This is a genomic window from Bythopirellula sp. (genome assembly GCF_041737835.1).
GTDB lineage: Bacteria > Planctomycetota > Planctomycetia > Pirellulales > Lacipirellulaceae > Bythopirellula.
Map to the genome: position 1 here is coordinate 1 of NZ_JBGSQY010000030.1, position 115,343 is coordinate 115,343.

Annotated in this window: 92 protein-coding genes and 1 riboswitch (1 of these 93 running past the window's edge); of the genes, 35 read left to right on the forward strand and 57 right to left on the reverse strand. The window is 55.6% G+C overall.

Annotation, left to right across the window (positions count from 1 at the left end; all coding sequences use genetic code 11):
- A partial coding sequence (gene tsaE, locus AC6T8Q_RS08565) for a tRNA (adenosine(37)-N6)-threonylcarbamoyltransferase complex ATPase subunit type 1 TsaE (RefSeq protein ID WP_500678679.1) occupies positions 1–354 on the forward strand: 354 nt, incomplete at its 5' end.
- A gap of 128 nt (positions 355–482) precedes the next feature.
- Here tsaE and hslU read toward each other — a convergent pair.
- From hslU to AC6T8Q_RS08580, 3 genes are all read right to left on the reverse strand, one after another.
- Entirely contained in the window at positions 483–1,829 is a 1,347-nt protein-coding gene (gene hslU, locus AC6T8Q_RS08570; protein WP_496918927.1) for an ATP-dependent protease ATPase subunit HslU, read from the reverse strand.
- On the reverse strand, positions 1,826–2,359 hold the full coding sequence (gene hslV / locus AC6T8Q_RS08575; protein WP_496918928.1) for an ATP-dependent protease subunit HslV: 534 nt from the start codon (positions 2,357–2,359) through the stop codon (positions 1,826–1,828). Before hslV ends, hslU begins: the two co-directional genes overlap by 4 nt.
- Positions 2,360–2,550: 191 nt before the next feature.
- The gene (locus AC6T8Q_RS08580) at positions 2,551–2,733 is read right to left on the reverse strand and encodes a hypothetical protein (protein WP_496918929.1); all 183 of its coding nucleotides are present in this window, start codon (positions 2,731–2,733) and stop codon (positions 2,551–2,553) included.
- 177 nt (positions 2,734–2,910) lie between these two features.
- Here AC6T8Q_RS08580 and AC6T8Q_RS08585 point away from each other — a divergent pair, with 177 nt between their 5' ends.
- The gene (locus tag AC6T8Q_RS08585) at positions 2,911–3,489 is read left to right on the forward strand and encodes an isochorismatase family protein (RefSeq protein ID WP_500678680.1); all 579 of its coding nucleotides are present in this window, start codon (positions 2,911–2,913) and stop codon (positions 3,487–3,489) included.
- A 96-nt stretch (positions 3,490–3,585) separates the two neighbouring features.
- Here the strand turns inward: AC6T8Q_RS08585 and AC6T8Q_RS08590 are convergent, their stop codons facing one another.
- Positions 3,586–4,413, reverse strand: coding sequence for a dimethylarginine dimethylaminohydrolase family protein (locus AC6T8Q_RS08590; protein WP_500678681.1), 828 nt, complete (start codon positions 4,411–4,413; stop codon positions 3,586–3,588).
- Between the two features lie 47 nt (positions 4,414–4,460).
- Positions 4,461–5,723: an ornithine cyclodeaminase, nickel-pincer nucleotide-dependent gene (locus AC6T8Q_RS08595; RefSeq protein WP_500678682.1), complete on the reverse strand. Its 1,263-nt coding sequence runs from the start codon at positions 5,721–5,723 to the stop codon at positions 4,461–4,463.
- A 225-nt stretch (positions 5,724–5,948) separates the two neighbouring features.
- Here AC6T8Q_RS08595 and AC6T8Q_RS08600 point away from each other — a divergent pair, with 225 nt between their 5' ends.
- The 4 genes from AC6T8Q_RS08600 to AC6T8Q_RS08615 all read left to right on the forward strand — a co-directional run bounded on the left by AC6T8Q_RS08600 (position 5,949) and on the right by AC6T8Q_RS08615 (position 10,536).
- Positions 5,949–7,280: a hypothetical protein gene (locus AC6T8Q_RS08600; protein ID WP_500678683.1), complete on the forward strand. Its 1,332-nt coding sequence runs from the start codon at positions 5,949–5,951 to the stop codon at positions 7,278–7,280.
- A gap of 101 nt (positions 7,281–7,381) precedes the next feature.
- A complete protein-coding gene (ade, locus tag AC6T8Q_RS08605) occupies positions 7,382–9,016 on the forward strand; it encodes an adenine deaminase (protein ID WP_500678684.1) in 1,635 nt (544 codons plus the stop codon).
- 9 nt (positions 9,017–9,025) lie between these two features.
- Positions 9,026–9,469, forward strand: coding sequence for a nucleoside deaminase (locus tag AC6T8Q_RS08610; protein ID WP_500678685.1), 444 nt, complete (start codon positions 9,026–9,028; stop codon positions 9,467–9,469).
- Between the two features lie 20 nt (positions 9,470–9,489).
- On the forward strand, positions 9,490–10,536 hold the full coding sequence (locus AC6T8Q_RS08615; protein ID WP_500678686.1) for a type II secretion system F family protein: 1,047 nt from the start codon (positions 9,490–9,492) through the stop codon (positions 10,534–10,536).
- Here the strand turns inward: AC6T8Q_RS08615 and AC6T8Q_RS08620 are convergent.
- Both AC6T8Q_RS08620 and AC6T8Q_RS08625 read right to left on the reverse strand, forming a co-directional pair.
- The gene (locus tag AC6T8Q_RS08620; protein WP_500678687.1) at positions 10,533–11,651 is read right to left on the reverse strand and encodes a WD40/YVTN/BNR-like repeat-containing protein; all 1,119 of its coding nucleotides are present in this window, start codon (positions 11,649–11,651) and stop codon (positions 10,533–10,535) included. The genes AC6T8Q_RS08615 and AC6T8Q_RS08620 overlap by 4 nt on opposite strands.
- A gap of 42 nt (positions 11,652–11,693) precedes the next feature.
- Positions 11,694–11,963, reverse strand: a complete 270-nt coding sequence (locus AC6T8Q_RS08625; protein ID WP_500678688.1) for a MoaD/ThiS family protein — start codon at positions 11,961–11,963, stop codon at positions 11,694–11,696.
- Positions 11,964–12,024: 61 nt separating this feature from the next.
- Here AC6T8Q_RS08625 and AC6T8Q_RS08630 point away from each other — a divergent pair, with 61 nt between their 5' ends.
- From AC6T8Q_RS08630 to AC6T8Q_RS08645, 4 genes are all read left to right on the forward strand, one after another.
- Positions 12,025–12,846 (forward strand): hypothetical protein, encoded by an 822-nt coding sequence (locus AC6T8Q_RS08630; protein ID WP_500678689.1) that lies wholly within the window; start codon positions 12,025–12,027, stop codon positions 12,844–12,846.
- A gap of 246 nt (positions 12,847–13,092) precedes the next feature.
- Positions 13,093–13,890: an SRPBCC family protein gene (locus tag AC6T8Q_RS08635; RefSeq protein ID WP_500678690.1), complete on the forward strand. Its 798-nt coding sequence runs from the start codon at positions 13,093–13,095 to the stop codon at positions 13,888–13,890.
- Between the two features lie 14 nt (positions 13,891–13,904).
- Positions 13,905–15,083, forward strand: a complete 1,179-nt coding sequence (locus tag AC6T8Q_RS08640) for a zinc-dependent alcohol dehydrogenase (RefSeq protein WP_500678691.1) — start codon at positions 13,905–13,907, stop codon at positions 15,081–15,083.
- The gene (locus AC6T8Q_RS08645) at positions 15,080–16,093 is read left to right on the forward strand and encodes an SDR family NAD(P)-dependent oxidoreductase (protein ID WP_500678692.1); all 1,014 of its coding nucleotides are present in this window, start codon (positions 15,080–15,082) and stop codon (positions 16,091–16,093) included. Before AC6T8Q_RS08640 ends, AC6T8Q_RS08645 begins: the two co-directional genes overlap by 4 nt.
- A gap of 205 nt (positions 16,094–16,298) precedes the next feature.
- On the opposite strand, the gene AC6T8Q_RS08650 is transcribed toward AC6T8Q_RS08645, so the two are convergent.
- From AC6T8Q_RS08650 to AC6T8Q_RS08665, 4 genes are all read right to left on the reverse strand, one after another.
- Complete coding sequence (locus AC6T8Q_RS08650; RefSeq protein WP_500678693.1) at positions 16,299–17,108, reverse strand: DUF1570 domain-containing protein; 810 nt, start codon at positions 17,106–17,108, stop codon at positions 16,299–16,301.
- 212 nt (positions 17,109–17,320) lie between these two features.
- Positions 17,321–17,518 (reverse strand): C1orf53 family protein, encoded by a 198-nt coding sequence (locus tag AC6T8Q_RS08655; protein WP_500678694.1) that lies wholly within the window; start codon positions 17,516–17,518, stop codon positions 17,321–17,323.
- 129 nt (positions 17,519–17,647) lie between these two features.
- A riboswitch (cobalamin riboswitch) is annotated at positions 17,648–17,885 on the reverse strand.
- A 203-nt stretch (positions 17,886–18,088) separates the two neighbouring features.
- Positions 18,089–18,760 (reverse strand): hypothetical protein, encoded by a 672-nt coding sequence (locus AC6T8Q_RS08660; RefSeq protein WP_500678695.1) that lies wholly within the window; start codon positions 18,758–18,760, stop codon positions 18,089–18,091.
- A 273-nt stretch (positions 18,761–19,033) separates the two neighbouring features.
- Positions 19,034–19,381, reverse strand: a complete 348-nt coding sequence (locus AC6T8Q_RS08665) for a winged helix-turn-helix transcriptional regulator (protein ID WP_500678696.1) — start codon at positions 19,379–19,381, stop codon at positions 19,034–19,036.
- 110 nt (positions 19,382–19,491) lie between these two features.
- Between AC6T8Q_RS08665 and AC6T8Q_RS08670 the strand changes: the two genes are divergently transcribed.
- A complete protein-coding gene (locus AC6T8Q_RS08670; RefSeq protein ID WP_500678697.1) occupies positions 19,492–20,820 on the forward strand; it encodes an SCP2 sterol-binding domain-containing protein in 1,329 nt (442 codons plus the stop codon).
- Between the two features lie 30 nt (positions 20,821–20,850).
- On the opposite strand, the gene AC6T8Q_RS08675 is transcribed toward AC6T8Q_RS08670, so the two are convergent.
- The 19 genes from AC6T8Q_RS08675 to AC6T8Q_RS08765 form a co-directional block, all read right to left on the reverse strand.
- A complete protein-coding gene (locus tag AC6T8Q_RS08675) occupies positions 20,851–23,025 on the reverse strand; it encodes a mu-protocadherin- cell-suface protein (protein WP_500678698.1) in 2,175 nt (724 codons plus the stop codon).
- Positions 23,026–23,067: 42 nt separating this feature from the next.
- Positions 23,068–24,063 carry a YybH family protein gene (locus tag AC6T8Q_RS08680; RefSeq protein ID WP_500678699.1) on the reverse strand — a complete coding sequence of 332 codons (996 nt, stop codon included), beginning with the start codon at positions 24,061–24,063 and terminating at the stop codon, positions 23,068–23,070.
- Positions 24,064–24,285: 222 nt separating this feature from the next.
- The gene (gene acpS, locus AC6T8Q_RS08685; RefSeq protein ID WP_500678700.1) at positions 24,286–24,690 is read right to left on the reverse strand and encodes a holo-ACP synthase; all 405 of its coding nucleotides are present in this window, start codon (positions 24,688–24,690) and stop codon (positions 24,286–24,288) included.
- Positions 24,691–24,783: 93 nt separating this feature from the next.
- Positions 24,784–25,752 (reverse strand): tryptophan--tRNA ligase, encoded by a 969-nt coding sequence (trpS, locus tag AC6T8Q_RS08690; RefSeq protein WP_500678701.1) that lies wholly within the window; start codon positions 25,750–25,752, stop codon positions 24,784–24,786.
- A gap of 98 nt (positions 25,753–25,850) precedes the next feature.
- A complete protein-coding gene (locus tag AC6T8Q_RS08695) occupies positions 25,851–26,810 on the reverse strand; it encodes a dihydroorotate dehydrogenase (RefSeq protein WP_500678702.1) in 960 nt (319 codons plus the stop codon).
- 158 nt (positions 26,811–26,968) lie between these two features.
- On the reverse strand, positions 26,969–27,187 hold the full coding sequence (locus tag AC6T8Q_RS08700; RefSeq protein WP_500678703.1) for a hypothetical protein: 219 nt from the start codon (positions 27,185–27,187) through the stop codon (positions 26,969–26,971).
- A gap of 379 nt (positions 27,188–27,566) precedes the next feature.
- Positions 27,567–28,046, reverse strand: coding sequence for an HU family DNA-binding protein (locus AC6T8Q_RS08705; RefSeq protein WP_500678704.1), 480 nt, complete (start codon positions 28,044–28,046; stop codon positions 27,567–27,569).
- 459 nt (positions 28,047–28,505) lie between these two features.
- Positions 28,506–28,949 carry a YkgJ family cysteine cluster protein gene (locus tag AC6T8Q_RS08710; protein ID WP_496918954.1) on the reverse strand — a complete coding sequence of 148 codons (444 nt, stop codon included), beginning with the start codon at positions 28,947–28,949 and terminating at the stop codon, positions 28,506–28,508.
- Positions 28,950–28,977: 28 nt separating this feature from the next.
- Positions 28,978–30,144: an aminotransferase class V-fold PLP-dependent enzyme gene (locus AC6T8Q_RS08715; protein WP_500678705.1), complete on the reverse strand. Its 1,167-nt coding sequence runs from the start codon at positions 30,142–30,144 to the stop codon at positions 28,978–28,980.
- Positions 30,145–30,150: 6 nt separating this feature from the next.
- A complete protein-coding gene (moaA, locus tag AC6T8Q_RS08720) occupies positions 30,151–31,203 on the reverse strand; it encodes a GTP 3',8-cyclase MoaA (protein ID WP_500678706.1) in 1,053 nt (350 codons plus the stop codon).
- Entirely contained in the window at positions 31,182–31,595 is a 414-nt protein-coding gene (locus AC6T8Q_RS08725; RefSeq protein ID WP_500678707.1) for a molybdenum cofactor biosynthesis protein MoaE, read from the reverse strand. Before AC6T8Q_RS08725 ends, moaA begins: the two co-directional genes overlap by 22 nt.
- Before the next feature lie 46 nt (positions 31,596–31,641).
- Positions 31,642–31,884: a MoaD/ThiS family protein gene (locus AC6T8Q_RS08730; RefSeq protein ID WP_500678708.1), complete on the reverse strand. Its 243-nt coding sequence runs from the start codon at positions 31,882–31,884 to the stop codon at positions 31,642–31,644.
- A complete protein-coding gene (locus AC6T8Q_RS08735; RefSeq protein WP_500678709.1) occupies positions 31,881–34,868 on the reverse strand; it encodes an anaerobic glycerol-3-phosphate dehydrogenase subunit C in 2,988 nt (995 codons plus the stop codon). The genes AC6T8Q_RS08730 and AC6T8Q_RS08735 overlap by 4 nt, the downstream gene beginning before the upstream one ends.
- Before the next feature lie 47 nt (positions 34,869–34,915).
- A complete protein-coding gene (locus AC6T8Q_RS08740; protein WP_500678710.1) occupies positions 34,916–35,404 on the reverse strand; it encodes a hypothetical protein in 489 nt (162 codons plus the stop codon).
- Positions 35,405–35,463: 59 nt separating this feature from the next.
- Positions 35,464–36,333, reverse strand: a complete 870-nt coding sequence (locus AC6T8Q_RS08745) for a hypothetical protein (RefSeq protein ID WP_500678711.1) — start codon at positions 36,331–36,333, stop codon at positions 35,464–35,466.
- A gap of 47 nt (positions 36,334–36,380) precedes the next feature.
- Entirely contained in the window at positions 36,381–36,986 is a 606-nt protein-coding gene (folE, locus tag AC6T8Q_RS08750) for a GTP cyclohydrolase I FolE (protein WP_496918962.1), read from the reverse strand.
- Positions 36,987–37,094: 108 nt separating this feature from the next.
- Positions 37,095–40,319 (reverse strand): autotransporter family protein, encoded by a 3,225-nt coding sequence (locus tag AC6T8Q_RS08755; protein ID WP_500678712.1) that lies wholly within the window; start codon positions 40,317–40,319, stop codon positions 37,095–37,097.
- A gap of 316 nt (positions 40,320–40,635) precedes the next feature.
- The gene (locus AC6T8Q_RS08760; RefSeq protein WP_500678713.1) at positions 40,636–41,352 is read right to left on the reverse strand and encodes an LON peptidase substrate-binding domain-containing protein; all 717 of its coding nucleotides are present in this window, start codon (positions 41,350–41,352) and stop codon (positions 40,636–40,638) included.
- A 26-nt stretch (positions 41,353–41,378) separates the two neighbouring features.
- Positions 41,379–41,780, reverse strand: a complete 402-nt coding sequence (locus AC6T8Q_RS08765; RefSeq protein ID WP_500678714.1) for a DUF309 domain-containing protein — start codon at positions 41,778–41,780, stop codon at positions 41,379–41,381.
- 181 nt (positions 41,781–41,961) lie between these two features.
- On the opposite strand from AC6T8Q_RS08765, the gene nth reads away from it, so the two are divergent.
- Together nth and dcd are read left to right on the forward strand one after the other, a co-directional pair.
- Positions 41,962–42,714 (forward strand): endonuclease III, encoded by a 753-nt coding sequence (gene nth, locus AC6T8Q_RS08770; protein ID WP_500678715.1) that lies wholly within the window; start codon positions 41,962–41,964, stop codon positions 42,712–42,714.
- 36 nt (positions 42,715–42,750) lie between these two features.
- Positions 42,751–43,326, forward strand: coding sequence for a dCTP deaminase (dcd, locus tag AC6T8Q_RS08775; RefSeq protein ID WP_496918967.1), 576 nt, complete (start codon positions 42,751–42,753; stop codon positions 43,324–43,326).
- Between the two features lie 56 nt (positions 43,327–43,382).
- Here dcd and AC6T8Q_RS08780 read toward each other — a convergent pair whose 3' ends face one another.
- Positions 43,383–44,630, reverse strand: coding sequence for a Gfo/Idh/MocA family protein (locus AC6T8Q_RS08780; RefSeq protein WP_500678716.1), 1,248 nt, complete (start codon positions 44,628–44,630; stop codon positions 43,383–43,385).
- Positions 44,631–44,767: 137 nt separating this feature from the next.
- A complete protein-coding gene (locus tag AC6T8Q_RS08785; RefSeq protein WP_500678717.1) occupies positions 44,768–47,101 on the reverse strand; it encodes an ATP-dependent helicase in 2,334 nt (777 codons plus the stop codon).
- Between the two features lie 250 nt (positions 47,102–47,351).
- Here AC6T8Q_RS08785 and AC6T8Q_RS08790 point away from each other — a divergent pair, with 250 nt between their 5' ends.
- Both AC6T8Q_RS08790 and AC6T8Q_RS08795 read left to right on the forward strand, forming a co-directional pair.
- Complete coding sequence (locus AC6T8Q_RS08790) at positions 47,352–47,630, forward strand: DNA-directed RNA polymerase subunit alpha C-terminal domain-containing protein (RefSeq protein ID WP_500678718.1); 279 nt, start codon at positions 47,352–47,354, stop codon at positions 47,628–47,630.
- A 447-nt stretch (positions 47,631–48,077) separates the two neighbouring features.
- Complete coding sequence (locus AC6T8Q_RS08795; RefSeq protein WP_500678719.1) at positions 48,078–49,106, forward strand: hypothetical protein; 1,029 nt, start codon at positions 48,078–48,080, stop codon at positions 49,104–49,106.
- A 109-nt stretch (positions 49,107–49,215) separates the two neighbouring features.
- Here the strand turns inward: AC6T8Q_RS08795 and AC6T8Q_RS08800 are convergent, their stop codons facing one another.
- Positions 49,216–50,697 (reverse strand): DUF8689 domain-containing protein, encoded by a 1,482-nt coding sequence (locus AC6T8Q_RS08800; protein ID WP_500678720.1) that lies wholly within the window; start codon positions 50,695–50,697, stop codon positions 49,216–49,218.
- A 187-nt stretch (positions 50,698–50,884) separates the two neighbouring features.
- Between AC6T8Q_RS08800 and AC6T8Q_RS08805 the strand changes: the two genes are divergently transcribed.
- The 5 genes from AC6T8Q_RS08805 (at position 50,885) to rlmKL (ending at position 60,018) form a co-directional block, all read left to right on the forward strand.
- Positions 50,885–51,739, forward strand: a complete 855-nt coding sequence (locus tag AC6T8Q_RS08805; protein ID WP_500678721.1) for a formyltetrahydrofolate deformylase — start codon at positions 50,885–50,887, stop codon at positions 51,737–51,739.
- Positions 51,740–51,927: 188 nt separating this feature from the next.
- Positions 51,928–52,734: a peptidylprolyl isomerase gene (locus AC6T8Q_RS08810; RefSeq protein ID WP_500678722.1), complete on the forward strand. Its 807-nt coding sequence runs from the start codon at positions 51,928–51,930 to the stop codon at positions 52,732–52,734.
- 344 nt (positions 52,735–53,078) lie between these two features.
- Entirely contained in the window at positions 53,079–57,296 is a 4,218-nt protein-coding gene (locus tag AC6T8Q_RS08815) for a beta strand repeat-containing protein (protein ID WP_500678723.1), read from the forward strand.
- Positions 57,296–57,811: a TraR/DksA C4-type zinc finger protein gene (locus tag AC6T8Q_RS08820; protein ID WP_500678724.1), complete on the forward strand. Its 516-nt coding sequence runs from the start codon at positions 57,296–57,298 to the stop codon at positions 57,809–57,811. Before AC6T8Q_RS08815 ends, AC6T8Q_RS08820 begins: the two co-directional genes overlap by 1 nt.
- 32 nt (positions 57,812–57,843) lie before the next feature.
- Complete coding sequence (gene rlmKL, locus AC6T8Q_RS08825) at positions 57,844–60,018, forward strand: bifunctional 23S rRNA (guanine(2069)-N(7))-methyltransferase RlmK/23S rRNA (guanine(2445)-N(2))-methyltransferase RlmL (RefSeq protein ID WP_500678725.1); 2,175 nt, start codon at positions 57,844–57,846, stop codon at positions 60,016–60,018.
- 38 nt (positions 60,019–60,056) lie between these two features.
- On the opposite strand, the gene nadE is transcribed toward rlmKL, so the two are convergent.
- The 3 genes from nadE to AC6T8Q_RS08840 form a co-directional block, all read right to left on the reverse strand.
- Positions 60,057–62,042 (reverse strand): NAD(+) synthase, encoded by a 1,986-nt coding sequence (gene nadE, locus AC6T8Q_RS08830; RefSeq protein WP_500678726.1) that lies wholly within the window; start codon positions 62,040–62,042, stop codon positions 60,057–60,059.
- A gap of 31 nt (positions 62,043–62,073) precedes the next feature.
- Positions 62,074–63,303, reverse strand: coding sequence for a CinA family nicotinamide mononucleotide deamidase-related protein (locus tag AC6T8Q_RS08835; RefSeq protein ID WP_500678727.1), 1,230 nt, complete (start codon positions 63,301–63,303; stop codon positions 62,074–62,076).
- Positions 63,304–63,425: 122 nt separating this feature from the next.
- A complete protein-coding gene (locus AC6T8Q_RS08840) occupies positions 63,426–64,037 on the reverse strand; it encodes a YMGG-like glycine zipper-containing protein (protein ID WP_500678728.1) in 612 nt (203 codons plus the stop codon).
- Positions 64,038–64,467: 430 nt separating this feature from the next.
- On the opposite strand from AC6T8Q_RS08840, the gene AC6T8Q_RS08845 reads away from it, so the two are divergent.
- The 3 genes from AC6T8Q_RS08845 (at position 64,468) to AC6T8Q_RS08855 (ending at position 68,048) form a co-directional block, all read left to right on the forward strand.
- Positions 64,468–65,724, forward strand: a complete 1,257-nt coding sequence (locus tag AC6T8Q_RS08845; RefSeq protein WP_500678729.1) for a trans-sulfuration enzyme family protein — start codon at positions 64,468–64,470, stop codon at positions 65,722–65,724.
- A gap of 121 nt (positions 65,725–65,845) precedes the next feature.
- Complete coding sequence (locus AC6T8Q_RS08850; RefSeq protein ID WP_500678730.1) at positions 65,846–66,997, forward strand: trans-sulfuration enzyme family protein; 1,152 nt, start codon at positions 65,846–65,848, stop codon at positions 66,995–66,997.
- A gap of 139 nt (positions 66,998–67,136) precedes the next feature.
- Positions 67,137–68,048 carry a sugar phosphate isomerase/epimerase family protein gene (locus tag AC6T8Q_RS08855; RefSeq protein WP_500678731.1) on the forward strand — a complete coding sequence of 304 codons (912 nt, stop codon included), beginning with the start codon at positions 67,137–67,139 and terminating at the stop codon, positions 68,046–68,048.
- A 47-nt stretch (positions 68,049–68,095) separates the two neighbouring features.
- Here AC6T8Q_RS08855 and aat read toward each other — a convergent pair whose 3' ends face one another.
- On the reverse strand, positions 68,096–68,755 hold the full coding sequence (gene aat / locus AC6T8Q_RS08860; RefSeq protein WP_500678732.1) for a leucyl/phenylalanyl-tRNA--protein transferase: 660 nt from the start codon (positions 68,753–68,755) through the stop codon (positions 68,096–68,098).
- A gap of 328 nt (positions 68,756–69,083) precedes the next feature.
- On the opposite strand from aat, the gene AC6T8Q_RS08865 reads away from it, so the two are divergent.
- The 5 genes from AC6T8Q_RS08865 to greA all read left to right on the forward strand — a co-directional run bounded on the left by AC6T8Q_RS08865 (position 69,084) and on the right by greA (position 75,738).
- Complete coding sequence (locus tag AC6T8Q_RS08865) at positions 69,084–70,301, forward strand: S1C family serine protease (RefSeq protein WP_500678733.1); 1,218 nt, start codon at positions 69,084–69,086, stop codon at positions 70,299–70,301.
- 98 nt (positions 70,302–70,399) lie between these two features.
- A complete protein-coding gene (gene dnaG, locus AC6T8Q_RS08870; protein WP_500678734.1) occupies positions 70,400–72,289 on the forward strand; it encodes a DNA primase in 1,890 nt (629 codons plus the stop codon).
- A 64-nt stretch (positions 72,290–72,353) separates the two neighbouring features.
- On the forward strand, positions 72,354–74,066 hold the full coding sequence (locus tag AC6T8Q_RS08875) for a sigma-70 family RNA polymerase sigma factor (RefSeq protein ID WP_500678735.1): 1,713 nt from the start codon (positions 72,354–72,356) through the stop codon (positions 74,064–74,066).
- A gap of 178 nt (positions 74,067–74,244) precedes the next feature.
- Entirely contained in the window at positions 74,245–74,946 is a 702-nt protein-coding gene (locus AC6T8Q_RS08880) for a zinc ribbon domain-containing protein (RefSeq protein WP_500678736.1), read from the forward strand.
- 312 nt (positions 74,947–75,258) lie between these two features.
- Positions 75,259–75,738 (forward strand): transcription elongation factor GreA, encoded by a 480-nt coding sequence (gene greA, locus AC6T8Q_RS08885; protein WP_496918991.1) that lies wholly within the window; start codon positions 75,259–75,261, stop codon positions 75,736–75,738.
- 484 nt (positions 75,739–76,222) lie between these two features.
- Here greA and AC6T8Q_RS08890 read toward each other — a convergent pair whose 3' ends face one another.
- From AC6T8Q_RS08890 to xylB, 3 genes are all read right to left on the reverse strand, one after another.
- Positions 76,223–77,395, reverse strand: coding sequence for a glycoside hydrolase family 99-like domain-containing protein (locus AC6T8Q_RS08890; protein WP_500678737.1), 1,173 nt, complete (start codon positions 77,393–77,395; stop codon positions 76,223–76,225).
- On the reverse strand, positions 77,392–78,699 hold the full coding sequence (locus tag AC6T8Q_RS08895) for a PQQ-binding-like beta-propeller repeat protein (protein ID WP_500678738.1): 1,308 nt from the start codon (positions 78,697–78,699) through the stop codon (positions 77,392–77,394). The genes AC6T8Q_RS08890 and AC6T8Q_RS08895 overlap by 4 nt, the downstream gene beginning before the upstream one ends.
- A gap of 105 nt (positions 78,700–78,804) precedes the next feature.
- Positions 78,805–80,310 carry a xylulokinase gene (xylB, locus tag AC6T8Q_RS08900; protein WP_500678739.1) on the reverse strand — a complete coding sequence of 502 codons (1,506 nt, stop codon included), beginning with the start codon at positions 80,308–80,310 and terminating at the stop codon, positions 78,805–78,807.
- Positions 80,311–80,454: 144 nt separating this feature from the next.
- Here xylB and AC6T8Q_RS08905 point away from each other — a divergent pair, with 144 nt between their 5' ends.
- The 4 genes from AC6T8Q_RS08905 (at position 80,455) to AC6T8Q_RS08920 (ending at position 84,857) form a co-directional block, all read left to right on the forward strand.
- Positions 80,455–81,720 carry a type 2 periplasmic-binding domain-containing protein gene (locus AC6T8Q_RS08905; protein WP_500678740.1) on the forward strand — a complete coding sequence of 422 codons (1,266 nt, stop codon included), beginning with the start codon at positions 80,455–80,457 and terminating at the stop codon, positions 81,718–81,720.
- A gap of 134 nt (positions 81,721–81,854) precedes the next feature.
- The gene (locus tag AC6T8Q_RS08910; RefSeq protein ID WP_500678741.1) at positions 81,855–83,099 is read left to right on the forward strand and encodes a beta-ketoacyl-[acyl-carrier-protein] synthase family protein; all 1,245 of its coding nucleotides are present in this window, start codon (positions 81,855–81,857) and stop codon (positions 83,097–83,099) included.
- A gap of 59 nt (positions 83,100–83,158) precedes the next feature.
- Positions 83,159–83,419 (forward strand): acyl carrier protein, encoded by a 261-nt coding sequence (locus AC6T8Q_RS08915; protein ID WP_496919036.1) that lies wholly within the window; start codon positions 83,159–83,161, stop codon positions 83,417–83,419.
- Positions 83,420–83,468: 49 nt separating this feature from the next.
- A complete protein-coding gene (locus AC6T8Q_RS08920; protein WP_500678742.1) occupies positions 83,469–84,857 on the forward strand; it encodes a phytoene desaturase family protein in 1,389 nt (462 codons plus the stop codon).
- Between the two features lie 33 nt (positions 84,858–84,890).
- Here AC6T8Q_RS08920 and AC6T8Q_RS08925 read toward each other — a convergent pair whose 3' ends face one another.
- The 3 genes from AC6T8Q_RS08925 to AC6T8Q_RS08935 form a co-directional block, all read right to left on the reverse strand.
- Complete coding sequence (locus tag AC6T8Q_RS08925) at positions 84,891–86,015, reverse strand: prenyltransferase/squalene oxidase repeat-containing protein (RefSeq protein ID WP_500678743.1); 1,125 nt, start codon at positions 86,013–86,015, stop codon at positions 84,891–84,893.
- A 232-nt stretch (positions 86,016–86,247) separates the two neighbouring features.
- A complete protein-coding gene (locus AC6T8Q_RS08930; protein WP_500678744.1) occupies positions 86,248–87,711 on the reverse strand; it encodes an ABC transporter permease in 1,464 nt (487 codons plus the stop codon).
- 21 nt (positions 87,712–87,732) lie between these two features.
- Complete coding sequence (locus tag AC6T8Q_RS08935; RefSeq protein WP_500678745.1) at positions 87,733–88,017, reverse strand: acylphosphatase; 285 nt, start codon at positions 88,015–88,017, stop codon at positions 87,733–87,735.
- Positions 88,018–88,177: 160 nt separating this feature from the next.
- On the opposite strand from AC6T8Q_RS08935, the gene AC6T8Q_RS08940 reads away from it, so the two are divergent.
- Positions 88,178–89,299: a hypothetical protein gene (locus AC6T8Q_RS08940; RefSeq protein WP_500678746.1), complete on the forward strand. Its 1,122-nt coding sequence runs from the start codon at positions 88,178–88,180 to the stop codon at positions 89,297–89,299.
- Positions 89,300–89,581: 282 nt separating this feature from the next.
- Here AC6T8Q_RS08940 and AC6T8Q_RS08945 read toward each other — a convergent pair whose 3' ends face one another.
- The 4 genes from AC6T8Q_RS08945 to AC6T8Q_RS08960 form a co-directional block, all read right to left on the reverse strand.
- Complete coding sequence (locus tag AC6T8Q_RS08945; protein ID WP_500678747.1) at positions 89,582–90,265, reverse strand: HAD family hydrolase; 684 nt, start codon at positions 90,263–90,265, stop codon at positions 89,582–89,584.
- 98 nt (positions 90,266–90,363) lie between these two features.
- Positions 90,364–91,995, reverse strand: a complete 1,632-nt coding sequence (locus tag AC6T8Q_RS08950; protein ID WP_500678748.1) for a DUF6798 domain-containing protein — start codon at positions 91,993–91,995, stop codon at positions 90,364–90,366.
- 878 nt (positions 91,996–92,873) lie between these two features.
- Positions 92,874–94,100, reverse strand: coding sequence for a hypothetical protein (locus AC6T8Q_RS08955; protein ID WP_500678749.1), 1,227 nt, complete (start codon positions 94,098–94,100; stop codon positions 92,874–92,876).
- Positions 94,101–94,395: 295 nt separating this feature from the next.
- Positions 94,396–95,352, reverse strand: a complete 957-nt coding sequence (locus AC6T8Q_RS08960) for a quinone oxidoreductase family protein (protein WP_500678750.1) — start codon at positions 95,350–95,352, stop codon at positions 94,396–94,398.
- A gap of 318 nt (positions 95,353–95,670) precedes the next feature.
- Between AC6T8Q_RS08960 and AC6T8Q_RS08965 the strand changes: the two genes are divergently transcribed.
- Entirely contained in the window at positions 95,671–96,873 is a 1,203-nt protein-coding gene (locus tag AC6T8Q_RS08965; protein WP_500678751.1) for a hypothetical protein, read from the forward strand.
- A 1,260-nt stretch (positions 96,874–98,133) separates the two neighbouring features.
- Here the strand turns inward: AC6T8Q_RS08965 and AC6T8Q_RS08970 are convergent.
- The gene (locus AC6T8Q_RS08970; protein WP_500678752.1) at positions 98,134–99,546 is read right to left on the reverse strand and encodes an undecaprenyl-phosphate glucose phosphotransferase; all 1,413 of its coding nucleotides are present in this window, start codon (positions 99,544–99,546) and stop codon (positions 98,134–98,136) included.
- 386 nt (positions 99,547–99,932) lie between these two features.
- On the opposite strand from AC6T8Q_RS08970, the gene AC6T8Q_RS08975 reads away from it, so the two are divergent.
- Positions 99,933–106,049 (forward strand): alpha-2-macroglobulin family protein, encoded by a 6,117-nt coding sequence (locus AC6T8Q_RS08975; RefSeq protein WP_500678753.1) that lies wholly within the window; start codon positions 99,933–99,935, stop codon positions 106,047–106,049.
- Between the two features lie 154 nt (positions 106,050–106,203).
- On the opposite strand, the gene AC6T8Q_RS08980 is transcribed toward AC6T8Q_RS08975, so the two are convergent.
- The 9 genes from AC6T8Q_RS08980 to AC6T8Q_RS09020 form a co-directional block, all read right to left on the reverse strand.
- Positions 106,204–107,040, reverse strand: a complete 837-nt coding sequence (locus AC6T8Q_RS08980; RefSeq protein WP_500678754.1) for a WecB/TagA/CpsF family glycosyltransferase — start codon at positions 107,038–107,040, stop codon at positions 106,204–106,206.
- Positions 107,000–108,259 (reverse strand): glycosyltransferase, encoded by a 1,260-nt coding sequence (locus AC6T8Q_RS08985; protein ID WP_500678755.1) that lies wholly within the window; start codon positions 108,257–108,259, stop codon positions 107,000–107,002. The genes AC6T8Q_RS08980 and AC6T8Q_RS08985 overlap by 41 nt, the downstream gene beginning before the upstream one ends.
- Complete coding sequence (locus AC6T8Q_RS08990; protein ID WP_500678756.1) at positions 108,256–109,218, reverse strand: polysaccharide deacetylase family protein; 963 nt, start codon at positions 109,216–109,218, stop codon at positions 108,256–108,258. The genes AC6T8Q_RS08985 and AC6T8Q_RS08990 overlap by 4 nt, the downstream gene beginning before the upstream one ends.
- On the reverse strand, positions 109,215–110,414 hold the full coding sequence (locus AC6T8Q_RS08995; RefSeq protein WP_500678757.1) for a glycosyltransferase family 4 protein: 1,200 nt from the start codon (positions 110,412–110,414) through the stop codon (positions 109,215–109,217). The genes AC6T8Q_RS08990 and AC6T8Q_RS08995 overlap by 4 nt, the downstream gene beginning before the upstream one ends.
- 35 nt (positions 110,415–110,449) lie before the next feature.
- Positions 110,450–111,733: an O-antigen ligase family protein gene (locus tag AC6T8Q_RS09000; RefSeq protein ID WP_500678758.1), complete on the reverse strand. Its 1,284-nt coding sequence runs from the start codon at positions 111,731–111,733 to the stop codon at positions 110,450–110,452.
- Positions 111,730–113,097, reverse strand: coding sequence for a lipopolysaccharide biosynthesis protein (locus AC6T8Q_RS09005; RefSeq protein WP_500678759.1), 1,368 nt, complete (start codon positions 113,095–113,097; stop codon positions 111,730–111,732). The genes AC6T8Q_RS09000 and AC6T8Q_RS09005 overlap by 4 nt, the downstream gene beginning before the upstream one ends.
- 23 nt (positions 113,098–113,120) lie before the next feature.
- Positions 113,121–114,215 (reverse strand): sugar transferase, encoded by a 1,095-nt coding sequence (locus AC6T8Q_RS09010; RefSeq protein ID WP_500678760.1) that lies wholly within the window; start codon positions 114,213–114,215, stop codon positions 113,121–113,123.
- A 62-nt stretch (positions 114,216–114,277) separates the two neighbouring features.
- The gene (locus tag AC6T8Q_RS09015) at positions 114,278–114,958 is read right to left on the reverse strand and encodes a CpsD/CapB family tyrosine-protein kinase (RefSeq protein ID WP_500678761.1); all 681 of its coding nucleotides are present in this window, start codon (positions 114,956–114,958) and stop codon (positions 114,278–114,280) included.
- A gap of 11 nt (positions 114,959–114,969) precedes the next feature.
- A protein-coding gene (locus AC6T8Q_RS09020) for a GumC family protein (RefSeq protein ID WP_500678762.1) crosses the window boundary here: on the reverse strand, positions 114,970–115,343 show its end. Its footprint extends 1,186 nt past the window's final position; only the last 374 of its 1,560 coding nucleotides appear in the window; its start codon lies beyond the right edge, outside the window; it ends in the stop codon at positions 114,970–114,972.

Below are 115,343 nucleotides of genomic sequence, written 5' to 3' on the forward strand. Positions count from 1 at the left end.
GTCGCCGCAGCGCTCGGCAATCCTCGGGACGGAATCCCTAGTCCCACGTTCGTGTTAGTGAATGAATACCGCGCCGGCCGCCTGCCTGTTTATCACTTTGATACTTATCGCCTCCGCGATGAAGATGAGTTTCTGGAACTTGGCCCCGAGGAATATTTCTCAGGTGCGGGGGTGACGTTTGTCGAATGGGCCGACCGCTTCGCCGAGATTCTGCCCAACGATTATCTGAAAATCGAAATTGCCCCCGTCGGCGAAACCGAACGGGAATTCACCATCACGGCGGTGGGAACGAAGTACGATCCGCTTGTGGAAGAATTAAGAAACCACGAAAAACAGAACCAATCGTCATCCTGAGAGAGCCTAGGCGACCGAAGGATCTGGCCTGCAGCACCATCACGCGATGAGAGCGTGTGAAGACTGAAGCTAGATTCTTCGGGTCGCGGAACTCCCCTCAGAATGACAAGTACACATATCTTTCGTGGTTAAAGAATATACTTACTCTGATCCTCATCCTGCACGATATCCGCCAGGCGCTCTTTCACATACGCCGCGTTGATTTCCACGCGGCCCATCTTCATGTCCGGCGCGGCAAAGCTCAGTTCTTCCAGCAGCCGCTCCAAGATAGTATGCAATCGCCGCGCGCCGATGTTCTGCGTCTTTTGATTGACCTGAAACGCAAATTCGGCCAGAGCCTCGATCGCGTCGGTCTTGAAATCAACGTCGACCCCTTCGGTCTGCATCAGGGCCACATATTGCTTGGTCAGCGCGTTGCGTGGTTCGGAAAGAATCCGCACGAAATCGTCCTTCACCAACGCTTCCAACTCCACGCGAATCGGAAAGCGTCCTTGTAGCTCCGGCATCAGGTCGCTCGGTTTGGTCGTGTGAAACGCCCCCGCCGCGATGAACAGCACGTGATCTGTTTTCACATAGCCATACCGCGTTTGCACGGTCGTTCCTTCAACAATCGGCAGCAAATCACGCTGCACACCCTGCCGCGATACGTCCGCCCCGCGACCTCCATCGCTCGCGACCACTTTATCGAGTTCGTCGATAAAGATCATGCCCGTGTTCTCGGCAAGCTCCACCGCCTGGGCATTCACCTTTTCTTGATTGATGAGCGCCTCGCACTCCTGATCGAACAGCACCTTGCGAGCTTCGGCGACCGTCATCTCGCGGCGGGAGACATTCTTCGGCAGGATTTTTTCGAGCATCCCCTGCATATCGAAATCCATCGTGTCGCCGCCGGGACCAGCCAACCCCGGAATCATCATCGCGTGGGCCTTTTGCTCGATCGTGATCTCGACGTTGCGATTCTCAAGCTCGCCGCCAACAAGCATCGCTCGCATCTTTTCACGTGTCCGCTCGAAGCGTTCCGGCGAATCCACACTGTCCGCCCCTACGTCGAACGACGACGGCATCGGCGCAAGCATATCCAGTAGCCGCTCCGTCACACGCCGCTCGGCTTCTTCCTTAACGTTGGTCATTTCGCGTTCGCGAACCAAGCCGATTGCGTTCTCGACCAACTCGCGAACCATGCTCTCCACGTCGCGGCCATAGTAACCGACTTCCGTGTATTTGGTCGCTTCGATTTTGATAAACGGCGCACCGGTCAAATTCGCCAGCCGCCGCGCGATCTCGGTCTTGCCGACGCCGGTGGGGCCAATCATCAGAATATTTTTCGGAGCGACTTCTTTGCGCATCTCGTCGTCGAGTTGCTGCCGCCGCCAACGGTTACGCACCGCGATCGCCACCGCACGCTTCGCGTCGGCCTGGCCGACGATATGGCGGTCGAGATGTTCCACAATTTCGCGCGGGGTCAGATTCTTCACTTGATCTCTTCAATTGTGATGTGTCGGTTGGAATAAACGCAAATCTCGCCGGAAATTTCGAGCCCGGCCCGTACGATCTCGGCGGCTGACAAATTGCTGTGCTTAATGAGTGCCCGCGCGGCCGACAGCGCATAGTTCCCGCCCGAGCCGATGCCGATAATGCCGTCGCTCGGTTGAATGACGTCGCCCGTGCCGGAAACGAGCAGCGAATGCTCGGCGTTCACCACCGCCACGAGCGCTTCGAGCCTTCTCAACGCGCGATCCATTCGCCACTCCTTGGCCAACTCCGTACATGCCCGCGGCAGATTCGAGGGATGATCCTTCAACTTCCCTTCGAGCCGTTCCATCAAGGCAAAGGCGTCGGCCGCTGCACCAGCAAAACCAACCAGCACTTTGTCGTCCATCAAACGACGAATCTTGACGGCATCGCTCTTCACGACGGTTTGACCCATCGTCACTTGGCCGTCGCCCCCGATGGCAACTTGCCCGTTATGCCGGACGGTAAGAATGGTGGTCGAACGAATTTTCATAAAGGCTCAATCAGGCTTGCTACTCAAATTGAATGTAAGCAAATCATTTTCGCTCACATCCCCAAACCTGCCAAGGGGCTTGAATATTGCCCGAAGAAGTTGTGGACCACGAATCACACGAATAAATCAAATTCGCTATATTCGTTAGGATTCGTGGTTACTTCCACTTTGTGTACTTCGTGGCTTTGTGGTCAATCTTCTTTCGGCAGCTTCTTTGGCTTGCACAGCCACTTCTTCGCATTCGCAGCGCGGCCACATTTTGTGCAGCCATACGTCGGCTCAACCACGATCTTCGCCAACAGGCCAAAATGATTTTCGAGCTGCGACTTCGTCCAGTGGCAAATCTCTTTCGTGGGTTCGGGTTTGTCGCTCATTAAAAAATTCACCACGATGGCACAAAGGTGGCACGAAGAACAAATAAAGAAAAATGGCAACCGAACTAAACTTTGTGATCTTCGTGCCTTTGTGGTTATTGTACTCCGCGAATATCATGAGTGTCAGCTTGGCGTATCTTTCAAATCTTAAATCTCAAATCGTAAATCTTACATCCCATGCCTCTCCCCAAATCCCCTGAGCTCATGCGACCCGCCGACACGGCCCTGCTGGTGATCGACGTCCAAGAACGGTTGCTTGCCGTGCAAGCCGTTGCCGCGCGGATTACCTGGAATATTCGCCGACTGCTCGATGGCGCGAAGATTCTCGGCGTCCGCATCGCCTGCACCGAACAGTATGCCGAGAAGCTCGGCCCCACCGCGCCAATTCTCGCCCAGCGGTTGACGAGCGCAGCCGTAAGCAAGATGACGTTCAGTTGCGGCTCGTGCAGTGCGATCTTCGACGATTGGCAAGCGGCCGGCATCGAGCGCGTCGTCGTCTGCGGCATCGAAACCCACGTCTGTGTCCAGCAAACGGTCCTCGATCTGTTAGCCGCGGGCTATCAGACGTTCGTGGTCGCCGATGCCGTGGGATCGAGATTCCCCATCGACCACGAAATCGCACTCAAACGTATGGAAGCCTCGGGTGCACTACTCACTACGACCGAAGCCGCCCTCTTCGAATGGTGCCACCAAGCCGGCACACTGGAGTTTAAGGAGATTAGCAAGTTGGTAAAAGAATGCGAGCCGTCAGCGTAAGCGCCCGGAATTAACCACGATATACACGAATAAATTTAGCCCCGGATGATTGCGAGGTCCTGCCGAGCACACACCCGGGGGCAGCAGTGTCATTAACTATGACGCCCTCCACCCCGCCGCTTCTTCTCCGTCGAGTCGTAACGTGAGGCACTTCGCACTGCCGCCGGCTTTCACGAATTCAGAAAGCGGCGTCTCGATCGGCGTGTAACCAAGCAAACGCAAAAGTTCGTGCAGATTCGGACAGCCGGTGTTCGTGACCACCGTTTTGCCGACGACCACCGCATTGCAGGCAAAGCTGCGCGCCTCGGCTTCCTCGATGGCGTGCAGATGCGGAACGTGTTCGGTGAGGACCTTCTGGCCGTAGTCGTCGAACGCGCCGGGGAAGTAGATCGCTTCACCGGGAGCCAGCGGACAGAAACAGGTGTCGAGATGGTAATAGTAAGGATCAACCAGTTCCAATGGCAGAACGCGCACGCCCAGCGTTTCGCCGATTTGCTGGTGACCCCGGGCATCGCTCCGCATGCGATAGCCGGCGAATAAGGTGTCGCCACAAAACAATGCATCGCCCGCCCCCTCGAAAAACATCCCACCCGGAGGGTAGTTAACGCGCCATCCGTTAGTTTCGAGCCACGCACGAAAGTGAGGTTCCTCGCCCTGGCGCTGCGGATGTTTGAAGTGGGCCAGTACGGCGGAATCACGAAACACGAGCGCCGCATTGGCCGTGAACACGAGATCGGGCAGTCCTTCCACAGCGGGGACTTCGGAGATCATCGCCCCGGTGCCGGCGAGGATCGCCCGAAGATCAGCCCATTGCTCGTTCGCCAGCGCGTGATCGGCCTGCCGTGCGGTGCTCATCCACGGATTGATTTCATAGTGGATGCCGTAGTGCGTCGGCGGGCACATGAGGATGTGAGGTGTAGACATGGGAAATCTCTTAAGCCCAGGGATTGCAATCCCTGGGCGTGTAAGTGTTACGATTGTTCCTCAAGCCGTTTGACTTCGCTCACGAGCGCACGCAGGAACGGTTCGACATCGGTCACGAGGCCGACCGTTTGAAAACTTCCGCGGTCGTTGAGTTTGATGACCGTCGAGGGATTAATGTCGACGCACACAACTTTCACGCTCGCGGGGAGGATGTTCCCGACGGCGATGGAGTGCAGCGTCGTGGCGATCATCAAGCAGAATGTTACATCGCGAATGGCGGCCCGCATGAGTCGTTGGTTGTCCAACGCGTCGGTGATCACATCCGGCAACGGGCCATCATCGCGGATGCTGCCCGACAGGATGAAATCGACATTGTTTTTGATGCACTCATACATAATGCCCGATTTGACAACGCCTTGGTCAACAGCGGCTTTGATCGAGCCAATTCGGCGGATGCGGTTGATCGCCCGCAGGTGGTGTTCGTGGCCGGCATCGGCGAGGCTCCCTTCGCTAATGTTCACGCCGAGGCTCGTGCCGAAGATCGCTTGCTCGATGTCGTGGGTTGCTAAGGCATTCCCCGCGAAAAGCTTGTGGATGTATCCGCCGCGGATCAATTCGCCGACCAGCGCACCGCTGCCGGTGTGGACAATGGCCGGTCCACCCACGAGCAAGGACTTGCCCGGGCCATTGCGATTCTCGAACAGCAGTTGTGCGATCTGCCGGATGACGACCCCTTTGGGTTTCTCGGTCGAGACCGCGCTGTTCATAAAGGCGAAGGCGTGATCCTGCTGGGCGCGTTCCAACGGAAAAACCCGCACCCCCGCGTGGCCCAAAACAATCGGCATGCCGACTTCCACGTCGGACATCGCCACGCACCGCGCGGCGTTGGTTTTGGGATCGACCGTGATCCCGCAATCCATCTCCTGAAGCGCGACAGGATTCCATTTGCCGTCGAGGCGGACTTCGGTTTCCTGGTTGGTCGTGCTGTAGAAACCTTCGGGGAACGCGCCGGCGATATCGGCCTCGACCAACCGGCAGTCGGTTCCCGCCGTGGGGACCGCGCCATGATCGGCAATTTGGGCAAGGATCGTTTGCAGGGCGTCCTCGGTCTCGGCACGAACTTCGACCAGCGCGTAGCTGGGGTCGGAGCGTTCCTGGCCGATGCTGATGTGCTTAATCCGAAAGTGCCCACCGAGGGTCGTGATTTGGTCCAAAACCTTGGGCAGGATGAGGCTGTCGATGATGTGGCCGCGGACGTCAACGTCTTCGACCGGCCCATGCTGTTCGGCGGCGGTGGTTTCCAGCGTCATGAATTCACCTGGAGTGGCAAGAGGAGTCTTTGCAGGGAATTGTAGTCGTAAGTCCCACGGGAGTTGAGCCGAATCAATCGAAAACCGACGAAACCGGGCCACAACGGCGTGTCTTTCCGAATTTGCGAAAACACCATATATTAAGGGGCTAACTGAATGACTTGGCCGCTTGCCCGAAACCGCGCGGTGATTTCGGCAAACGGTAATCAATATAAGTAAGCAATGATGAACGAAGAAAACGAAAACGGTTCGCCCTGGGACTCACTGATCGGCGACCTGGGCGTGGAAATCCAACCCGAAGCACTTGAGCGCAAACAGCCAGCTCCCAAGGAATTGCCCAAGGTGGTCCAGGAGCGCAGCGAGGTTGCCCCTCCACCAGTCGCCCCGAGCGATTGGAGTGGCTTGGCGTCGTCCTTAGGTTTGGAAGTACCTCCCGAACCCGAACCAGTTCCCAAGAAGGCGGAACCCATCGCCAAGAAGCAGTCCGAACCACAACGGTCGGAAAAACCACGCGAGCCCAAAGCACGTGAAGAACGGGCACGAGAAGACAAACCACGTGAGGAACGACCTCGCGAGGAAAGATCTCGCAGCGATAAACCCCGCGAAGGTCGACCGCGGCCTGAGCGTTCGCGCTCCGACGATCGCGCCCGAGAGAAAAAGTCGGAACGCTCGGAAGAGCGCCCGCGTGGTCGTGGTGATCGCCGTCGTGAAAAGCCGGTGGAAGCTCAAGAGGAAATCGTGTTTGAGGAAGTCTTCGAAGAACACGATGAGTTGATTGAAGATACCGCCGCTCCTACCTCGGAACCCCAAACGGCAGAAGAGAAAGAGAAGCAGCGGATCTCGGGCGAGGCGGCACGCAGCGCGTTCGATGCCCTGTTCTCGGCCGACGCTGTGAATTGGGGAAGCGCGTTTGTTTCGCCGCGGACGAATGTTGAATCATCCTTCTTGTTCACCGAAGGTGAAGAAGCCGTTTTCGCCGAGGACATCCCCGACAAATCTCAAGATGACGAGGACGAAGAAGAAGCCTCGGATGAGACTAAGAAACGTCCCCGCCGACGCCGACGTGGTGGACGTGGTCGGGGCCGCGGCAGACGCGGTGAACAAGATGAGAAATCCGAAGATGATGTCGAACTCGAAGAAGGAACTTCTATCGACGACGAGGAAGCTGGTGACTCTGAAAGTGCGGACACCGATGGCGAGTCCACCGAGGAAGGGGATGAACGGCCCGAGAAGCGTCGACGTCGCCGACGACCGCGAGGACGGGGCCGTCGAGATGAAGAGGGTGAAACCTCAAATGAGGAAGAGGACACGCAGGTCCGCCGCCGAGTTGCTGCCCACGTCGACGACGAGGGTGACGATGACGACGATGATGATGAAATGGATGGCGATGGCGATGACGAAGCCCGCAGTGGTCATCGCAATTTGCCAACCTGGAACGACGCCATTGGCGTGATCGTCGATGGCAATCTGGCCCAGCGGAGCAAGGCACCCGCCAAACCGCAGAATTCTTCGTCCCGAGGCCGCAGTCGCGGAGGCCGCCGGCATAAAAAGTCGTAGTCCCGTTTACGAATGAATATTGAACCGAGCCGGTTCGTTTCGACCAGACAATCCTATGTCCGGCGATGCGAACCGGCTCGTTGAATGAAATGAGATCGCGTATGAATTCCGGAAGCGTCGTTGGAAATGTGGTCGATATTCGCGGCAAGCGAGTTTTCGCCGCGGAAGTCAAGTTTCTCGATGGCAAGATCACAGCCATTGAACCCGTCGACGCCAAGCCGGAGAAATACCTGCTGCCGGGTTTCATCGACGCCCATGTGCATGTGGAAAGTTCAATGCTTGTGCCGAGCGAGTTCGCCCGCGCCGCAGTGACGCATGGCACGGTAGCCACGGTGAGCGATCCGCACGAGATTGGCAACGTGCTGGGCGTGGCCGGTGTGGAATACATGCTGGCGAATGCCGCGGCTTCGCCATTCAAGTTTAATTTTGGTGCCCCCTCGTGCGTGCCGGCCACGACGTTTGAAACCGCCGGCGCGACGATCACCGTCGACGAAGTTCGAGAGCTGCTCGCCAATCCACGGATTTTGTATCTGAGCGAGATGATGAACTTCCCCGGCATCTTGCACGGGGACCCAGAATGCATGGCGAAAGTCGCCGCGGCGCAGGAAGTCGGGAAGCCCGTCGACGGCCATGCCCCCGGCTTGCGCGGTGAGCAAGCTGCCAAATACATCGCCGCTGGAATCTCGACCGATCACGAATGTTTTACGAAGGAAGAAGCCCTCAATAAGGTCGCGGCGGGATGCAAGATTTCCATTCGCGAAGGTTCCGCCGCGCGGAATTTTGATGCTCTGTACACGCTCATAGGCGAGTATCCGCAGCAAACGATGCTGTGCAGCGATGACAAGCATCCCGACGAATTGTTAGTCAGTCATATTAATGGCTTAGTCCGCCGTGCCGTCGAGCGCGGAATCAATGTCTTTGACGCCTTGGAAGCGGCATGTCTCAATCCGATCGATCATTACCGCCTTAACGTGGGCCAGCTTCGCGTGGGAGATCCGGCGGATTTTATCGAAGTCGATTCGCTCAACGATTTTAACGTCAGCCGCACGTGGATTGATGGCCAGCTTTTGGCCGAAAACGGTGAAACGACGATCCCACGAATCGAGCCGGACGTGGTAAACAATTTCACGGCCGATTATGTCACCGCCGACCAGCTCAAAGTCAAACCCGGTGGAGAGACTTTGCAGGTGATTGAGGCGCTCGACGGCCAGTTGATTACAAACTGTTTACCGCTGCCGCCTCAAGTCGAAGATGGCGTCGTGGTGAGCGATACCGACCGCGATATTTTGAAGCTGGTGGTGATGAACCGCTACCAAAAAGCCCCGCCAGCGATTGCGTTCATCAAAAATTTTGGGCTCAAGCGCGGTGCGATGGCCTCGAGCGTGGCCCATGATTCGCATAATGTGATCGCCGTGGGAACTAATGATGACGATCTCGTGACGGCGATCAATGAGGTTATGACCGCTGGAGGCGGCCTATCGGCCGTTTGCGCGGCCGAGAAGATTAAACTCGTTCTGCCCCTCCCCGTGGCGGGATTGATGGCGACCGGCACCTGCGCTGAAGTTGCCGAAGCCTATCAAAAGCTCGATAAGGCCGTAAAATCGTGGGGTTCACCTTTGCGAGCCCCGTACATGACGCTGTCGTTCATGGCCTTGTTGGTGATTCCAGCACTCAAGCTGAGTGATCTTGGTTTGTTCGACGGCGGCAAGTTTGAGTTCACACCATTACTCAAGTAAGGAGACACAATGAGCGATCCCTTTATGGAAGCGGCGATCGAAGAAGCCCGGGCGGGCCTTACCGAGGGTGGGATTCCGATTGGTTCGGTGTTGGTGATCGACAACAAAATCGTTGGTCGCGGCCACAATCGCCGGGTGCAGAAGGGGAGTGCGATCTTGCACGCCGAGATGGATTGCCTCGAAAACGCGGGACGGCTCAAACCGAAGGATTACCGCCGCGCCACGCTCTACTCGACCTTGTCTCCCTGCGACATGTGCAGCGGCACCGCCCTGCTCTACAACATTCCACGAGTCGTGATCGGTGAAAATCGCACATTTCAGGGGCCTGAAGACTATGTCCGCTCACGCGGCGTGGAACTAACCATTGTCGACAATGCCGAGTGCATAGAATTGATGCGTCAGTTTATCGCCGACCGTCCCGAATTGTGGAACGAGGACATCGGCGAAGTTTAACTCGGCCGGCGGATTTTCCCATGCTGTTCTCACCTCGCATTCGCTTGAAGTCGCTCGCCCAGCTTTGCCATCGCTTGGCGACGGCCACCAATGCGGGGATTCAAGATCGCAAAATCTGGACCGACGAAGCAACCCGCGGCTCCCGCAGTGAACGTGCGGCGGCAGGTTTGATTAGCGATCAATTGGCCCGAGGCAATTCGATCACCGATGCGCTCCGCCAGACAGGAGATTATTATCCCCCCCTGTTTCGACAGATGGTGGAGGTTGGTGAAGTGAGTGGCCGGCTCGGAGAAATTTACAAGCGATTGGCACGCAACTACGACCGCGTGCTGGCATCGCGACGGGCGTTTCTCGGTCGCATCGCTTGGCCAGTCCTCCAACTCGGCATGGCGATCTTGGTCATCGGGTTGTTGATTTTGATCCTGGGCATGCTGCCGGTCAACCAAACGGCTCAGGGCGTGCAGTATGATTCCTTGGGCTGGGGGCTGGTGGGCACACCGGGGCTCATCAAGTACGTCAATTTCCTGTTGCTCTTAACGATCCTATTCATCGTGTTCTTTGAATCCCTCCGGCGGGGTGCCGGTTGGACACGTTCCATGCAACGCACACTCGTGACAATCCCCGTCATCGGCGGGGCCTTCAAGACGCTTGCGCTGGCGAAATTCACATGGGCTTTGCAACTCGTGCTCGACACGCCGATGGATATTCGCAAGGCACTCGCGCTCGCTCTCAACGCCACCGGCAACGATTACTACTCACGACACGCGGAAGACGTCGCCCGGCGGATCGAACAAGGCCAAACGGTCACCCAAGCACTGATTGCCACGCGCGTCTTTCCCAGCGACTTGATTGACAGTATTGCCGTCGGCGAAGAAAGCGGCCGGATGGTCGAAATCATGGAACGCCAAGCGGCGGAATACGAAGAACGCTCGGGAATGGCGATCGCGATCCTCGCCCAATTCGCCGGCTACGTGATTTGGCTGTTGGTGGCGGGATTCATCATTGTCATGATTTTCCGCATGTTTTCGTCCTACGTGGATACGATTCAGAGCCTCACTACGAACTAACTGACAAACCGCACCGCATAAATCGGTGGCAAGTTACTCGACACATTCTGCCACGATTCGCCACTGTCTTCTGAAATCCACAGGTTGCCCGTTGTGGAACCCATCACCAAGCGGTCGCCTGTTTCGTCGACTTCAAGCGCATGCCGAAACACGATATCGTAGGCTTTTTCTGTGGGCAATCCTTGGGAAATCTGCCGGAAACTCTGCGCACCGTCCGTCGTTTTCGTCACGACAAATTTGGCGTCTTTGGGAATGCGAAACTCATCCTTGATCGCCGGGACAAACCACGCCGTCTGGGGATCGCGCGGATGCACGGCCACGGCAAAGCCAAACACGGCCGGCTCGACGTCGGTAATCTCCTCCCAACTTTCACAGCCGTTGGTGGTGTGGAACATGCCATTGTGGTGTTGAATCCAGGCATGGTTGAAATCGCTCGGACAGGCCACGAGCCGATGCGGATCTTGAATCACCGGATTGTAGGCTTCCTCGGGGGGCATATACTCAGCGCGAAGCCCCGTGCTGCAACATTCCCAATTCTCTCCGCCGTCACGAGTCCGCCAGGCGCCGCCACAGGAAATTCCAATCACAACGTGCTGCGAATCCCTGGGATCGACTGCGATCGAATGAATCCCCGGCTCATCCTTGCCGCCACCAAACCACTTCATCCGTTCCGGGCGATTCCACAGTGATTCAACAAGTTGCCAACTCTCGCCCGCGTCGTCGCTGCGGAAGAGTCCCCCCGGAATCGTGCCGCACCATAACGTTTGATTCCCAGCGCCCCCTGTTTCCATGGCCCAAATTTCTTTGAGCGCCGCGGGCTTCATCGCGTGCGAACCATCGGCTTCCGGCATACGATCGGGGAGCGTTGCCCCCTCGGGATAGGTTGGTGCCGCGACTTCGGTCCATGTTTTTCCCTGGTCATTGCTGCGATGCAAATGCGCGCCAAAGTGCCCTAAGTCCAGCGCCGCGTACCAATTTCCATCACGGGGATCGGCCAGCGACATCGACACCGGTGAGCCGAGAAATGCCAAGTCTGCGATCTCCCACTTTCCCGCGGCAGACCGCCTAAGCGTAAACAATCCCTTCCGAGAACAAACGTGAATCGTGTCAGACATGGTATCGCTTCAAGAATGCAAATAGATTTGTGAACAGATTTTTCAGCCCCCTGAAAGGGCCTGCATCACATAAATTTCGGAGTTAGCCTGTATCGGGTCCGTAAGTCCCAAGCGGTCGGCAATGATTTCGCCGTCGACGAAGATCATCACATGCCGACGCAAACGGCCCTGATCGTCGAGAATATAAGTCCGCAGCCGGTCGCGGCCTGCTAGCGAACCCGCCAGCGCAGCTCCGACGGTATTCCCCTCGACTTGGACCGGTTCGCAGTTGACGAACGACTGCAAATGACTGGTAAAATGAACGACCGCCATAGCGTTCGATTATTGTCAACAAGCAAACGCTTGAGAAGCTTCCTAGAATGGAAAAATCGGGATGAATCAAGACCAGGCCGATTCTCGCTGGAAGCGTGTGCGTGGCTGGCTGCTGTCGCGGAATGTGATCCGGGTCTGCTGGGTCATGAACGTGGCGGTTTTGCTGGGTACAACAGTTTGGATTCTCCGCGATGGCAAGTTTGCCGAAGGGGTGGTCGCCTTCAAACGGCACATCGCTGCCTACGGGAACGAAGAATCGGCACTCACAGTCGTTCCACCACTCCTCTGGCCACGTGTCGATGCGTTATGGTTCGTATTCATCACCGCGGTTACGAGCTCGGCTGGAATTTTTACCGGGTTGGTGGCCGGCGCGGGAATTCACCGCGGCGTGCGGGCATGGCTGGTGCTGATGTTGCTACTGGCGGGGTGGCTGACACTCATCACAACCTGGCCGCAACTTGTCTGGCAGGGGCAAGTCTGGCGGGTGGCAGGCGCGCTACCCGAATTCAATCAGCTTTCAGAAAAACTGCTCTCCAACTGGCCCGACAATGACGGCGACATCGAACCGCTGGGCCCGTTCATGGCCTACCCAATTGGCAAGCCACGGACGCTGATGCTGATTAAGAATCCACAAGTCCCCGGCACCGGCCTCACGATTTCGTTGATCGAGCGTAACACCGAAGAGACGCTACTTTTTCAATTGGCGGGCAATGAAGAAGGACTCTGGGTCGTGAAAGAACAAGCCGACGAACCGCAAGCCTTTTTCAGCGGTCTCGACGGCGAGTATATGCCTGTCCATTTTCGCCGCCTAAAACTGGGATGGTTTCTCGTGCGTTATATTTACGCGCCAACGGTCATGCCGGAGTCGCGCCAGGCACGATAAGTGATAGCTTGGACATTCTAACCGCGAATCAAACAAGCGAAGTCTGCGTTCTCTCAGGGGCATTGCCATGCGGGTCGTGCAGTATTCTATCCACCCCAGGGTCCGAATAGCAATGCTTAAGGACATGCGGAGCGAATGTTGACGGAGTTCTAAAAAAGTAACTTACTCGCCTATCAGCACTTGTAAGTGGTATGCAAGTTGCCCTTCTCTGGTGTGCATGCAAACAACACTTAGGGGAACTTCGCTATGGAATCCGATACCGTCGTCCGCGCGTGGGAAAAACGTGTCCTGCAACCTCAGCACCGTGCCGTCAAAACCGCTGGAATTGAACCCCAGCGCTCAGCCGAACCACCTCAAAATGTGGGAACATCGGAGCGAATGGCTTCGCTCGTCGGTGGGGCGGCCTTCGTGTTAGCTGGTCGAAAAAATGGCAACCTGGGCGGTTTGCTCTTAGCAGCCCTAGGGGCAAGTTTGATTTATCGAGGCGCCAAGGGCCATTGCACATGCTATGAGAAACTTGGAATTTCCTCAGCAACGCATAATAAAAATTCCGTGATTCCCGCTCAGCAAGGCGTCAAGCTAGAAAAACATCTCACGGTCAATCGCCCCGCCTCAGAGCTTTACAGTTTTTGGCGTAATCTCACCAACCTGCCGCAAGTATTCAAGCACCTGATCTCCGTCGAAATGCGTGATGGCAACGTCTCGCATTGGGTCGCTGCGGGTCCTGCCAACACAAAGATTGAGTGGGATGCCGAAGTACTCAAGGATCACGAAAACGAACTTGTCGCTTGGCGATCACTGCCGGGAAGCCAAATCGATACCGCAGGTAGCGTGAAATTTGAACCGACCAAGAACGACCGCGGGACTGTTGTCGTCGTGTCCATGAAATACAATCCGCCCGGTGGCCAAATTGCAGATTATTTGGCGTCGTGGTTCGGCGGTGATCTGAAGTCGAAACTGGACGACGACCTGCGCAATTTCAAAAGCTTAATGGAAGCAAGCGAAATTCCGTCAACCTCGGGGCAACCCCAAGGCACGAGTTAACAGCGAGAAAAATCATGAAAGCCTTGTGTTGGTATGGAAAATACGACGTGCGTGTCGAAGACGTTCCTGATCCCAAAATCATCAACTCGCGAGATGCGATTATTCGTGTCACCGCGACCGCCATTTGTGGTTCGGACCTGCATCTTTACGACAAATGCATACCCTCCATGCAGGCTGGTGATATTCTCGGCCATGAATTCATGGGGGAAGTTGTTGAAATTGGCTCGGGAGTAAAGAACTTAAAAGTCGGTGATCGCGTCGTTGTGCCGTTTACGATCGCTTGCGGGAACTGCTTTTTCTGTAGCCGAAAACTCTGGGCACTCTGTGATAACTCCAATCCCAATGCGGGAGTCGCGGAACGCCTGTACGGTTACTCGGGTTCTGGGCTGTTTGGTTACTCGCACATTTATGGTGGCTACGCAGGTGGACAGGCCGAATATGTCCGCGTTCCTTACGCGGATGTTGGCCCCTTCAAAATCCCAGAAGGGCTCAGCGATGAGCAGGTTCTCTTTTTGACGGACATCTTGCCCACCGGATATATGGCTGCCGAGAACGCTAATATTCAAACCGGCGACACTGTCGCGGTCTGGGGTTGCGGCCCCGTGGGACAATTCGCCATCCAGAGTGCGTGGTGGTTTGGCGCGGGTCGCGTGATTGCCATCGATCATTACCCTCATCGCCTGGATCTCGCCCGGCGTTTTGCCAGAGCCGAGACCATCGATTTTTCACAAGAAGACGTGTTTGAACGCCTCAACGAAATGACCGGTGGCATTGGCCCTGACGCCTGCATTGATGCCGTTGGTATGGAAGCCCATGGCACGGCGCCCGATGCCATTTACGATCGCGTGAAGCATGCGCTCATGCTCACGACTGACCGTTCGCACGTGCTGCGTGAAGCTATTCATTGCTGCCGCAAGGGAGGGACTGTCTCGGTTCCAGGTGTCTACGGCGGCTACCTCGACAAACTTCCCTTCGGTGGGGCGTTTGCCAAGGGTCTTAAATTCGCGATGGGGCAAACCCATGTTCACCGCTATTTACCAACACTCCTTGAAAAAATTCAAGGCAACGGCCAGCCGGGCTTTGATCCCACCTACATTATCTCGCATCGCTTTTCTTTGAGCGAAGCGCCGCAGGCTTATGATCTTTTTCGCAATCAGCAGAATGAGTGCACGAAGGTTGTGTTGACACCATGAATGAACGTCCTTGGAAAAACTTGGCAATCATGACCGCGAGTTATGTCGCTTGGAAAGCCGTCTCTGCTGCGTCGCGGTACACGACCTTCAGAAACAAGGTCGTTGTCATCACGGGAGGCTCGCGGGGGTTGGGGCTCGTCCTTGCGAGACAGTTTGCCGCCGAAGGTGCCAAGCTCGCTATCTGTGCCCGCGATGTTAACGGACTTGAAACGGCCCAGTCGGAATTGCTTGCCCTCGGCGTCCCGGTGGTCGCTCAGGTGTGCGATATGGAAGATCGCTCACAGATTCAACATTTCATAAAATCGGTCAACAACGACTACGGACGAATTGACGTGCTCATTAACAATGCCGGCATTATTCAAGTTGGCCCCTTGAATTCGCATACGCATGCCGACTTTGAGCAGGCCATGAACACACATTTTTGGGGAGTGCTCCACGCGGTTGAATCTGTGCTGCCAATCATGCGGCAACGCGGCGCTGGTCGCATTGTGAACATCGCCTCGATTGGCGGGCAACTCGCCATACCTCACTTGCTTCCCTACTCAACAAGCAAGTTTGCGCTCGTGGGATTCTCTGACGGCTTACGTGCCGAATTACTCCGGGAAGGAATTTACGTCACAACGATCTGCCCGGGATTGATGCGAACAGGGAGCCCACGCAATGCGACTTTCAAAGGAAAGCATCGCGCGGAGTACGCTTGGTTCAGCATCAGTTCCTCTTTGCCTCTATTGAGCATGAGCGCCCAGCGCGCCGCCAGCAAGATTGTAAGTGCTTGTCGTTACGGCCGAGCGAAAGTGACCCTTTCACTACCGGCAAAATTAGCAGTCCTTGCTAATACGCTGGCCCCTGAATTGACCTCTGATTTGTTGGGACTCGCGAACAGGTTATTGCCCGATCCCGGAGGCATCCAACACCACGCTGCTCTGGGCAAGCATTCGACTTCCTGGGCATCACCCTCGCTGCTGACTACGCTCACCGACCAAGCGGCGGAATCTAATAATGAAATGTGAACTCGTGCTTAGAACCTATCCGTGGACTGAAACTAACGAGATTTGGTCGTCGTCATAGGGAAAGGAATTCTCTTGTCTCAATGGTCGAAGTGCTTGTTGCCTAGTGTTGTCTCGTCGGCGCTAAAAAGAAAGCCAACAACGACCTCGCATTCATTCCTCTGCAGGTCGGCTATCTCGCTGCCACCCGGGCAGTTCGGAAAGGCTCTCAGTGCAACGTTCGCACGTGCTCGCGCAAGGCAAGCTGTGGGCCTACGAGCCGCTTGGAAATCCGAACGCTCAGTGTATCGGCATGAGGCTGGGTCACGAGATCGGCCAAATAACTTGTGAGAACCGCGGACTTGCCGTCTTCAGATTCAATCAAGTAATGCACCCAAGCCCAGGATTCCGCATAATCTTGTTGCGTCATATCGGCGGCGGAAGTCAACGATTCCAGCCGCGCTAAATCGGGCTGCCAGGTTCCCGCTTCCGCTTGCTTGACGAGCATTTCGATATGGGCTTCGTTATACCCCCTACGGCCACGACCGACTTCAAAATACTCGGCCAGCCCTTCGTCGAGCCACAACGGCAAATGAGGCACGGCCGCATGCAGGTAGCCGTGAGCCACTTCATGCCGCAGATCGACGGCCACTTGATCGCTCCAGTGCGCATAGACCGTCAGATCGGTGTTCGTCCCAACAAAAATCGCCCGCCGCGTATTCATCTCGGGGAAGCGCAGATTCAAGAACTTCGTATAACTCGATTCGTCAGCATACAGATAAATATGAATTGGCTTGTCGTTGGGGGTGAGACCCAGTCGTGTGTTGATCCACTCACGCTGTTCGACGAGCTCGTTGATCAGTCGTTGTTGACCCGCGAGCGGCGAATCACTGTGGATGACAAGCTGCCCGCAAGGATGTTCATAAGGAAACGCATCCCAATGCTTTTGCTTGTGCAAGAGTTGGCAACCCGCGCATACACCGCCCGCGAGAATTACTAGCCATAGCGCGGCGGTTCGAATCCAGGGGCGAGCGAGCATTCCACGACTCGCGCACTGCGAGTATCCAACGCCAATACGGCTCCCTCCGTGGTGACCGTTGCGGGGAATTGTACCGACTTGCTAGCAAATCCCGAAGATCAATAAGCCCGGCGAATTAACGAGCTAGCAGCGCAGTTTCCCCGGTTTTTACCACCATGCGCGTCTCGTCGCCAATCCAAAACATCGCCCGCGACAAGTGAGCCAAACGATTGTCATTCGATTGCATTCTGTCGCAACTCTGATTGCGGCTCACATTCAAACGGACAGTGCCGACAACCATTGCCGCAGCACCAGCCGCGTTTGAGCAAATACTCCGCGGTAAACACCACCAAACCACGTTCGACGTAATAGTCGACGCCCGCGCGCAATTCATTCGCTGCGTCCGGCGCAGCGGAATCCAACTTATTCATGACAGACAAAGTGCGCAGCAATGCACACGGACCCTTTGTAAGGACAAACCAAGAGTAAGGGCGCAACAAAATTGCGGCAGGGCAACTTTCGACTGGCAAAGTGCGACTGGCCTTCATCCCGCGCGAAGGCTTCATCTATCCGTCGTGGTAGGTCTTCTGACTCCCAAGCTCGATCGGTTCGGCCTTCTCGCGGCGAATTTCCGAGAAAATCAGCCGCAATGGCCCTAAGAATTGAACCCATCTTCACGCTTGGTCACAGCGGCGGGGCCGTCCCGGACTAAGATTCTCGAAGAATCTGGCACCGGATTCCCTGTTCGTCGATCGGAGAAAAACTCTGCGACCGACCACCATGACAGTGAGGCTCAAGGTATCAGTAGCCAAGAGAAGAGTCAAGCAATTTTGTAGGAGTTGGTGACCAACCGCTGGGTTATTGGAACGGGTTCAGTCGGGACGCCGAAAGGCTGGGCGTTGAGGCCGAAGTCGATAATCAGCTCCTTGTTTTTAAGACTCCCTACCCCTAATCTTTTCCCTGGCTTTTCTCGTTACGGGATGCCCGTTAGCCGTGACTAGCTACGCTTCCTTTTTGAAATCCCAGGGCAATCCCAGAAAATCCATGGCATTGCGTTGTGTGGCGAGGTCCGTCTCGCTGGTTGGATTAAAGGCTTCAGGAGTCAATTGGATGAGTATCCCGTCGCAGAAGTGTTCAACCTTGTAGGCCGGTATCTCCATGCAATGCGCCACCCCCCCAAAAGTGTCCGCCATTTGTGTGTTGAAGTAGTGAAACCAATTGATGATGACTGGACGCTTGCTAACACCTTTCCGGCCTTGATCATAAGCTCTGTCACTAAATCTCAGTGTTTCCAAATTGTCGGAGTGACTTATCTCAGCCACTGTTGGACGACAACTTTCAATGCAGCGACGGAAATACGACAGATCCGGTACGGGATCGGTGGCATGGAAATCGACCCACATGAAATCCCAGACGTATTCGCTTGATCCAGTGGAAGCGCTAATCATTATTGGATAAGAACCCTCTACTGGACCTAGCGTTATAATTCCACCTGGGGAGGACGGACGAATTCGCCCTTCCTCGTCCAAATAGCGACTCACTGTCTTGGTGCTGACCTCAAATACTTCATCGCGACCGGTACGCCAGTTGGTTACACGGAATGCCTGTTGCATCAAGCCGAGGAACGAAGCAACTTCCTCAACTCGCAGGTTAGCCTCCGGAGGGAATCTCATGCTGAATTTGTAGCGGTTTAACATTTAGAGAGGTTAGAATGTTGGATCGTACGGGATGATAGTTATCTGATCACCTAATTCGCCAAGCACATTACGAAATGAGCTCATATCCTGTCGTCGAACGTGCCATACCAAGGGAAGTCCGTACTTTCGGGCAACGCCGACTTGCCTGGGAGGAAGAAAGGGGACAGGTCCATATCTAGCCTATATGGACCTGTCCCCTTTGTTCTCCCCAACCATATCAGTTTTTGTACCATAGCATTTCAAGTTTGCTTACCGAATGACCTTCATCCTGGCTTCCGTCCCCTTGATATTAGCCAGCCCCCACTCGGCGACGGCTGAAAGCACGGGCACAAGCGACCGGCCCTTCTTGGTCAATCGATAAGCCTCCCAACCCGGTTTCTGGGGCGCGGGAAATTTCTCGGCGATGCCGTTTTCGACTAGCCGATTCAGACGGTCGGTCAAAATGTTGGTCGCGATCTTTTCGGGGGAAGCGATGAACTCGCGGAATTGAGATTTGCCGCAGGCCATGTCGCGAATGACGAGCAACGTCCATTTGTCGCCGATCAAGTCGAGCGTACAGGCCACAGGACACGGCGAACGTTTCTTCGCGGCAGACATGGAACTCGCGAATTTTGGGATCAAAGAATCGTCTGTTGACATTCTAACAATTCACTTGCACAATGCAATTATATTACTTGCAATTTGCAACTTAATAAGTGGCGAAGAAAATGAGCCGTCTCCAAGAACATCCCACCGTCGTGGCCCATCGAGAAAAATCGGTGGCCCCGCTGCCGACACGATTGGACGGCTCTGAGTTGCGGGCATTATGCCTCGACGCCGGCGCTGATGACGTTGGCTTTGTTTCCCTCGATCGGCCGGAACTTGATGATCAGCGCCGCGATATTCTCAGCGCCTTTCCAAGTGCGCGATCTCTGATCAGTTTCGTCTGTCGGATGAACCGAGAACCTATTCGCAGCGTGGCGCGGTCGGTGGCCAACGCCGAGTTTCACCAAAGCACGGATCGAGTGAATGAAGTCGCCCGCGAGATTGTTCGCCGGCTCGAAGACCGTGGCCTGCGGGCCATGAATCCCACCGCGGGATTTCCCATGGAGATGAGCAAGTTTCCTGGCAAAATCTGGGTTGTCTCTCACAAGCCCGTGGCCGTCGCGGCGGGCTTGGGACAGATGGGCATTCATCGCAACGTGATTCACCCACGCTTTGGCAATTTTATCTTACTGGGCACGGTTCTCTTGGGCGTTGAGATCGACGAAGAAAGCCATCCCATCGACTACAACCCTTGCTTGACGTGCAAGTTATGCGTGGCCGCCTGTCCCGTGGGTGCTATCAAACCCGATGGTCGCTTTGATCCCAGCGCCTGCCTGACGCACAATTATCGTGAGTTCATGCAAGGCTTCACCGATTTCACAGAAAATATCGCCGCGAGCCGCAGTGCGTTAGACTTACGCACGCGCGTTACCGATCAAGAAACCGCCTCGATGTGGCAAAGCCTCAGCTTCGGTGCCAACTACAAAGCGGCATATTGCCTGGCTGTGTGCCCCGCGGGTTCAGATGTCATTGGTCCTTATCTGAGCGATTCCGTTAAGTTTATGACGGAAACACTCAAACCACTTCAGCAAAAAGAAGAAACCCTCTACGTTGTGGCCAATTCCGACGCCGAAGAGCATGCGGCTCGCCTGTTTCCTCACAAACATCTCAAACGGGTTAATGGCGTGCGGCCCGCCTCCATTGCGGGATTCATCGACCGCATGGATATCGCCTTTCAAGCGGGCAAATCTAAAGGCCTCGATGCCGTCTATCATTTCAAATTCACGGGCGCGGAAACGGCTTCGGCCACCGTGATCATTAAAAACGAACGGCTTCACGTTGCGCGCGGACTGTCCGGCCAAGCGGATTGCGAAATCATCGCTGATGCCGCCACCTGGCTAGGGTTTTTGCGCAAGGAAAAGAACCTAGTTTGGGCGATTTTACGCCGCAAGGTTCGAGTCAAAGGCAAATTATCTCTGCTGAAAGCTTTTGGCAAATGCTTCCCTAGTTAAGCTTTCAACGAATCCTTTTACGCTCTCAAACTACTGCGGCGGCACCGTGGGACCACTCGTTGCTGCCGCTGGCGAACCCTTCGGCTTATCCAGCCGCACCAGCAGCCATTCCTGCGTTGTGCCATCGGCAAAATGCACCAGCGCCGGCGCGGTGTCTTGCGTCAGGTTACCTATGCCGGTTTCCATGATCGGTCGGGTTTCGCCCACCAAGGTCCACGCCGCGCGTTGCGATTGCTTATCGACCATCCCTTCGACTTCTTTCACCGTATCGGCAGTCGTGTTCTGCAGTGAACCCGAAATGATCCCTTGCTTGCTGACCGCGAGTTGCAGGTACAAACTCGGGTCAACACCTTCCGCCGATTCATCGGCCGGCGTAATCGCAAACACACCTAGCGGCATCCAATCCTCGGGAGCCGGCTCGGCATCCTCTGGAATCGACGTGGCAATCTGCTGGGCTTGATAGGCATATTCGTCCGCGGTCGCGACGGGTTGATCACCGTAATAGACCGTGTCGTTCTGGTAATAAACGTTGTTGCCGTAGTTGTAGTAAATCGGCTCGGACCATCCCCAGCTTGGGAACCAAGTTGTCATGGCTGGCCAAGTCGACCAACCCCACCAGTTGATGCCGGGAGCATAGTTCCAGCGCCAATTGTTTCCGGCCCACCAATTCGGACGGAACCAATTATTGACGCCATGCCAGTTGTTGTTCCAGTGGTTGTGCCAATGATTGTTAACGTTGGTCCAATGATTGTTCCGCCACCCGTTCCATTGATTCCAATCGGGCCGATGATCGGGACGGTTGTGTGCCCAATCGCCGCCACCCGGTCTGCCGGGACGGTTTCCCTCTCCAGGACGACCTGGACGATCTCCATCACCGGGTCTTCCTGGTCTGTCGCCATCCCCAGGTCGACCGGGGCGATCTCCGCCACCGGGTCTTCCCGGTCGATCACCATCGCCAGGTCTTCCGGGGCGGTCGCCGTCTCCTGGGCGACCGGGCCGATCACCACCGCCCCCGGGTCTGCCGGGACGATCACCATCTTCACCACCAGGGCGCCCTGGGCGATCTCCACCACCTCCCGGACGACCGGGCCGGTCTCCACCTTCACCCCCTGGCCTGCCTGGTCGGTCTCCACCTTCACCCCCTGGCCTGCCTGGTCGGTCACCGCCTTCACCCCCTGGCCGTCCAGGTCTGTCTCCGCCTCCAGGACGACCGGGCCGCTCACCATCGCCGCCACCCGGTCTTCCCGGACGATCGCCGGTTCCGCCCCCAGGTCTGCCGGGACGATCACCACCGCCGGGCAATGATGGCCGTGTTATATCACCGGGCCGACCTCCGCCGGGACGACCACCACCAGCGAAATCACCTTCGCCCGGTCTACCCGGACGAGAGCCACCACCGGGTGCAGGCCGCGTCGACGGACGACCTCCGCCAGCCATGCCCCCTTCCGAGGGAAACGGACGCGGCAAGTTGTTCAAAAAATCATTCGCAGCACCACCGGAAGGACGACCACCAGCATAGCTACCCCCAGGGCGGGTCGACCCGCCGGGGCGATTCGATGGAAAACCACCAGGACGGCCGCTGATGTCCAGAAAATTATCGAGTTGTCCCTGAGAAGGGCGACCGCCAGTTCCCGGGCGAGTTGATCCGCCGGGGCGTGTCGCACCACCGGGACGCCCTGTGCCCCCGGCGAAATCAGGTCTGTTCATGCCGCCGCCAGCAGGACGACCTGTGCTCGGTCGATTGTTCGGCGTCGGCAAGGTGCCGAGTGATGGTCGGTTGCCTTGGGGACGATTAATATTTCCTGGGTTTGGTCGGGATCCACCACCACCGGGTCGCGAACCGCCGCCACCAACATTTCCGCCACCAATATTTCCACTGGGACGACCACCACCGCCTGCCCCCCCCATCGAAGGTCGACCGCCACCACCGCCGCCGGGCATCGGACGCGAAACATTCGGGCGCGACGAAGGCATGCTCATCGAAGGCGTACGACCCGCGCTTGGACGCGAACCTCCACCGCCACCTCCCATCGATGGCCGGCCACCACCGCCGCCACCTCCCATGTGCATTCCCCCTCCACCACCGCGTCCGCCACCTCCGCCTCCGCCGCCACCACCCCCGCGGCCACCGCGTGCCCAGAGGTCTCCTGAGCACAACATCGCGACGGCCAACATCGACAGAGCGAACAACGTGTATTTTTTCATCTGGGCACCTTTGATAGGTCATCCTGAAGGACGAGTTGGAATTCAGTTCTCTTCCGCAGCTTCGCGCACGATCAACACTTCATCGACATTGGGCTGCAGTTCGCCGTCGGCGACGCGGTTGATCGATTGCCACGTATAAGAGTGGTCATCGATTTTCTTAAGAAGATTTGTCGCCGAGGTCTTACGGCCATCAGGCAGGGATCCGGTCGATTCAATGGTCCAGTTGTCGCCATCGGCGGTCCACACCCCTTCGCCGAACCCGCCGTTGGAATCAAATACCCACGAGCGAATCTGATTGTTCGCGGCATCCCACCCGACGATTTGCATCCCCGACAATTCCACCCCATCGCGTGTGACCATGGTGAACGAACGTGTCATGAAATTCTTATTACGGGTCCATTCGCAATCCGTTTCAATCACCGTATTCTCGTCTTGGTCAATCCACGTGCCGACCATCCACTCGAGCGATTTAAGATGTTCATAGTTCGAGAGGGGCGGCAACGGGATTTCTTCTTCCGACACGCGGTCCAACACCCATTGGCCGTCGCGCTTCATATGGACGGCCGTGTAGGTCGTTTCCTCGGCGGGATGATCAGAGTAGGTCACCACGGCAGCACCTTTTTCAATTGCGACATTGGGCGAGACGAAATCAATCGACTCAACCGTCACGGCCAATTTGGCATCTTCTTCGCCAGCAAAGATTTCATCGAACAGCTGTTTGATCGCATCGCGGCCCATCACCCCTTCACCCGTACGTGGGTCGGTGTAAATCGCTTCCGGCGACCACATGTTGGCCATCGTTTGCGTATCGCGGCGATTGTAGGATTCGACGTATTTATCGATGTTTGATCGGATTGTCGCTTCGTCGGGACTCACAGCAACGTCTGTCGAAGCTTGAACTGCAGGTGCTGCTGGTTCCGCAATCGGCGCCCTTGCCGCGGCAGTTGTGGTTTGTGCATCTGTTACCGCCGAGCACCAACAGAAACAAACCACTATTATCATGAACTGACCAAGGAATTTCATGGAATGCCCTTTCATGGCGACCAGATTGTTAGGCGGAACCGCGTTCCTAAGCACCACGGTTCGATAAACAGATAAGCATCGTTCGTAGTGACGCGGTTCCCTCTTGGGTGCTGATTTTATCGCGTTCCACTCGTGAATACTAGCATATCCCTTGAAATGGCGAGTTCTTTCAGTAGAAGCAATCGTGATGGCGCTAACAACTAACATTCAAAGAAACGAATGCTTGACTTTCGCAAGTTAGTCGTTGTCGGGAGCTTCGCCTTCAGCAATCGCATAGGCCGTGGCGTGGCTGCGGCAATGCGAGATGCTGATGTGCATCGTGCGAATGCCGCTTTGCTCAAAAACTTCACGCGCCCCGCCACAAAGAGCAATGATCGGAGCGCCGCCATGTTTGTGCCGCACTTCAATATCGCGCCAACTGATCCCCTTGCGCCAACCCGTGCCCAACGCCTTGAGCACCGCTTCCTTTGCCGCCCAACGGCCTGCGTAATGCTGCGTGGATGATTTCTTGGTCGAGCAATATTGAATCTCATGCTCCGTATAAACCCGGCGAATAAACAACTCACCGTGCCGCTCAATCATCTGCGCAATCCGCAGACATTCAATGATGTCGGTGCCAATACCAATAATTTGTAACGCCATAAAAAACTCATTTCTAAACCGCTCATGAACGCTAATTATCGCTGAAAGAGAACTAATTATTAGCGACTATTTGCGAAGATCAGCGGTTCAGAATTAATATCCCTTCAATCCACAAGCCTGCTGCGCACGGACCAAAACTTCAGCCGCTTTCTTACGAGCCTTCATTGCTCCTGCCGCCAGGATGTCGCGCACGTCATCCGGTCGCTTTTCCCAATCGGTCCTTCGCGCGCGGGCATCGGCGAAATACGCTTCCGCCGCTTCGGCCAGCTTCTTCTTTACGTCGCCGTAACCAAAACCACCCTTAGCATACAACTCTGCCATTTCGTTACGATCCGTTTCCGTCGCCACCAACGAGTAAAGCATATACAGCACGTCGTTCGTCGGATCTTTCGGATCTTCCATCGGCCGCGAATCGGTCGCGATCCTCATGATCAGCTTCTTTTGAGCCTTGGCATCATCGAATACGGCCAGCGTATTGTTATAACTCTTCGACATCTTTTCGCCGTCGGTCCCCGGCACGCGCGCCGAGCTATCAAGCACCTTCGCCTTGGGCAGCACAAACACGTCGCCGTACTGATGGTTGAAACTCCCAGCGATATCACGGCAAACTTCGATATGCTGCACCTGATCTTCACCCACCGGCACGGTGTCGCTGTCGTAGGCCAGAATGTCGGCCGCCTGCAAAACAGGATATGTGAACAGCCCCGTATCGGCCGGCAATCCCTTGGCTTTCTTATCTTTGTAAGCGTGGCAACGCTCAAGCAATCCCATCGGCGTCCCCGTGAGCAGGATCCAACAAAGTTCGCTCACCTCAGGGACATCGGATTGAATAAACAGCACGGCCTTGTTGGGATCGAGCCCCAACGCCAACAAGTCCATCGCCGCATCCAGTGAATACTGCTTGAGCAATTCCTTATCACGCACCGTGGTGAGCGCATGCAGATTCGCAATGAAGTAAAACGCCTGCTCGGCATCTTGGAGAGCGATGTATTGAACGATGGCCCCAAAATAATTGCCCCAATGAGGCCGGCCCGTCGGTTGAATTCCGCTAAGAACACGCATTTTGCTTTTGATCTTGTAATGAATGGAATCTGTAAATAATCCTAGCCGCAGGCGGAAGCCAACGGTTGCCTCATCTCAACCGCTGCTTCCGCCTGCGGCTAAGAACTTGTCTTCAACGACCCAACAACTTCCCGAACGCTCACCGCGCCCAGTTCCGCCAGCGCGCTCGGCAAGGCGTCGAGCACTTGTATCGACGCCGTTGGATTGTAAAAGTTCACGGTCCCCAATTGAACCGCGGTTGCCCCCGCAATTAAAAACTCCATGACGTCGTCGCAGTTCGCGATTCCGCCGATGCCAATGATCGGCGTCTCCACGGCTCGGGCCGCTTGATACACGGCCCGCAAGGCAATCGGCTTTATCGCCGGGCCGCTCAAGCCCCCAATGATATTGCCCAGCATCGGCCGCTGTCGCCGCCAATCGATGGCCATCCCCTGGCACGTGTTGATGAGCGAAATCGCATCCGCCCCCCCTGCCGCCGCCGCTTTGGCCATCTCGGCAATACTCGTCACGTTGGGGGTGAGCTTGGCGATGATGGGGTGCGCGCAATTCTCGCGGCAGGCGGCCACCACCCGCTCGCACATCGTTGTGTCGGTGCCAAAATCCACCCCGCCGCTCACGTTGGGGCACGAGATGTTCAGCTCCACGGCAGCGACCGCTTGATGCGGCGACAATTGCGCCGCCATCTCGACGAATTCTTCTTGCATGCGACCGGCGATGCTCACGATGATCGCGGTCCGTTGCTCGGCGAGATAAGGCAAATGATGGGCGATGAAGGCGTCGATGCCGTCGTTATCAAGCCCGATCGAATTGAGCATCCCCGCGGGAGTTTCAATCGTCCGCCAGGGCGAGTTGCCTTTTCGCAAGAGCTTGGTGATCGTCTTGGGGACAATCCCACCCAACCGCGAGAGATCAACCAGCGATTGCATCTCGCGGGCATAACCAAAAGTGCCCGATGCCACGAGAATCGGATTGGCGAGTTTCAGCCGACCAAGTTCGACACGAAGATCAAGCTTCGCAGCGGGAGGTGAGACATTGGATTCAACGAACGATGCGGACATGAAGGCGTCAGATGCGGGCATTGGCGACTGAGATTTTGTTCTCGCCAATGTACACACATTGGGGGGCAGTTCACAACTTGCCCCCGGCTGCGTCCGATTTGTGCGCGAACCGGTTGCGCAGCCACCTTCCATGTGGTTTCGTGAAGCGAACCGACGGACTAGATAATTCCGCCGTGAACGCTATGCGGCGTCAGATGCGAAGGTTGATCCAGGAACCAAATCCGTTCCCATTCATCAAGCAACGAACGCAAGTTTTCAGATGAGTAAATCAACTGTTGCGCACGCCGTGCCGGGTCTGCCGAATAGATCGGCAGCAGGCAGCCGGTATTCCCGGCCAGCACGCAGACAGTCGCCATCGTTAAGAGCCATTTACGCATTGGCGCAGCTCCTCCTTGAGCATCGAAGCGTTCAGCGGCGCACGCTGCCGAACAACTTCATCAATTTGGCAGAGCTCTTGGTACCAACCGGCACTGAGCTTCCTGCCGTTCCCGCAAAAAAGTTGAAAAGTCCAAAACACAGATAAGCATTCGACGTTCACTCTCCGGGGCGTGTTGTCGCGGGGGACGAAACCCGCCTGACACCGCCGGAAATTGACCGTCTGGTAGAAAAGTCGCGGAAGAATAGCGAGCGGCTCACTTTGCGCCGAGAGCAGATTGGCGCGGCCGCAGTGATTTGATTTGGGGTGCTATCGCGGACTGAATCTCGCGAAGCAATTGCCAGTGAAGGGCACTCAATTTTGCTGTCGAGGACAGCAACTCATTGTTGTTCGTAAGCAGGCCGTTCTTGACTGGGCTGCTCGAAACTGGGCTGCTCGAAAGTTGGCTGTTGTTGAGCCGGTGGCTCATAACTGGCTTTTTCGTAACTTGTTGGGGCAGAATGGTTTTCATGCGGAGTGCTGTCAGGCTCTGGACCTGAGGCAGCTCGATGGGCCGCTTCCGCGGCGGCATTGGCTTGGCGTTCCAATTCATGGACCCGCTCTTCCATTTCCTTACCCGGCTTGAACGTCACCACAAACTTTTCTGGGACAAAGACTTTCTCACCTGTGCGGGGATTACGTGCCTTACGAGCGGCTCGTCGTTTGACCTCGAAGACGCCGAAATTGCGGAGCTCAATCCGCTTTTCGTCCACCAGCGTTTCGACAATTGCGTCGAATGTCTTCTGGACGATTTCCTTCGTCTTCAATTGCGTGAGACCGATCTCTTCTGAAATGGTCTTTACAATCTCTTTTTTGGTCACGACGAGTCCCCTGTACGATGCCTGGTGAGGTGCCAGCGATAGCCGACTAGTGCCTACGCCGAAAACCAACAAAGTGCCTTACGCCAGATGAGGTAACTTAGACAAGCGAACTTCGTCCGCTCGTTCCAAGTGTAATTGGCGCAAGAGTTAGTGTCAAGGTAATCGCAAATCGTCAAACGACTTACGGCGCGCGACCAGACCGTGAAAAGGCCTCAAAATCCCGTTGGGAACTCGATAAATTGTCAAAGAACAGACCCAACTACGGGCTGCGGAAGAACTCCCCAAAACGCCCAAACTTGCCGTCTTGCAACGGCTGGCGATATCGAGAGGACTACCTGTGACATTGATCGACCTCACAGCCGGCAAACTTGAACTAACCGCTACAGATTCCCAAATTTGTAATTTCCGCCCGTTAGCCGGCATCGTCCCGATGCCGTGAATCGTGTGAACGCGAATCGCTCACACATTAAAAATCGCCGCCTGCTCTTGGATATGCTCCAGCTGATAGAGCTTCCCCTTACCACTACCGGGGCACGACTCGCAGGTCTCGGCCCAGGTCTCGGGGCTGCGAAGGTTGGAATTCCAGAAAGGCCAAGTCCGGCATTGCCGTGGCCGTTGCTCGTAGACCTGACATTTGCGCGTTTTGGTGTCGAAAAACACGCAATCACCGTTTTTGTACTCCACCAGGCTCCGCCGCACGCCGATCTGGCGGACGTACTTCTTCTCGAACTTGGCCGACTCCATACCCAGACGTTCGGCCAAGGCGTCGATCTCCACCTGATTGACCCACACATAGCCAGGCGCGCCGGTGCAGCAATCACCGCAACCCGTGCATTTGAATTTCAAACCGTCTTTGTACCAAGGTTCCGGGGCGGGCGTTTGCTTATTGGCGGCTTTGGCCATGTTCGTCATCCGTGAGTAAAGAATCAGTCTAAAGTGCGGAGCTGGCGGCTTGAGCGATCGCCATCAAGGCAATTTCAATCTCCTCGGTGGTTGTCGACCAACCAGGGCTCAACCGCACCGTGCCCCCGGTGGGCAAAGTCCCTAGCGCGGCATGCATCCGCGGCGCACAATGCAACCCTGCCCGACACTCGATGCCGGTCGACATCTCCAGCACCGCAGCAAACTCCTGGGGATCATAACCTTTCACGGTGAAGCTGACCACACTCGTGCGAGATTTTGCCGTCCGCGGTCCGTGAATCGTCACGCCGTCAATCGCGTCGAGTCCGTTAAGTAAACGCCCGGCGAGCTCGCGATGATGCTCGTGAATCTTCTCGAAGCCATAGTCGCGATGAAATTCCATCGCCGCAGCCAAGCCCACAATTCCAGGAACATTGAGATTCCCCGCCTCAAACTTATGCGGCAACTCATTGGGCTGACGGTCATTCTCGCTGGATGTTCCCGTCCCGCCAAAACGAAACGGTATCATTTCTTTCGCGGCACGTTCCGACAAACATAACACGCCTGTTCCCAGCGGAGCCAACAAACCTTTGTGCCCCGGCGCGGCAATCACGTCGGCCTGGCATTCTTTGAAACTGAGCGGCACTTCGCCCAGCGTTTGCGCGGCGTCAATCAAGTAATACGCACCATGCTCGCGAGCGATCTGGCCGATCTCGCCAATCGGCTGAATCGCGCCGGTCACGTTCGAGGCATGCACCACCGCCACGAGCCGCGTGTTCGGCTGCAACATTCGCCGAACGTCGTCCGGTGAAACGAAACCTTCGCCATCGCACGGCACATAGCTAACTTTCACGCCCAGGGTGTCGCTCAAATAATGCAGAGGCCGCAACACGGAATTGTGTTCGCAAACCGTCGTCACCACGTGATCGCCCGCACGCACCAAACCTAAGACGGCCGTGTTGAGCGAATCGGTTCCGCTGTTGGTAAAAATCACACGGTTGGGTTCATCCATGCCCAATAAATCGGAGACTTCCCGGCGCGCTCGCGCGACCAATCGCAACACTTCTTCTGCGGCACGCGAAGAGCCCCGCCCACTCGGTGCGCCGTTCTCACGCTGATAACGGTCCACCGCATCATAAACCACGGTCGGCTTCGGCCAACTCGTCGCGGCGTTATCGAGATAGATACGCTTCTGCACGATAGATCATCCACCAATTTGATACATGGCCCGCGCGGGCTTGACGAAATCTGCCTCACCCACGCCATGCGCCGGTTGCTTGTGCCACACGCAATCGCGAATCAATTGGGCTAACTCTTCGTCGCTGCCACCGCTGCGCAGCAGCTCACGCGCATCCCATTCCACGGTCGAAAACAAGCAATTGCGAATCTCACCCTCCGCAGTGAGTCGCAGACGATTGCAGTCGCTGCAAAACGGATGACTCACGGGATTGATGAAGCCAATCGAGCCTTTGCCATCGGCAAAATGAAAATCGACGGCAGGCTGGCTCAAATCCGCTCGCTTGCTCGGCACGAGCGGGCAAAACTCCGCTTCCAGCATTTGCCGAATTTCGTCGCATGTAAGCACCTGCTGTTGCTGCCACTGATTCTCGGCATCAAGCGGCATGAACTCGATGAACCGCAGTTCAAACGCGTGAGTTCGCGCGAACTCGGCCAGCGGCACAATTTCTTGTTCCGTTAGTCCCCGAATGGCCACCGCGTTGAGACGGATATTCTCAAACCCCGCTTCTCGTGCCGCAAAAATTCCATCGAGCACGCGCTGTAACCCAGCACGTCGCGAAATTTTCTGAAACGTCGCCTCGGAAAGGGCATCTAGGCTCACGTTCAAGCGTTGTAACCCTGCCGTCTTAAGTGGTGCGGCTTGTTCGTTGAGCAAAATGCCATTTGTGGTCAGTGCCAAATCCTCAAGCCCCTCAATCGCAGCCACCCGCTCGACCAACTTCGGCAGTTCACTCCGCACGAGCGGTTCGCCCCCCGTGAGTCGCAATTCTTTGATCCCCAGCGACACTGCCACACGCACGAATAGCTCGATCTCTTCGAAGGTGAGCAACTCCTCGCGTGGCCGAAACACCACATTCTCGGCGGGCATGCAGTAGAAGCAGCGAATATTACAACGATCCGTCACGCTCACCCGCAGGCTCGTATGCACGCGCCCCAAGCGATCCACCAGCGGTCCGCTGGTTGGCATGTCCGTCGTCGTTTTGGAAATCTTGCTGATCATTTCGTCGGATGCACCCATTCGCTGCTGCCGTCGGCCCAGTGTTCCTGCTTCCAGATCGGCACGCTCTCTTTAAGCGTATCGATGAGCCACTCCCCCGCTTCGAACGCGGCTTTGCGATGCGGACTTGCCACCACGATGGCCACGCTCGCTTCGCCGAGTGGCACAACGCCCAGCCGATGCACGATCAGACACTCCACAAGCCCCCAACGCTCGCGGGCCGTCGCTTCCAAAGTTGCCAACTCCTTCGCGGCCATCTCTTCGTAGGCATCGTAAACAAGTTCCGTCGTTTCCCGTCCCGCCGTGTGTTGGCGCGTGCAACCCAGAAACAACAGCACAGCCCCCGCCGCAGGCGATTGCGCACTCCGCACCATCAAATCAGCATCAATCGGTGAGTGCGTCAGTTGAATCATTCGAATTGTCTTAGCCGCGATTCAACGAATCGCCGGTCTTCCACTTCTAACCACCACTCACCGGCGGAATACACGCCACTTCGCTCACGCTCGAAATGACCGAATCATCATTCGCATAGGTCGCATCAATCGCGAACATCGCCCTACGAATCAAATCCGCCAGTTGCGGATAATCCGTCATCAGCTGGCCGCGTAAACTGGCGATCGTTGCTTCATCCGGCACTTCAACGTCCACACTCGGCCCCACCGCGTCTCGCGCCGCCGCGAACATCTTGACGGTCACTCTCATGTTACCACCAGGTCTTTGCCGGGGCTATTAATGAGCGTGCGCAGCTCGGGCATCAAGCCATACGCCAGCGCGACAATCTTCACCGGGTGAATCGTGGGCTTCGAGGTGCTTTGTTCCATCTGCACCTTGCACGTGCTGCACTCGGTCGTCCCCGCGACGAAACTCCCCGTCCGCACGGCGGTGATCAACGGCAAACCAGCCCGCAAGCTGCGGCGGTAATTTTCGCGTTGGAATCCATACATGCCCGCCATGCCGCTACAGCCTTTTTCAATCCGTTCGACTTTGAGTCCCGGAATCAACCGCAGCAAACTTTCCGCGGGCGTGCCGATTTCCAGCGCCTTCGTGTGGCAAGGCGTGTGATACCCGAGCGACGTGTTGAGCTGCCCGAAATTCAGCTGCAAATTGCCGCGCTGATGCAACCGCCACAAATAATGACACGCTTCGAGGGCGTTCTCGGCAATCATCTCGGCATCATGATCCCCCGGCAGCAACTGCGGATACTCATGCGTGAGTGCCAACACCGCCGAAGGCTCGGTCGCCACGATGGTGTACCCTTGCCGCACCGCTTCGGCGAGAATCGCCACATTATGCTCCGCGATTCCTCGGGCCTTGCTCACCAAGCCCCGCGCGATCATCGGCATCGCCGCCTGCATTTGATTCTCGGGAACGTAAACCGGAATGCAATTGTGCTCAAGCACCGCCAAAAATGCTTCGGCCAGCTGCGGATCGCAATAGTTCGCGTACGTGTCGACGAAGTACAGCACCTTTTCGACGCTGCTTCGCTCCGGGCGATTCAGACGTTTCTGTGCGGCTTGTTGCAAAAACGACTTCCGCCGAAACCGCGGCAACTTGCGACTCTGGGGAATGCCGACCAATTTTTCAATCAACCAGCGCGCCCCACGATTCGCCACAGCCCAATTTGCTACGCGAGAATAACGCGAAGCATAGCGGCACATTGTATCAACGCGTGCCATGAACCAACCGTAGAGCGTTTCGCCATTGGTGGCCGTGTAAAGCGCCTTAGCTTCGACCATCAACCGCGGAATATCCACATTCGCCGGACATTCCAAACGGCACATGTGGCAATGCACGCACAAGTCGGCGATTTCTTTGAACTCTTCATCCAGCACGCTCCCCTGCGGCAGGGCCCCGGTAAGCAATCCACGCGCAAGATTCGCCTTCGCTCGCGGCGATGCTTCTTCGCGCGGCGAATAGCGATTGATCGGGCACATCCGCGTCTCGGGTGAAAGCGTGCGGCACACACCGCAGCCGTTGCACACCCGTGCCGCGTGGGCCATCTCTTCCGGTTGCCAGGCGAGTTGCAGTTGAATCGTCGGCGGTTCGTTCTTTTCTTTGGGCGACTTTACCTCGGCCTCGGCTTGCAGGTTTTCCAGCACGGGATAATGCACGTGCCGCAGATGATTGGTCATCGACACCACGTCGTTGGCCACAATCTTGTTGGGATTCAGCAGATTCTGCGGGTCAAACAATTGCTTGACCTCATGAAACGCCGTCATGAGCGGGCCAAACTGCCGCAGCACATACGGCGTGCGGCTCAAGCCATCGCCATGCTCACCGCTGATCGTGCCGCGAACCTTCCAAACCTCTTCGTAAATCTGATCGGCAATCAAATCCATCTTGGCAATGTCGGCAGCGCTCGAAATATCGAGAAATGGTCGAAAGTGCAACTGCCCATGGCTGGCATGCGCGAACAACGACGCAGTCACCTGTTCCTGCTTGAATATGTGCTGCACGCGCGGCAGGAAATTGGGCAATTCCGCTGGCGGAATCGCAATGTCTTCCACAAACGGCAATGGACGTGTCTGCCCTTTCAAGCGATAAAGCGTCGGCGTGTAATGGCGAGCGAGTTGCCATAGCAGTTCATGATCGAGCCAATCCGCCGCAACGTAAGAACCAAATGCCAGCTTAGCTTTGTCTTGCACAAAGGTCACAACGTCGGCCAGCTTGCCTTGCACCTCGTCGGTCGATTCCCCTTGAAACTCCACCAATAGCACCGCTTCGGCTTCTTGAGGAATCAAGAATTCGTAGCGCGGGTCCATCTCGCGCGCGAGACTCAAGTGCCGGCGATCCATCAGGTCGCACGCACTCGGTTTGAGCGGCAGAAGTTCTACCGTGGCCAGCGACGCTTTATCAATCGAATCGAAGAACAACAACAAACTGCACGCGTCCACCGGCAAGGGAAGCGTTCCCAAGGTCACCGCCGTGATCAGCCCCAGCGTCCCCTCGCTGCCGACAAACAACCGCGACAAATGCAGCGGCTTGCCAAACGCATCCACGTCGTGCAGGTCGTCCAGTCGATAGCCACTGCTATTCACCAAGCTCTGGGGATAGCCGTTCTTAATTTCCTCGGCGTGCCGCATGCAAATATCATCGACGGCCAGCACATAGCGATCGACGCCGATATGGCCTTTCGTATTGAGCAATTCGTGCGTGCCAAATTCCAGCACCTCGCCATCGGCCATCACAACTTGCAATGACTGAACATGCCGCCGAGTTGATCCCACCACCGGCCAATGACTTCCCGACGCATCGAGCGCAACCATTCCCCCCACGGTGGTGACTTGAGCCGTCGCAGGATCGGGTCCGATATAACGTCCTTGCGGTTGAAGTACGCGGTTGAGTTCGTCGAGCACGACCCCCGCTTCGACACGCACGCTCTCTTCGCCAACCTCCAGTACTTTCCGCATGAAGCGTGAGAAGTCGATGACTAAGCCGCGACCAAGCGATCCACCAGCGAGTCCCGAGCCGCTCCCACGCGCGTGAAGGGGAATCTCCCTCGCGGCCGCATACTTCACAGTCGCCACAACGTCGTCGACGCCACGGGGGCGCACCACGCCCAGCGGAGGAATCTCATAAATGCTCGCGTCGCTGGCAAAGAGTTGCACGAACAGGTCGTCGCAGTGAACATCGCCCACAATCTGCCCACGCAGATCATCTTCGATGCGCTGTTGTTCTGCATCCATAGGTCATCATGCCCAATGTTCAGAGCGACTGCTTCAAAACGGTTTCATCAGGACGACTGATTGGCAGCCGTCGCGCGCTCAGCCGATTGCAGCCGAGCGTTCAATTGCCGATGTTTTTCGTGCGTTTCCAAATCGAACAGACCGTGGGAATCCATCTCCGCCACGCCTCGATACTGTGCCTGGCAGCGGTAGCACATCAGCGCGTCCCCCACGAGCGTGTAAAGCAACACGTCGATCAAGGCCGTGGCGAACAAAATTCCAAACGTCCACAACAAATGAGCGTGGTACCAGGCGATGGAGCTGCCAATGATCCCCACGGCCACGATCAGCACACCCAGCCGCTGCGGAAAATCCTTACGTACAAACAAATCGGTGCTCGGACAAACCAAACAACGTTGCACCCGGTCGCCGTCAACTGCATCCTGGGGCACGGCCAATTCCTGCCCACAGGCGTTGCACTTCAAATGCCGGGTGTCGGCAGCAAAATGGGTCCGCGTCCCCTCGTGACAAGCCGGGCATGCATAAGTGACGTTCACGTGAATCTTTCAATTGGGTCATTAGCCGCTTGCGGCTTAGCGCGTAACACTCACCATTATTATAGCGGGAACAGCGACTCGCGAGACAGTAGCAACGCCATGGTTTCGCCGACGAATGTGCCAATCACGGCCACATAAAGAATGCCCGTAGCGCTCTGCGTGTTGGGAATTTTGAGCGTCTCCCACGCCATCAAAGCCAGAATCGCGACCCCCACGATCCCAAACAACCATCGCAATAACAGAAATAACCACCACTGCGTCGTGATCTCATTGGCATAAGTCAGCTCGCCCCACACGCCCAGCGTCGAAAAAATCGCCTGTAGCACTACCGCCACACCCATCGCGATAATGAGTCGCCGCAGCGGCACAAGCTCCATCGTCGGCGTGTTCAAATACCAGTGGCCCAACAGCATCGCGGCCATCGTCATGCCGAGCAGAAGGCCGGAGGTGATCACAGATCCAGCTGTTAAACTCGCAGACGGATCGATCATACTTCTGATGCGCTGTTCCGATTCAGTAATCAGTTCGCTCGTGCCATTGCTCGTCACCGTGTCAGGTTCTGCCGAAACGATGTACCGCAGTAGCAAGTTGTCGTCTTTGCTCCGTTGCTCATGCAAGCCAATTTCTTGAACAAGCGCGCCACCCGCGGCTGAGAGCGTCACCAGAATTAAAAACACTTTTCCCGCGACCGGCTTTTCGTACAACCAGCACACCGACCCCACATAGCTCGCGACCGCCGCGCCGACGGCGTACCACAGCACGTCCCGCGCGACGTAATAGCTCACCATCGCCGCGAGCGTCGTGAGCCCCAGCGTCACGTAAAGATGATTGCGAAAATACCCGCTCGTGACCTTCTTCGACGAAGTGATCGCCATCCCCGCGGCCAAACCGAACGACAGCCGCAGCAGAAATTGGATGAGGAGATTCATGATGACAAGCCGTGTTGCAACGCAACACACGGCGCTAAGTTATACACCTAAGTTCGATCACCATAAATCAACGTCATCACTTCCGAACGGCTCGACAGATTCGACCGGAACAAACCTTTCATCGCCGAAGTCACGCAGACGCTCCCCGGTTTGCGAATCCCGCGAATGCTCATGCACGAGTGCGAAGCCTCGATCACTACGGCCACCCCCTTCACGTCGAGTTCGGAAATCAACAAGTCGGCGATCTCCTCAGTCATGCGCTCCTGCACCTGCGGACGATGCGAAACGACTTCCACCACCCGGGCCAATTTGCTCAGCCCCACGACCTTGCCGTTGGGCACGTAACCAATGTGCGCCTTGCCGATGAACGGCAACATGTGATGCTCGCACATGCTGTTGAAGGAGATATCCTTCACGAGCACCATCTCGTCGTACTTCTCGGTGAAGAACTTTTGCAGGTGAATCCGAGGATCAGCATGCAAGCCGCTAAACAATTCGGCATACATGCGGGCCACCCGCGCGGGAGTTTCCTGCAATCCTTCGCGGTCGGGGTCCTCTCCCACAGCGGCAAGGATTTCACGCACCGCTTTCTCGATCCGCGGCAAATCGACCGGCGTGGGCTCGGAGGGTTTTTCGTCGTCGGCACAACTCATGGCATATTACTCGGGAAAATCGAAGGATTAGCAAACCTTCGATGGTACGCCCCGAGTATCGCCATCGTCAACCACTCGCCCTTAGCGCCGGAGCTCGCTCCGTAATGTTTACCAACTCTTCTGCACGCTCCCCGACCCCACATGGAACGCAGCCCGGTCGTTCACCTGGGCATCATAGTTCGCCTGAGCCGACCAGCCGCGTCCCAAGTAGCAATTCAGACCGGTACCAACCAAAGCCCAATCCCGGCCCATGTTGAGCCCCTCGGCAATGAACGATGAACCACCCACTGGGGCGAACGTCGCCACCACCGGCGAGTTCACGTCCAGAAACTCATGAACCCACACCGCCCGGAATTCCGGCGTGATCTTCGCCCGGCTGGGAACAGTGCGCACTTGCGTCCGCACACCCACCAAGCTCCGCAACGAATCGTCGTCGAGACCGTCGACACTCAGATTCGCAGCCCCGGCACCAGTTTCGGTGAATCCATTCTGCCGCACGTGCACATATTGCAGTGCTGCGAAAGGCTGGGTACTGAAACGCTCCGTCTCATGCAAAATGAAGCCCCGTTCTAGATAGGCAAATCCTTGCCAGCCGTCATAGTCGCCTTGGGCGGTCAGGTTCAAACCGCCCGCGTTGATATAGCGTTCGCTCTCGTAACCATCAAACTGAAAACCGCTGATCACCGTGTAGTAATGAATATCATTGAGCCCGGTGAGGTAAGCACCGATCTGCCCGCCGGTAATATCATTCGTGCCACTGGCGTTGGTGGTCTGTAAACCAGTACCCACATAACCTCCGTAGAGGCCAATCCGGTGGTTGGCATTCCAGTAGGCATCGAAGCCCACGATGGCACCACCCATTCCGTAATCGAGACTCCCCGCGTTGCCGTCGGAGTCGGCATGACCACCCAACCCATAGCCCACGGCCCACGTCGTGCGGCTCCGTGAGGGAGCCCGGCTGAACGACATCGAACCGTCAGGCTGATAACTCACCTGCACGATTTCAGCTTCGCTCAATTTACTCACGGTATCTTCTTGAGCCCAGCCATCGTAGTTTGCACCGTTGCGGAACGATTGCGGCTGAAGTTGCTGGGCGATCGTATGCAGAATCAACGTGGTATTCTGCACGCCCATTTGCTGAGTCGTGCCATAGATATCGCCACTCATTTGCTCGAGCGCGGCTCGCACCTGACTGTTGCTCATCATCTGCAAATCATCGATCAGGGCTTGGAAGGCGCCTGTGGCACCCTGAGAATTATCATCGAGATACTTGCCCACGGCTTTCTGGTTGACCGTTTGGCCTATCGCTTCAAAATCGGTGCTGTCGGCAATCAGAGTGAAATAAGCACTTGTCGAAGTGTAGCCCAGCTGTGCCGTGAAGAACGCTAAGTCGTCGGATATAGAATCAAACGTGCCCGTGATCGATCCCGCGGTCAAAAATGTGTATTGCGTGCCGCCGGTATAAGTTCCAGGCGCCGCATATACCGCGACCGCTCCAGCCAAGTCGGCCGCACCAGTCACAGCCAATAAGTCGTTATTCGTACCTGCAACGTTGCCACCATCGTTGATCTCAACGGCAATGGTTCCCGCGTTCGATTGCGTGTAACCATTCGTCACATTCAGCGTGCCGATCGAGTTGCCGGGGGCGACCCAATTGTTATTGATTAAACTACCAATCGTGCCCGTGCCGCCCACGATGCCGCTGTTATCGGATGTCACCTCACTGGTAACGCTGCCGTTGATGATCAAATCACCCGCGTTGGCTGCCGTAGTGCCGGTGTAATTATTGGTGCCGCTAAGAATCAATGTGCCCGTGCCTGTCTTTTGTAAACCACCCGCCCCGGAAATCTGGTCGGCGTAAGTCACACTGTTCGTGCCCGTGATTTCGACGTTCGCCGTCACGCCCGTGTGGACATACATGCCGGCCCCTGCGGTGGTACCACCGGTGCCCCCTGCTCCACCAGCGCCCGCGGTAACAGAATTATTGGCGACCTCCGAGTTGATGATCGTCAGCGTTCCCCCCTGGCGAACAAACACCGCGCCACCGTAACCACTGCCCCCTGAGCCACCTACGTTATTAGTGCCGCCATTGCCGGCACCAAAACCTCCGGTCCCACCGGGAACAGACGACGAGGTGCTACCGCCGCCACCGCCGCCAAACCCACCGTCGCCACCATCTCCCTGACTAAAATCACCTAAACTGGCGCCACCACCACCGCCAAAATCACCACCATTTCCCCCGGCAGGATTGCCTGTATCGCCGACACCACCACCGCCGCCACCTCCGAACAATCCGCCGTTGCCACCCGCGCCACCCGAGGTAGTGTTAAATCCCGAACCAAAGCCATCTGATCCACCGCCGCCGCCGCCACCACCGATACCTCCATTGCCGCCGTCGCCGCCATCGCCGCCATCTCCCGTGTCAAAATTAGCACCGCCTAACCCACCACCGCCGCCACCACCCAACAGCGGCGATTGACCGTCGCCGCCATCCCCTGCGGGGGCAGGCGTAAAACTTGTTGTCCCCATCGCTCCACCTGATGCCCCGGAACTTCCATTCCCGCCGGCGTTGCCAGCGTTTCCGCCGTTAAGAATTCCACCACCACCTGCGCCGCCATTGGCCGCCGCGCCACCATTGCCCGTGATACCACCACCGGCACCGCCGCCATTGCTGCCGTTGGAACCATTTCCGAACAAACCGCCGCCGCCACCACCGCCGTTGGCACCGCTGCCACCGTTAGCGCCAAAACCGCCTCCGCCGCCGCCGCCGTTGGCAGTTCCCCCATTACCGCCGTTGCCACCCTCGGCCTCGTTGCTGTCGAAGTTCACATTGTTGAGCGTCACATTGGCACCGCTGTTCACAAACAGCGCGCCACCCGCCCCCAAACCACCACCACCACCACCGCTGCCGCTGCCCGCGTCGCCACCTTCGGCGAGGCCATTCTCAAGATTGAAATTCAGCAGCGTCACGTTCCCCGCCACGACAAAGAGCAATCGATGTTGATCCCCACCGTCCAGTGTGGCGCCAAAGCCGTTGATCACCACAGTCATTCCGGTGGCATCGATATGGGGCAGACTTCCCGTCATGGAAATCCCATTAATGCTGTCGTCGACGGTAATCGAATGACTCCCAGGACCGGCGGCGTTGAGTTGATCGATGGCCCACCGCATCGTGCCAGGACTGCCGTCGTCAGCGGAGCTATTCACAGCAAAGTCCGCCGCGGGGGCAACATTCGGGGCCAATCCACCCAGAAACAGCGCTGCGCCTAATCCAAACGAGCCAATAGTCTGCCAAGCCGCATAGCGCGCGCGTATTTTGATCCCGAAGCCCATGGATAATGCCCTCCCTGTCCATGCGTGTGCGTCGAACTGAGTCCAGACGATGCGAAATCAGCTTGCGTAACAATCCTTTGTTCGCAAGTTGCTGCACCATAATCCTGGCTGCCGGAATGCGTAAGCAATGCATCGCCAGCACAAGAAAGTATCGACGACTGGTTCTGAGACTATCAGCCATTCAGCTCCCCCCAGAGAGCTGGAAATACTGATAGCACTGACAAGACCCTTACAACCCGCACAAGTAGAAATTCGGGTATGGAAATGTGCGCGCGATCCAGGTTAGCCGGCAGCGTCCCGCTGCCGAGAAATTCGCTTAATTCGCGCTAAAAGGCGGCAGTTTCTTAAATCGCTGCAGCGGCAACCGTTGTGGCGAATTCCCCTTCGCTGAGTCAAGGGCTGAGAGCAACATCGTCGCCCGGCGATCAATATCACACTCCCCTAACAGGTCCCGTTTCTCATCAAAATCCATCGGCAACGCGAAACTCACCAAGTCGGTCAGCACCCCCAGCGGGATCTCGGTCGCCAGCAACTCCTGCAGCGCGGCATCCGCCGACTTGCCGTTGGGCAAGAAATCTTGGAACTGTTTGGTCAGCGCCGCTTGCAACCCAGGGCGACGTTCGTCGTTGGTCTTCTTACAGAAATCATCGAGCAACGTCACTTCGGCTTCGCGGTAGCTCTTCGTCGCCGGAAGTTCGCGATCAATGCGAATCCGCCGCATCCCTAACAGCAGAATGTTGTACTCGCCTTTGCCAGTCCGCTGATAGGTGACCACTTTGCCCAAGCAAGCATACGGCAACACGGGAGGCCGGCCTTCGTAGTCGGCTTCCCAGCCCGGTGCCAACATGCTCATCGCGATCAGGCCATCGCTGTTGAGCGCGTCGTTCAGCAACGCGCGATAACGCGGCTCGAACACGTGCAGCGGCTGCATCACGTGCGGAAACATGATCAGATCCGGCAGCGGGAATAACCGCACCACACCCTTGAAGCGTGTCTCGTCAAAAATCAAATCTTCAGCATTCCAGGGAACCATCTTTGTCTTAACTCCCCATCTCTTGTTCAAACGTCGCTCGAGGCGGGCTGCAAATGAATCTCAGGAATCAAATCGGGCACAATCTCAATCCGCGGGAACTCTTCCTCGTTCACCAGCACTTCGGCAAAGCACTGTTCGTACTGTGCGAGAAACGCCGCCAAATCGAGTCCTTCGTACAAAGGCAAATACTCAGTCAAATAACCGAGACTCGAATGATACACCTTCTTGGCGCCGCGAATGTTGCCGTTGCCAAAATGATGCAGGGCGACGGCCACTTGAATCAAGCCCTGATAAAATTTGCGGGCCGGGCCACGATACTCGGTCCACAGTTCTTCCCACGTCTCGTGCGCTTCAAAAAAGTCGCAGACGTTAAAATGCTCAATCCCCGCCAAGTAGAGCGGATCATAAGGCTCAGCTTCAGTGCCCATGAATTTGGAGCCCAACTGTGTTCTCAATCCGATTTGGTAAATCAATGCCACAGGGATTATAGTCAGCTGGTTCCCGCGGGGCCAACCACTGCCACAAACACCTCGGTCCTTGACACGTTTGCCGCCCTCGCCACAATGACCAGCAGATTCACGCCGCCGGACACTCCTACCTCTGCCCGTCATGCCCTCGAAACGCACTTCTCCGGCAAAAACAGCTTTAACAAAAGCATCGCCCACCAAAAAAGCCGCGCCGAAAAAGTCCGCCGTCAAAAAACCGTCGGTCCCTTCGCCGGAACTCAAGAAGCACACCGCGAAGATCATCGCGCAGCTCAAAAAGGATTTCCCCGACGCTGATTGCGCATTGGTTCATCAAACGCCCTTTCAATTGCTGATCGCGACGATTCTTTCGGCTCAATGCACCGACGAGCGGGTCAACATCGTCTGCAAAGACCTGTTCAAAAAATATAAGCAACCCGCCGATTTCGCCGCCGCGCCACTCCCCGAGATCGAACAGGCGGTCAAAAGCACAGGCTTCTATCGCAACAAGGCCAAGAACATCAAAGCCTGCAGCGCCGAGCTGGTCGACAAATACAAAGGCAAGGTTCCCAAGGATCTCGACGCCCTCGTTCAACTCGCCGGTGTCGGTCGCAAGACGGCCAACGTCGTTCTTGGCACGGCGTATGGAATTCCTACCGGAGTGGTGGTCGACACCCACGTGGGCCGGTTAAGCTTACGCATGGGGCTGACCACAAACACCGATGCGGTGAAGGTCGAGCAAGACCTGATGCAACTCGTGCCGCAGGACGAATGGATCGGCTTCTCGCACCGCATGATCCTCCACGGCCGCAAGACCTGCCAAGCCAGAAAACCTGATTGCCCGAATTGCACGCTGCAAAAGATTTGCCCAAAAATCGGCGTTGTTGTTAAGTCATGATTCCCTGACCACTGACCTCCAACCTCTAGCCTCGCAATGATCCTCACCGGCCCAGAAATTCTCGCCCGTCTCGGCGACGACATCGAGATCGACCCCTTCAACCCCGCGCGGGTCAATCCCAACAGCTACAATCTCACGCTGCATGATGAGTTGATGGTTTACGAGGAAGTCGTCCTCGACATGGCCAAGGCCAATCGCGTCAGGCGGATCTCGATCCCTAAGGAAGGGATCATCCTCAGCCCCAACCAACTCTATTTGGGGCGCACCGTCGAGTTTACGCGCACACGCAACCTCGTGCCGCAGATCGAAGGCCGCTCGTCCATCGGTCGGCTGGGACTGTTCGTCCACGTGACGGCTGGCTTCGGCGACGTCGGCTTCGCCGGTTGTTGGACTTTGGAAATGTTTGCCGTCCAACCCGTGAGAATCTACGCAGGCACCGAAATCTGCCAGATCATCTATCACGAGATCACCGGCTCGGTCGAAGAGTACTGCTCGAAGTACCAACACAACCGCGACATCCAACCCAGCCTACTCTTCGAAGAACTCGACCCCGACCGCGAAAACGACCCCCAGCTACCGCTCAACTTCGGGCTGGAACGTTCGCACGGGTAAAAATCAAGATTTTCAGTGACAATAATCGCTCTTGGGAGAGTTCTTCTGATAGCGGACTAAACAAACATCGCAGGATCAAACTCACGATACTCTCCTGAGTACTGGGCCTCGGCACCCGTGACAGTCATTGCAATTGATCTCAAGCCCACCTCGCCCGGGCAAGACGGCGTCGTGCGATTGATGATCGCATTGACAAACGAACGAAACTCAAGCGCGTAAGAATAATCTCGCAAACCACCTCCAGAAGACTGTTCTGCTTGCACCATTTCGGTGACGGGACACAAAAGCCCCGCCAAATCAAAATCGCCCAGTTTGGCCACCGAAATCTTCGTGGCCTTCCGCTGACGGTCGTAGTGAATCAATTCTTGTTCCGCCGTGATCCGCAAGGCCCCCTCATTTCCCAGGAACAACTCACCGTAGCTCCAACCGTAGTTGAGCCCTTGGTGAAAATCCTGCGAGAATCGCACTAAAATATCTCCATCAAACAAATAGTCGGCTGTTACCGCGTCATAGGTTTCACGCTGATCGGAATAACGTGCCACACCGATCCCACAAACTTTCTTTGGCAACTTCCCGCCTAGCACCCAACTGCAAGCATCCATTTGATGTGTACCATTCTCGGTCATCAAACCATGACCATACTTGCGATATAAACGCCAGTTGATGAGATGATCGAGGGACGGAAATCCCCAACGACTGAAATCTTTTTCGATATTTGGAAGCGGACGCTTCCAGTCCTCCCAGCGATCCCAAAAAGCATCCACGCGAATCACTTCGCCAATAATGCCTTCCTTCTGTACTAGCTGCTCGGCAAGATAATACAGCGGATTGCTGCGACGCTGCTGACCGATTTGCAAAACTTGCCCCGTCCGTTCACGAACCGCATTCATCTGCCGCGCTTCATCAATACTGTAAGCCATAGGCTTTTCACAAAACACATCCCGCCCCGCTTCCATCGCGGCGATCGCGGCGGAGGCATGTGTATCTTCGGGTAGCGCGATGATAACCGCTTGCAAATCGCTTTCCGAAGCCAGTAGTTCGCTCCAATCTTCATAGATTCGGGCGTCGGGGCCAAGTTTCTTGGCCTCGGATACAGATTCTGGATTGATGTCACAGATACAAGTGAGCTTAGTGTCCGGAATTCGCAACATATCATTTGCACAATGCCGTCCCTTTGCACCCGCTCCGATCAGGGCAAAGTGCAAGGGCTCGTTGGCTGTTGCGGCAAAACTTCTTGAGGCTGCAAAGGTCGCAACTGTAGTCGCCGACGATTGCAAGAAACCACGTCGATTCATGTCAGGCATGAACTTACCCTTTGTCGCGTTGGGAGAAGAAGAGGTGGGTTATCACGGATATGATACCGCACTATAAGTTCTAGCAGTTTTACAGAGACTGCGCATTCTTTTTCGCGCAACTTGAGCGTCATAAAGCGCAGTTGCTATTACTTCCCCGCGGGTCGCAGCGGGCTGTGCGCCAAAATATAACGCTTCTCACCCGCCGTCACGAAGCGCACCGTCGCGCGGCGATTCTTCCCCGCCCCGGAGAGTGCAACGATCTTCCCCACGCCATGCTCGGGATGTACGACGGTCATCCCTTGCGCAAACACATCGGGAGGAACCCGCGATTCTGCGGGTTCGACTTCGCCAGCCAACGCCGCGGCGGTTGTCACTTGCGCGGCGACGACTTGCCAGCTGGGCTTTTCCTTTTTCTCGGGCTGGGCCGCAGCACCGAAGTCAAACGATGTATCCGGATCTTCTCCGAATTCGTCCTCTGTGAAGTCTTCGCCCGCCGCGTCGGTCTCGTCATGCAGCCACGATTCATCGTCCCACGAATGCATCTCCGAGGTGGAATGGACAAGCTCCATCTCCTCACGCGGGATTTCCATCAGGAACGAACTTGGCACGGTGTACCGTCGTTGGCCACGGAAGTCACGCTCCACCGCATAGCTCAACTGCAATTCGTCTTTGGCTCGCGTGATCCCCACAAAGGCCAACCGCCGCTCCTCTTCCATCTGCGCTTCGTCATTGGTGCTCCGCTCATGCGGCAGCAAGCCATGCTCGACCGCAACCAGAAAGATGACGGGGAACTCCAATCCCTTTGCCGCGTGCAGTGTCATCATCGTGACTTTGTCACTCTCGGTTTCCCAATCGTCGGTTTCGTTCACCAGCCAAGCGTTTTCCAAATAGATTTCCAACTGCCCGCCGCCCGGGTTGTGCTCATCAAACTGCCGGGCGTCGGTCAGCAATTCTTCGATGTTGGCCAACCGGTTGAGGTCTTCCTCGTCGTCGCTGCCGGAGAGGTGATCACGATATCCCGATTCGTCGAGCACCGTGCCCAAAATTTCTTCGACGTCGCGATCCCCCAACTGACAAAGGTGATCGATCAGCGCGACATATTCCAACACCTTCTTGGCCGAGCGGGCCGCAAGTCCTTCCACTTGGGCCGCATCGCGAGCCGCTTCCAACAGCGGGATGCCGTGTGTGTAGGCATATTCGTTGAGCAAATCGACGGTCTTGCGGCCAATGCCCCGTGCCGGCGTGTTGATCGTCCGCATGACGGCCTGATCGTCTTGCGGATTGTTCACCAATTGGCAGTAGGCCAACACATCCTTAATTTCTTTACGTTGATAGAACTCCTGCCCACGCACCATTTGATACGGCACGCCCGCCTCGCGGAGTTTCCGTTCGATCGCACGGGACAAGGCATTTACGCGATACAGAATCGCAAAGTCGCTCGCCCGACGAGTGCCGCTCTTGATCGACTCGGCAATCCGCGCGGCGATGTTTTGGGCTTCATCATCTTGGCTCGCATACTCGACGAGCCGCACCGAAGCCCCTTCTTCATTGTCGGTGAACAATGCCTTTTGCTTTCGCCGCAAATTGTGGCGGATGAGATTGTCGGCAATTCGCAGAATTTTCTTCGTGCTGCGATAGTTCTGCTCCAACCGAACGACCTTCACTTGGGGAAAGTCATTTTCAAATTGCAGAATGTTGTTGATATCAGCCCCGCGCCAGCCATAGATCGACTGGTCGGGGTCACCAGTCACCGCGAGGTTCGGATAATCGACCGACAACGCCCGCAGCATCACGTACTGCACGTGGTTGGTGTCTTGATACTCATCGACCAGCAAATATCGGAACCGCTCATCCAGCGCGGCCCGAATTTCCGAGTTCTGATACAGCAAATGCGCGACGTGCAGCAGCAGGTCATCGAAATCAACGGCCGAGGATGCCAGCAATCGCTTCTGATAAAGCGGATAGACTTCGGCCACGACCTGACTCAACGGGCTACCCGGACGGGGTTCGAACTTGTCGGCCGTGATCAGCTTGTTCTTCGCGCCGCTGATCGCATGGGCAATCCGTTCGGGCGTGTAATGCAGCGTGTTGATCTCGGCGGCATCGATCACGCGAGCCAAGGTTTGCTTGGCATCGGATGTGTCGTAGATCGTGAAGTTCGGCGTCAAACCGACAAATTCGGCGTACTGCCTGAGCAGCCGCGCACCAAAACGGTGAAACGTGCTAACCCAGACGTTCTCACCGGGGGCCAATTGCTCGACCCGCGATTTCATTTCCTGGGCGGCTTTGTTGGTGAACGTCAGCGCCAGAATCTGCGAGGCGGGGATCCCTTCACGCAGCAAATGGGCAATCCGGTGGGTCACGACCCGCGTCTTACCGCTGCCGGGACCAGCCAACACCTGCATCGGACCATCGACGTGGCGCACGGCCTGACATTGAGATTCGTTGAGCGAATGGAAGAGCGGATCCACGGTGTCCATTCCCTTGGGAAAGAATTACTGCTAGCAGAAGTGTACTCCTATTCACTACATCCTACGCGCCTTGGGCCTCATGCGCCAATGACAGCACCAGTTAGGCGAGCTAAGAAATTTCCACAGACAGGGAAAAATACTTCTGGCAATTGGGCAAAGTTTGCTATACTCCCGACCAGTGCGGCGGAGAGTCGCCAGCACTTTTCAAGACAACACAATTCGACACTCAGGATTTTCACATTCAGGGAGGGAACCCGCGATGACACGTGTACCGCTGAACCACGCAGAATTGGCCAATCAAGGATTGAAGGATCGTCTGGAAATGAGCACCGCCGAAATCGGCTTAGCTGTTCGCACGACCAACTGCCTGGAAGAGAAAGGCATCTTCACAGTCGACGACTTGCTTCATTGCACCCGCGAAGACTTGCTGAGCATTTCCAACTTCGGGGAAAAGACTCTCGAAGAAGTGTACAAAGCACTCGAACGCATTGGCTTCTATCGCCCACAGCCGACTGGCCGGAACAACCAACCGCGCTAAGCTGCTGTCGTTACTCTGGTCGCGACGAGTCGCGGCGCTTCTTTATTATTGAACGCCTCACGCCGCGTTTGCGTAGAAGGCCTGAACTGACTGCGCGGTTCGTAGGTTGCGTTTTGTCAGCGCGATGTTGCATCTCGGCATCAAGCCAAATTTGCCGCCGCGCGCTCCCCAGGCGTGTCCTAGAGTTAACTAACTCGATGTGCTGGCAGCATTGCTGGTCCCGTGGCGTTTCACCGCCAATGACAGCAGTTTTGCCTAGTTCAAAGACTACTCTTCCGGCCGATCTCCCCCAGGTCGCAAGGTCTCCCCAAGTTGAATTCCTCGCCAAATTGAGGCGTGGCCAGAAAAAATCATTGCCAACGGACGGACCGCGAGTCTAATACAGTATGCCTGGAGGCGGCAGTAAGCCTGAGCCTCGGGAACCTTTTGGATTGTGAGAAGACCAACATGAAACGCTATTCGCTAATTGCTTCAGTTGTCGCCGTGAGTGCGTTCGCGCTGTTGAGTGCATCGACGGCTCAGGCTCAATGCAGTACCTGCGCTCAACCGCAACAGGTTGTCGCATTTTCTCCAGTAGTAGCGGCACCCGTCTCGACGGTGACGTTTGAACCGGTCCGCGGCTGGTATCCCGGTCGCGCGATTGACAATTGGCGGATGCGCCGTTGGGGCTTTGCCGCTCCGACCACCGTGACCGCGGCTTATGCGCCAACTTGGTCAACGGCTGTGCCCGTGACCGCCGCCATGCCGGTAACCACCACATTCGTTCCACAAACCGTGAACTTCGCGCCGATGGCGACCACCACGTTCATGGCTCCCACTGTGACCGCCTTTGCACCCCTCGGCCAACGCCAAGTGTTGATGCGTCCGGTTGTCGTGCAATCACCCGTCGTAGCGACTTCGTTCGTCGACTCGGGTTGTTCGACCTGTGCCGCCCCTGCTCCATGCTCGGCTTGCTCTGCATGTGACGCGGCTGCCCCTTGTTCCTCGTGTGCCGGTTCGACCGTTGTTGAACAAGCGACTTTTGCCTCGGCGGCTCCTGCCCCTTGTGCTGGTTGTGCTCAAGGCAGCTCGATCACTTATGCCGACCAAGGTGCAGTGCAACAACAAGCTCCCATGAGCGGCAATCAAACCCCACAGCCCGCTTTGACTCCCCAAGAAGCCGCGCCGCTGCGTTCCAACTATCCTCAGCAAAATTCGACTTCGACCCAGGAAAACAGCACACAGACGCCTGACCCCGGCCCAGCCGCCGTAAAGCCAAGCGAATCGAGCACCTACCTGGAACCACCTGCGTTGTTCATCCCGGGCGATCGGACCGCCCAAGAAACGGCCAAGCCGGTGAATCGTGCCCCCAGTGTCAACGTCTGGAACGCCGTGTATCGCGAACCAGTCAACGCCGACAATGTGAGCACAACTACCACCAGTGCAACTCAAGCCGAGATCGATGCCCAAGGGTGGCATTCGGTTCCGGCCAACTGAGTCACCTAGACATACGGTCAATCAAACTTACGTTACAAACCAACAACAGAACCGGCGGCAATTTTTGCCGCCGGTTTATTTATTTGAGAGGCAAGTGAATCCGAATCGATCACATGATGGCAAAGTAGTTTTCGACGGCGTAGTCGAAGTACTCGCGGCACATCGTGGGGGTCGTGTCGAGGTAGTTGCAATAGTTTCGAATCTGAAGCAACAAGTCGCGCGGTTGGCAGCAACGGAACGGCCGCTCGATCGGCTTGTAATGATTGTCGATCACATAGTCGACCGCATCGGCATGGTATTCCACACCGACGATCGGAGCCATGATCTCAAACAGCTTGCGAAATTCTTCTTCGCTCGGATTGGGAACTTCGATCTTGTAAGGAATACGCCGCAGGAAGGCGTCGTCGACCAGGTCCTTGGGTTCCAAGTTGGTCGAAAAGATGATCAGTTGGTCGAACGGCACTTGAATCTTCTTGCCGTTCACCAGACGCAGGAAGTCGTATCGCTTTTCCAGCGGCACGATCCAGCGGTTGAGCAATTCGTCGGTGGTCATCCGCTGCCGGCCGAAGTCGTCGATCACCAGCGTGCCGCAGTTGCTCTTCACCTGCAACGGAGCTTCGCTGACGTTGTTCCCCGAGCCGGGCATCACTTCCAGCGAATCCATCGTCAGTTCGCCACCCGCGATGATCGTCGGGCGACGAATCCGGACCCAACGCTTGTCGATTGCCAGTGCGTGCAGCGGACCGGCGGGCATCTCCAGCGGCATTTCTTCATGCAACGCCGGATCGAACACCCGCATGATCTCGCCATCGACACCGATCGCACGGGGAACCCACACGGTGTCGCCAAAGGCCTTCGTGACCCGCTCGGCGATGCTTGTCTTACCGTTACCCGGATAACCGAACAAGAACAAACCGCGGCCGGAGTTCACCGCCGGTCCCAAGCGTCGCAACATGTTTTGATTCACAAGCAAATCGGCAAACGCGCGTTCCAAGTCCGCCTTAGTGGGGTGAACTTTGGTCAGCGTTTGCTCCGAGACGCTCCGGACATAAGCTTCCAGCGGCACGGGCGCGGCGCCAAAGTAGCTGCAATATTCAGCCAACTTCTTAGCTCGTTCGCGGCCCATGTCGGTGAGCTGATAGACATAGTCGTTCATCGGGGCCGAACCGCGAAACCCAACAAGCTGGGCTTGTTTCAACGCGGCCAGGATCGGCTCCATCAAACGGAAAGGCATGGCATGCTGTTCGGCCAATTCATGGCCCGACATATCGCCGCAGGCGCCCAAGCATTTCAAGGCGAGATGTTCGAGTTGCCCCTCCGTGATGCCAGCCTCGGCCAGCGTCTTGGGTTCGGTGGGCATCCACTGATTGCGCTGTTTAGAGGCCTCAGCCGTATCGTCACCCCCACTGGCCATCGGCCGTGGTGCCGCGATGACAGTATTTTTTGGCGGAATGGCCGCCAAAGACTGCGCGTCTTCTTCTCCGCTCGCCAGGCGATTGATCCGAGCGAGCAGCGAATCGAGATCGTTGCCGACCGACATTGCTGGCGCAAGAGTATCGTCAATGATGAGATCGTCGATTGGGATGCTCATGGCGGAAAAATACGGTGGGAATCGCGGCGGGAGGGGAAGCGCATAGCGGCGGCAGGCCATCCAAGATTAGGTTTATTTTCGGAGCACGGCAAATCTCCGGGCGGTTGGAATGTAACGGTTGTGGCGGCTCTGTGGGTGACACGCGCCGCTGCTGACAGACAACGACGTTTCTATTAGGCTGGCATCCATGCAATTCATCATCACAGCTGTTGGTCCTGATCATCGCGGGTTGGCCGATCCGATTGTGCATTGTGTAACGGAACTCGGGGCCAACATCGCCGAGATTCAGATGTTTGACCACGACGAGGAATCTGTCTTCTCGATGCTGACCCGAGTTGAGATGGATCCTCTCCGGGCTGGCGATCTGCGAACCTCGGCGCAAGAAATCAGCAAGCGCACGGGGCTTTCAATCCGCACGTGGACGCCAGACATCCAGGGCCGTAAGCCGAGACTGGCCGTTTGTGCCACCTACCGCACGGAAACGCCCCGTGCTGTGTTAGAAGCCATGCAAAGCGGACACATCGCCGCTGAAGCTGCCGTGATGATCAGCAACCGCCAAGCGTGCCGTGGGCTGGCCGAAGAATTTGGCATACCGTGGGTAACCATCGGCGATACCAACGGTCGAGCTGATGACGAGCGATTTATCGATATCTGCGACGAGTACCAGATCGATTACATCGTGCTCGCCCGTTACATGCGAATTCTGCCGCCGGCGAGCGTCTGGAAATACGCGGGGGGGCGGATCATTAACCTGCACCACGGCCTCCTCCCCAGCTTCAAAGGCATGCGACCTTATCACGACGCCTTTGCCGTGCGAATGCTCACCTACGGGGCGACCTGCCACTTCATCGTTCCAGAACTCGACGCAGGAAACCAAATTATTAACCAGTCGACCTTCAGCGTCCCCCCCGGCACTCCCATCGAGGAAATTGTCCGCAAAGGACAGGCTGAAAACGAGCCCCAATGCCTCGTCGAGGGGGTCCGCCGGGTGGTCGATGGCGAAGTGCGGCTGCACTTCAATAAGATTGTCGCAGTCAAATGAGGTCCATTTTTTCGGGTTATACGAAATAGCCGCCGGCGCAAGCCGGTGGACCGCGAAATCCAGCCTCCCGGCTCGCACCTTGGGCTAGGGTTGCCCTCGATTTTCTTGACCGTTCCGAAACCCCTGTATAGGGTGGATGTATCGGAACTGAACAGAGACTCTCTTCCTACCCCGTGGTGCACCCCAAGATGTCACGTATTTTCTGCGCTCTCGCTGCCTTCTGCTTGTGCGTTGGTAGCCTCTCGGCCCAAACGATTCGCTTCGACACAAACGTCGGCACGTTTGACATGGACCTTAACCCGACAGGCAATCCCTTCCTGCAGGGCCATGTGGACAACATGTTGGCCTACACCCTGGCAGGGCGCTATGACCACACGGTCATCAATCGGGCTGCGACGAACTTCGTGCTGCAGATGGGGGGCTTTCAAGCCCCGTTCTTGACGTTGCCAACCAGCTTCAACGCCTTTCCTTCGGTGCCTGCCTTCGATCCAGTCATTGTCGATGAAGACAATGATGGCGCAGTCGATTTCGACCTTGGCAATCTTTCCAATACTCGCGCCACCGTTTCCTTGGCGTTGAGCAACAGTCCCAACACCGGAACGAGCAGCTTCTTCGTGAATCTCAACGACACGAACGACTTTCTCGATGATTCCGACTTCGTCCCCTTTGCTGTGATCGACAACATGGAGACGGTCAACCTGATTATGTCTCTGCCACAGGCCAATCTGGATTCCAGCGGCAACAATCTTGCGGCGATTAATATCCCCATTTTGGAAAACAACAAGTTGGTGTTCATCGAGCGTGCATTCGTGCTTGACGCGACCGACGCTGAGATCCAATCCGCCTTGGCCAATGCCGACTTGTCGAACTTTTCTCCAGCCAATTTGAGTGGTCTAAGTGGCAGCAGCCCGTTGTCGACAACTATTCCCGAGCCATCTTCGTTCCTTCTCGCCGGAACGATGGCGATGCTGTCAGTCCTGAAACGTCGCCGCTAAGTTTCACTGACATTTCGACTTAACACGATCCCGGAGCACTTTGGCCCCGGGATTTTTCATGCGCGAATCTCGCCGAGAATTTTTTCTTAGGGCAGGAAAACTGCCCTTGCTGTAGCGGTGAACTCTTCCTACGATCCCGCCGCCTCGAATCGTCCGAGGCACACACCTCTTCTACCAACTTATCTACGCAAGTTTATTGTCTCGATGGGTGACCGTTGCTTAGGCACGTTCGCGCTGAGGGTCCGCGAGATGCGCAGTCGCGCGCTATCGCAAGGACTTCGCGCTGTCGTTGTGCCCAGGTTGAAAACGGAACCTCCCGAGATACGTGACAGGAGATGCATCGCATGAGGGCTTTCACTTGCCTCTTGCCGAGTCAATGGCTCATCGGCGTCGTCGGATTCTGGGCAATCGCGGGATTGGCCATACCGGTGGGCGCACAGGTACCCATGTCCGATGGCACGATTGCCACGGAAGGTGCCATCGCCGAAGCGAGCTACACCAGCTCGGGAACTTACTTTAGTCGCGAACTCGGCACTCCACTCCGTTTTGGTTATCACAGCGAAGGCTACGGCACTGACCGCGGCGTCGCCAGCCTGGGTGCGATGAAGGTCTTCAATCTCGACGGAGCCGCTTGGTTCCTCGACGGCCAAGGCACGATGAGCGACGACTTTGGCGGCGGCTACAACGCCGGTCTGGGTTATCGCGAGCTCGTGAATCTGGACCGCGGATTCGATGCTGAACGCATCCTGGGTGCCAGTTTCTGGTCTGACGGTCAAAATACCGACGGCGACAATTTCTTTAATCAGCTCAGCTTCGGATTGGAATCGCTCGGCGAATCCTACGACTTGCGGCTCAACGGCTATTTTCCACTCGAGCGAACCAAAGAAAGTGACGCCGAGCAAATCAGCTTCGACGAAATTATCTTCCAGAATCATGAGCTGTTTGCCGGGCGGGAAATCATCACCACCAGTACGGCCTATTCCGTCATCGATGCTGAATTCGCTAAGCGAATCGGCAATCTCGACGCTTGGGGTATCGCCGGTGTTTATCACTTAGGTGGCGGCGACGCGGACGACACGGGCTATCGCCTCGGCGTGCGCGGGTACGCTGTTCCCGACTTGGCAGTCACGCTGCAAGTTACCGACGACGACATCTATCACACCAATGTCATGATCGGCCTAACCTGGTTCGTGGGCCGAACCCACACAGGCAATGCCCCCGTGGGTTCGATTGTCGATCGCTTCCGCGAGCCCGTTTGGCGTAACGACTTCATAGCAACTACCGCCTCGTCTCGCGAGCAAGGTGCTGGCGAAGCCCTGACCGATGCGGATAACGACGAGAAGTTCTACTTCATCCACATCAACAGTGATGCGGCTGCGGGTGGTGATGGCTCGATTGAAAATCCGTTCAACAACCTAGCCGAAGCAGAAGCCGCTCAGCAAACTCCGTTCGACGAAGGACGGCCACCCTATGTCTATGTGCATGGTGGGTCAACGTTGGCAGCCACAGATACGTTCACTCTCTTGGACAACGTTAAATTCTGGGGTGAAGGCAAGAACCAAGACGGCGATGTTGTACTCCACACCGTCGACACCGTGGAACGCGGCACTGTCTTCTTGCCTGAAACATCCCCAGGTGCTCAGGATCTCGATTCACCCACGATCAACATTGCTGCGGGCGTCGATTTCCTGGAATTGGCTGACAACAACAACGTCAATAACTTCCGCATGAACGGCGGTGATACGACGATTTTTGGAAATGCGGTTAACGCCCCGCAATTGGCCAACCTCGATATTAACGATCCGACGGGTATAGGTATCTCTTTAATTGACATTACGGGCACGACCGTCATCGATAACACCGTTACCATCGACGGTGCCGACGGCACATCGATGTTTATCCAAGGCGGTGAGGATGGCATGAACATCAACGCCATCATCAACAATGATGCTGGTCGTGCTCTGGAAATTCGTGACCGCACGGGTGGCACGATCGCCTACGGTGGCACGATCACCTCCACAGGTGGCACGGGCATCCTGATCGAGGACAACGTCGATGCCAACATCACGTTTACGGATGAAATTACGTTGGCCACAGGTGCAAACGACGCATTGCAGATTCTCAACAATTCGGCAGACACTGGCGCAACCATTCGGTTTAACGAACTGCTAGAAATCGATACGACGGACGGTGACGGCGTTGTCATCAACGGTAGCGATGACGATATGACTTATCAGTTTGCCAACATTGATATCACAACTCAAGCTGGTGCAGGCTTCACAGCCACCGGCGATGGAACTTTGATCGTCACCAGTGCTGAGGGAACCAACTCGATTGCCACAACCACGGGCCGCGTGCTGAACCTCCAAGGCATGGCTATCGGTACCGGGGGTGCCAACTTCGATACGGTCGATGCAACGGGTGTCGTAATTTCAGCTGATAACCCCGATGCCAACGCGATTACACTGCAAAACCTGGACGGCACAGGCCAACTCCGTATCGGCTCGGGTGAAGACCCAGGCGACGGCGGCACGCTCGTTTCCAACGGCAACGACGACGATCCTGCGTTCTTCGTCAACAATGTTGATAACCTGGTCGTGAATAACGTCACGATCGACAATTCGGCTGCCCCTGCCACGGGTGCTGGTTTGGTCGTGACCGGCCAGGACGGAGGCACGGCCACATTCAATGGACTTAATTCACAGACAATCGGCAACGCCAGTGCAGTTAACGTCAACGGCAATGAAGGTGGCACGATCACGTTCAACAATCTCGTTGCCGAAAGCGTCAACGGCACGGCTGTCGTGGTAGATAACAACGAAGGCGCAACCATTAACTTTAACCAAGATTTGACGGTCACCTCCACTGGCACTGGCCAAGGCTTTATCGCTTCCAACGGCGGCACGGTTGGTGTCGCAGCCACGGGTGACACAGCGGTAACAACCGCTACCGGCACGGGTATCGAGATGAATGACATTACGATTGCGGCTGGTGGAGCAACGTTTGATGAACTTAACGTCGATGGTGCTGCCAATGCGGCAACCCTCACCGATGTCGAAGGTGGACTGGTCACCATTGGCAATGGTGATACCGCTGGAGACGGCGGCACCCTCGTGACAACGGACTTTGCCGTGGAAATCGACAATGTCGACAGTGTGGCTCTAACTGGTTTGCTGATCGACAATTCTGCGACGACCGGATCTGGTATCAGCATAGTCAACCAAGTTGGCACAGCATCTGATCAGGCTACAGTTTCAAGCACGGATGTCGAAATACGCACGGCTGATGGAAATGGATTGGTCATTGGAACCGCGACCGATCCCAACGGTGATAATTCCGTCAACACGTTTACCGATCTTCAGGTAACCACGACCAATGGAGACGCCATTACAATTCAAGACAATGAAGGTGGTGCCAATTCTTTCCAAAACCTAACTGCTACAACCACCGGCACGGGTGATGTCGTTGTGATTAACAACAACAGCGATGACACCACGACCACGTTCAATCAGAATTTGACGCTGGTAGCCACGCTTAGTGGCAACGGCATCGTCGCGACCAACGGCGGCACCATTGCGACCTCGGGAACGGGAACTCGCTCGGTTGAAACTAATACTGGCGTAGCCGTGGATATGGAAGATATGACTATTGGTGCTGGAGGATTCAGCCTCAACCAAGTCAACGTGACCAACGGTGCCTCGAATGCCATCACTCTTACGGATACGACCGGGGGTCAATTCCGGGTTGGGCCAGCGACGGCCACGGGAACGCCTGGTGCCGGCGGTACCATTGTGACCGCGGGTGATGCCATTGTTCTCGATGGAGCTACCAATGCAGTCTTCAATGACCTCGAAGTTAATGCCGGTACGGGTTTGGCCTTCGACATCGATCACACGGCCGGCGTTAACACGATCATCTCAATCAACGGTTTGACAAGCACTGGTAACAACGGCATTGCTCTAACGGATAGTGGCAGCGGAAATCTGCACTTCACTTTGCAGAACAGTGCCATTAATACCACCGCTGCGGGTGCCGAAGGCTTCTTGTTCGATACCAACGGGTCAACTGGCGAAGTCAACATCTCCTTGCTTGGAAATACTATTGAAACCGTCAATGCAAGTGCTGTCGCGGCCACGATTGATTCCGGCTCGGGTGACGTCCAATTCCTGATGGATGATCAAAACGTGCTTAACAACAACAGTGCGGCAGACGCCACGGCTAGCTTTGTGGTGACTGCATCGCGAACTCTCAACGCTACAATTGGCAAACAGAATAACGATCCGCCGTTTGATGCCAATACCTTTACTAATGCTAATGGTGCAGGCACGGGATTCTTCATGAATCTGAACAACGGCTCGGGTAGAATCAACCTCGACCTCCGCGGCAACACAGCCACGGGTGGGGCCGAGGATTTCTTCCTCCAGGAAACTGCTGGCACATTCTCGGTTGTGGACGTACCTGGTACGATTACAGCTCCTGCCACCAACAACACGGGTAGCGTGGGTGGAAGCCCGGCAGCTGATTTCACAAACATTTCACCTCCAATCAAACAGCCTAACTAATGATGTTCTCGTCGACGCTTGTTTGCACCCAATGTGGATGGCGGACCATCGGCGGCGAGGAAGTAATTGTCAGGCGGTTGCGAGCGCTAGGCTTATTCCGACGTGCTCCCCATCCGCCTATCGAGATGGTGAGCGAATTGCTCAAAACAAACGCTCATCGGCTCACGTGTGACGCTTGTCGCCAGCCGTGCTTAGCCATCATCGCACACGGTGATGGCGGCTCGCTGGAAATAAATAGCTCCGACATCCTGGCGGAGTCGGAAAGCCTTGGCGATTGGCAGCAAGCGATTATCTGCCAGGTTTGCCGCGAGCCGATTTCGCCCGACCGTTTGGATGTATTTCCCAGCGCCAAGCGCTGTGCGAAATGTCAGGATCTGTCTGACCGGGGAGCTGAGCCTATCACTCCGGAATATTGCCCCAAATGCGGAGCGCTCGTCGAATTGCGGGTGAGCCGCGGCGGTGGCATCACACGCTATAAGCGATTCTGCACCGGCCAGCCCTCTTGCCGGCTCTAGCCGTTCGTACGGCTGGCTGTCATTATGGACGGATGACATTTCAGCTTGTTGCGACTGCTGCGTTCGGCCTGGAAGCCGTCGTCGTGCGCGAACTTAAAAATCTTGGCTACGAAGGCCGTGTCGCGCGACCGGGCCGGATTGAATTCTCCGGCAATGAAGCGGCAATCTGCCGCGCGAATCTGTGGCTGCGCTCGGCGGACCGGGTCATGGTCCAAATCGCCAAGTTTTCTGCCCCGGATTTTGATGCGCTCTTCGACACGGTCGCGGAGCTACCTTGGGAAGATTGGATCGTGCGTGAAGCCGCGATTCCCGTCCGAGGTCGTTCGCACAAATCACAACTCACCAGCGTCCCCGCCGTGCAACGTACGGTCAAAAAGGCGATTGTGAAACGCTTGCTCAGCAAAATGGGCGCGGTGGAACTTCCTGAAACGGGGGCGGCGGTCCCCATTGAAGTCGCACTCCTCGACAACGAAGCCACGATTTCCGTGGATACTTCTGGCGACGGTCTGCACAGGCGCGGCTATCGAACGCTCGTCGGCCCCGCCCAACTGCGCGAAACACTGGCCGCGGCACTCGTACAACTGAGTTTTTGGAAACGCGATGTGCCGTTAATCGATCCGTTCTGCGGCACGGGAACGATCATCATCGAAGCGGCCATGATTGGGCGCAATATCGCGCCGGGACGAAATCGCGAGTTCGCCGCCGAACATTGGCCACAGTTTTCGCACGTCGCTTGGAAACAAGCCCGCCAGGAAGCAGCGGATCTTGTCCTGCCCGGGTTTGAAGAACGGCCGATTGGCACCGACATCGATGCAGAATCGCTCAGTTTAGCGCGCTATCACGCGGAACAAGCTGGCGTGGCCGAAGAAGTGCATTTCCAACAACGCGCGTTCGCCGACCTCACGACGAAGCGGCAGTACGGCTGCACAATCATGAATCCGCCCTACGGCTTACGAATCGGTGACGAACACGAAGTTGCCGAGTTGTACAGAACTTTCCCAGAAATTTTGCGGCGTTTGAAAACTTGGTCGCATTTCGTTTTGTCGGCTCACGAGAACTTTGAACAACTCGTGGGGCAAGAAGCGGATCGTCGCCGGAAGCTATATAACGCTCGGATTGAGTGTACGTATTATCAATTCTTCGGGCCGCGACGGCCACGGGAATCAAGCAGCCAACCTGAAGTATCAAATGAGACTTCCCCAACACAGCCCTCTGGATACCGGAGAGAGGAACTGAAGAAGGCCTTTGGTGGGTTGCGTGAAGAAGCAACTCGCCAGGCCGAGGAGTTTGCAAATCGGCTCAAAAAGCTCGCGCGGCATCTCCGGCGTTGGCCAGCCCGGGGGATCACTTGCTATCGGCTTTATGAGCGCGACATCCCCGAAGTGCCGTTAGTGGTGGATCGCTATGAAGATGCCCTGCACATCGCCGAGTTCGAGCGCCCACACGAGCGGACCGCCGCCGAGCACGCCGATTGGCTCGACTTGATGGTGCGCACCGCTGCCGCGGCGCTCGATGTTTCGCCTGATTTGGTTTTCTTGAAACTTCGTGAACGACAACGAGGCGAATCTCAATACGAACGCTTCAGCGATGAACATGTTGTGCAAACCGTCCAAGAAGCTGGCCTGAAGTTTATTGTGAATCTGTCGGATTACCTGGATACCGGTTTGTTTCTCGATCACCGCATCACGCGCGGCATGGTCCGTGAAGTCGCTAGCGGCAAACGATTTCTCAATCTGTTTGCCTACACCGGTTCTTTCACTGCCTATGCCGCTGCGGGGGGTGCCGCAAAAACAACGACGGTCGATCTCTCGGCCAACTACCTCGACTGGGCTCACGAAAACTTGCGCATCAACGGCTTAGCCGGTCCACAGCACGAGTTCATCCGCGACGACTCGTTGGATTTCGTCAGCAATTTGAAGAAGCACGACCTCTTTGATCTGGCCGTGGTCGATCCCCCCACATTTTCTAACAGTAAGCGACTGGAGTTTGACTGGGACGTGCAGCGCGATTATTTACCACTGCTGAGCCGATTGCTGGAACACATGACGCCCAGCGGCGTGATTTTCTTCTCCACGAATTCGCGGCGGTTCAAGTTCGACGAGAGCGCGTTCACGGGAGTCACGATTCGCGAAATCAGCAAACAAACGGTCCCCGAAGACTTTCGCAACAAGCGCATTCATCGTTGTTGGCGCATCTTGAAAGGTTAGCCGGCACTTTCCCAGTGCCGTTTTTCGCGAACTCCCATTCACGGCAGTGGGACACTGCCGGCTAACACAGCACGCAACTCCGCGAGCTCACGCTCAAATCCTCCCGACAGAATCGGGAACCGGCACCAACTCTTCGGATCGAGATTTTCATCGTCGAGATGAAACGACGGGGCATACCGTTCGCGCTTCCATTGATTGCGGCAGAAAAGGATGAAAAACTTCTCGACCCACGCACCCAATTGCGCGGTGTTGTAGTCGGGAAACCTCTTACATACGACGTGAAATACTTCTATTGGCATGAGCTTGTCGCGAATCGCTGCTCGTTCAATCACATCAAGCACGCGGTAGGGCATCAAATCGCCCTCATCGGTTTGGCCTTCCGATTTGGGCCGCAGTTCCGCCGTGGGTGCTTGGGAATTGATCACTGACAGCACCGGCAACGGCCCCACTCCGGCTGGGCCATCTGCTTCCATCCATTGAAGCCACTCCAGCAAGTAAGCTTTGTCGATGCCACCTATCGGAGCCAATCCGCCGGCCGTATCGCCATCCATCGTGGCATAACCCACCGCCGCTTCACTGCGATTGCTAGTTGTCAGCAATAAAGCCCCGGTGAGATTAGCCAGCAACCAAGCCCCCGGCGCACGCGTGCGGGCTTGGATGTTTTGTAAAGCCGTATCATCGTTTTGCCACGTGATCTCGCGCCCGACGGCCTCGGAAACCGTTTCGACATAGCCATCCACGAGCGAGTCAATGTTCCACTGCAAGAACTTCGCGCCGATCGCCTCAGCCACAGAGCGAGCGGCGTTGTACGTCACGTCGCCGCTGTTGCGCGTCGATTGATAGACGCAACTCAGGATTTGGCCGACGATGTCTTCGGCCGTTTTTGTTTTGACCATGCCTGGCAAATGCGAAAGCCTCTTACAAAACTCGGCATGTCCCAGTTCCGCCAGCCCCAGCTTCACCATCAGCCACACCATCGTCGCTACGGTGGCCGAATCGGCCCCACCGCTTAACGAAATAACAAAGCCCCCTGCCCTACTCTTGCGCAGGTAATCGAACAAACATAACGTTACGGCCCGTGGAAATTCTTCTTCTTTCGGCGGGGGCGAGCCATCCCAATCGCTTTGCGGCACGGGCGGGCAAGGAATACTCGGAGCCGGCAGCTTAAAGCCGCAATCGAGAGTGATCCCACCGGTGTCTTTGAAAGAATTGGCCACTCGGTTGGCACGGGTCGTCTCTATGTCGACATCCGCATGAGTCACCACGAAATCTTGAAACGAAAATCGCGGCCCTATCGCCACAAACTCACCTTGGGTGGCGATCAACGTACCGCCATCGTAGAGCACGTTGCCTGCTTCGTTGCCGAGCAAATTCGTGTAGACGTAGCTCGTGCCAAAATCTCGGCTGCCGCGAAGCACAATGTCGCGACGAATGTCTTGCTTGGCAAAAGCAAAATGGCTGCCGCTGGGATTCAAGATGATATCGACGCCCCGTGCGCAAAGTTGCTTGCCGGTGCGTTCGATCATCCAAGCATCACGGCAAATTTCCATGCCGATTTTGATGCCGTCACAAGAAAAAATCAGATCGCCCGCGGGAAACTTTTCTCCTAAGCACTCAACTTCGCTTACCTTCCCCGCTGGCCAAGGTTTGAACCACCTCGGCTCGTAGTGGATGCCATCGCCCGCCAGCCATTGCTTAAGAACAAAACCCATCAAGCGGCCGTCACAGCCAAAGGCACACGCATTATAAATCTGGCCATCCACGACCAGCGGCAAGCCCAGCGCAATCGCGATTCCCTGAGTGGCAGGCAAAATCTCGCCGAGCATCTCGAGCGACGTTTCTTGAACACCACGCGAGAAAAATGCATCCTCACACCCATAGCCGCTGATGCACAATTCAGGCAGACAAACCAGACTCGCCCCGCCGTCACGGGCCGCATGAATCGCGGCGACAATATTCGCGCGATTATGTTCCCAAGCAAGGGGCGTTTGATTGAGTGCAGCGGCTGCGAGGCGGACTTTCATGTCGAAAGTATAGACGAGCCCATCGACGAAGTCACTTCGACAATTCTAGCCGCAAGGCATTGAGCGCTTGCTTGGCGGTGCGCGTTTGCAATATCGCCGGGTGGCTCGCACAGCCAAAGCAGAGCTTGCGTGTGCCGTCGGCACCCGCGATGGCGATGCAGATATGGGCATCCGCGGCGAAAGGATCCGCAGGATAAGCAGCAACCGCAAGTCCCCAGTCGGCACGCGCATTGAGCCGAATCGCCTCAGCCATTGCGACGGCAACCGCGACGTCATCAGGCTCCGTGTTCTCCGGGATCTCACAAAGCGAGTTAAGTTGAGCGAGATTTTCAATCACGGCACCACGCAGGAAAATCTTGGCTGCAGGATCAAGGTCGGTAAGTAATCGAGTTAACATTCCCGCCGTCGCCCATTCCGCCATCGCCAGCGTTTGTCCGCGCTCCATCAACAAACGCATGACGACGTGTTCGAGCTCATCCTCCTCCTCACCGAAAATGAGGTTTCCGAGTGACTGGCGAATCACGCTCTCGATCGGTTCAATTGCGCAAAGGCAGGTGGATTCATCAATGCCCGTAGCCGTGATCCGCAATGTGATCGTGGCATCGCTCACGGTGATCCCCACCTTCGGTTCGCGGCCTCGGCGAATGAGGTCAGGCAACATCGCTTCCAGCTGACTTTCTCCAGTGCCGAAGCACTTGATGCGACGATGGCGAATCACACCATGATCTGGTTGGAGTTGGTTGATCCGCGGAGCCACGGTTGAGTGCCACATCTCGGTCATCTCAACCGGCACGCCGGGAAGCGCGAACACGATGCAGGGGGGTCGCTCTTCACGGGCGACGATCATTTCAATCCCGGGGGCGGTACCATGTGCATTGGGAATGGGGACGGCCCCTTCCGGAAAATCAGCTTGCACGACGTTCCGCGCGGGCATCTCGCGTCCACGAGCTTGAAACAGCCGTTCGATGTGGGCCAGCGACGACGCATCGCGCCACAGCTTTGTTCCCGTGGCCGCGGCTATCGCATCGCGTGTGAGGTCATCCGCCGTGGGTCCTAAACCTCCCGTCGTCACAACGACATCGGCCCGTTCGAATGCCGCTCGAAACACGGCAATATTGTCGGCCAGCTCATCCCCCACGGTTGTGTGGAAGGCGACCTCCAAGCCCAGCTCGGTGAGTCGCTGGCTAAGCCATTGGCTGTTGGTATCCAGCCGCTGCCCGGTGGTCATTTCATCGCCGATGGAGATAACTTCTGCTCTCATAAAAAGAAGTTTCGCTTGGCGGGCGTGAATTGGGAAGGCTATAGAACACTAATCTCCGCTAATACTCACTAAAAATTGATTAGCGAAGATTAGCGGCTATAAGTGTTCTTTGATTCTTTTCCTTACTTCACAACCGTGAAGCCGAAACTCGTTCGTGGCCCGGGATAGCCGCAGCGGTAGCCGTAGTGCGGATGACACATCGGCGGACCGTAGTAATGCTCTTCCACGATCACTGGCGGAGGAACTTGAGTAACCACGGTCCGGGTTGGCATGGGCGGGCTTTGCATCACTTGAATCACGTCGGTCGAGACGCCTTGATTATGAAGATAAATTACATCGGAGGCGGCCAGTGGTCGTGCCATCCCCGATGTACGCACATAGTTCTGAATCAACATCGGGTCAACGCCCGAACGGCTCATCGCGACCACTTCATCAATCGTCGCCGCACCGGCTGGCACTTGTCGGCCCATGGCCGCGGCAATCTCGGCCCGGTTGCGGGCTTGCATCTCATCCATGCCTGAACCAACGACACCACCGGTAATTGCACCCAACCCGGCACCGATCAACGCGCCACCGGCCGCGTTACCGCCTGTCGCTTCGCCGATGATCGCACCTGTTCCGGCACCGGCCAGTGCTCCGAAGCCAGCGCCACTATCAGCGTAATAGGGAGACATACAACCAACTGCAAACATGCTTGAAGCGAGCACGACAGACTGCGCAAGACGAAGGGTCATGGGACACCATCATGGAGTGGGGAAAGATTTGCGGGGGTCGGGATGGTCGCAGCCCCCTGTCGATGGGTCAAGATTGTCTATCAACCAAGTGAAGCAGGTGATCCCACCTAAATTGCCATGTCACATTGCCTATTTCCCCGAAATCACGGATTCACCCGTGCCACGAGCTTGCAATCGTCCCCAGCGAAACGTAAACTTGGGTTAACTCGGGATTTGTGGCCGCTTGCAGCCGAAACTGCTAAAAAGCCAGAGCCTGCCTACTTCATGGAGTTCCTTCGGGGACGTTGGTGCTGGGCAGCAACAATTGAAAAGCTTTTTGCAAAGCCGCATTTACCGAGCGTAAATGCGGCTTTTTTTGTTGCCCAATGGAATTTGGTTTGCTGACCGCAAACCAGCATCAAAATTCAAACCCTAGCCCCATCGAAACATCATGAGTCACGTTGAAATGTCAAAGCCACCGACGAGTGCTGGATCTTCTTCGCGGGACAACAAACCCGACGATTCCTGTCCGGGCTTCGCCGACGATTTTTCCACGCTTTCGGTCCATGCAGGTGAAGCTCGCCAAAAGCACGGCGATGCGATCACCGACCCGATCTTTTGCGCGTCGACCTACACCTTCACCGACACCCAATCGGTGATCGACTTTATCGAACAGAATCAGGTCCGCGAAGAGTACGGCCGCTACGGCAACCCCGGCGAGAAAGTGGTCGAGCGCAAACTGGCCGCATTGGAAGGGGCCGAGGACGCGATTCTTTATTCGAGCGGCATGGCCGCATTTGTTGGATTATTGACCGCGAAGCTCAGTTCCTGCGACGAAGTCGTGTTCTTCGACGAATGCTACCACCGTAGCCGCGAATTCTGTACGAAGCATCTCTCTCGGTTTGGGGTTGTCACGCGCCAAGTGCGCACCGGCGATTACGAAGCGATGGAAGCGGCCATCAATCCGCATACCAAGCTGCTGATCAGCGAATCGCCTACCAATCCGCACATGAGCTGCATCGACCTCGAACGCTTCGCGTCGATTGGTAAGGAATACGGCGTCGAGACATTGATCGATGCCACGTTGGCAACGCCTTATAATTTGCGACCCATCTCCGCAGGTATCGATTACGTGCTGCATTCAGCCACCAAATATTTGGGGGGGCATAATGACTTGCTGGCTGGCGTGATTTGCGGTTCCAAAGAAAAGCTCGAACCGGTTCGTAAACTTCGCGGCATTATGGGTGCCGTCAACGGTCCGCAAAATATCTACTTGTTGTCACGCGGCCTAAAAACATTCGAGCTGCGGATGCAGCGTCACAACCAGAATGGCATCCGCATCGCTGAGTTCTTGGAAAATCATCCTCGGATCGAACGTGTGCTCTACCCCGGTCTGCCCTCGCATCCCTATTACGAAATTGCTCGCGAGACGATGCGTGGCTACGGTGGCCTGATCACGTTCTACGTGAAGGATGCCGACTGGCGCGAGACGGCCAATATCATCGATGCGGTGAAGATTCCTCGGATCGCCCCAAGCCTGGGCGGCGTGGAATCGTTGATCGAGCAGCCGCTCGTGATGAGCTACTATCAATGCACACCCGAGGATCGCCGCGAATTCGGCATCGCCGACAACATGATCCGGCTCTCCTGCGGCATCGAGAACACCGAGGATCTCATTGCCGATTTGGAGCAAGCGTTAAAAAGCTAAGAGCGGAAAATCGAGAAATACGCAGGAACACTAATCTTCGCTGATCAACGCTAATGAATTCCATTAGTGTTCGATGAGCGGTTATTAGTGTTCTGTTGTTTGTATCTGGGAGTGTGATGTAATGGAATTCAGAACTCGTGCGATTCATATTGGCAATGATCGCTGTCCAACAACAGGGGCCGTGGTTGCGCCGATCCATATGGCGTCAACCTTTGTCCAACCCGGCGCTGGCGAATGGGGAGAGTTTGACTATTCCCGCAGCGGCAATCCTACCCGCAAAGCTCTTGAAACGACACTTACATCACTCGAAGGTGGCTACGGTGCGCTCGCCTTCGCCAGTGGCATGGCCGCCACGCATTGTGTCACCGCGATGCTCAAGTCGGGCGATCACATCGTCGCCGGCAGCGATATTTACGGCGGCAGCTATCGGCTGTTTCATAAAGTCGCCAACCGCGCTGGCATCACCGTTTCGCTCGTCGACGCCACGGACCCGGCAAATCTTGACGCGGCCATTACCCCCGCCACCAAGCTCGTATGGATCGAAAGCCCAGGCAATCCTCGCATGTCGATTACCGACATCGCCGCCTGTGCCGAGATTGCTCACAAACATGGCGTGCTTCTAGGTGTCGACAGCACGTTTGCGACCCCCGTGCTGACACGGCCCTTGGAGTTGGGTGCCGATATCGTGATGCATTCGGCCACCAAATATCTCGGCGGACACAGCGATCTCATGGGGGGCGCGCTGGTCATGCGCGACAAAGCCCTTCGTGACGAGCTGTACTTCGTGCAGAATGCCACCGGCGCCATCATGGGACCGCTGGAATGTTTTCTATGTTCCCGTGGGATCAAGACGCTCGAATTGCGCGTCCGCGAACAAAGCTGTACGGCATTGCAACTCGCCGAGTGGCTTGCGAAGCACCCGCAAGTGAATCGCGTGCTGTACCCCGGGTTGAGCAGCCATCCTGGTCACGAAATTGCCAAGCGGCAAATGACTGGCGGTTTTGGAGCCATGCTTACCTTTGAGCTGAAAGGCGATTTCCAGCAAACCAAGCGCTTCGTGCAAGCAACCGAATTGTTCCAACTTGCCGTCAGTTTGGGAGCCGTCGAATCGCTCATCGAGCAACCAGCGTCGATGTCGCACGCCAGCTACGACCCCGCCGACCGCGCCAAACACGGCATCACCGACGGCTTAATCCGCCTCTCCGTGGGACTGGAAGCGGTTCAAGATTTGCAAGATGATTTAGAAAAGGCGTTTCAGGTAGTAAGCGGCTAACTCAAGTCATTCTGAGAGAGCCTAGGCGACCGAAGAATCTGACCTGCATTACCAACGTGCTTGGACGACCGATCAATATTGAATCTAGATTCTTCGAGTCGTAGATCTCCTCTCAGAATGACTTTGTAGGTGAGACAATATGCAACTTGGATTTGTAAGCGCGATCTTCGGCGATTTGAACCTCGAACAAGTTCTGCAACATGCGGCGAACATCGGCTACGACTGCGTCGAGGTGATGTGCTGGCCGCCGGGGGGTCCAGACCGCAAATTCGGCGGCGTCATTCACATCGACGTCACCGATTTTTCACAAGCACAAGCAGACGACGTGCGTGCGCTGTGTGAAAAATACGCCGTACAAATTTCAGCCCTCGGTTATTACTCCGTCCCGCTGTCGGCGGATGAGGAACAAGCCCGCGTGGCTTGCGAGCATTTGCCCAAGGTGATGGATGCCGCGGTGAAGTTGGGCCTCGGCACGGTCAACTCGTTTATCGGTGCGAATCACACCTTGCCGCTGGAAGAGAACATGAAAAAGTTCGAGCAAGTGTGGCCAAGCCTCATCAAGCAGGCCGAGGACCGCAACATCCGTATCGGCATCGAGAATTGCCCGATGTTGTTTCCTCAAACTTGGCCGTTTGGTGTGAACCTGGCTCGCACTCCAGCCATTTGGCGTCGAATGTTTGAAACGATTCCGTCCGATCATTTTGGCTTGAATTACGACCCGTCACATTTGGTGATGCAATTGATCGATCCCATCGCCCCCATCCGCGAGTTCGGCCCCAAGATTTTCCACACGCACGCCAAGGACATGCGCGTCGAACGCCATAAGCTCGACGACGTCGGCTCTCTGGTTCCCCCCATGGAGCGCTGCTCAGCCAAAATCCCAGGGCTGGGCGATGTGAATTGGGGCAAGTTCATCGGCGCGCTCTCCGACGCCGGTTACGACGGCCCCGTCTGCGTGGAAGTCGAAGACCACGCCTTCGGCGGCAGCATCGAACGCCGCCTGCAATCGCTCAAGATCAGCCACAACGTACTCAGGCCGTTGATTGCGTAGCCCACTTATGGCGTAGCGTTACTCTCCCGGATCGCGTTGCGATCCAGCTACGCATCCCATTCAAACCCCACCCTCATCTCCACCACCTCCGCCAACCTCTTCAAATACTGCCTTCGCCTAACTTCAATCACTCCCAGGCTTCCCGTGTGGGGCGTCCACTGTTGCACATCGAGCAGTTGATAACCGCGGGCGTTGAGATGCTCGACCAATGAGAACAGCGCGACCTTCGAGGCATCACGCACTCTGTGGAACATACTCTCCGCGGCGAACAAGCCACCGATCGCGATGCCATAAGTTCCACCGACTAATTCCCCAGCTTCCCAGACTTCCACACTGTGCGCGTGACCAAGTTCGTGTAGCAGCGTGTAGGCGTCGATGATGTCGGGCGTGATCCAGGTCCCTTCTTCGCGGCCTGGTCCCGTGGCGCAGCCGTTTATTACTTCGCGAAATGCTTGATCGCGCGTGACGGTAAATTGTCCCGACCGGACTCGCCGCAACAGCCTTCGCGAGGCTTGAAAACCGTCGAGTGGCATGATGGCCCGTGGGTCGGGTGACCACCACAACATGGGCTCAATGCCGCTCTGTGGCCAGGGAAAAATCCCGTGGCGGTAGGCGTCCAGCAACTTTTCCGGCGCAAGATCGCCCCCGACGGCCACGATGCCTTCGGGCGAAGAATGGTTCGGATCGGGAAAAAATAACGGTGGCACGGGCTTTTCTCGTCCTCGAAAATGGCCCAAGTTTTCTCGTGACTGGCTCAAACCACACAAAACAAGTAATCGTAGTATAATGAACCGCTGGCCGTCAGCGGATAGAAAGCGGGCCGTGCTTGAGCACCTTTTCCGTTTTTGGGGAACCACGAATGAGACGAATCGGCACGAATAAGGAACAAGTCTAACACCGCTCATTAACAGTCATAGTCGCTCCTCAATTCCTAAGCGTTTATGAGCCAACATCAGCGGTTACTCTTCTCTTATTCGTACTATTCGTCTGATTCGTGGCTAATAGAATACTAACGAACAAGTCAGGGTTCATGCCATGAGCTATGAAACGCCCGATAACGACTCCCGGCCCTTATCTGTCTCGCATTATCACCCTTCTTTCACTCCACAACCACATCCCCGCCTCGCAGCCGACGAGGCCCCGGTCACGCAGCAGGATCTTTCGCGGTTGCGACGCTTGCTATGGTTCTTCAGCCTGCTGGTCGTAATGCTGGTATTGCCCTCGTTGGTTTATCGCGTTCGCTACGCGATGGTCGAAGCCGAAGAGCGTGCCCAATTCGACGTGGCCAGCGATCACATTCAGAATTTGAATTTGATGCAGCTCAACGATGCATCAAAGTTATTAGCTCACTATGTCGGCCCGAGCGTCGTTCATCTGCGCACCCATCACGGGCAAGGCCTCGGTCAAGGGTCAGGGGTGATTGTCGATAAAGATGGCTATATCATTACCAACTATCACGTCGTCGAAGGGGTCGATTCGCTCGAAGTACAACTCAGTGACGGCCGACGCGGTAATGCCAGTGTGATTGGCTCGGATCCGCTCGTGGACGTGGCCCTATTGAAAACAGAACTGAAAGATTTGCACGCCGCCGAATGGGGTGACAGCGATAATCTCGACGTGGGAGAATGGGTTTGGGCTCTGGGAAGTCCGTTTGGATTTCAGAAAAGTATTACGTTCGGCATCTTGAGCGCTAAGGAACGCCGCGGCATCACCACCGAGCGCGGTTTGAATTCCGTCTATCAGGAATTCTTGCAAACCGACGCCGCGGTGAATCCCGGCAACAGCGGCGGGCCGCTCGTGAATTTCGAAGGCAAGATTATCGGCATTAACACGGCCATCTATGGCCCCACGTATCAGGGAATCAGTTTTTCGATTCCTAGCTCCATCGCCAAAGCGAGCTACGAGCAACTGCGCAAAACCGGTTCGGTCGAACGCGGGTATCTGGGTGTTCGTCCCGAGGCGATGACCGACACCGTCGCCCAGTTGTTGGGCTTAGAAAAAGATAAGGGCGTGATCGTCGTCCTCGTGCAGCCCGATACCCCCGCCAGCGATGCGGGCTTGCGCGGTGGTGATGTGATTCTCAAATGGGATGGCAACGAATTTTCTGATCCGACGCTCCTCAGCCGGACCATCGCCGGCACGCCGATTGGCAAGACCGTTCCCGTGGAAATCGTCCGTCAAGATGGCCGTGGAACACGTGAGCTGACACTGGAAGTGACCGTCGCTGCCAAGCCGAGAGAGCAATCGCTCTAATATCGTCAGTCGCAATCGCGCGAGAAATAGGCCCTACCTTCTTGGGCTGGAACATCGTCTAATGGGGTTTGAATTTTGCGACCCACCGACGATGCACCGTGCCACTTAACGACCTCCAAGACGCCAAAGAACAAATCCGCCAGGCGATCGACATTGTCGATCTCGTGGGGAGCTATATGTCTTTGCGCCGTCAGGGGCGCAATTTCGTGGGCCTGTGCCCCTGGCACGATGATTCCCGTCCCAGCTTCCAAGTGAATCCCGAACGGCAATCGTTCAAGTGCTGGGTCTGCGACGTCGGCGGCGACATTTTTAGTTTCCTCATGCGAGCCGAGGGTTTGGAATTTCGTGAAGCGCTCGAAATGCTGGCCGATCGCGCGGGTGTTTCGCTAAGCGCTAAGCCGCAAGCGGCGGGTGCGAATCAGTTCGACAAACGCAATCTGCTCGCTGCGATGGCCTGGGCGGAGGGTGAGTTCCACCAATACCTGCTGCAATCACCCACGGCCGAAGCCGCCCGCCAGTATCTTACAGATCGCGGCATCAGCGATGAGAGCGTCAGACGCTTTCGGCTGGGCTATTCCCCGGACGCTTGGCAGTGGCTGTTGGACAAAGCCCGCGAGACCAGTTTTTCACCTGCTGTCTTGGAGCGCGTCGGACTTGTGCTCAAGAGCGACAAGAACGGCAGCTACTACGACCGCTTCCGTGGGCGCGTGTTGTTTTCGATTCGCGATGCGCGGGCACGCTGCATCGCGTTTGGTGGCCGCATACTGCCTGGTACAACGCCGTCGAATCCCGAACGTACGGAAGCAAAATACATCAACAGTCCGGAAACACCTCTCTTTAGCAAGAGTTCCGAACTCTATGCGCTCGACATGGCCCGCGATGCTATCGCCAAGGAGCAAGGCCTCATCGTGATGGAAGGTTACACCGATGTCATTATGGCGCATCAGCACGGCATCAACAACGCCGTGGCGGTGTTGGGCACCGCACTCGGTGAAAAACATATTCCGCTTGTGCGCCGGTTTACTGATAGCGTGACGCTTGTTCTCGACGGCGACGAAGCGGGCCAACGCCGCACGATGCAGATCCTTGACGAACTGCTAGCACTCTTCGTGTCACAAGAAATAGATTTACGAATTCTGACCTTGCCAAGCGGGGCCGATCCATGTGATGTTATCTCATCGCAAGGAAGCGAAGCCTTTCGAGAGAGGCTCAATAAATCTCTCGATGCCCTCGATCATAAGATACACGCTGTGACCAACGGATTGGCATCAGCCCCTGGAACCCATCGTGCCTCACTGGCCGTGGAAGAGATTCTCGGCACGCTCGCTCGAGCGTTGCCGATGAGCGGACATTCTACGTCGATCAGTCTCGTTCGCGAGCAACAAGTTTTCGCTCGCCTCTCGCGGCAGTTTGGTATCGGCGAAGAAACATTGCGTACCCGTCTGGGTGCCGTGCGTCGTGAACAGTCGGCTCGTTCCCTGCAACGCACACCGACTCAAGCCGCCGTGGTTGCGGCCAAGAGAGTCGCGCTGCAACCTTGGGAGCGTGAGCTTCTGGAGCTTGTCATTCACGAGCCCGAAATTCTCCCGTTACTCGCCGAGCAGCTCGACACCGAAGAAATTCCCCACGAAGTCTGCCGCGGCATTTACATCAAAGCCGTCGAAATCATGCACGCGGGGCAAGTCCCCACGTTCGATCAATTGATGCTCGCCACCAACGATCCCGATGTCAAAAATCTGCTCGTCGACTGCGATGAAACAGGTCGCGAGAAAAAAACGAGCGACAGCCAACGCCGCGTCAGCGATCTGTTGATGCTGCTCGAGCACAAGAAACAATCGGCCCGTCACCAGTCGGCCATGTCTGAGTTTTCGCAGAAGCGACTTGATCCTGGCAATGAAGATCAAGCGCTCGCTGCTTTGTTTAATGACCTGAAACGAAAGGATGAGTCCAAACGCCGTCAAGCAGGTTCCGCGCCCACGGATGGGTGAGAGGCTTGGCAGGTGATCCCCCGCAACTTTTCCACATGCACATGAAGTGCAGGAGGAGTTATTGATGACCCCCGCTACGACCCCATTGAAATCTTCGTCCCCAGCCAAGATTTCGCTCCAAGAACTCGCTGCCTTAGCCCAATCGCAAGGCTACCTCACTTATCAACAAGCCGATTCCTATCTGCCCGACGAATGCGCCGATTCGAATCATGTTGACCGCTTGCTCGATCTGGCCGATGCCTTGCGGATCGATTTCATCGAAGCCGAAGGCACCACACGCCGTCTTGCCGAAGAAGTCAATCTCGGCGACCGCGACTTGTTTACCGACGAGTTGCCCAAGCTGACCGACGATCCGATTCGGATGTATCTCTCGCAGATGTGCCGCATTCCTCTCTTGAATCGCGAGGAAGAGATCATCATGGCCAAAAAGATTGAATTGAGCCGCAAGCGGTTCCGCCGCAACCTGCTCCGTTCATTCTGTGCCTTGGCCAACACCGTCGAAGTGTTGCACAAAGTCCACGCCGGCGAATTGCCTTTTGATCGCACGATCAAAGTGTCTCTCACCGAACGGCTCACCAAGGAGCAAATCTCCGCACGGATGCCGACAAATTTGTCGACATTGTCGCACCTGATGAAAATGCAGCAACAAGATTTTAGCGTTCTCATCAGCCGCAGTGCTGCTTCGGAGGATAAGTCGGCGGCTCGCCAGCGTTATCTCCGCCGTCGGGCAAAGATGCTGCAACTCGTCGAAGAAATGAGCCTTCGCACTCGGCGTGTGCAACCGATGATGAAAGTGCTTGAAGATTTGTCTGCGAAAATGGATCGTCTCCAAAAGCATCTTCAGCAACTCAAAGCCGAAGGTGCCCCCGCCACGCGGACGGAACCCGTTCGTCGCGAGCTTCACGACTTGATGCTCAAGACTTTGGAATCCCCCCGCAGCTTGCGTACCCGTTGCCAACTTCTCCGCAAGCAATTACGCGAGTTTGAGCGTGTGAAGCGCGAACTCTCCAGTGGCAACCTCCGCTTGGTCGTTTCGATTGCCAAGAAATATCGCAACCGCGGCATGAGCTTCTTGGATCTGATCCAAGAGGGCAACACTGGCCTGATGCGTGCCGTTGATAAGTATGAATATCGCCGTGGCTTCAAGTTTTCGACCTACGCCACTTGGTGGATTCGTCAGGCGATCACTCGGGCCATCGCCGATCAAGCCCGCACGATTCGTATCCCCGTGCACATGATCGACGTGCTGAGCAAGTTGCAGCAAACCGCTAAACGTTTGCAGCATGAACTTGGCCGTATGCCGACGCATGAAGAAACGGCCCTAGCCGCAGGAATCGATCTCGACGAAAGCCTGCACGTACTCGACATTGGCCGCACACCGGTCAGCTTGGATCGCCCCATCGGCGAAGGCGATGATTGCAGCTTTGGTGAATTTGTCGAAGATTCCCACTCAGACAATCCTCTCAAGCTAGCCAACAACGGTTTGCTTCGCGAAAAGATTGAAGAGTTGCTTAAGACTCTGACTTTTCGCGAGCGAGAAATCGTGCGTCTGCGTTACGGCTTGGCCGACGGCTATTGCTACACGCTCGAAGAAGTGGGCCGCATTTTCAAGGTGACCCGCGAACGTGTGCGACAGATCGAAGCCAAAGCCGTGTCGAAGTTGCAGCACCCTGTCCGCAGTTCCGAGCTGAGCGAGTACGTCGCCGACAGCCCGGTGATTGCCGAGGCAGAAGTTTGGGATGTCACTCCCGTGGAAGAACTTGCCGCCGCGGCATAGTCGATCCTGCAAATTCTAATGACAGCGAGCCCCGGCCCTTGTGGCCGGGGCTTTTTTTATGCTGTTACCACTCAAATGGAGGCCCGCTGTTGAACTCCGAATTTCTCGCTACAATGATGGGTAGCTTTTTGATAACCCATCGAACGCGGTGCTGATCGCATTGCCAACGGAGTTTCTCATGTCCGTATCCACAGCGGTGCTTCGCGAGTTGCATCGTATTCATACCCAGCTGAGCGATCTGAACGAGCGTTTGGCCCGCGGGCCGCGTCAAGTGAAAGCTCGCCAGGCCAACGTCGCCCAGCAGGAAGCCTTGCTCACCGCCGCGCAAGATCGCGTGAAGGACGCCAAGAAAATCCTCGATCACAAGCAGCTTGATCTCAAGACGAGCGAGCAAAAGATCGTCGACTATCGCGTGAAGCTCAACGGGGCGAATTCCAATCGCGAATATCAAACGTTTGTGGAACAAATCGCCGCCGCCGAGATGGCCAACAGCGTGCTAGCCGACGAAATTCTCGAAGGGATGGACAAGATCGATCAACTGGCCGTGCAAGTCAAGGAAGCGGAAACTGCCTTGGCCGCCGTGAAAAACGATCTCTTAAAGTATCGCGACAGCGTGGCCGCCGAGAGCGCGATTGTTCAAGGAGATATCACTCGTCTGGAAGCCGAACTCGCCGAAGCCGAGAAAAACCTGCCCGCCACGCTCAAGGACGATTATCGCCGGGTGATCCAGGGCAAAGGTGCTGAGGGCATGGCCTCGGTCGAAGACATGGTGTGCCAAGGCTGCGGCCAACAAATCACGCTCAACATGCAGAACGATCTGTTGCTCTCCCGCCCCATCTTCTGCAAATCCTGCGGCAGCTTGTTGTATCTGGCGGAGTGATTGAATTTAACTTTCTCGATTGTCATTTCCGGTTTGCTTATTACCCGCGCGATAGCAGGTAAAAAGAATATAGAACTCGGGCGACGAAAATTTCCCTGTCTGAAAAACCATGCTATTTTCCAGGGGCTTTTATCGTCTCTCGGAATAAGGTATAAATGGGAATCAACGCTATCGTCATGTCTTGGGTCTTCCGCGAGGGAGGCCCATTTTGTTTGAAATGGTGAATGGGTTAGTAAGTGAGTAAGTAATCAGGTCGATTCTTACCATTTCTACAGCTCCTCACCGACTCACCTTTAACCGACTGACCTCGCTATGTCCGATCGCATGCCCATGACCCGTACCGGCTACGATAAAATCAAAGCCGAGATTTACGACTTAGAAAACGAGCAAATGCCGCTCATCGAAAAGCGGATCGCGACCGCGCGGGCCGAAGGCGATTTGAGCGAAAACGCCGAGTACCATGGCGCCCGTGAAAGCCAAGGCCTGCTCCAAGCCAAGATCAATATGCTCAAGGACAAGATCGCCCGGGCCGACATTGTCGACATCGCCTCCCTGCCCAAGGATCAGGTCGTCTTCAGCGCGACAGTCAAAGTCAAAGATCTCGACTTCGGCGATACCGAGGTATTCACGCTCGTCGGTGCGGGCGAAGAGGATTACGACGCTGGCAAGATTCTCGTCACCAGCCCCCTCGCACAAGGTTTGATCGGCAAGAAGGTCGGCGAAAAAGTCGCGATCGAAGTCCCCGCGGGCACGAATCGTTTCGAGATTTTGGAAATCCGGTTCGACGATTAGACGCTGGCTCATCCCTACTCATGCCCACGGGACAGGGGCACGCGACCCATCCTACATGGACATTCCCCGCGCAAAGCGTTCGTTCACAGAGCTAGGCTTTCGCTAGAGTGATCAACGTGAGTTCGGTAATCGGAGGATATTTCGAAGGGATTCTTGTTTTATTGTCACCAACGTAGTTTGTAGAGCCCGTTGATCAACGCGGAAACGTCGGAGAATATGGCAGCCTTTGTGTGCTCCAATCCTCTTAGGATCTGCCTACTTTGGGTGGAGTGGAATTGGCGGTGCCATGATCAAACTCAACCCCATAGAATCGTTGGTGAAATCTTCCATGGGTACTTTTGTGCCGGCACAAACTGTTTCTTATCCCGCGGAAGTTGGTTGGGGATATTTTTATTGCCCTGAACCCACGTCGGCAGTTCTTCTGCTGGGGTGCGCGGCTGGATGTTAGTTGCGGCGGAAAAATTGATTCTTACTCATTCATGCTTCACTCAAGCGTCTCTTCGCGCAAAATTCTTAGGTAGAGATCGGCGTAATCAAAATAGCGATCCCCTTCGGTGAAATGCTGATTCGATGGGGAACTGTCAATCGCCGTTGGTGGCTCCATGCCGGCGGTCGCTTCGATTTGGGTGTCCTCGTACCATTCGTTGAAGCTCGTGACCATCATCAACCGGCCGCAGGACTTGTCGAGATTGGGAAGCGCCACGTCGTGGATCATCGCGCGGAATAAACTTCCTTCTTCCTGTTGCGGTTCGTCGATCATGTAGCGTGCTGTCCCGGTGTGGCCGTCGCGGGTTGCACGGTCGTTATAGCCGGGCGCAATCGCGGGGATAAACGCCGTCCCCACGGAGTTGGCCTTGCGACGGGCATTGATGTAGTTGTCAGCCAAAGTTGTGATGGCAGCTTGGCTAGCCTTTTCTAAAGCGGTGGACTGGCCGTAAACATCGTAGGCCGTTACCGCATCAAAATTTTTGGCCCATTCGGCACGATAGCGCGGTCCAAAGACATCGTCGCCCACGAGATAGACCTCGGGAAAGCGTTCGCGCAACTCAGCAAGTTCCGCGAGGCCCTGATCGCGAAAATACACGCGAGAGAGATAAATAAGCACGACCGGTCGGTCGTTGATTCGCAGATAAGAGGGATCATCGAAATAGTGTTGCTCGAGATACGCAAAATCCTCGAGAAGCTTGTCGTAATGTGGCTTATCGAATTCGCCCAGCCGTCCGGTGCTTTCATAAAGCACGACGTAACGCAATTGGTCAGCATCGGGATGCTTAAGTATGGCTTCGCGGAATATTTGGTCAGTCGGCGTGTCTGGTCCCCACCAACTCACGGCCCAAAAAGACAAACCTGCATGCCGACTTTGTTTGACGTGTTCGGCTATCACCTTGGGGCTATCCGAGCGATAAAGCCCGATGCGGGGCACTTGTGAAGGCACGAGCTTCTGACGGAGTACGTTTCGCCAGTCATCGGCAGTGGGATTACCATTTACGCCATACCAAGGATAGTAGTAGGCACCGATGAGAGGGGCGTGTGATGGATATTCGTTCGACTTTGCAATATTAACTTCGGCAAGTTTATCCTGAGCAGAAACTGCCGCTGAATAAAAGAGTACGAGACAATACGTCTTAAGCTTCAGGCGAACGCATCTCTTAATCACATTCCCACCCGGTACAAATGTGTGCCTGTGCGCAAGAGCAGTGAGCCCTCGACAGGCACGGGAGACGCCATCAATTGACCATCGAGTTTATTCTCGGCCAGTTTTTTAAACTCGTCGCCGGTGGCGAATACGGTCGTCATGCCTGCATGGTTGCCAATATAGATCCGGCCCGGGGAAAAAAGGAGCGACGATGAATAGCGGCCTGGCATCCGACCACGCCAGACGACTTCGCCCGTCTCGGCTTCAAAACAGGTCGCAACCCCGCGATCGCTAATCATGTAAACGCGCTTGTCGACAACCAAGGGCGAGGGCATCGTGGGGACTTGCTTCGCGACTTCCCAGGCTATGTGAGTGGCGGTGACATCCCCCACGCCGTCGGGTTTCACCGCGATCAGCCGATCGCTCATAAAGCCGGTGCAATAGTAAAGCCGCTCGCCGTCGAACACCGGCCGCGGGACCAGCGAAAAACCATGGCCGTGATTCAGCCGCCAAATCTCCTCACCGGTGCGCGGTTTGTAAGCCACACACCACTCGGCACCCGGGATCACGACTTGTTCCGCGCCGTCGACTTCAATCACAAGCGGAGTCGAATAGGATTTGCGAAATTCACCATTGGTTTGCTGGATCGGTGGCCGGTCGGTTCGCCAGACGGTTTCACCCGTGTCTTTATTGAGCGCGACGATAAACTGCACGTCTGCACCATCGCAGGGAACGATCAGCAAGTCTTCCCACAACGCGGGCGAACTCCCTGGCCCAACACGATGGTCGAGAGCAAAACGCTTTTGCCAGAGAATTGCGCCGCTCTTGATGTCGAGACAAACCGTACCATAGTCGCCAAAGTGACAATAAAGCCTGTCGTTCTCCAAAATCGGGGTCGGCGAGGCATAGCTGTTGAGCGAATGAATGGGCGCGGGTTCAAGCACTTCGAGCAGCTTGATCTTGCGTAGCAGGCTCCCCGATTCGAGGTCGATTTCCACGGCCCATAGCGTGACCGTGCGAGCGGCGATCATTTGATCGGCAAGCTGCGTTCCAGCCACTTTAGCGGCCTGCTCTTCTTTGCTCAATTCAACGACGGTCGCGGTGGTGAGCCAGATCTTTCCGCCATCCACCACGGGGGACGACCACCCGTTGCCAGGGATTTCCGTTTTCCAACGGACGTTTTCGGTTTCGCTCCAAGAGAGCGGAAGATTTTTTTCCGTAGAAATGCCCTGGCCATTGGGGCCGCGAAATTCCGGCCACGTGGATTCAGCCAAGCCAAAAGAGGCCTGTAAAATAAAGACGACGCCGATCAAAAGACGCAACATGGCAGCCCCTAGACCTTAGGTTGGTGAAGAGTGGTTGATTGTACTCCACTCAACTCACTTTCAGGGGCTCGGAAGTCAGAATTCCGAAATCACGTTGTGATTTTGCTAGCCGAGTTTCTTGAACTTATCCTTGAGCGAGCGGTACAAGTTCTGATAAATCGGAAAGCCACGGTCATAAACTTTGCGTGCCGCGGCATTGGGCCTGGATTCATCAGCCGTTTTGATTGTCGCGGCGCAGGCTTCGGTGATGTCCTTAAATTCACCCGCTCCTACCGCCGCCAATAAGGCTACACCGTAAGCCGCTCCTTCATCGGCGACCATCGAAAAGACCGGCTTGCCAAAGACGTCGGCTTGCATCTGCCGCCAGAAAGGATTTTTTGCTCCGCCGCCGGAAGCGCGGATTTGTTTTACGGGAACGCCCAGATCGCTCATGATCGCGTAACTATCTCGCAAGGAATAAGTCACCCCTTCCATGATCGAGCGGGTCATGTGCCCCCGGGAATGGCTGAGCGTTAACCCCACAAATGCACCACGGGCATTGGGATCCAAATGTGGCGTGCGCTCACCAGTGAGATAGGGGAGGAATTGCAGTCCCTCGGATCCGGCGGGAACCGCGGCCGCTTCTTTCGTGAGTTGTTCGTAGATCGCCTTCCCCTTGGCATCGACGGCGCACACTTTGTCGTGGAACCATTGCAGCGATCCCCCGGCACACAGCGTCACGCCCATCATGTGCCATTTGCCGCGTACGGCGTGGCAGAAGGTGTGCAACCGTCCTTCAGGGTCAAACTGCGGCTCATCGCTGTAAACAAAGACAACTCCCGACGTGCCAAGTGAGGTGTTGAGCAAACCGCTTTTGACGATGCCATTGCCAATCGCGCCAGCGGCACAATCCCCTGCCCCACCGACAACGACACAATCGGTGGTTAAACCTAAAAGCTTCGCCGTTTCGCTGGTGAGCTTGCCCGTGACTTCTTCGGATTCGTAACACGTGCCGAGCAGACTTTCATCGAGTTCCAACTTGCTCAAGAGCTGCTTGGACCATTTACGCTTAACGACGTCGAGTAGCAACATGCCGCTGGCGTCGCTGACTTCCGTGGCGTACTCACCTGTGAGACGACGGCGGATTTCGTCCTTCGGTAACAGGACCTTGGCTAACTTGGCAAAGTTTTTGGGCTCGTTGTTGCGGAGCCAAAGAATTTTGGGAGCCGTGAAGCCCGTGAGCGCGGGATTGGCCACCAATTTGATCAGTTGCTTGCGTCCACCGGCTCGCTTCTCGATTTCGGCGCATTCGGCTTCGGTGCGCTGATCGTTCCACAAAAGTGCCCTGCGAATCACCTTACCTTGCTTGTCGAGGAACACACTTCCGTGCATTTGCCCGGAAAGTCCAATGGCTTTGACGTCGGCGGCTTTCAGTTTGGCTTTTTTGACGACAGCCCGCACGACTTTGATCGTGGCCTGCCACCAATCCTCGGGGTCCTGCTCGCTCCACAAGGGTTGGGGATGGTGCAGGGGGTAGCCCGCCGAGGCTTCCGCTAAAATCTTGCCTTGAGGATTGATCGCGAGAGCCTTTGTGCCCGAAGTGCCGACGTCGATTCCAATGCAAATGCTCATGCAGATTCCTACTTTTTTTATTAGCCGCTAGCGGAAGCAGGCGGTGAATGCGAAAAGGGTATACCGTTGGCTCCCGCCAGCGGCTAAAAAGAAGAACGGTTTTCGCTCGCCATATTCTTCCTTTTAGGCACCACAGTACACACGATGCGGCCTCTGTTTCTAGTCCTGATCTGCGCAATTTCATGGGGATGCCGCGACGCCGAGGAATCGCAACGCCAAAGTGCAAAAACCACTAAGCCGCACGCTGCGGTAAAATTGACTGTCCTCGTGGTCGATGACCCGGAATTGGCCAAGGGAATCGAGCTGCTTGCCGGAGAATGGAGCGAACGGAGCGGGGGCGAACTGGCGGTCATTGAAATGTCATCTTCCGAGTTGGCGAAATCGGAAAAATTGCCCGCCGACATTGTCATTTACCCGTCGCGATACGTGGGAGAGCTCGTCATGCGCGAGTGGCTGCGGCAGGTTCGCAAGACGGTACTCGACGACCCGAAATTGGGTTGGGGGGACTTTCTCACGCTGATTCGCGACCAGACCGTGCGTTACGGTGGCGAAGTATTTGCGCTCTCACTGGGGGACATGCCGTTGATTTTGGCATGGCAAGGAGAAATCCCAGAGAAGCCACCGAAGACTTGGCAGGAATTTGGTCCTCATCGAACGGGCAAAGATTTCGTTGCCGGACCGTTCCCGTTAGTCGGCGAATTCTTGGCGCGCGGGCTCGCCGCGACGCCACCCGTCGATCGGGCATCGCTGCTGTTTGATCCGCAAACACTCGACGCGAAATTGGCAACGCCCCCACTCATTCGAGCGCTCGAAGAAATGTCTCGCAAGACCGACAAAGAATCCCTTCAGGCCGAAGTTGTTTTGCCCAAAGCAAACAGCCAATCACGACTTTCTCCGCTGTTGTTGTCTAACGAAGAGTATGGCGAAAGCCTCCACCAATGGGAAGCTTCGGAGGAAACAACGCCGCCGGTGGTGTGTGGTTTTGCCGGCCGTTTGGTCAGCGTGACAACAAGTTCGCGGAACGCTGCCTCGGCATTCAAATTGTTGCCTTGGTTGGTCAGCGGCTCCACTGGTACGCAGCTCAGCCAGCGTAGTCCCGCGACGCTGTGGTATCGTGCTTCGCAAGTGTCGCAAGGTGCGAAATGGTTTGCCGAAGCTGGTGAAGACAACCGCGTGAGTTGGCTGACAGCGGAAATGTCGCGAGGCGATGCTTACTTGCTCCCGCGCATTCCTGGGATTGACCAGTACTTGGCAGAAATGGAAACAGCATTCGAAAAAGCCATCTCTGGCGAACAAACGGCAGAAGAAGTACTCACTGTGGTGGAGGAACGCTGGAACACGCGCACCAAGCAGCTTGGCCAAGAGTCACAACGGATCGCCTTCAACCGGCATTTGGGGCTGGCGGAATAGGCTTTTTCTCGCTGAAGAGCGGCTCGTAGTTACCACTCCGCCGGGTTGTCAATTGGCGGGGCTCGGGATACCTTTAAGAGTTCTCAATTTTCCTTGCCATCCCCAGTAAAAATAGGTGCTTCCAGCAACTCCACATGATCCGTAGCGTTTTGGATGACCAGCGAATCGTGATTACCGGCGTGGGGCTTACGGCCCCCAACGGTGACAACCTCACGGACTACCGTGCCGCGTTGTTGGCGGGCAAGAGCGGTGTCGACCGCTATAACATTCGCTACGTGGGAGATACGCTGGCCGGGGAATGCCACTTCGACGAGCTGAAGTATCAAAAACGTAAAGAACTTCGCCGCGGCACACGGGCCGGCAGCGTTTCGATCTACTGTGCTAATGAGGCGGTCGCCGATTCGGGAATCGAATGGCAACAGCTCAATCGCGAGCGCGTGGGTGTCTACATCGGCGTGACCGAGCATGGCAATGTCGAGACTGAAAACGAAATCAACGAGATCAAAGCCTTCAACTACGACACGAAGGTTTGGTCGCACCATCACAATCCTCGTACCGTGGCGAACAACCCCGCTGGCGAAATTACGCTGAACATGGGTATCACGGGGCCGCATTACACGATCGGTGCGGCGTGCGCGGCGGGAAACGCCGGGTTGATTCAAGGCGCGCAGATGCTGCTCCTGGATGAATGCGATTTCGCGATTGCCGGTGGCGTGTCGGAAAGCATTCGCACATTCGGCATCTTCGCGGGCTTTGCCAGTCAGGGTGCTCTCGCAGCGCATGACGACCCCACGAAGGCGAGTCGCCCGTTCGATCGCGACCGCAATGGTATCGTCGTTTCCGAAGGGGGCTGTTTGTTCACTTTGGAGCGTTACAGCGATGCCGTCAAACGGGGCGCCAAAATTTATGGCGAGTTGGTTGGGCATGCGATGACCAGCGATGCCAGCGACTTTGTGCTGCCGAATCCCGAGCAACAGTCGCGGTGCATGAATCAAGCGTTGAAACGCGCGGGGCTTAACGCCGAGGATATCGACATCGTCAGCACGCACGCCACGGCCACAGCTAGCGGCGACATCCAAGAGTGCACAGCCTTACGCATGGTGTTTGGCAATTCAAAACGGACTTATATCAACAATACCAAGAGCTTCATCGGCCACGCGATGGGCGCGGCGGGTTCGCTGGAATTGGCAGGCAATTTGCCATCGTTTGGCGATAGCATTTGCCATCACACTATCAATGTGGACAATCTTGATCCGGAGTGTGCGCTGCCGGGCTTGGTGCTCGGCGAGCCGCGGGCCAAGAAAGAAGTGAACTACATCCTCAACAATTCATTTGGCATGCTGGGGATCAACTCGGCGGTAATTATCAAAAAGGTTTAATGTCGGCAGGTTATGCGTGAGCAGCTCACGATTTCCTCGGCTCAAAGGTAAATCGAAATATGACAAACTCAGAAATCAGAGAAGAAGTTTTGGATATCCTCGAATCAATCGCTCCCGACGAGGATTTATCGAAGCTTGATGACGATAAGAACTTCCGCGAGCAGCTGGAACTCGACAGCATGGACTTCCTGGACATCGTGATGGAATTGCGCAAGCGCCATCGCGTGCAAATCCCAGAAGATGATTACATGAACCTGGCGAGCATGAATTCCACGGTGACTTATCTCACGCCATTGATGAAGGATATCCAGAAAGTCTAACGCCCGGTCTTTCTCGCAAGAGAGGGATGATTCTCCGCGACAGCCAATCATGTACGACACGATTATCATTGGCGCGGGGATGTCAGGGCTCGCGGCGGGAATTCGCCTTGCCTATTACGATCAGCGCGTCTGCATTCTCGAACGTCACACGACGATTGGCGGGTTGAATTCGTTTTATCGCTTACGCGGCCGGGACTACGACGTGGGCCTGCACGCCCTCACGAATATCACGCCCAAGGGGACCAAAAAAGGCCCCCTTGCGCGGCTACTACGGCAGCTCAAAATGTCGTGGGACGAACTGCAAATAGCGCCGCAGTTGGGCTCGGATATCGTCTTCCCCGGCGTGCGTTTGCGTTTTGATAACGATATCGATCTTTTGCGGTCGGAAGTTGCTAACGAGTTCCCCGCCGAGCGTGATAACTTCGACCGCCTGATCGCGGCGATTGTCGAATACGACGATCTCAACGAATCGCATCAAGCAATCTCTGCGCGGGCCAAGGTCGCGGAGTTTATCGGCGATCCGCTGCTGTTGGAAATGCTGTTTTGCCCTTTGATGTTCTATGGCTCGGCACGGGAGCATGACATGGATTGGGGACAATTCTCGATCATGTTTCGCAGCATCTTCCTCGAAGGCCTTGGCCGACCTCAAGCCGGCGTGCGGCTTATCCTGAAGCAACTTGTTCGCAAATTTCGCGCACTTGGTGGTGAGCTGAAACTGCGCACCGGCGTCAAAGAGATTGTCGTCGAAAACGGTCAGGTTCGCGGAGTGCTTCTTGAAAATGGTGAGTTCCTGGAAGGTCGGCGAGTGCTCTCCTCGGCGGGTTGGCACGAGACGATGCGGCTGTGCGATGATGGTGAACCCGTGACGACCCGCAGTTCAGGGCGGCTTACCTTTTGTGAAACCATCGCGACGCTCGACGTTGAACCAAGCGAACTAGGCCATGTGTCGACGATCACCTTTTTCAACGACAGCGATCAATTCCACTGGACCGTCCCTGATGAACCATGCGACGTGCGAAGCGGCGTAATTTGTAGCCCCAACAATTTTGCCTACGAAGAATCGGACGGCGGCAAGGCCGTACCGGGGACGATGCGGATCACGGCGCTCGCGAATTTCGATTTCTGGCAGGGGCTTGATGAGAAGAATTACCGCCTCGAAAAGCTGCGATGGTACGACCGCATCACCGATTCGGCGGTGAGGTTCGTTCCCGACTATCGTAGCCGTGTGCTCGATACCGATATGTTTACGCCGAACACGATCGTGCGGTTTACGGGTCATGATGGTGGTGCGATTTACGGTGCCCCCGAGAAGCAACTCGATGGCCGCACGCACTTGCCGAATCTCTTCGTCTGTGGAACGGATCAAGGCTTCGTCGGCATTGTGGGGAGCATCCTGAGTGGCATTTCGATGGCCAATCAGCACTGCTTGAAAGATTAATGGCGGGCTTAAACGGCATCGGGACGATGCCGGCTAACGCTGCAACACTGGCAGCAACTGATTCGGAGCGCCGAGCGCCAACAGCATCATCGCCGTCGTATGGGTGTTGCCGAATTTGTAGTCGTTGCTGTGACGTTCCGCTTCCCATGAACCTTCGGGACGCTGATTTTTGAGAACAACGTCGACAATCCGCGGGAAAAAGTTCTCCCAGTAGTGGCCGCCCAACTGATAGGTGGCCTGAGTGCAGAAGAACACGCCGTAGTGATAGCGGTCGTCGAGAAAGCCGGTTTGGCCGAAAGGTTCGACGACGTTGTATTTTTCAAAGCCGTTTTCAAGGATCCAATCTCCCGCGGTGCGGGCCTCTTCGGATTCATGCATGCCGGCCAGCGCCAAAGATACCACGCCGGCGCCTGACATCCCGCGGGTGCGGTGATCGTAGTGCGACGGCATCAGCACGAATGTGCCGTAGTCGGGATGGTAACAATTCTTGATAAAGACTACGGCATCGTCGATTGACTCCTGTGGAACGTCGAAACCGGCATTCTTGGCCGAGCGCAAGAACAGCATTTGCCAAACGGTGTTAGACAGATTGGAATCAACCGCTTCGCCGTCGCGATCCAATAGGTCGAGATACCGCCAGCCCCCTTGATCGACTGGACGTGCCTTCTGCCAATTCTGCATCGTCAGCGTGGCTTTAATACCTTTCTCAAGCACTTCCTTGATTTCATCAGCGCTGGTGCCCCCGGTGAGTGAATAGGCTTCCCCCAATGCCACGCCTGCGATGCCATGGTTATAGGTGACGGTTTCGCCCACGGTGCGCGAGACATTGCGAGTGATCTCGTCTCCGGTAGGAGCAATCAGGGCGATCAAACCATTGGGCTTCTGCCGCTCGGCGATATAAGTGACGGCCTTTTCGACAACTTCGCCATAGGGCTCGGAATCGGGCGTGTGACCATGCGCGAGAAAGGCAAGGACGCATAGCCCGGAAACTCCAGGCTGGCCATTCGGCAATGTGGGGAAGGAACCATCAGGCTGCTGCTGACTGGCGAGCCAGTTTAAACCCTTCTCGACGGATTCATCGACCTCGGCCCAGCGCTCCTCGCTGATGACATCCATCGAGGGGCCTTCTTCGGCCCGTAGCTCAATGAAGGACGACATGCTCGCCATCATAACGAGAAATGTAAAAATAGAGTGCCCGATTCGTTCCATGCGAGATTCTCCGTGAGCGGTTGCCGCTTTGGAGAATATAGTCGTTCAGTGGGCAAGATTCACGCGAAAAACGGAAAAATGCGTGTACTGCTCTGTTCAAGCCTTGGAAAGCATCAGCAAGCTGTTAGTTGTTCAAGCACGATTCTTCGGTCGGTGAGCCTCCCTCAGAATGACTTGTAGGCTAAGCAAGGTCGCGGTCTTCGAAAAAGATCAGCGCTAGGAGCATTGCCGCGGCGCAATAGAGCAAGCTGTACAGCCCCGTCATCAGGAGATATTCCATAGGTACGGAGGATGAGCCCGCGATGGCCCCTTCTATCTCGTAATAGTCGAGCACGGGGAGCACGTTGGAAATCAACCGCCCTATGAATTTGACGTAAACGATGTCACCCACCGACGATTTCACAATCAACGGCGCCAAATGGCCCAACACGTAGATCGAGCCGCAGATAATCAAGTTGGGCAGCATGGGAAGCCGGGTCGAGATCGCCACGCTGATGGCCGCCATCACGACTGCCTCGAAAAACGCGAGGATCAAGCCGGGCACGATCCGTACAACTTCGATAAAACAATCCTGCCAAATGGGAGCTTCCTTGGCCGATTCACGCGCGTCGTACACGACTTTGTACGACACGGTTAGCAAAAAGACCGCACCCAAAATCAGGAACATCAACAAAATCGGCCAGACGATACCCAGGAACTTGCCAAAGATAAAGGAACGCCGGCCGACGGGCTTGGAAAGCACGGTGAGCGCGGTACGGCCTTCGATTTCATCGGCGACCGACACGCTGGCCGTCCAGAGGGCGAAAATAATCGCCAAGACTTTGATCGTGGTCATGCCCGAGGTTTTGAGCATCTTTACGTCTTCGCCGAACGTGTTGTAAGGCACATAGACGTAGAGCAGCAACGCGGCGATGCCGATGCCGATCAGCAGGATAAACAGCGGCTGCGAGATGGCTTCCTTGGACGTGGCGGCGGCAATGATCGATGCTTTCGGCGCCAACAGGTTGATTAGCAAATAACCCAAGTACAATCCAATGACGCCCAGCGCGGCCGTCTTCAAATAATGCACTTCAGGCATTTCAACGTCGCTCTCGAAGATGAGAGTCACCTTGCTGTCGAGATCGCTGTCGTTGGTGAGGTAGAGCTCCTCAACATTTTCTTCAAAACCACGGGGCAGATTCTCACCCGGTGACCATTTGTAAAGTTGATCGCCTTGAACTTCGATCAAAGGCGCGATGTACTTCTTGCCCTTCTCGACGTTGACGGCAACGTCTTGCTCGCTTTCGATGAAGTAGCTTTGCAGCTCGTCGGGGCGGAATGAAACGGCGAGCACTTCGTCTTGCGCGGCTGCGGGGACGGTGATCGTTTTCTCGACACGGCCCACGGAGCTGATGCGGCCGAGCGATTCAAACACCTCCGCGGGATTCATCGTCGGTGTCGCCAAGAGCGCCAGGATGCCCAGAGTGGTGAGCGTATAGGTGACCGGTAGGAGAATGCTTTCCTTGACCGTGCCGAAGACCGACAAAGCGGCTCGGCGATTGATCAAGTACAGCAGCCCCCACAAGAGCACGAGAACCACCAGCCCGGCGGTTGTGCCAAGCGAAAGCAGCCAAATGGGTTTAAGCCAAACAGAAAGATTCGACATGAAAACTGGAACCGCGGAGGATTAGTGTCGGATATCAAAAGACGAAAATTCGCCGGTGGCGGCGCGGCGGTCGACAGCAGTGCTACGGATATGATTTGCCATGCGTTCGGCCACTTCCTGCAAAAATGCTGTCAATTCCTGAGGTTGCCCCTCCGCGACTAGCTCAACCCGCCCGTCTGGCAGGTTTCGAACGAACCCGGTCACTTCAAATTTCCCAGCGATACGGGAAGTGGTGTACCGAAAACCGACCCCTTGCACGTGCCCAGAATAGAAAACCTGGCAACGCTGGCAAGCGGGGCTGGCCATCTCGCTCTTTCATGCTGATGACGGCTAAGGGAACCAAACCAAACTTTCATGATAACCACAAAATGCCCTGGCTTCCAGGCGGCCAGTGTTCCGGCCAGTTGAGGCAATTTGCGTGATTGGCTTTGACCTAACGTGCTAGTTTTCGTAGTTTTCCCCCGCCATGAGCCGCAAAACTGTACAAATCGGACTACTCATTCTGTTAGCGTTGCTCAGCCAAGCTGCGACTGCGGACGATACTGATCCCATTGTGCCGGAAGATGGTCTGCTGGTGCTGGCAAACGGCAGCATCATGGACGGGACAATCGCGAGGGACGGCGATTACTACCGTGTGCTCTTGGAAAAGGGAACGCTGCGAGTTCGCGCCGATCAAGTCGATTTCTTTTGCCAGACCATGGCCGAGGCTTATCAGCGCCGCCAAGCGCGACGACTGGGACAAATGCCTTCGGCCGATGCACACGTCGAGATGGCTCAATGGTGCCTGCAACACGAGTTGATTGAATTTGCGTTCGCGGAACTTGCCGCGGCACGTGAGCTTGATCCTCAGCACACTTTGCTCCCGATGATCGAGCGCAGGCTGGCACAAGCCAAAGAAATGGCGACTGCCAAAGCATTGACTCCGGCGCCAGTACCCATCGTCGATGAACAGGTTCATGAAGCCAATTCCGAGATGAGCTTCGGCGAGATTCCTCTCTGGGCACGAAGTGAATTCATTAAACGCGTGCAACCAATGATGGCCCACTCGTGTGCAAAGTCGGGTTGTCATTTGCCGAATTCACCACAGCAAATGAAGATCGATCGCAGCGCACTCGATGGCGTTGGTAATCCTGAACTCATTCACCGCAATCTCTCGGTCATCATCGCGGAAGTGAATCTCGAAGAGCCCGAAAAGAGTCGGCTCTTAACGATGGGAGCAGCCGCCCATGGAAACACGAAGGAAGGGCAATCGCGGCCACTCACGCCACATCAGCTAGAAATCCTACGGGCTTGGGTGACCCAGTTGTCCGTGGGTGAAGCGCCCATCAAGGAAGAACGCGAAGCTCAATCTCGTAGCAATCAGATTGTTGTGGGGGTGAATAGTTCTGCGCAGCAGGCGTATATGAAAGACGAACAAGCTGCCGCGGCATCAACGGATCCGTTTGATCCGTCGGAATTTAATCGCCAAAACACCCCCGAAGCGAAGGCAGACGAATCTACTTCTGAGCCTCAAGCTGTTGAGGCCCCGCCGACTGAGACGCAGCCGGTTGAAACTCCGCCGGTTGAGGCTGAGCCAGCGCCACACTAGGTAGCTGCGACGGTCCCCCGGAAAGAATCGATCCCGCGCGGCCCGGCGAATTCGAATAAGGGCCATCGGGCACGACTGGCGCACAGTCGGTGTAACTCTGGCACATACGGCAACCGCTCGCGGCGAGCAAAACCAACAGCGCGCAAGCATATTTTCCACGATCCATGGCAACGAATCCCCCCGGCTGAGCCATGAGCAAACGACGCGCGATCGCACGTCGAGAAAAGTGTACTTCTTGTGCATCGGCCGCCCGTGGCGTTTCAGGTGAGAGAAAACGGCATGCTAGCATTGCGACATGCCCAGTGCCGCGTAAATTCGTGGATCGGCCAGCGTGTCGGCGATGAATTTCGCCCCGGGAAATTGATGCGTATGCGAATGACCGTGGGGGACGGCCACCGTGTAGGCTTCCGCGGCAACGGCGGCGCGGCAACCGATTTGGCTGTCTTCGAGCACCATCATTTCTTGCGGTGCTACGCCATGCTTCTCGGCGGAAAGCAGATAGATATCAGGAGCTGGCTTGCCGTGTTCGATTTCATTGCCCGCGACGGTGAAAGCAAATCGGCCCACGAGATTGGACTGAGTGAGCACACTATCGAGAAACTCACGACCGCTGCTCGTGGCGATCGCCTTGGGGATGTTGGCTTGCTCCAACGCCCCAAGTAAGTCGAGCAATCCTGGCATGGGAGACAACCGAGTTCCCAACAAGCCATGCATGACTTCCATCGATTCGGTGGCGAGTGCGTCCACGGTATCGGTGAGGTTATTCCAGTCGATCATGATTTGCAGTGCTTTGTGCGACTGACGACCCATCATTTCGTTGAGAAGCTCGGGCGTAAACGCACAACCCCGGCGAGCGAGCACGACGCTCCCGACTTCCTGATAAAGTTCTTCAGTGTTGAACATCAGGCCATCGAGATCGAACACGACGGCACGCAACGGGGAAACTGGAATTGGATAGTCTTTCATATTTTGCCACAGAGCACACAGAATTCGCGGAGGGAAGAGTAATTAACTACCACAGAAACAAACTCTGTGATCTCCGTGTCCTCTGTGGCTAATCTCTTTCACTTTGCGATTTTAGGTTTCTGGCGTAAATCGTAAATTTTGTACCAAGGATTCTCATAAGCCACGGTCAACGGCAGCGGTGGGTATTCGGTCGTTAGAATATAGTCAATCTTGTTCTCTACCGCGATTTCACGCAGCCGGTCAGCCCCCAATTCCTGGACTGACCCGTAGGGGCCTATCTCACCAAATTCATCGACGGCGCCGAAGTAGACTTCCTGATAACGCCGCCACCACTCGACCATTGAGGCGGCATCTTGCGGCACATCTTTCCAACTGAAGTAAACAGGCCGCTCGGCAAACCAACGAAATGTTGACGCATGGCGTGGGATCAAGAAAAGTGCGTCGGGGGCCGTATGCCCTTTGGCCCACGCACAGGCATCTCGCCAAGCCAGTGCCTCGCGTGTTTCATGGCTTTCAACCGATGTGACATCGGCCCAACGCACGGTTGTCGTGAGCATCATCAAGCCAGCCGATCCCAGCACAGCCAAAATGGCAACGCTTCTTGCTGTGCGGTATGTGTCGTTAGCAACCGAGGTCAGGATGGCTCCTAAACTTAGCGCCAAGGCCAACGGCACGGCGATGTCGGCCAAGCGAAACCAATAGTATTTGAGCAGACTCGCCGAAAGTGCGGGCGAATTGATCGTGGCGAATTCCCACAGGAGCCCCAGCAGGCAGATCGCGACGCTTGCCCAAGCGAATAGCTGAATACGGCGAAGCGGCAAGGCGTTGGGTTGATCGGTTTGCGAGGAAAATCGCGTAATGAACGCGAACAGCGCTAACAGTATTCCGAAGCGAACGAACCGCTTGATCATTTGTTCTAGCGGCAGCCGATGGAGTGCCAAATGATGGGGCAAACGCTCAAACACATAGATTTGATTCGCCTCGTCGCTGATTTCCGGTGCAACTTTCGCGGTGAGTAACAATCCGGGAACAATGCCAGGTAAGGCCAGCACACCACCTAAGATCAACGAGGGAAGCATCGCAACTAACTTGGGGCGATTATCTTTGGACTCGAACAGCCAAACTGCCGCGGCGCAGATCACCGACCAACCTCCGACCAAGACATGAAACGCCGAGGCCAAACCGAGTAGCGGCCAAACGCGCTGCCAACGTCCGATCGCGAGTTCCGCGAGGCCGCAAAAGACAAACACATAGGCAAAGCACTTGCCTTCAACGCCCCCAATTACCCATTCGCCGGCGAGGTTGCCTTGCTCAATAAATGTGACGAAAAGCAGGGCGGTAATCACTGACAGCCAGCGAGTTGGCACAAGCCGGCTGCTCAAACGCTGCCACGACCAGGCCAGCGCCAGCCAACAAACAATTCGGCCGATCCAAGCCACCACCGGCAACGAGAACCAGCGCGTCAACCAGCCCAGCGTCCAGTAGAAAGTGAGATGAGCCTCAGCCGATTCGAGAAACAAATCCCCTGGGCACCAAGTGGGATTCCAATAGTGCTTCGCCTTGGTGAGATAATGCGTCTCGTTCACGTGCGGCACGGGGACACCCGCCGCAACGAAAAAAACGAGAAAGATGAGCCCGATTTCCAGCCAACGCTGCCACGCGGTTTGTGTGAGGTCCGTCGAATTCTGCGCGATGGCGTTCATGTTATCAGCGTAAACGGTGCTGGGCACAAATTGCAACTGTGCGGTGCCGCGAAATCTTGGAATGTCAAGGAACACGCCTCTCAGCGAGTGAACACTATTATCGCGATTCAAAGCAGCCGTTCAACGTCGATTCTTGGCCGGGGTGAATGTATTACACCACGGAGACACGGAGTTCTCGGAGAGGAACCACGAATGGGACGAATAGCACGAATAAGAATGAGGGGACAGAGGGCGTGCCACCCGCTGAGCTTGGCGAGGTTTGTCAGGTTTGCTTGGTTTGCAGCCCCCCTGAGCTCGCAAACCTGACTTTTCGCGCGAGCGCTGGGGTCCCAACTTTCGCGCCGAAAGTCTTGGGTTTTGTCACGTGGTCATGTCGCAAGTGTTGAAACTTCAAGCCCTTGCGAAATTGACACGTGCCAAAACGTGGCGACTTTTGGTCAAAACGAACGACAAGCGCGTTCCAAAACTCAATCAACATTTCCAATTGTCAAAGAACACGGCCTTTGCGGCGAGCGTGTATTTTAACCAATTGAGCCGGTTAAATCTTGGAAATTTTTGGCCATGTGAAGATGTATGAGCCACAGAGGACACAGAGAACACGGAGGAAAATTTGAACCGCTGATAGATGCTGACATGAAATGGCGTGATGATTTTAATGCCGGAGGCATGGCAGCTAATAGCCAGGGTGTTGAGGCAAGATGAGTTCCACGAATCTTGACGATACCCCTGGAAATCGAAATTTATCTTCCATCGGCCGAGAGATCGCCTACCAGGGGTGTCGTCCCTAAGGCTCCTCAAACACCTGGCTAATGCCTTTTATCCCTACGGGATATAGCGAAGAAAAGTGGTATTTCATGTCGAACACCTCTTGTGCTGCGCACACCGACACGAATCCGGTCGAGTTTTCACGTCTTCGGACCGATTTGCGGATGTCGTGTCGGTGCTACCCCTTTTTCTCTTCCCTGTTCTCTACTCGTGTCGCCTTCCCCAGAACCGCCTCTCTCCGAATCGGTGTCACCATCCCGAATGGGGCGTTTGGCAGAACTCGGCTGCATATCATCGAGCATCTTTCTCTGACAATTTTGCTTGTACTCCTGTGCGACGGGGCTCAGCTTGGCGTGTTCATCCCAAATCCAGAGTATTAAGTCCATATCGACCTCCCCTTTCGCCTCTTCGTCGAGCTTGCGCTGAAACCGACGCAGGTCGTCTAGGCTGACCCGCCCCGACAACAAGCATTCGTGGGGCAGGCCACTCGTCCAAGAGATTGCGGTATTCCATTGGTCTTGCGTCAAATCCGGCGGACATTTTGCGGCGAGCGATTGGATGGTCGCGAAAATTTGCGAGATCAGATCGGAGCGTTTTGGCTGCATCTCATCGAGCATGACTTTCTGAAATTGCTTTTTGTATCGCTCTCCAGCGGGAGTCAGTTCTGCAACTTCATCCCATATCCAGAAGATCAAAACCATATCGACCTTTCCCTTCACACGCTCCTCTAGCTCGCGCTGAAAACGACGCAGGTTGTCCAGCTTCCATTGGAAACGACGCAGGTCGTATGTGCTGCCCGCTCCTGACGTCGGCAACATACTCTGGTCTGTGAGCTTGCCTGTCCAGGAAACTGCGACCTCCCATTGCTTCTGCGTCATTTCCGGTGGGCATCTTGTGGAAAGCAACCCAATGGCCTTGCGAATTTCACTCGCAATCCGGGGATCGCTCAACTGCATATCATGGAGCATGACTTGCTGGAATTTCCGCTTATATTGCAGTCCATGAGGGTCAATTTTCGCAACTTCATCCCAGATCCAGAGGACTAAATCCATGTCCACCTTCCCTTTCGCCCTCTCCTCCAACTCGCGCCGCAAACCGCGCATGTCGTCCAGGTCGGCGCATCCTGGCAACATCGTGTTGCCCGTAAGTTGCAGCGTCCAATCAACTGCGACATTCCATCCGCGTTGTGTCATGTCGGGTGGACATTTCTTGGCGAGCGATGCAATAGTCATTTGCATTTGATCTCGAACCCACCTGGGCTTGCCTATCGTGTGGTCGACCCACGCCACGAATGCAATCACGATGCAGATCACGACCACCGCAATGATGCCACACCAACGCCAAAGTCGGCTCTGAGAATTTGACATAGTCATTGCCTTTCATCACAAACGGCGTGCGTGAATCTGGTAGTAGTATAACGCTTTATCTCAAGAAAGTCTTTCAGGCCGCTCGCGGAGCGATTCACTCATGAAGACTGGTCATGTCTTAGAAGTGAGAGTTATCGACCCAAATTCCATTTCTGAATAAGAGATGCGATTCATGTCGAAGACCTCTCGTGCTGCGCACCCGACACGAATCCGGTCGAGTTTTCACATCGTGGGTCCGGTTTGCGGATGTCGTGTCGGTGCTACCCCGCTACCTCGCTTCTCTCACGGCCTGTACTTAATCCACACGCAAGACGATTTTGCCTCTCACACCGCCGCGCTCGATGCGTCGGTGGGCCTCGGCGGCCTCTTGGAGAGGCAATTCCGCGCTGATGACAGGACGGAGCTGACCTCGCTCGACCAGTGTTGCAATGGTTGCTAAACGTGCAGGGTCTGGGGATGTAAAGACAAAATGGAGAGCTGCATTTTTGCTATAAGCGTTGAGCAGGTTGTGGGGTTGATCGTGGTCGACGATGCTGACTAATCGCCCCCCGAACGCAAGACAGTCGATGCTCCGATGGAATGTATCCCCTCCGACCGTGTCGATCACCACGTCCACTCCGCGGCCAGCAGTTAGCGACAGCGTTTCAGCCACAAAGTCCGTCGTCTTATAGTCGATTGTGTGACTTGCTCCCAACTCACGGACCAAGGATTCATTCGCACCCTGGCACGTGGTCAAAACCCTCGCACCGCTGATTGCCGCCATCTGAATGGCGAGCGATCCAACCCCTCCCGCTCCCGCATGGATCAGGACCGAGTCACCTGGTGAAATTCGTCCCCGCTCGAATAAGCACTGCCAGGCCGTCCCCGCAGCGAGCGGCAACGCTGCGGCCTCGACGTGCGTCAGCGTGCTCGGCTTTCTCACCACGACCGCTGCCGGAACAACATGCTGCTCCGCGTAGGTGCCGGCCCCGGCCAGCAGCGGGGTCATGTAGAACACCTCGTCTCCCACACCAACATTGTCGACACCCTCACCCACGGCCTCGACCACACCCGACGCTTCGCTGCCTAAGATCAACGGCAGTTCAACGCTGTCGGCGTAGTCGCCACGGCGCGTTTGGATATCGAGTGGATTCACACCCGAGGCATGAACGCGGACGAGCACATGCATCGGTGGTAGCGTCTGCGGGGAGTCCAACGTCTGATATTGCAATTGATCCGCGCCACCGAACGCTTCCAGGATGACTGCTTTCATGGATGTTCCTTTCGACTCAGGCTTACCCTAGGGGCAATTATCTCGCCCACAGCGGCATGCACAAGTCGACGTTTTTTGAGCGCACGGGGCGTAAAATGGGAGCAGAGGAAAGGCAACCACGAATCGAACGAATAGCACGAATCTAGGAACCGCTTATAATTAGCGATGAGTTACAAGGCGTAAGCCGTAGATTTCAAGACTCCCGACCCCTTATCTTTTGCCTTCTTTTTTTCTAGCCGGAATAATTTTTTCGATAACATGTATGGGCGTTGACATATAGCAAAACCTAATGAAACCCCCACATTAATGCGACTAGCAATGGCAAACAATTACGACGAACTCGAATTCGACTACAAGATGCATTTGCAGCTTTCTAACTTAAATGCGCACATTCAGTCGCGAAACAGAATGTCACTTACAGACGCAATGACATTTTTGCTGGTATTCACATCATTCTCGGTGTCGTTATTGCATTCGCAAGATTCAAGCAGCGAATTTAGCCCCACTGATAACATGATTAGGTTAGGAGCTATTTGGGATCAGCAAACAACATCATTACTCTCAGGCACATTTGAATGTCGCGTACTCCGAGTCAAAGTACCTCAAGAGCATAATATCACGAGAGATGAAGTTAGATCGCTTATCAAAGATCTCAGTCAAGATCTGTCAGCCGCTTCATTAACTAGGGTTTCAAATGCATTGGACCCCCGACTAATAGGTTCTGAAATCCCATGGTCTAACAAGACTTATGTATTTGATGGCGAAAGCGTGACGATACACGAATCGCTGTTGGGGGCGTCCGATCTGAGTAAAACTTTCACTAGACATAATGACTATGAAATTATCACGAGGGAGTTGAATTCGAGATCTTCCGAGCAAATATCCATAGGCGACCGCGGCTCCTTTATGGTGCACGTGCCGAAAATTTCAGATATGGTGTTCATACCGCCCGAATTGCTACAGCGGGAGGGTAAAATCATGCCAATTGAAGGCGATAATTTTCCAAATCGCTCACAAGTGTCCAGGGGTGATTTTGAGTCCGCAATTGTCGATACAACCTCAGGCTTTGTATACGAGTATCAACGGGGGACATATGGACAACTTTACTTCGAAGTCTTGCAATATCTTCCTACTACATTTGCTGGAAACATAATTTTGCCTGGGATTCAAATGCAGTCCAAATACCAGGGCGATCGCCTACGAAGCTTTGAGCTTAGGGTGATAGACCGTGCAGCACCTAACGAGGTAATCGAGGAAAGCGCTTTTGTCGTGAAGGCCAAGACTGAGAATGTGATCGTTGACCGCGTTGGCAGGAAGAAGCCCGTTGTTTCGACCGGCTTAGATGCAGAAGATGCAACCCAACTGATAAGCTTTGAGGAAGAGGACAAGAAAGACGAACTCAACTTTCCGCGAATTTTCGCCTTGGGACTCTTAGTTCTATTTCTGGTTCTATTTTTGTTTTTTGCTGTACTTCTAAAACACCATCGCAGACGTACTGCAAGTAAAAAGTTTGGTGGCTAGATATGGACATGTTCACCTTTCTTCTCCAGAAGAAAGGCAACCACGAATCGAACGAATGGCACGAATCGGTCGGGTAACACCGACACTTTGTCCGCAAATGGTTATCCATCCGCGTTGGTTGAGCCGGACACATGTCGGTGTGCGCAGCACAAGATGTTTTCGACGCACATCACCCCCAGTTCTTTTCGGCCACAAATGGAATTTTGAAGACGGAAAATCAGAAATGACGTGGTGACACTTATTTCCTAAAATCAATGCTCCATATCGGTGTATGGCTCGAATACTGTGATATGAACTAATTCTTCACCGTCAAAGACAAAATCTATTCCGCTTAAGGCATAAAGATAACACGTAGTTGGGCCGCCCTCCGTGTCGGAAGTAGAAATTGACGGCAGTGTTCCATATTTCTTGATGACGTCTTCTTTAGAGCTTGTCGCTCCAATGCCGCGGTCCGTTGTGCCAACGTACGGCTTATCAATTCCTTTATATCCGCTTGGCTTATATATGAACGTCACAGCAGCAATGCGCCCTTCCTGTTGGCCAACTGATATTCCCAATGTGGCGTTGCGAAGTCTCTTGTGAAAAAGAAACGGCTCGGATACCTCGATCCAAGCTCCCTGCAATTCTGAAATATCCTGTCCTATGTAACAATTCTTTATACCTGGCCAGCGCGAATCATATCGGCTTCATCATGTGACAGAGGCTCACTTTTCCAGGTAAAGATCGTCACAACAGCGAAACAAGCACATAACACGGTGATAATTAGAGCAGGTTGACGGAAGCTAAACTTCATCTTAATTATCGCCTTGTAGAGCGTTGCTGACCTCGTATAAAGCCAGAACCCATGCCTCTACACGTTGAATCTTGAGTTCCCGCATTAACTCATTGATTGGAAATCTCTGAATTCCTTGTTGACTTTACGGGCTAAACGGATCGATCTTTGTCGTATTAATATCGTCATTAAAGATTCTCCTCATGTTCCTTTGCGCGACAAGTATTTGCGAGACAGAAAAAAAGGGGGAGATTCATATTGGCGCAATGCCCAAATTTAGCTGGATCCCCAGAACTCGCAGAACTCGCCTGAGGATGACAAAGGCGAAATAGTCAGCCGTTACACAAACATCATTCGTGTCGATTCGTACTATTCGTGGTTTCCTTCCCACGTAGAACGTCACAGTATTGTAGAACTCCGACCTCACAGAGGTCGGCTACAGTCTCACAGAGATCGCGTACAGTTTTGGTCAGCCACAGAGAACGCGCCTAATACGCGTTTTCTTGCTTGAACACGACGAACACCGTTTGGAACAGAATCTTCAGATCCATCCACAGCGTCCACTCGCGGATGTAGCGGTGGTCGAATTCGATGCGGCGTTCCATCTTTTCGAGCGTCTCGGTTTCGCCGCGCCAGCCGTTCACTTGGGCCAGGCCCGTGATGCCGGGTTTGACTTTGTGCCGGAGCATGTAGCCATCGATCAGCGTGCGGTACTGTTCATTGTGTGCCGAGGCATGGGGCCGCGGGCCGACGAGTGACATGCTGCCACCCACGACGTTGAACAATTGCGGCAGTTCGTCTAGCGACGTCTTACGCAAGAATTTGCCAATCGGCGTGATGCGGTCGTCGTCTTTGGTGGCTTGGCGGATGTCGCTACCGTTGTCGCAGGTTTGCATCGAACGAAACTTCCAGACGAGGATTTCTTCGCCGGAGAGGCCGTAGCGTTTTTGCCGAAAGAAAACCGGCCCGGGTGAAGTGAATTTTACGAGCGCCGCGATCACAAACAGCGGCACGGCAAGTGCCGCCAGCAGCGAAAGCGAGACCACCAAATCAAAGCCCCGTTTGAGGACGCCGTCGATGCCCGAAATGGGGGTTTCAAACACGCTCACTACGGGCAGGCCATTGATTTGGTTCCAACGGGCGTGCAGCATCTGGAACACGAAAAAGTCGGGCACAATATAGACCGAGGCGGTCGTGTCGCTCAACTTACTGAGGTAGTCGCGAATTCGTTTTTCGGCGCGCATCGGGAATGTGATGAACACCATGTCGACTTCGCCTCGGCGGGCCAAGTCGGCAAGTTGATTGAGCGTGCCGGCGCTGGGTAGATCATGACCCAAAACTTCCTTGGTACGGCTGGTAGGGCGGTCATCAAAAAAGCCTGCAAGCTCCAAGCCCAGCTCGGGCGAGGCTTGAATATTCTGTGCAAGTTGCACCGCCAATTGATTTACGCCGCAAATGGCGAAGCGCTTGGTGTTGAAGCCGCGTTTCCGCATGTTCTTCAAGAACATCAAGAACACCACGCGGCAACTGCCCATCGCCATGGGCGTCAGAAAGAGCCAGATGATTTTCGATTCGTAACTGATGTGGGCGTTGAACTGGGTGAGCAAACCTATGCCCAACACCAGCGGCGCCGTGTAGATCCAGTTGAGCAGCATGCACCACAATTCGAGATACAACCGCGAACCACGCCAGTTGCGGTAGAGCCCACTCATCTCGGAAGCGATCAAGTGCATCAGGAGCGTCGTCGCGCTAATGACGGCCAGGTCTGAGCTGTCGGTCCCCAACGTGTATCGGAGCGCCAACAGAACGCTGGTAAAAATTGCCACCGAGTCGATCAGTCGATAGGCGATGCCCAACATCGAGCGGTGAGTGCGTACCTGATAATCTGTCGAAGTGCCCACGGCCATGCTTCCGGGTCAAGGGGTGAAAAGGATGCGTGGCGGAAAATGAGGCACCACGGCTTGTGCAAGTTTACGTCCCCAAATTGAGGTAGGCGGCGTGATTTCGCGTAAGCGCAATTCATGTTGCGAAAAAGCAACAATCCCCAAAAACGCAGGGAACTAGCGAGGCCTTCCGTGCGTCAGATTTTTTGACATTTTGCGCGTGACACGACTCGGGTGGACCTTGTGTGCCATCTGACGTAGAACACACGTTTCACGCCCGACGTAGTTTCCCTGACGGCAGCAGGAACTGTTCTTTGAGGCACATTCCCACGATGATTTTGCACGACTTTATTTACCGATCTAGGCTTTTCCGAATTTTGGCTTTTGCCAGTTTGTTGCTCGCTATGACGACGCCTTTGTTCGCTGCGGATTCCAGTGAGAACCACAAATTGGCGAGTAAGCTGTTTGAGGAAGGCAACTTTCAAGAAGCGTTGGAAGCCTACGCCGCCGTGCTGGAAAATAACACCGCCGACACCGCCCATCTGGTGGCTAGTGTCGAGCGCTCGCTTGAGTGCTATCAGCGCTTGAACCGCGTGCAGGAAACCGACGTCTTCTTGGAATCGACGGCCAAGACTCATGCGGACAACTGGCAGGTGCTCGCCGCCGTGGCGCAGGGGACGATGAACCAGATTCATCACGGCACGTTGATCGGCGGCCAATTTGAACGCGGCGTCCACCGCGGCGATACCGGCAAGGTGGTCAATGCCGAAGCGCGTGACCGCGTGCGCGCGTTGCAACTGTTTCGGCAAGCCTATCGCTTGCTCGACGCAAGTCCCGAGGAACAAGGATCCTCAAAAGCCTTTTACTTTATACAGAATTTTGCGCTCGCGGTGCAGCGGGGCAACGACACCAGCCAATCTTGGCGATTGCAGGAGCTGACCGATCTCGAATTTCTGCCCGACTACGAAGAGGGTTGGAATCCACGGTTTGCCCCGCCGATTGGCGCACCGGTCGATGAAGCAGGTCAGCCTGTGTTTTATGGTCAGGCCACCTCGTGGGAAGCGGCAAAGAACGATGGCGAGCGGTGGCGATGGTTATTGGCCCAAACGGTTGAGTGGCAACCGAAGCGTAAAGCCTATGAGCTTGCCACGCGGGCCGACTTTTTGCTTTCGCAATTCGGCGTACAAACTTTGGCCGATTATGGCTGGTGGTTTGGACGGCAGGAAGTCAGCGGTGATTCGAAAGACACCGGCACGTTTGCGCTGCACACACTGACCGATGAGGAAACGATCGCGCGGCTCGCGACTGGCATTCAGCGGTTCAAACTGCCCGACGAACAGAACTATATCAAACTGTACGAACAAGCCGCCACGGCCGCGGCCGAGCATGAAGGAAGTGCCTATCTCACGCGTTGGGAGCAAGTGACAAGCTCGCTGGCCAGCATTTTTGAGAATCGCCGGCAGTATCCCCGCGCGGCTGAGTTTTGGGCTCAACTTTCGCAGCGCGGCCTCAACCAACAAGGGGCCCGCGAGCGCTACTTGCAGATCACCGCTCCCTGGGGACGCTTTGAACCCGTCTCCTCGCAACCTGCCGGTACGGGGGCAACGTTTGATTTTCGCTATCGCAACGGCAAACGGGTCAGCTTCGTCGCGCAGAAGATTGAAGTCAAAAAGTTGCTTGACGACGTGAAGGCGTATCTCAAGTCGAATCCCAATCATCTCGATTGGGAGCAATTGCAGATTGAGAATTTCGGCTATCGGCTCGTCACGAAAGATCAGAAAAAGTACGTCGGCGCGGAAGTCGCGCGGTGGAGCTTGGACCTGCAGCCTGCGGAGAAGCACATCGACCGCCGGATTTCAGTCACAACGCCGCTGCAAGAGCCGGGGGCTTATCTGGTGACCTCGACGATGGCTGGCGGGAACAGCACAAGCATCGTGTTGTGGATCAACGACACGGCGATTGTGAAAAAACCACTCGCTGGGGAAACTCTTTATTACGTGGCCGATGCGGTTTCGGGCCAACCGGTCGCCAAATGCAATGTCGAATTCTTTGGCTACTGGCAGCAGCATCTCGACGCGAACCGCTTCAAAATCGAAACCGTTAATTTCGCCGCGAACACCGATGCCAACGGCCTCGCGAAGATCAAAGCCGACGAGGCCAACCGACGGTATCAGTGGTTGGCCGTCGCCACGAATCCTCAGGGACGATTTGCCTATCTCGGGTTTCGCAACATTTGGGGGGGTGACTATTACGACCAGGAATATCAGCAAGTCAAAGTCTTCACGATCACCGATCGACCTGTTTACCGACCGCAACAGAAAGTTCATTTCAAATTCTGGGTCGCCAATGCGCAGTATGACATGTCGGATGAATCGCGGTTCGCGGCCAAGTCCTTTCAAGTTGAGATTCGCGATCCTAAGAACGAGAAAGTCTACAGTTCGCAGTTGATCTCCGATTTGTACGGCGGGCTGTCGGGAGATTGGGAAGTCCCCGCGGGAGCGACGCTAGGGCAGTACCAGATTAACGTGGTGAATCACGGCGGCGGGACATTCCGAGTCGAGGAATATAAGAAGCCCGAATTTGAAGTGTCGGTCGACGCGCCGAAAGAGCCGGTGCAATTGGGCGAGACGTTCACCGCTAAGATTACGGCCAAGTATTATTTCGGCTCGCCGGTGGTGAATGCCAAAGTTCATTACAAGGTGCTCCGCACGAACCACACCGATGCTTGGTTCCCACCATCACCGTGGGATTGGTTGTACGGGGCCGGTTACGGTTGGTTCTCGGAAGATTACAGTTGGTATCCCGGCTGGGCACGCTGGGGATGCGTGGCCCCCTCGCCGTGGGCATTCTGGCGAAATCCCGCGCCACCGGAAGTGGTGGCCGATCAGCAAGTTGAGATCGGTCCCGACGGAACGGTCAATGTCGAAATCGACACGGCCCTGGCCAAGCAGTTGCATCCCAATCAGGATCACAGCTACGAAATCCAAGCCGAGGTTGTCGACGAATCACGACGGACGATTGTCGGTACGGGCAAAGTGCTCGTTGCGCGCGAGCCGTTTAAGGTCATGATTTGGACCGACCGTGGCCACTATCGTACGGACGACACGATCACCGTGGGCGCCGCGGCACGCACACTCAACGGCAATCCGGTCGCTGGGAAGGGCAAGCTGCGTCTATTAAAAATTACGTACAAAGACGCCAAGCCCGTTGAAGCCGAAGTCGGGCGATGGGATTTGGAACTCGGTGAAACGGGGCGGGCCGAACTTCCGATCAAGGCGTCCGAAGAAGGGCAGTATCGCTTGGCGTTTGAGTTGACCGACGCTCAAGGTCGAACCGTCGAGGGGGGGCAAGTCTTTACGATAGCGGGTGCGAATTTCGATGGTTCGCAGTTCCGATTCAACGATATTGAGATCGTGCCTGACCGACGGACCTACGAGCCTGGCCAAAAGGCTGTTTTGCGAATCAATACAAACAGTGTGGGTTCGGCGGTGCTGTTGTTCCTGCGGCCAGCCAATGGAATCTATTTGCCACCGCAAATGGTGCAACTCGTGGGCAAGAGTACGCTCGTTGAAGTTGATATCGTGGCCAAGGACACGCCCAATATCTATGTGGAAGCGGTCACGGTTCACGGCGGTCGGATGCACACGGTCGTGCGTGAGTTGTTCGTGCCACCCGTTTCGCGCGTGCTAAATCTGGAAGTGCTGCCTTCGGCCAAAGATTACTTGCCCGGTGAAACGGCAAAGGTTTCGCTCAAACTTACTGACAGCCAGGGGAAGCCGTTTGTTGGTTCGTTGGCGCTAGCCGTTTATGACAAGGCACTCGATTACATCGCCGGCGGATCGAACGTGGGGGACATACGCGAATTTTTCTGGAAGTGGCGGCGACATCATCAGCCACAAGGAGAAACCAATCTGCAAGGGATGAGCTACGAAGTCAGCCCGCCTAATAAGCCAACGATGCAAAACTTGGGAATTTTTGGTGAAACCGTGGTCGATGAAATGGCCACCAGCGACGGCCGCGAATGGTTTCAATCGCAGCGTGGTCAACAACGGATGATGCTCGGAGTGGAAATGGCGGCACCGATGGCCGCAGCTGCGCCGGAAGGCGCGATGGCCAAGGGAGGCATGGCGGTAGCGGACTCGAGCGCGACGACGTCGGATGCAGTTCTGGTGGTTCCGACGATTCGTGAAAACTTTGCCGACACGGCGTTCTGGAAAGCGGCCCTGGAAACCAATGCCGAAGGGATCGCAGATGTTGAGTTCCCCATGCCGGATAATCTCACCACTTGGCGGATTCGCTCGTGGGGCATGGGGGCCGGCACGCGCGTGGGTGAAGGCTCGGCGGAAGTCGTCACGCGCAAGAATTTGATTGTGCGATTGCAAGCCCCACGTTTCTTTGTCGAGCGTGATGAAGTCGTGCTTTCGGCCAACGTGCATAACTATCTGGCAACCGAAAAAGAAGTGCGCGTTCGGCTCGAACTGGAAGGCGACACCTTGGAAGGCCCGCCGGAACTAGAACAAACTGTGACCATCGCGGCGAACGGCGAGCAACGGGTCGATTGGCGCGTGAAGGCCGTGCGTGAGGGACAAGCAACAATTCGGATGTCGGCTCTTACCGACGAAGAATCCGACGCCATGCAAATGAGCTTCCCCGTATTAATCCACGGCATGCTCAAAACGGAATCGTACACGGGCGTGATTCGCCCCACGGAATCGAAGCGGGATTTCGCGATTACGATTCCCAGCGAACGACGCGCGGAGCAAACGCGGCTAGAGATTCGCTACACGCCCACTTTGGCGGGTGCGATGGTCGACGCCCTGCCCTACCTGATCGACTATCCCTACGGTTGCACCGAGCAAACGCTTAATCGCTTTTTACCGGCCGTGATGACCCAGCAAGTGTTGCGTGATATGGGTCTCGATCTGAAAGCCATTCAAGAAAAACGGACCAATCTCAATTCCCAGGAAATCGGCGACGACGCGGAGCGGGTCAAGGGTTGGAAACGATTTGACGACAACCCGGTGTTTAGTGATACGGAGTTGGCTGCGGTTGTCACGGCGGGTGTGAATCGGCTCACCGAGATGCAGCTTGCTGATGGCGGTTGGGGATGGTTTAGTGGGTTGGGTGAACAGAGTACTGCTCACACCACGGCCACGGTCGTGCGTGGTTTGATTCTTGCCGAGAAAAACGGCGTGGCGTTGGTGCCGGGAGTTTTGGATCGCGGGTTGGCATGGCTGGAGAATTATCAGGCCGAGCAAGTCCGCATGATCGAGAACTACGCCATCGAGCAAGCCAAACCCGTGGCGGTACGGACCGGCATTCGCACCAAGCCCAAGGCCGACAATCTCGACGCCCTGGTGTTCATGGTGCTCAGCGAGCAACCGGTCACGCCCCCCAATCCCGATACGGTCGACGTTGACACCATGGATAAGATGCGCGAATTCCTGTATCGCGATCGCACGGACTTGGCGGTTTACAGCTTGGCGACTTTCGGCGTAGGACTGCACGCGCAAGGTGAGTCTGAAAAGCTCGCGATGGTGATGCGCAATCTGAGCCAATACGTCGAACAAGATGAAGAGAATCAAACGGCCTGGTTGAATCTGCCGCGTGGGTTTTGGTGGTTCTGGTATGGGAGCGAGTACGAAGCTCAGGCGTATTATCTCAAACTGCTATCGGCGACCGATCCCAAGAGCGAAGTCGCTCCGCGGATGGTGAAGTATCTGCTCAACAATCGCAAACACGCGACTTATTGGAACAGCACCCGCGACACGGCTTTAGTGATCGAAGCGTTTGCTGACTTCCTCAAAGCGAGCGGCGAGAACAAGCCGGATGTCACGATCGAAGTTTGGATCGACGGCCAGCAACGGCAGCAGATTTCCGTCACGCCGGAGAATTTATTCACATTTGAAAACAAGCTCGTCATCACCGGCGAAGAACTGGCTGCCGAAGAGCATACCGTTGAGATTCGCAAGCAAGGGGATTCGCCGGTCTATTTCAACGGTTATCTCACCAATTTTACGCTGGAAGACAACATCGCCGCGGCAGGTTTGGAACTCAAAGTGAACCGGCAATTCTCTAAGCTCACCCCGGTTGAAGCCTCGAAGACCGTCGCGGGGGGGCAAGGCCAAGTTGTCGAACAACGCGTTGAGCAATTCGACCGCGAGCCACTGGCGAATTTGGCGGAAGTGAAAAGCGGCGATCTCGTGGAGGTGGAGCTTATCGTCGAGAGCAAGAACGATTACGAATATATCTTGCTCGAAGACATGAAAGCCGCGGGATTCGAGCCGGTCGAAGTGCGGAGTGGTTACAACGGCAACGAGCTGGGGGCTTACATGGAACTCCGCGACGAGCGCGTGTGCCTGTTTATCACACGGCTCGCTCGGGGACGGCATAGCCTCACGTACCGGCTCCGCGCCGAGATTCCGGGCCGCTTCAGTGCCTTGCCCACCAAGGCCTCAGCAATGTACGCGCCGGAACTTCGGGGCAATTCCGACGAGATCAAATTGCAGATTGCTGATTGAGAAATTAAATATGGGGTGAATTTAACCACAAAGCCACGAAGGGCACAAAGAAGAAATGGAACCGCGGATGGGCGCTGTGTACGCTATTAAATTCATAATCGCTTGTTAGCGAAGATGAGCGGTTAATTTTTTGTGTGCTTCGTGTCTTTCGTGGTTACAAATCTGCAAAACTGGTACTAGGCTTCGCTCGGCACGACGGCAGGTTTTCTCGCGAGGATTTTTGCGAAACGCATTGCCGCGCGAGCTTGTACGCGAAAATCGAATTTGTGGTGAGATAGCGTTTTCCCAATCGGCGTGGTTCGCTGCACGCGCGGAATAGCCATTCGAGACCATTACGCTGCATCCAAGCCGGGGCCATCTTTTTGGTTTTGGCATGGAAATCAAACGCCGCACCGACGCACAATTGCACGGAGCGAATGCTTTCGCGGTGCTCATAGGCAAAGTGCTCTTGCTTGGGGCTTCCCAAGCCAATGAACACAAACTTGGCGCCGCTCGCATTGATGCGTTCGACGACCGCGCCATCTTCGGCAGGAGTCAGCGGACGAAACGGCGGTGATTCGGCTCCAGCAATCACAATCCCTGGAAAGCAGAGTTCGAGTTCGGCGATCAATTTGTCGAGGACTTCACGATTGGCACCGCCGTATAAATAAATGGGGGTGCCTTCGACTGCTGCCCGTTCGCAGACGCGGCGCATCGTTTCGGGTCCGTAAACACGCTCCTGCATGGCGGTGTCGTAAAGCATATTCAACGCCCAACGCACCGGCTGACCGTCGGGTGCAACAATGTTGAAGGAATTCACCCGCTGCTGAAGCTCCTTGTCGGTGCTCGCGCACACGACCGCGTGCGCGGCGTGAAAGGATGCAATGGCGGGGATATCGTGGTGCGCGGCTTCAAACAGCCGGTCAATCGTTTCCTGATAGTTGGTAGCGCTGACGGCGACCCCCATCAAGTCATAACGATTGGGCCAACGTATCGATGTTGCTTCGGTCATGGATGGTGTCCTGATGGCATTGAGAAATTGAATCGGGTTGCCGAGCTACTGCACCTTGGGTCTGCACGACGCTCGCGTAGATGTTCATGAGCTGCTCGTAGTTGGCGGCAGCGGTGTATTTGTGTTCGAATTCGGCACGGGCTTGCTCGCGCATGGCAGCGGTGTTGGGAGCATCAGCCACAATGCGTTTGACCTGCACAGCAAGGTCATTGGCATTACTCGGTTCGAAATGCAGACCTGTACGCTCGTGGCCGATCATTTCCGCCATGGCTCCCAGCCGCGAGACGACCGCCGGGGTGCCCACGGCCAAGGATTCGATCAGCGTCTTGGGACAGCATTCGTACCATTCGGAAGGCATCACCAGACACGTTGCCGCTTGCAGATGGCGAAGAACCTCGGGGCCTGATTGCCGTCCGAGCCACTCAATGCCGTTGTTTTTGGCAGCGTGCTCTTGCACCAGTGGCGCGAGCGGGCCATCGCCTAAGATTTTCAGTGGCAAAGTTTCGCTTAAGCGATCCCAAGCTTGGAGCAACGTGGCGATTCCTTTTTCCGGTGCGAGGCGACCCACAAACAGGGCGTAGCGTCCGGCTCCATCACCCACCCCGGGATCGGGCGAGAGGAAATTTGGCTTCACCGTGATCTTGTTCGCTGGTAGCCCACCCTCGACAAACTTCCGAGCAGAAAAATTGCTGAGCGCGACAAAACGATCCACCGTGTTTCGCCAAGTGCCTAGCAGCCGATGCGCCGTGGTCATGGCAGCAACCATACCCGTGGCAAGGCGGCTGGAACGGTAACAGCCGTGTATGACGCCGGGCAACGCTACTGATTTCCCGAGACAATCTTCACACGGCTTGCCATCGCGATAGAACGTGCTCGCCGGACAGAGCAGCCGGTAATTGTGAAGTGACTGGACTATGGGAACATGTTCATTCTTCGCCGCATAATACGCCGCCGGCGAAATGAGTGGAAACGTATTGGTGAAATGCACGACGTCGGGGCGCTCGTTGCGGAGCAACTTGGTGATTGAGCGATAGCTGTCGCGGTTCCAAAACGTTTTGGTCGCCAGTTCGAGGCGACTCATTTGCTCGACGTCGTCGTTGTGAACGGTGTAGCGTACGACTTCATGGCCATGCGATTCCAATAGCGCGGCCTCATCGGCAAAGACTTGGTCTTCGCCGCCGGCCTGTTGGTAGTGGTTGTGACACAGAAGAATTTTCATGACCGCGCTGCTCCTCGCAGCATGCCGCGCAGACGGTGCTTCATACGAGGTGCCCAGTCGTACCAACCGTTGAGCTTACCGGCGAGCGTAAAGCTGGTGTCCCAATCGAACACGCTGATTCGTCCCCAGCCGAAGGGATCGCGGCTTGCGTCCACGAGCGATGATTCGGTTGTCAGTGCGCACGATGCGCCAGAATCTCGCGCGGCGGTAAGCAGTTCCGCACTTGCATAACCGGCCGCGGGATTTCCGAACGGCAGCGAAAACATCGGACGCTCGACGCAAAATCGCAGCTTCAAGATTTCCGCAGAATGCTGCATCTCGTCGGCGAACTCGGCGACGTGCTGACGAAAATCGGCGTGCGTATGGGTATGCGTTCCTAAATCGATAAGGCCCGAGTCCAACATTTCAGTGCATTGGTCCGTGCGAATCGGACGGTAGTGATCCCCAGGAACTTGTGAAGCAAATTCTTGGCCCCAGGTATCAAAGGGAAACGGTGCATCGCCATCCAAATACGCGGTGCTCAAAAATAATGTGGCGGGGAGGGAAAGTTTCTGCAAAATCGGCCAAGCATGGGTATAAACCGATTCAAAACTATCATCAAACGTGACGACGACCGACTTTTCGTGAAGGGTCTTACCGCTGTCGTGACAAGCCAGCATTTCGGAAAGCGAGACAAATTGAAATCCACGTGCTCGTAAGCCCGTGAGTTGCTCGCGGAAGTGCGCGGGGGTCGTGTTGAACGGCGGTGCCGGAACGCCGGGTGTCAGTGGCGCTATGCGGTGATACATCAGAATGCCAAACGTGTCGGTAGCACGTCGGCCGCAACATCGCGATAACGTGCCGCCAGCCTGGCTGAGAACACGCATGGCGAGTTCGTTAGCACGAACCTTCAAAGTCGGCCGCCAGGATTCGACCGGCACTGTAGGAAGAGCCACCAATGATTTGTTTTGAGCAATCATGGGAGTCTCTTGGATTTTGGTTTGTCCAGTGCATAGTCGACCGCCAGGCGGATGCGCTCAGCGACTTGATCAATCGCCATACGAGCAACGGCCTGCCGCGCACGTTCACCCATTTGCGGCAGTTCATGGCGTGCTTCGTAGGCCAGTACAAGCTTCTCGTGCAAATCGTCGATTTCAATCGGATCGCAAACCCAGCCGTTCACGCCTTCCTCGACAAGCTCGGATTCGCCGCCATAAATCGAGCCAATCACGGGCAACCCCGCGGCCATCGCTTCCTCAAACGCCAACGAGAAGCAATCTCTGAGCGTCGGAAAGACAAACACATCGGCGGCAGCGCAAACTTTGGCGAGGTCCTTTCGCGGGACGAAGCCCAGCACGCGCACATTGGTCAACCCGGCTTCGGCAACCTCGGACTCGAGAAACTTGCGATCGTTGCCTTCACCGGCAAAGAGCAGTGTGGCATCAACATTCGATTTTCGGCAAAAATCATTCCAGGCCCGGAAGAGATTGTCGGTTCCCTTGAACTTCACGATCTGACCAACGTAGAGATAGCAGACACCAGAAATATTGTGCTGCTGGCGGAACGTTTCTCTCTCGAAATCGCTCACCGGTTGATCGAACGACTCAAGATCAAGAGCTTGGCCAACCTCAAAAATGCTTTCCGCTGGAACCTTAAGACTCTCCAGATATTGGCGAGATTGCACGCCATTGCAGATATAAGCATCGGGAATAGATCGTAACAGTTTGCGAACCAGTCGTTGTGACCGACCGATAAACGATTCGGTATGGTTGGTTCCCTCGTTGTAGACGATCAGCTTATGACCCGTCAGCTTGGCGGTGAGCGAGGCAAGGAGCGTGCGCACGCCGAATTCGTTGCTCAGCACCACGTCGGGCCGAAACTTAAACATGTCGGGAACGATACCGACGGGCAGATGCACTTCTTTGTCGACGACGCATTTTTGATCTTCGCCAAAATTTTGCCGCCGCATGTATTTGAGCGAATAACTCTGCTTCGTGTTGAAGCCGTCGGTTGCTGTTACGTCCCACAGCCGATCGAACTCGCGATCGATGCACGTGAAGACTTGAAATTCCCAACCCGGCGTGGCCGCCAATTCACGATACAACGGCACACGGTAAGGCGTGTTTTCGTTGGTGAGCAATGCTACGCGCAGCGAACGACGCTTTGACGTTCTCATGGGTGCAACGGCGGATGGCAATTCCAATTGTGCGGTCATAAAGCAGCGAGCCTTTTGTCGGAGCGAGCAATTTCGCTCTGGTGCCAGTAGAGCGCGAGCAACCATAAAACGGTGTGCGTGCGCGGCATCGGGCCGAAAAGTAGCGACTCGGTAAGGCCGGCGACGACGAGGATCACCAGCACGAGCGCGGGGAAAAGTTCGCGGTAACGGATCACATTGTCGAACAAACCCAAAAACATCGCGGCGAGAAGTAAAGTTCCCACGATGCCCGTGGTGAGCATCACATTCAGAAACGTGTTGTGGGCGTGATGCAGTTCGCCCATTTGATAGCTGTTGCCGTTGTACTCGTAGAGGGCTTGCCGTGAGCAGCCGTAGCCATAACCCCAGAGCGGAGACTCTCCAATTTGCTTAAGCACAAAGGGCCAGAATTCCGTTCGCCCGGTTACGTTGTAGATTTCTTCCTGCGTGCCGGAACGTGAGGCGAGTGTGAGAACATCTTTCCCGCGAACGGAGACCAGCCCGCAGGCAAAGACAAAAACTAACACGGTTCCAGTCACTGCCCCCGTCAACGCCAGTTTCAATACTCGTTCGCGTGGTGCCTTCATTAAAATTGCGAGACCGATGATGCCGAACGCCGCAAGAAACGACGTGCGACTCTGGGCCGACGCGATCGTGACAAGGCCGATCAGAATTGGCAGCAGTGATTGTTTCCAACGCATGAAACGGCAATCCACAAGCGCGAGCGTAGCCGCGATCAGCCAAACACCCTGGAAACCCAGCTGTTGGGCATCGCCTCCCACACGGTATTCGATTTCGCCCCCAGCTTCATAAGCGGAGCGTCCGATTGAAGGGACCAAATAATAAAGCGACCACGCCATCACGATGAACGCCAGGGAAGAGACAAAAATCGTGATGAGGATTTGCTGCTTCTCAAGTTGGGCCAGCAAGGCCGGAACAAACAGAGCCACGCACAGCAGTACAATGCAAGCCGTCGCAGCATAGGATGGCGAAATCGCGATGGGAACCGTGGCCAACGCCCAGCCACAAAACAAGAATGCCCAGGCACCAGGAAAATTTAGCAGAAAGGAATAGCTGGATCGCCAATAAACCAACCCATAGAGCCCACAGGCAAAGCAAATCGCCAGCCGCATTAAAAGTTGCCAATCGAGTCCAAACGTCTCATCGGCATTGGGGCGGAAGTCGTAGCTGGGAATAATCAGCAACACGAACAACAGCAAGCAACTCAGCCAAGCCGGTGCTTTTGCGGGAAGAACCTTTTCGTGCAGCGGTTGGGTCAATCGCAAGGCGGCGGAGCTCATGAATTGGCCTCTTCCGCCGGTGTTGCATTAGGCAACGAATTTGACCGCACGTTCAAAATGATGGCGGCGAATAAAAGCAATGTGCTCACTGTGTAGCCAGCCAGCGCGCCTAAGGGAATGCTCAGTTCGGCCCAGCGATCAAACGCCAAATAGACAAATACGCACATCACTACGGCCCCCACGAGCCGCGTGTAAACTCCCAAAATGGCTTTGTTGCGTCCTTGCAAAAAGGCTTCCGCCACGCGGCCGCAGCCAGCCACGGCATAAGCAGGCAGCAGCACCAAGGCGAGTGGTACAGCTCCGCGAAAATCTGGTCCAAAAACCAACACCATCAACGGTTCCAGTACGAGCGCAAACGCCACGACAGCAATCAGCTGTACCCCCGCAATCAAAGCTGCGGATTTTGCCACGTGGCCTGCCGTGGGGCGTCGTTCACGGCGTGCTCCGGCATTGAAAGCAAATAGCGACAAAGCAATCGGCACCACGAGCAGCAGATTGGCCGCGGGTACGGCAGCGGCATAATACCCTTGAATTGTGAAACTGGTGAGCCACATGAACAGAAAAATGTCGAGCCGGTCACAAAGGTCCGAAACTAAGACATTGAGAGCATAAGGTCGGCCGCGATGCAAAATTCGCTGCACAGTGGGGCCATTGCGAGTGACTGAAGGTTCTTCTGCAACCGATCGTGAAAGCCGTTGATAAAGCAACCCCATCAAAGGCGAAGCGGCAAACAAAATCGAGGCTACAAACGCCGTATGAGCGCCGCAGGCCCAGGCGATTCCAAGCAATAGCGGAAAGGCAACGCCAGCAGCAAGGCGGCTCATGTTGTAGCGGCGGAAATCTCCCCGGCCATGATCGACCGACAGCCATAACAGACGAACATGCTCAAACGGCAGAAACAACGAACACAACAAACAGAGCGGGGCCAGATATCTTTTGTCGGGCGGTAGGGCTGTGAAGGCAAGCACGGCGACAACCAGCATCGTTCCAAAGCCAGTGAGCATTCCCAAACGCCGGGTCGAGTATATCAATCCCACCGCATCTTTGTGCTTCCGTGCCGCCCAACGCGCGACGGCGTATTGGGTACCCAACATGCCGACGTAAATCAAAGTTTGCGTGTAAAACACGGCCGTCGCGTATTGCCCCCGTCCATCCGGGCCGAGCATGCGCGCGAGAAATACGCCCTGCAGCGTCATGAAGCCAAACAGCACGAACGAAGTCACGACCGTGGCGAAAATGTCGCGCGAGATATACTTCTGCAATGCCTCGACAAGCGATTTGCGTCCACGACCGATCAGGCCGACGCCGTCGGTCATGTCAGCCTCGCCAGCGAGGGCGGCATATTGCGGCGGGTTAGATGACATGTCTTTTTACGAACGGCGAAAGTTTACCGGGCACCCTTGCAGAATAAGACAGAAGGAATCGTCAGTAACAGAAGTTTCACATCCTGAAGCAAACTTCGTTTTTTGATGTATTGAATATCCATCCGAACCCACTCGGCGAATGTCACACTGGAACGTCCAGAGACTTGCCAGATACATGTAATTCCCGGCGTGACGTCGAGTCGATGACGATGCCACGACTCGCATTCGTCCGATTCCTCAATGGGAAGCGGGCGAGGCCCCACAAGAGACATATTTCCCAGTACCACATTGAACAGTTGAGGAAGCTCATCCATGCTCGTCGTCCGCAACAGTTGTCCAAATCGTGTCACACGAGGATCGTGGGTGAGTTTGAACGCGGGACCATCTTGCTCACTGAATTGGCGGAGCATCGCCTTCTCGGCATCAGCCCCAACTCGCATCGTGCGAAACTTATATATCGGAAAAGGCTTGCCTCCGAGCCCTGCGCGTTTTTGGACGAACAAAACGGGTCCCGGCGAGGATAGTTTCACCAACAGGGCCGCAATCAGCAGCACGGGTGACAAAATCACAATCATGCAGAGCCCAACGGTCAAATCGATGACTCGTTTCCATCGCGGCGTCTTCGCGGCAAACAAGGTTTGCATTGGATGCACGGAAACCGCCGAGCCGACTGCTTCTTCCTCGGTATCGAAAACAGGATTGCCATCGAGATCAAAATCCGCGGGGTAAACATACACTTCGTAGCTGATCGTGCCGCCAGCCGCGCGATATTTCTCGCACACGTCACGTGCCACGACATGCGCGCCGGCTTCGGGCGTATCGGGAAGAATCACGCCAATGCGGCCATCCTCGAGATACCCTTTGTCGTCGGTGATGCGCAATCGCTCGTGCAAAATACCGGCCAGTACGTGTACACCCTGACCGTCGCAATCGAGTTTGCCGATCGTGATCGCCAGCAGGCAGAACGGAGTATCACTGCGGTTTGCTTGAAAGCGGGCACGCTCCAAAAAGTAGAGCAGCCGATTCACCGAAAGCAGGTTGTCGTGATGAATTGTTCGGCCCGGAGTCGCTCCGAACCCGCTCCTGAATCGTTCTAGGAGCATCGATAGTAGTGCCATGTTCAATCAATGTTGCAAATTCAATCGTGGGGAGTATCAAGTGCCGAGCCGCCGGCAGAACCCTATTGGTGGTAGATGGCTCCCAAGATCCGGGCGCCACCGTGCTCAAGTCGCTGCGTCACTCGTCGAGCTACGCGACCATCGACTTGACCGGCCGATACCACCAAAAAGATTCCGCTGAGTGCTTCGGCATACGCAAAACACTCACTCAACTCATCAGCCTGGGGTAAATTGAAAACTATCAAATCAAACTCACTGCTCAGCTCATCGAGCAAGCTAGTAACATCTTCGACGTCGTAGTCCGAACCAAGCTGTTTACCGCGATCACCAGCGGCAAGAACGCTCAAACGCTCCACCGCGGTCGGCAGCAAAGCATCGCCCAACAGCGTCGCACCACTCAAGACGTCGGTGAGCCCGGTTGGGGCCGTCAGTTTTAATTTTTGAGCAATTGCTGGTGACTTCGTGTTCGCGTCGACCAATAACACCCGGCGATTGCCGTTGCGCGCCGCGACGATGGCCAAGTTGATGGCGACGACGCTTGTCTCTTCGCTTGCGGAACAACTGGTGATACCGACGGAAAAAGAACGTGTTTCGCGAACAGCCTGTTGCGTTTGCACGCAGCGCAGCAGCGCCGAATAGTAGTTCGCCAAATCGCTGGCTGCCGATCCGGCGACCGTGGCGGGGCGATCTTGAGCTCGCTCACTGCTCATTTGGTTTGCGGTAATGCTGGAAATCATCGCCATGAAAGTTGCGCCTAGTTCATGAGGATGGTGTGACGGGAATTGGCGGGCAAGGTGACCACCACGGGAATGCCCAGTTGATCTTCCACCTCAAGCGGAGTGCGCAGGACGCGATTATTGAGTTCCGCGAGAATCGCGACGCTGAGGGCACCTACACAGGAGAGCAAGAAGCCCGCCAAGAGCACGATGGCTTTTTTGGGACTGACTGGCTTTTCGACCAAAGTGGCCGGCTGAGAAATATTCAGGTTGGAAATATGCTCTTCATCGAGGGACTGCTGAATTCGTGCTTGTTCGAGCTTTTCGGCATAAATGCGATAGTTGGCCTCCGCGAGCGCGGCTTCACGCCCCAAATCATTTAACTCCAACTCATGGCCGTTAAGGGCTTTCA

What these genes read in the sequence shown, in the direction of transcription:
- hslV (WP_496918928.1), bottom strand. Translation starts at nt 2,359, where the DNA reads ATGAAAATTCGTTCGACCACCATTCTTACCGTCCGGCATAACGGGCAA.
- greA (WP_496918991.1), top strand. Translation starts at nt 75,259, where the DNA reads ATGTCCGATCGCATGCCCATGACCCGTACCGGCTACGATAAAATCAAA.
- AC6T8Q_RS08990 (WP_500678756.1), bottom strand. Translation starts at nt 109,218, where the DNA reads ATGATTGCTCAAAACAAATCATTGGTGGCTCTTCCTACAGTGCCGGTC.
- AC6T8Q_RS08915 (WP_496919036.1), top strand. Translation starts at nt 83,159, where the DNA reads ATGACAAACTCAGAAATCAGAGAAGAAGTTTTGGATATCCTCGAATCA.
- dcd (WP_496918967.1), top strand. Translation starts at nt 42,751, where the DNA reads ATGATCCTCACCGGCCCAGAAATTCTCGCCCGTCTCGGCGACGACATC.
- moaA (WP_500678706.1), bottom strand. Translation starts at nt 31,203, where the DNA reads ATGGGTGCATCCGACGAAATGATCAGCAAGATTTCCAAAACGACGACG.
- AC6T8Q_RS09005 (WP_500678759.1), bottom strand. Translation starts at nt 113,097, where the DNA reads ATGTCATCTAACCCGCCGCAATATGCCGCCCTCGCTGGCGAGGCTGAC.
- nadE (WP_500678726.1), bottom strand. Translation starts at nt 62,042, where the DNA reads ATGAAAGTCCGCCTCGCAGCCGCTGCACTCAATCAAACGCCCCTTGCT.
- AC6T8Q_RS08625 (WP_500678688.1), bottom strand. Translation starts at nt 11,963, where the DNA reads ATGGCGGTCGTTCATTTTACCAGTCATTTGCAGTCGTTCGTCAACTGC.
- AC6T8Q_RS08930 (WP_500678744.1), bottom strand. Translation starts at nt 87,711, where the DNA reads ATGTCGAATCTTTCTGTTTGGCTTAAACCCATTTGGCTGCTTTCGCTT.
- AC6T8Q_RS08765 (WP_500678714.1), bottom strand. Translation starts at nt 41,780, where the DNA reads ATGGGCACTGAAGCTGAGCCTTATGATCCGCTCTACTTGGCGGGGATT.
- AC6T8Q_RS08965 (WP_500678751.1), top strand. Translation starts at nt 95,671, where the DNA reads ATGGCAAACAATTACGACGAACTCGAATTCGACTACAAGATGCATTTG.
- AC6T8Q_RS08645 (WP_500678692.1), top strand. Translation starts at nt 15,080, where the DNA reads ATGAATGAACGTCCTTGGAAAAACTTGGCAATCATGACCGCGAGTTAT.
- AC6T8Q_RS09015 (WP_500678761.1), bottom strand. Translation starts at nt 114,958, where the DNA reads ATGGCGATGATTTCCAGCATTACCGCAAACCAAATGAGCAGTGAGCGA.
- AC6T8Q_RS08840 (WP_500678728.1), bottom strand. Translation starts at nt 64,037, where the DNA reads ATGACCCTTCGTCTTGCGCAGTCTGTCGTGCTCGCTTCAAGCATGTTT.
- AC6T8Q_RS08810 (WP_500678722.1), top strand. Translation starts at nt 51,928, where the DNA reads ATGTCACGTATTTTCTGCGCTCTCGCTGCCTTCTGCTTGTGCGTTGGT.
- AC6T8Q_RS08905 (WP_500678740.1), top strand. Translation starts at nt 80,455, where the DNA reads ATGCGGCCTCTGTTTCTAGTCCTGATCTGCGCAATTTCATGGGGATGC.
- AC6T8Q_RS08800 (WP_500678720.1), bottom strand. Translation starts at nt 50,697, where the DNA reads ATGAGCATCCCAATCGACGATCTCATCATTGACGATACTCTTGCGCCA.
- AC6T8Q_RS08845 (WP_500678729.1), top strand. Translation starts at nt 64,468, where the DNA reads ATGAGTCACGTTGAAATGTCAAAGCCACCGACGAGTGCTGGATCTTCT.
- nth (WP_500678715.1), top strand. Translation starts at nt 41,962, where the DNA reads ATGCCCTCGAAACGCACTTCTCCGGCAAAAACAGCTTTAACAAAAGCA.
- AC6T8Q_RS08945 (WP_500678747.1), bottom strand. Translation starts at nt 90,265, where the DNA reads ATGAAAGACTATCCAATTCCAGTTTCCCCGTTGCGTGCCGTCGTGTTC.
- AC6T8Q_RS08590 (WP_500678681.1), bottom strand. Translation starts at nt 4,413, where the DNA reads ATGTCTACACCTCACATCCTCATGTGCCCGCCGACGCACTACGGCATC.
- AC6T8Q_RS08710 (WP_496918954.1), bottom strand. Translation starts at nt 28,949, where the DNA reads ATGGCCAAAGCCGCCAATAAGCAAACGCCCGCCCCGGAACCTTGGTAC.
- AC6T8Q_RS08895 (WP_500678738.1), bottom strand. Translation starts at nt 78,699, where the DNA reads ATGTTGCGTCTTTTGATCGGCGTCGTCTTTATTTTACAGGCCTCTTTT.
- AC6T8Q_RS08880 (WP_500678736.1), top strand. Translation starts at nt 74,245, where the DNA reads ATGTCCGTATCCACAGCGGTGCTTCGCGAGTTGCATCGTATTCATACC.
- AC6T8Q_RS08815 (WP_500678723.1), top strand. Translation starts at nt 53,079, where the DNA reads ATGAGGGCTTTCACTTGCCTCTTGCCGAGTCAATGGCTCATCGGCGTC.
- AC6T8Q_RS08670 (WP_500678697.1), top strand. Translation starts at nt 19,492, where the DNA reads ATGAGCCGTCTCCAAGAACATCCCACCGTCGTGGCCCATCGAGAAAAA.
- ade (WP_500678684.1), top strand. Translation starts at nt 7,382, where the DNA reads ATGAATTCCGGAAGCGTCGTTGGAAATGTGGTCGATATTCGCGGCAAG.
- AC6T8Q_RS08730 (WP_500678708.1), bottom strand. Translation starts at nt 31,884, where the DNA reads ATGAGAGTGACCGTCAAGATGTTCGCGGCGGCGCGAGACGCGGTGGGG.
- rlmKL (WP_500678725.1), top strand. Translation starts at nt 57,844, where the DNA reads ATGACATTTCAGCTTGTTGCGACTGCTGCGTTCGGCCTGGAAGCCGTC.
- AC6T8Q_RS08580 (WP_496918929.1), bottom strand. Translation starts at nt 2,733, where the DNA reads ATGAGCGACAAACCCGAACCCACGAAAGAGATTTGCCACTGGACGAAG.
- AC6T8Q_RS08875 (WP_500678735.1), top strand. Translation starts at nt 72,354, where the DNA reads ATGACCCCCGCTACGACCCCATTGAAATCTTCGTCCCCAGCCAAGATT.
- xylB (WP_500678739.1), bottom strand. Translation starts at nt 80,310, where the DNA reads ATGAGCATTTGCATTGGAATCGACGTCGGCACTTCGGGCACAAAGGCT.
- AC6T8Q_RS09010 (WP_500678760.1), bottom strand. Translation starts at nt 114,215, where the DNA reads ATGGCACTACTATCGATGCTCCTAGAACGATTCAGGAGCGGGTTCGGA.
- AC6T8Q_RS08795 (WP_500678719.1), top strand. Translation starts at nt 48,078, where the DNA reads ATGAAACGCTATTCGCTAATTGCTTCAGTTGTCGCCGTGAGTGCGTTC.
- AC6T8Q_RS08920 (WP_500678742.1), top strand. Translation starts at nt 83,469, where the DNA reads ATGTACGACACGATTATCATTGGCGCGGGGATGTCAGGGCTCGCGGCG.
- AC6T8Q_RS08700 (WP_500678703.1), bottom strand. Translation starts at nt 27,187, where the DNA reads ATGCGTAAATGGCTCTTAACGATGGCGACTGTCTGCGTGCTGGCCGGG.
- AC6T8Q_RS08780 (WP_500678716.1), bottom strand. Translation starts at nt 44,630, where the DNA reads ATGCCTGACATGAATCGACGTGGTTTCTTGCAATCGTCGGCGACTACA.
- AC6T8Q_RS08595 (WP_500678682.1), bottom strand. Translation starts at nt 5,723, where the DNA reads ATGACGCTGGAAACCACCGCCGCCGAACAGCATGGGCCGGTCGAAGAC.
- AC6T8Q_RS08650 (WP_500678693.1), bottom strand. Translation starts at nt 17,108, where the DNA reads ATGCTCGCTCGCCCCTGGATTCGAACCGCCGCGCTATGGCTAGTAATT.
- AC6T8Q_RS08615 (WP_500678686.1), top strand. Translation starts at nt 9,490, where the DNA reads ATGCTGTTCTCACCTCGCATTCGCTTGAAGTCGCTCGCCCAGCTTTGC.
- AC6T8Q_RS08675 (WP_500678698.1), bottom strand. Translation starts at nt 23,025, where the DNA reads ATGAAAAAATACACGTTGTTCGCTCTGTCGATGTTGGCCGTCGCGATG.
- AC6T8Q_RS08865 (WP_500678733.1), top strand. Translation starts at nt 69,084, where the DNA reads ATGAGCTATGAAACGCCCGATAACGACTCCCGGCCCTTATCTGTCTCG.
- AC6T8Q_RS08910 (WP_500678741.1), top strand. Translation starts at nt 81,855, where the DNA reads ATGATCCGTAGCGTTTTGGATGACCAGCGAATCGTGATTACCGGCGTG.
- AC6T8Q_RS08655 (WP_500678694.1), bottom strand. Translation starts at nt 17,518, where the DNA reads ATGAATAAGTTGGATTCCGCTGCGCCGGACGCAGCGAATGAATTGCGC.
- AC6T8Q_RS08640 (WP_500678691.1), top strand. Translation starts at nt 13,905, where the DNA reads ATGAAAGCCTTGTGTTGGTATGGAAAATACGACGTGCGTGTCGAAGAC.
- AC6T8Q_RS08665 (WP_500678696.1), bottom strand. Translation starts at nt 19,381, where the DNA reads ATGTCTGCCGCGAAGAAACGTTCGCCGTGTCCTGTGGCCTGTACGCTC.
- AC6T8Q_RS08630 (WP_500678689.1), top strand. Translation starts at nt 12,025, where the DNA reads ATGAATCAAGACCAGGCCGATTCTCGCTGGAAGCGTGTGCGTGGCTGG.
- AC6T8Q_RS08735 (WP_500678709.1), bottom strand. Translation starts at nt 34,868, where the DNA reads ATGGATGCAGAACAACAGCGCATCGAAGATGATCTGCGTGGGCAGATT.
- AC6T8Q_RS08985 (WP_500678755.1), bottom strand. Translation starts at nt 108,259, where the DNA reads ATGAAAATTCTTCTGTGTCACAACCACTACCAACAGGCCGGCGGCGAA.
- AC6T8Q_RS08940 (WP_500678746.1), top strand. Translation starts at nt 88,178, where the DNA reads ATGAGCCGCAAAACTGTACAAATCGGACTACTCATTCTGTTAGCGTTG.
- AC6T8Q_RS08725 (WP_500678707.1), bottom strand. Translation starts at nt 31,595, where the DNA reads ATGATTCAACTGACGCACTCACCGATTGATGCTGATTTGATGGTGCGG.
- AC6T8Q_RS08785 (WP_500678717.1), bottom strand. Translation starts at nt 47,101, where the DNA reads ATGGACACCGTGGATCCGCTCTTCCATTCGCTCAACGAATCTCAATGT.
- AC6T8Q_RS08635 (WP_500678690.1), top strand. Translation starts at nt 13,093, where the DNA reads ATGGAATCCGATACCGTCGTCCGCGCGTGGGAAAAACGTGTCCTGCAA.
- AC6T8Q_RS09000 (WP_500678758.1), bottom strand. Translation starts at nt 111,733, where the DNA reads ATGAGCTCCGCCGCCTTGCGATTGACCCAACCGCTGCACGAAAAGGTT.
- AC6T8Q_RS08600 (WP_500678683.1), top strand. Translation starts at nt 5,949, where the DNA reads ATGAACGAAGAAAACGAAAACGGTTCGCCCTGGGACTCACTGATCGGC.
- AC6T8Q_RS08975 (WP_500678753.1), top strand. Translation starts at nt 99,933, where the DNA reads ATGACGACGCCTTTGTTCGCTGCGGATTCCAGTGAGAACCACAAATTG.
- AC6T8Q_RS08610 (WP_500678685.1), top strand. Translation starts at nt 9,026, where the DNA reads ATGAGCGATCCCTTTATGGAAGCGGCGATCGAAGAAGCCCGGGCGGGC.
- AC6T8Q_RS08805 (WP_500678721.1), top strand. Translation starts at nt 50,885, where the DNA reads ATGCAATTCATCATCACAGCTGTTGGTCCTGATCATCGCGGGTTGGCC.
- acpS (WP_500678700.1), bottom strand. Translation starts at nt 24,690, where the DNA reads ATGGCGTTACAAATTATTGGTATTGGCACCGACATCATTGAATGTCTG.
- trpS (WP_500678701.1), bottom strand. Translation starts at nt 25,752, where the DNA reads ATGCGTGTTCTTAGCGGAATTCAACCGACGGGCCGGCCTCATTGGGGC.
- AC6T8Q_RS08855 (WP_500678731.1), top strand. Translation starts at nt 67,137, where the DNA reads ATGCAACTTGGATTTGTAAGCGCGATCTTCGGCGATTTGAACCTCGAA.
- AC6T8Q_RS08695 (WP_500678702.1), bottom strand. Translation starts at nt 26,810, where the DNA reads ATGTCCGCATCGTTCGTTGAATCCAATGTCTCACCTCCCGCTGCGAAG.
- AC6T8Q_RS08755 (WP_500678712.1), bottom strand. Translation starts at nt 40,319, where the DNA reads ATGGGCTTCGGGATCAAAATACGCGCGCGCTATGCGGCTTGGCAGACT.
- AC6T8Q_RS08835 (WP_500678727.1), bottom strand. Translation starts at nt 63,303, where the DNA reads ATGAGAGCAGAAGTTATCTCCATCGGCGATGAAATGACCACCGGGCAG.
- AC6T8Q_RS08935 (WP_500678745.1), bottom strand. Translation starts at nt 88,017, where the DNA reads ATGGCCAGCCCCGCTTGCCAGCGTTGCCAGGTTTTCTATTCTGGGCAC.
- AC6T8Q_RS08790 (WP_500678718.1), top strand. Translation starts at nt 47,352, where the DNA reads ATGACACGTGTACCGCTGAACCACGCAGAATTGGCCAATCAAGGATTG.
- AC6T8Q_RS08955 (WP_500678749.1), bottom strand. Translation starts at nt 94,100, where the DNA reads ATGTCAAATTCTCAGAGCCGACTTTGGCGTTGGTGTGGCATCATTGCG.
- AC6T8Q_RS08960 (WP_500678750.1), bottom strand. Translation starts at nt 95,352, where the DNA reads ATGAAAGCAGTCATCCTGGAAGCGTTCGGTGGCGCGGATCAATTGCAA.
- AC6T8Q_RS08980 (WP_500678754.1), bottom strand. Translation starts at nt 107,040, where the DNA reads ATGACCGAAGCAACATCGATACGTTGGCCCAATCGTTATGACTTGATG.
- AC6T8Q_RS08660 (WP_500678695.1), bottom strand. Translation starts at nt 18,760, where the DNA reads ATGAGATTCCCTCCGGAGGCTAACCTGCGAGTTGAGGAAGTTGCTTCG.
- AC6T8Q_RS08850 (WP_500678730.1), top strand. Translation starts at nt 65,846, where the DNA reads ATGGAATTCAGAACTCGTGCGATTCATATTGGCAATGATCGCTGTCCA.
- AC6T8Q_RS08620 (WP_500678687.1), bottom strand. Translation starts at nt 11,651, where the DNA reads ATGTCTGACACGATTCACGTTTGTTCTCGGAAGGGATTGTTTACGCTT.
- AC6T8Q_RS08995 (WP_500678757.1), bottom strand. Translation starts at nt 110,414, where the DNA reads ATGAGAACGTCAAAGCGTCGTTCGCTGCGCGTAGCATTGCTCACCAAC.
- AC6T8Q_RS08585 (WP_500678680.1), top strand. Translation starts at nt 2,911, where the DNA reads ATGCCTCTCCCCAAATCCCCTGAGCTCATGCGACCCGCCGACACGGCC.
- AC6T8Q_RS08925 (WP_500678743.1), bottom strand. Translation starts at nt 86,015, where the DNA reads ATGTCGTCCTTCATTGAGCTACGGGCCGAAGAAGGCCCCTCGATGGAT.
- AC6T8Q_RS08745 (WP_500678711.1), bottom strand. Translation starts at nt 36,333, where the DNA reads ATGAATCTCCTCATCCAATTTCTGCTGCGGCTGTCGTTCGGTTTGGCC.
- AC6T8Q_RS08820 (WP_500678724.1), top strand. Translation starts at nt 57,296, where the DNA reads ATGATGTTCTCGTCGACGCTTGTTTGCACCCAATGTGGATGGCGGACC.
- folE (WP_496918962.1), bottom strand. Translation starts at nt 36,986, where the DNA reads ATGAGTTGTGCCGACGACGAAAAACCCTCCGAGCCCACGCCGGTCGAT.
- AC6T8Q_RS08760 (WP_500678713.1), bottom strand. Translation starts at nt 41,352, where the DNA reads ATGGTTCCCTGGAATGCTGAAGATTTGATTTTTGACGAGACACGCTTC.
- AC6T8Q_RS08680 (WP_500678699.1), bottom strand. Translation starts at nt 24,063, where the DNA reads ATGAAAGGGCATTCCATGAAATTCCTTGGTCAGTTCATGATAATAGTG.